The organism is Gilliamella apicola (genome assembly GCF_003202655.1).
Lineage (GTDB): Bacteria > Pseudomonadota > Gammaproteobacteria > Enterobacterales > Orbaceae > Gilliamella > Gilliamella apicola_R.
In genome coordinates this window covers 1-115,343 of the sequence record NZ_QGLR01000012.1, presented here as the reverse complement: position 1 = coordinate 115,343, position 115,343 = coordinate 1, and the positions used below count along the sequence as shown (strand labels likewise).

130 protein-coding genes, 2 tRNA genes, 6 pseudogenes and 1 CRISPR repeat array (1 of these 139 running past the window's edge) are annotated in these 115,343 nt (G+C 33.9%); of the genes and pseudogenes, 99 read left to right on the top strand and 39 right to left on the bottom strand.

Translation table 11 applies throughout. The annotated features are described in order from the left end of the window. Positions 1-1,457, top strand: the 3' portion of a protein-coding gene (locus DKK70_RS10390) for a TonB-dependent siderophore receptor (RefSeq protein WP_110433933.1). 790 nt of this gene lie to the left of the window's left edge; the window shows 1,457 of its 2,247 coding nt (coding positions 791-2,247); its start codon lies off the left edge, out of view; it ends in the stop codon at positions 1,455-1,457. A 46-nt stretch (positions 1,458-1,503) separates the two neighbouring features. On the opposite strand, the gene DKK70_RS10385 is transcribed toward DKK70_RS10390, so the two are convergent. The 3 genes from DKK70_RS10385 to DKK70_RS10375 are packed head-to-tail and all read right to left on the bottom strand — an operon-like array spanning position 1,504 to position 3,741. Beyond that, a complete protein-coding gene (locus DKK70_RS10385; protein WP_110433932.1) occupies positions 1,504-2,604 on the bottom strand; it encodes a M20 peptidase aminoacylase family protein in 1,101 nt (366 codons plus the stop codon). Positions 2,605-2,618: 14 nt separating this feature from the next. After that, the gene (locus DKK70_RS10380) at positions 2,619-3,092 is read right to left on the bottom strand and encodes a YjiG family protein (RefSeq protein WP_086358514.1); all 474 of its coding nucleotides are present in this window, start codon (positions 3,090-3,092) and stop codon (positions 2,619-2,621) included. Then, positions 3,085-3,741 (bottom strand): nucleoside recognition domain-containing protein, encoded by a 657-nt coding sequence (locus tag DKK70_RS10375; protein ID WP_110433931.1) that lies wholly within the window; start codon positions 3,739-3,741, stop codon positions 3,085-3,087. Before DKK70_RS10375 ends, DKK70_RS10380 begins: the two co-directional genes overlap by 8 nt. A 617-nt stretch (positions 3,742-4,358) precedes the next feature. On the opposite strand from DKK70_RS10375, the gene DKK70_RS10370 reads away from it, so the two are divergent. From DKK70_RS10370 to DKK70_RS10360, 3 genes are all read left to right on the top strand, one after another. After that, entirely contained in the window at positions 4,359-4,682 is a 324-nt protein-coding gene (locus tag DKK70_RS10370; protein WP_110423738.1) for a DMT family transporter, read from the top strand. Positions 4,683-4,705: 23 nt separating this feature from the next. After that, positions 4,706-5,020, top strand: a complete 315-nt coding sequence (locus DKK70_RS10365; protein WP_110423737.1) for a DMT family transporter — start codon at positions 4,706-4,708, stop codon at positions 5,018-5,020. Positions 5,021-5,117: 97 nt separating this feature from the next. Beyond that, a tRNA-Lys gene (locus tag DKK70_RS10360) sits at positions 5,118-5,193 on the top strand. A gap of 605 nt (positions 5,194-5,798) precedes the next feature. On the opposite strand, the gene DKK70_RS10355 is transcribed toward DKK70_RS10360, so the two are convergent. After that, positions 5,799-6,398, bottom strand: coding sequence for a hypothetical protein (locus DKK70_RS10355; protein ID WP_110433930.1), 600 nt, complete (start codon positions 6,396-6,398; stop codon positions 5,799-5,801). Between the two features lie 577 nt (positions 6,399-6,975). Then, the gene (locus tag DKK70_RS17250; protein WP_258363936.1) at positions 6,976-7,104 is read right to left on the bottom strand and encodes a hypothetical protein; all 129 of its coding nucleotides are present in this window, start codon (positions 7,102-7,104) and stop codon (positions 6,976-6,978) included. A 775-nt stretch (positions 7,105-7,879) separates the two neighbouring features. Between DKK70_RS17250 and DKK70_RS10350 the strand changes: the two genes are divergently transcribed. Beyond that, complete coding sequence (locus DKK70_RS10350; RefSeq protein WP_110433929.1) at positions 7,880-8,182, top strand: hypothetical protein; 303 nt, start codon at positions 7,880-7,882, stop codon at positions 8,180-8,182. Between the two features lie 833 nt (positions 8,183-9,015). After that, positions 9,016-9,348 carry a DMT family transporter gene (locus tag DKK70_RS10345; RefSeq protein ID WP_110433928.1) on the top strand — a complete coding sequence of 111 codons (333 nt, stop codon included), beginning with the start codon at positions 9,016-9,018 and terminating at the stop codon, positions 9,346-9,348. Between the two features lie 135 nt (positions 9,349-9,483). On the opposite strand, the gene DKK70_RS10340 is transcribed toward DKK70_RS10345, so the two are convergent. Together DKK70_RS10340 and srmB are read right to left on the bottom strand one after the other, a co-directional pair. Next, positions 9,484-10,086 carry a peroxiredoxin C gene (locus DKK70_RS10340; RefSeq protein WP_034884270.1) on the bottom strand — a complete coding sequence of 201 codons (603 nt, stop codon included), beginning with the start codon at positions 10,084-10,086 and terminating at the stop codon, positions 9,484-9,486. A gap of 124 nt (positions 10,087-10,210) precedes the next feature. Beyond that, positions 10,211-11,521, bottom strand: coding sequence for an ATP-dependent RNA helicase SrmB (gene srmB, locus DKK70_RS10335; RefSeq protein WP_110433927.1), 1,311 nt, complete (start codon positions 11,519-11,521; stop codon positions 10,211-10,213). A gap of 250 nt (positions 11,522-11,771) precedes the next feature. Between srmB and trmA the strand changes: the two genes are divergently transcribed. The 3 genes from trmA (at position 11,772) to DKK70_RS10320 (ending at position 15,321) form a co-directional block, all read left to right on the top strand. After that, positions 11,772-12,869: a tRNA (uridine(54)-C5)-methyltransferase TrmA gene (trmA, locus tag DKK70_RS10330; protein WP_110433926.1), complete on the top strand. Its 1,098-nt coding sequence runs from the start codon at positions 11,772-11,774 to the stop codon at positions 12,867-12,869. Between the two features lie 360 nt (positions 12,870-13,229). Then, positions 13,230-13,916, top strand: coding sequence for a heavy metal response regulator transcription factor (locus DKK70_RS10325; protein WP_110433925.1), 687 nt, complete (start codon positions 13,230-13,232; stop codon positions 13,914-13,916). After that, entirely contained in the window at positions 13,903-15,321 is a 1,419-nt protein-coding gene (locus DKK70_RS10320; protein ID WP_181415988.1) for a heavy metal sensor histidine kinase, read from the top strand. The genes DKK70_RS10325 and DKK70_RS10320 overlap by 14 nt, the downstream gene beginning before the upstream one ends. On the opposite strand, the gene DKK70_RS10315 is transcribed toward DKK70_RS10320, so the two are convergent. The 7 genes and pseudogenes from DKK70_RS10315 to DKK70_RS17245 form a co-directional block, all read right to left on the bottom strand. Further along, positions 15,299-15,499: a YaeP family protein gene (locus DKK70_RS10315; protein WP_110433923.1), complete on the bottom strand. Its 201-nt coding sequence runs from the start codon at positions 15,497-15,499 to the stop codon at positions 15,299-15,301. The two genes, DKK70_RS10320 and DKK70_RS10315, sit on opposite strands and share 23 nt — an antisense overlap. A gap of 35 nt (positions 15,500-15,534) precedes the next feature. Continuing rightward, on the bottom strand, positions 15,535-16,497 hold the full coding sequence (gene rfaC / locus DKK70_RS10310) for a lipopolysaccharide heptosyltransferase RfaC (RefSeq protein ID WP_110433922.1): 963 nt from the start codon (positions 16,495-16,497) through the stop codon (positions 15,535-15,537). A 2-nt stretch (positions 16,498-16,499) separates the two neighbouring features. Further along, positions 16,500-17,546: an ADP-heptose--LPS heptosyltransferase RfaF gene (gene rfaF / locus DKK70_RS10305; protein WP_110433921.1), complete on the bottom strand. Its 1,047-nt coding sequence runs from the start codon at positions 17,544-17,546 to the stop codon at positions 16,500-16,502. 11 nt (positions 17,547-17,557) lie between these two features. Next, complete coding sequence (gene rfaD / locus DKK70_RS10300) at positions 17,558-18,484, bottom strand: ADP-glyceromanno-heptose 6-epimerase (RefSeq protein WP_110433920.1); 927 nt, start codon at positions 18,482-18,484, stop codon at positions 17,558-17,560. Between the two features lie 131 nt (positions 18,485-18,615). Beyond that, positions 18,616-18,714 (bottom strand): hypothetical protein, encoded by a 99-nt coding sequence (locus DKK70_RS17640; RefSeq protein ID WP_375334984.1) that lies wholly within the window; start codon positions 18,712-18,714, stop codon positions 18,616-18,618. Between the two features lie 41 nt (positions 18,715-18,755). Continuing rightward, positions 18,756-19,067, bottom strand: a complete 312-nt coding sequence (locus DKK70_RS17050; RefSeq protein WP_219999757.1) for a CBS domain-containing protein — start codon at positions 19,065-19,067, stop codon at positions 18,756-18,758. A gap of 66 nt (positions 19,068-19,133) precedes the next feature. Then, a pseudogene (locus DKK70_RS17245) lies at positions 19,134-19,520 on the bottom strand (SIS domain-containing protein); the annotation flags it as partial. Positions 19,521-19,742: 222 nt separating this feature from the next. On the opposite strand from DKK70_RS17245, the gene DKK70_RS10290 reads away from it, so the two are divergent. The 4 genes from DKK70_RS10290 (at position 19,743) to DKK70_RS10275 (ending at position 24,706) form a co-directional block, all read left to right on the top strand. Next, positions 19,743-20,606, top strand: a complete 864-nt coding sequence (locus DKK70_RS10290; RefSeq protein ID WP_110433919.1) for a DeoR/GlpR family DNA-binding transcription regulator — start codon at positions 19,743-19,745, stop codon at positions 20,604-20,606. 181 nt (positions 20,607-20,787) lie between these two features. Further along, positions 20,788-22,086, top strand: a complete 1,299-nt coding sequence (locus DKK70_RS10285) for a four-carbon acid sugar kinase family protein (RefSeq protein WP_110433918.1) — start codon at positions 20,788-20,790, stop codon at positions 22,084-22,086. Positions 22,087-22,161: 75 nt separating this feature from the next. Beyond that, entirely contained in the window at positions 22,162-23,163 is a 1,002-nt protein-coding gene (gene pdxA, locus DKK70_RS10280; RefSeq protein WP_110433917.1) for a 4-hydroxythreonine-4-phosphate dehydrogenase PdxA, read from the top strand. 202 nt (positions 23,164-23,365) lie between these two features. After that, entirely contained in the window at positions 23,366-24,706 is a 1,341-nt protein-coding gene (locus DKK70_RS10275) for a GntP family permease (protein ID WP_375334985.1), read from the top strand. A 60-nt stretch (positions 24,707-24,766) separates the two neighbouring features. Here DKK70_RS10275 and cmoM read toward each other — a convergent pair whose 3' ends face one another. Both cmoM and DKK70_RS10265 read right to left on the bottom strand, forming a co-directional pair. Next, a complete protein-coding gene (gene cmoM, locus DKK70_RS10270) occupies positions 24,767-25,546 on the bottom strand; it encodes a tRNA uridine 5-oxyacetic acid(34) methyltransferase CmoM (RefSeq protein ID WP_110433915.1) in 780 nt (259 codons plus the stop codon). A gap of 5 nt (positions 25,547-25,551) precedes the next feature. Further along, the gene (locus DKK70_RS10265) at positions 25,552-26,280 is read right to left on the bottom strand and encodes a 1-acylglycerol-3-phosphate O-acyltransferase (RefSeq protein ID WP_110433914.1); all 729 of its coding nucleotides are present in this window, start codon (positions 26,278-26,280) and stop codon (positions 25,552-25,554) included. Positions 26,281-26,366: 86 nt separating this feature from the next. Between DKK70_RS10265 and mnmD the strand changes: the two genes are divergently transcribed. Next, a complete protein-coding gene (gene mnmD, locus DKK70_RS10260; protein ID WP_181415987.1) occupies positions 26,367-27,080 on the top strand; it encodes a tRNA (5-methylaminomethyl-2-thiouridine)(34)-methyltransferase MnmD in 714 nt (237 codons plus the stop codon). Positions 27,081-27,122: 42 nt separating this feature from the next. Here the strand turns inward: mnmD and tamB are convergent, their stop codons facing one another. From tamB to dapB, 6 genes are all read right to left on the bottom strand, one after another. Continuing rightward, the gene (gene tamB, locus DKK70_RS10255; protein ID WP_110433912.1) at positions 27,123-30,926 is read right to left on the bottom strand and encodes an autotransporter assembly complex protein TamB; all 3,804 of its coding nucleotides are present in this window, start codon (positions 30,924-30,926) and stop codon (positions 27,123-27,125) included. A 1-nt stretch (position 30,927) separates the two neighbouring features. Next, entirely contained in the window at positions 30,928-32,646 is a 1,719-nt protein-coding gene (gene tamA / locus DKK70_RS10250; RefSeq protein WP_110433911.1) for an autotransporter assembly complex protein TamA, read from the bottom strand. 132 nt (positions 32,647-32,778) lie between these two features. Next, entirely contained in the window at positions 32,779-33,231 is a 453-nt protein-coding gene (locus tag DKK70_RS10245) for a WapI family immunity protein (RefSeq protein ID WP_110433910.1), read from the bottom strand. A 51-nt stretch (positions 33,232-33,282) separates the two neighbouring features. After that, positions 33,283-33,822, bottom strand: a complete 540-nt coding sequence (gene hpt, locus DKK70_RS10240) for a hypoxanthine phosphoribosyltransferase (RefSeq protein ID WP_110433909.1) — start codon at positions 33,820-33,822, stop codon at positions 33,283-33,285. A 133-nt stretch (positions 33,823-33,955) separates the two neighbouring features. Then, entirely contained in the window at positions 33,956-34,453 is a 498-nt protein-coding gene (gene tadA / locus DKK70_RS10235) for a tRNA adenosine(34) deaminase TadA (RefSeq protein WP_110433908.1), read from the bottom strand. Between the two features lie 9 nt (positions 34,454-34,462). Next, complete coding sequence (gene dapB, locus DKK70_RS10230; RefSeq protein ID WP_110433907.1) at positions 34,463-35,284, bottom strand: 4-hydroxy-tetrahydrodipicolinate reductase; 822 nt, start codon at positions 35,282-35,284, stop codon at positions 34,463-34,465. Between the two features lie 128 nt (positions 35,285-35,412). On the opposite strand from dapB, the gene DKK70_RS10225 reads away from it, so the two are divergent. Further along, positions 35,413-36,606 (top strand): MFS transporter, encoded by a 1,194-nt coding sequence (locus DKK70_RS10225; RefSeq protein WP_219999755.1) that lies wholly within the window; start codon positions 35,413-35,415, stop codon positions 36,604-36,606. Between the two features lie 39 nt (positions 36,607-36,645). Here the strand turns inward: DKK70_RS10225 and DKK70_RS10220 are convergent, their stop codons facing one another. Beyond that, on the bottom strand, positions 36,646-37,257 hold the full coding sequence (locus DKK70_RS10220; protein ID WP_110433906.1) for an FKBP-type peptidyl-prolyl cis-trans isomerase: 612 nt from the start codon (positions 37,255-37,257) through the stop codon (positions 36,646-36,648). Between the two features lie 208 nt (positions 37,258-37,465). Here DKK70_RS10220 and bamE point away from each other — a divergent pair, with 208 nt between their 5' ends. Beyond that, the gene (gene bamE / locus DKK70_RS10215; protein ID WP_110433905.1) at positions 37,466-37,885 is read left to right on the top strand and encodes an outer membrane protein assembly factor BamE; all 420 of its coding nucleotides are present in this window, start codon (positions 37,466-37,468) and stop codon (positions 37,883-37,885) included. A gap of 127 nt (positions 37,886-38,012) precedes the next feature. On the opposite strand, the gene DKK70_RS10210 is transcribed toward bamE, so the two are convergent. Next, a complete protein-coding gene (locus tag DKK70_RS10210) occupies positions 38,013-38,384 on the bottom strand; it encodes a DUF5362 family protein (RefSeq protein WP_110433904.1) in 372 nt (123 codons plus the stop codon). A 126-nt stretch (positions 38,385-38,510) separates the two neighbouring features. Here DKK70_RS10210 and dusA point away from each other — a divergent pair, with 126 nt between their 5' ends. From dusA to DKK70_RS10190, 4 genes are all read left to right on the top strand, one after another. Then, on the top strand, positions 38,511-39,437 hold the full coding sequence (dusA, locus tag DKK70_RS10205) for a tRNA dihydrouridine(20/20a) synthase DusA (RefSeq protein WP_110434112.1): 927 nt from the start codon (positions 38,511-38,513) through the stop codon (positions 39,435-39,437). Positions 39,438-39,534: 97 nt separating this feature from the next. Continuing rightward, on the top strand, positions 39,535-41,550 hold the full coding sequence (gene rep / locus DKK70_RS10200) for a DNA helicase Rep (RefSeq protein ID WP_110433903.1): 2,016 nt from the start codon (positions 39,535-39,537) through the stop codon (positions 41,548-41,550). A 581-nt stretch (positions 41,551-42,131) separates the two neighbouring features. Next, positions 42,132-42,208: transfer RNA gene (locus DKK70_RS10195), tRNA-Arg, on the top strand. Between the two features lie 818 nt (positions 42,209-43,026). Then, entirely contained in the window at positions 43,027-43,470 is a 444-nt protein-coding gene (locus DKK70_RS10190) for a hypothetical protein (protein WP_110433902.1), read from the top strand. Between the two features lie 1,437 nt (positions 43,471-44,907). Here DKK70_RS10190 and DKK70_RS10185 read toward each other — a convergent pair. The 4 genes from DKK70_RS10185 to DKK70_RS10170 form a co-directional block, all read right to left on the bottom strand. Beyond that, entirely contained in the window at positions 44,908-45,180 is a 273-nt protein-coding gene (locus DKK70_RS10185) for a hypothetical protein (protein WP_110433901.1), read from the bottom strand. A 639-nt stretch (positions 45,181-45,819) separates the two neighbouring features. After that, entirely contained in the window at positions 45,820-46,695 is an 876-nt protein-coding gene (locus tag DKK70_RS10180; RefSeq protein WP_110433900.1) for a hypothetical protein, read from the bottom strand. Further along, positions 46,688-47,449, bottom strand: coding sequence for a HipA family kinase (locus DKK70_RS10175; RefSeq protein ID WP_110433899.1), 762 nt, complete (start codon positions 47,447-47,449; stop codon positions 46,688-46,690). Before DKK70_RS10175 ends, DKK70_RS10180 begins: the two co-directional genes overlap by 8 nt. A 117-nt stretch (positions 47,450-47,566) precedes the next feature. Then, positions 47,567-48,211 (bottom strand): LexA family protein, encoded by a 645-nt coding sequence (locus DKK70_RS10170; protein WP_110433898.1) that lies wholly within the window; start codon positions 48,209-48,211, stop codon positions 47,567-47,569. Positions 48,212-48,323: 112 nt separating this feature from the next. On the opposite strand from DKK70_RS10170, the gene DKK70_RS10165 reads away from it, so the two are divergent. The 5 genes from DKK70_RS10165 to DKK70_RS10145 all read left to right on the top strand — a co-directional run bounded on the left by DKK70_RS10165 (position 48,324) and on the right by DKK70_RS10145 (position 52,282). Beyond that, on the top strand, positions 48,324-48,527 hold the full coding sequence (locus DKK70_RS10165; protein WP_110433897.1) for a helix-turn-helix domain-containing protein: 204 nt from the start codon (positions 48,324-48,326) through the stop codon (positions 48,525-48,527). Between the two features lie 222 nt (positions 48,528-48,749). Then, a complete protein-coding gene (locus DKK70_RS10160) occupies positions 48,750-49,526 on the top strand; it encodes a DNA replication protein (protein ID WP_146210869.1) in 777 nt (258 codons plus the stop codon). Beyond that, positions 49,523-50,929 (top strand): replicative DNA helicase, encoded by a 1,407-nt coding sequence (locus tag DKK70_RS10155; protein WP_110433895.1) that lies wholly within the window; start codon positions 49,523-49,525, stop codon positions 50,927-50,929. The genes DKK70_RS10160 and DKK70_RS10155 overlap by 4 nt, the downstream gene beginning before the upstream one ends. Positions 50,930-51,339: 410 nt before the next feature. Further along, positions 51,340-51,948 carry a hypothetical protein gene (locus DKK70_RS10150; RefSeq protein WP_110433894.1) on the top strand — a complete coding sequence of 203 codons (609 nt, stop codon included), beginning with the start codon at positions 51,340-51,342 and terminating at the stop codon, positions 51,946-51,948. 115 nt (positions 51,949-52,063) lie between these two features. After that, entirely contained in the window at positions 52,064-52,282 is a 219-nt protein-coding gene (locus DKK70_RS10145) for a hypothetical protein (RefSeq protein WP_110433893.1), read from the top strand. Here DKK70_RS10145 and DKK70_RS10140 read toward each other — a convergent pair. Beyond that, positions 52,277-52,465, bottom strand: coding sequence for a ribbon-helix-helix protein, CopG family (locus DKK70_RS10140; protein WP_110433892.1), 189 nt, complete (start codon positions 52,463-52,465; stop codon positions 52,277-52,279). The two genes, DKK70_RS10145 and DKK70_RS10140, sit on opposite strands and share 6 nt — an antisense overlap. Positions 52,466-52,815: 350 nt before the next feature. Between DKK70_RS10140 and lysC (DKK70_RS17785) the strand changes: the two genes are divergently transcribed. The 4 genes from lysC (DKK70_RS17785) to DKK70_RS17635 all read left to right on the top strand — a co-directional run bounded on the left by lysC (DKK70_RS17785) (position 52,816) and on the right by DKK70_RS17635 (position 55,474). Next, the gene (lysC, locus tag DKK70_RS17785) at positions 52,816-52,977 is read left to right on the top strand and encodes an Rz1-like lysis system protein LysC (RefSeq protein ID WP_445972079.1); all 162 of its coding nucleotides are present in this window, start codon (positions 52,816-52,818) and stop codon (positions 52,975-52,977) included. Further along, positions 52,974-55,004, top strand: a complete 2,031-nt coding sequence (locus tag DKK70_RS10135) for a phosphodiester glycosidase family protein (protein ID WP_110433891.1) — start codon at positions 52,974-52,976, stop codon at positions 55,002-55,004. Before lysC (DKK70_RS17785) ends, DKK70_RS10135 begins: the two co-directional genes overlap by 4 nt. Positions 55,005-55,116: 112 nt before the next feature. Next, positions 55,117-55,290, top strand: coding sequence for a fumarate hydratase (locus tag DKK70_RS16605; protein ID WP_146210868.1), 174 nt, complete (start codon positions 55,117-55,119; stop codon positions 55,288-55,290). A 64-nt stretch (positions 55,291-55,354) separates the two neighbouring features. Next, positions 55,355-55,474: a terminase small subunit gene (locus tag DKK70_RS17635; RefSeq protein ID WP_219999754.1), complete on the top strand. Its 120-nt coding sequence runs from the start codon at positions 55,355-55,357 to the stop codon at positions 55,472-55,474. A 71-nt stretch (positions 55,475-55,545) separates the two neighbouring features. Here DKK70_RS17635 and DKK70_RS16825 read toward each other — a convergent pair whose 3' ends face one another. After that, a complete protein-coding gene (locus DKK70_RS16825; RefSeq protein WP_181415986.1) occupies positions 55,546-55,686 on the bottom strand; it encodes a hypothetical protein in 141 nt (46 codons plus the stop codon). 170 nt (positions 55,687-55,856) lie between these two features. On the opposite strand from DKK70_RS16825, the gene DKK70_RS16820 reads away from it, so the two are divergent. The 4 genes from DKK70_RS16820 (at position 55,857) to DKK70_RS10110 (ending at position 59,127) form a co-directional block, all read left to right on the top strand. Beyond that, positions 55,857-56,006: a hypothetical protein gene (locus tag DKK70_RS16820; protein ID WP_181415985.1), complete on the top strand. Its 150-nt coding sequence runs from the start codon at positions 55,857-55,859 to the stop codon at positions 56,004-56,006. After that, complete coding sequence (locus tag DKK70_RS17630; protein ID WP_181415984.1) at positions 56,003-56,176, top strand: tail fiber assembly protein; 174 nt, start codon at positions 56,003-56,005, stop codon at positions 56,174-56,176. Before DKK70_RS16820 ends, DKK70_RS17630 begins: the two co-directional genes overlap by 4 nt. Positions 56,177-56,493: 317 nt before the next feature. Continuing rightward, positions 56,494-58,284, top strand: coding sequence for an SGNH/GDSL hydrolase family protein (locus tag DKK70_RS10115; protein ID WP_110433888.1), 1,791 nt, complete (start codon positions 56,494-56,496; stop codon positions 58,282-58,284). A gap of 624 nt (positions 58,285-58,908) precedes the next feature. Further along, positions 58,909-59,127 carry a hypothetical protein gene (locus tag DKK70_RS10110; RefSeq protein WP_110433887.1) on the top strand — a complete coding sequence of 73 codons (219 nt, stop codon included), beginning with the start codon at positions 58,909-58,911 and terminating at the stop codon, positions 59,125-59,127. Here DKK70_RS10110 and DKK70_RS10105 read toward each other — a convergent pair. Beyond that, entirely contained in the window at positions 59,122-59,310 is a 189-nt protein-coding gene (locus tag DKK70_RS10105) for a ribbon-helix-helix protein, CopG family (protein ID WP_110433886.1), read from the bottom strand. The genes DKK70_RS10110 and DKK70_RS10105 overlap by 6 nt on opposite strands. Before the next feature lie 1,176 nt (positions 59,311-60,486). Here DKK70_RS10105 and DKK70_RS10095 point away from each other — a divergent pair. The 17 genes and pseudogenes from DKK70_RS10095 to DKK70_RS10015 all read left to right on the top strand — a co-directional run bounded on the left by DKK70_RS10095 (position 60,487) and on the right by DKK70_RS10015 (position 76,933). Continuing rightward, positions 60,487-60,795, top strand: coding sequence for a phage holin family protein (locus DKK70_RS10095; protein WP_110433885.1), 309 nt, complete (start codon positions 60,487-60,489; stop codon positions 60,793-60,795). After that, positions 60,795-61,235 (top strand): D-Ala-D-Ala carboxypeptidase family metallohydrolase, encoded by a 441-nt coding sequence (locus tag DKK70_RS10090; protein WP_110433884.1) that lies wholly within the window; start codon positions 60,795-60,797, stop codon positions 61,233-61,235. Before DKK70_RS10095 ends, DKK70_RS10090 begins: the two co-directional genes overlap by 1 nt. After that, positions 61,235-61,603 (top strand): DUF2570 domain-containing protein, encoded by a 369-nt coding sequence (locus tag DKK70_RS10085; RefSeq protein WP_110433883.1) that lies wholly within the window; start codon positions 61,235-61,237, stop codon positions 61,601-61,603. Before DKK70_RS10090 ends, DKK70_RS10085 begins: the two co-directional genes overlap by 1 nt. Next, positions 61,500-61,739: an Rz1-like lysis system protein LysC gene (gene lysC, locus DKK70_RS17780; protein WP_445972080.1), complete on the top strand. Its 240-nt coding sequence runs from the start codon at positions 61,500-61,502 to the stop codon at positions 61,737-61,739. Before DKK70_RS10085 ends, lysC (DKK70_RS17780) begins: the two co-directional genes overlap by 104 nt. A 287-nt stretch (positions 61,740-62,026) precedes the next feature. Further along, positions 62,027-62,497 (top strand): phage tail tube protein, encoded by a 471-nt coding sequence (locus tag DKK70_RS10075; protein WP_110433882.1) that lies wholly within the window; start codon positions 62,027-62,029, stop codon positions 62,495-62,497. A 20-nt stretch (positions 62,498-62,517) separates the two neighbouring features. Beyond that, the gene (locus DKK70_RS10070; RefSeq protein ID WP_110433881.1) at positions 62,518-62,901 is read left to right on the top strand and encodes a phage tail assembly chaperone; all 384 of its coding nucleotides are present in this window, start codon (positions 62,518-62,520) and stop codon (positions 62,899-62,901) included. A 92-nt stretch (positions 62,902-62,993) separates the two neighbouring features. Beyond that, positions 62,994-63,194: pseudogene (locus DKK70_RS17625) on the top strand (phage tail assembly protein T); the annotation flags it as partial. Position 63,195: 1 nt separating this feature from the next. Then, positions 63,196-66,504: a tape measure protein gene (locus DKK70_RS10060; RefSeq protein ID WP_110433880.1), complete on the top strand. Its 3,309-nt coding sequence runs from the start codon at positions 63,196-63,198 to the stop codon at positions 66,502-66,504. Between the two features lie 58 nt (positions 66,505-66,562). Beyond that, the gene (locus DKK70_RS10055) at positions 66,563-67,117 is read left to right on the top strand and encodes a hypothetical protein (RefSeq protein ID WP_110433879.1); all 555 of its coding nucleotides are present in this window, start codon (positions 66,563-66,565) and stop codon (positions 67,115-67,117) included. 565 nt (positions 67,118-67,682) lie between these two features. After that, positions 67,683-68,016: direct repeats of the CRISPR family, unit length 29 nt; unit sequence GTGTTCCCTGTATACACAGGGATAAACCG. A 168-nt stretch (positions 68,017-68,184) separates the two neighbouring features. Further along, a complete protein-coding gene (locus DKK70_RS10050) occupies positions 68,185-68,682 on the top strand; it encodes a hypothetical protein (protein ID WP_110433878.1) in 498 nt (165 codons plus the stop codon). 157 nt (positions 68,683-68,839) lie between these two features. Beyond that, a complete protein-coding gene (locus tag DKK70_RS10045; protein WP_110433877.1) occupies positions 68,840-69,169 on the top strand; it encodes a phage tail protein in 330 nt (109 codons plus the stop codon). After that, positions 69,166-69,870, top strand: coding sequence for a phage minor tail protein L (locus DKK70_RS10040; RefSeq protein WP_219999753.1), 705 nt, complete (start codon positions 69,166-69,168; stop codon positions 69,868-69,870). Before DKK70_RS10045 ends, DKK70_RS10040 begins: the two co-directional genes overlap by 4 nt. A gap of 59 nt (positions 69,871-69,929) precedes the next feature. After that, a complete protein-coding gene (locus DKK70_RS10035; RefSeq protein ID WP_110433876.1) occupies positions 69,930-70,652 on the top strand; it encodes a C40 family peptidase in 723 nt (240 codons plus the stop codon). Next, positions 70,595-71,152, top strand: coding sequence for a tail assembly protein (locus tag DKK70_RS10030; RefSeq protein ID WP_110433875.1), 558 nt, complete (start codon positions 70,595-70,597; stop codon positions 71,150-71,152). The genes DKK70_RS10035 and DKK70_RS10030 overlap by 58 nt, the downstream gene beginning before the upstream one ends. Continuing rightward, positions 71,145-74,429 carry a TipJ family phage tail tip protein gene (gpJ, locus tag DKK70_RS10025; RefSeq protein ID WP_110433874.1) on the top strand — a complete coding sequence of 1,095 codons (3,285 nt, stop codon included), beginning with the start codon at positions 71,145-71,147 and terminating at the stop codon, positions 74,427-74,429. Before DKK70_RS10030 ends, gpJ begins: the two co-directional genes overlap by 8 nt. Before the next feature lie 61 nt (positions 74,430-74,490). Continuing rightward, the gene (locus DKK70_RS10020) at positions 74,491-76,131 is read left to right on the top strand and encodes a prophage tail fiber N-terminal domain-containing protein (RefSeq protein WP_110433873.1); all 1,641 of its coding nucleotides are present in this window, start codon (positions 74,491-74,493) and stop codon (positions 76,129-76,131) included. 274 nt (positions 76,132-76,405) lie between these two features. Further along, positions 76,406-76,933 (top strand): tail fiber assembly protein, encoded by a 528-nt coding sequence (locus DKK70_RS10015; RefSeq protein WP_110433872.1) that lies wholly within the window; start codon positions 76,406-76,408, stop codon positions 76,931-76,933. Here the strand turns inward: DKK70_RS10015 and DKK70_RS10010 are convergent. From DKK70_RS10010 to DKK70_RS16810, 3 genes are all read right to left on the bottom strand, one after another. Beyond that, a complete protein-coding gene (locus DKK70_RS10010) occupies positions 76,930-77,262 on the bottom strand; it encodes a tail fiber assembly protein (protein WP_110433871.1) in 333 nt (110 codons plus the stop codon). The two genes, DKK70_RS10015 and DKK70_RS10010, sit on opposite strands and share 4 nt — an antisense overlap. A gap of 1 nt (position 77,263) precedes the next feature. Further along, entirely contained in the window at positions 77,264-77,431 is a 168-nt protein-coding gene (locus DKK70_RS16815; protein WP_181415983.1) for a hypothetical protein, read from the bottom strand. A 779-nt stretch (positions 77,432-78,210) separates the two neighbouring features. Then, positions 78,211-78,351, bottom strand: a complete 141-nt coding sequence (locus DKK70_RS16810) for a hypothetical protein (protein ID WP_181415982.1) — start codon at positions 78,349-78,351, stop codon at positions 78,211-78,213. Between the two features lie 333 nt (positions 78,352-78,684). Between DKK70_RS16810 and DKK70_RS10005 the strand changes: the two genes are divergently transcribed. The 7 genes and pseudogenes from DKK70_RS10005 (at position 78,685) to DKK70_RS09980 (ending at position 82,452) form a co-directional block, all read left to right on the top strand. Beyond that, positions 78,685-79,008, top strand: coding sequence for a hypothetical protein (locus tag DKK70_RS10005; protein WP_110433870.1), 324 nt, complete (start codon positions 78,685-78,687; stop codon positions 79,006-79,008). A 128-nt stretch (positions 79,009-79,136) separates the two neighbouring features. Further along, entirely contained in the window at positions 79,137-79,415 is a 279-nt protein-coding gene (locus tag DKK70_RS10000; RefSeq protein ID WP_110433869.1) for a hypothetical protein, read from the top strand. Between the two features lie 281 nt (positions 79,416-79,696). Beyond that, a pseudogene (locus DKK70_RS17620) lies at positions 79,697-79,804 on the top strand (IS3 family transposase); the annotation flags it as partial. Between the two features lie 71 nt (positions 79,805-79,875). Continuing rightward, positions 79,876-80,295, top strand: coding sequence for a hypothetical protein (locus DKK70_RS09995; protein WP_110433868.1), 420 nt, complete (start codon positions 79,876-79,878; stop codon positions 80,293-80,295). A 268-nt stretch (positions 80,296-80,563) separates the two neighbouring features. After that, positions 80,564-80,677 carry an NADAR domain-containing protein gene (locus DKK70_RS17615; RefSeq protein WP_219999767.1) on the top strand — a complete coding sequence of 38 codons (114 nt, stop codon included), beginning with the start codon at positions 80,564-80,566 and terminating at the stop codon, positions 80,675-80,677. 596 nt (positions 80,678-81,273) lie between these two features. Continuing rightward, positions 81,274-81,891 carry an RHS repeat-associated core domain-containing protein gene (locus DKK70_RS09985; RefSeq protein ID WP_181415981.1) on the top strand — a complete coding sequence of 206 codons (618 nt, stop codon included), beginning with the start codon at positions 81,274-81,276 and terminating at the stop codon, positions 81,889-81,891. A gap of 12 nt (positions 81,892-81,903) precedes the next feature. Continuing rightward, the gene (locus tag DKK70_RS09980) at positions 81,904-82,452 is read left to right on the top strand and encodes a hypothetical protein (protein WP_181415980.1); all 549 of its coding nucleotides are present in this window, start codon (positions 81,904-81,906) and stop codon (positions 82,450-82,452) included. A 77-nt stretch (positions 82,453-82,529) separates the two neighbouring features. Here DKK70_RS09980 and DKK70_RS09975 read toward each other — a convergent pair whose 3' ends face one another. Next, positions 82,530-82,874: a helix-turn-helix domain-containing protein gene (locus tag DKK70_RS09975; protein ID WP_110433867.1), complete on the bottom strand. Its 345-nt coding sequence runs from the start codon at positions 82,872-82,874 to the stop codon at positions 82,530-82,532. 407 nt (positions 82,875-83,281) lie between these two features. Here DKK70_RS09975 and DKK70_RS17610 point away from each other — a divergent pair, with 407 nt between their 5' ends. From DKK70_RS17610 to DKK70_RS09815, 31 genes and pseudogenes are all read left to right on the top strand, one after another. Further along, positions 83,282-83,635: an IS3 family transposase gene (locus DKK70_RS17610; protein ID WP_181415979.1), complete on the top strand. Its 354-nt coding sequence runs from the start codon at positions 83,282-83,284 to the stop codon at positions 83,633-83,635. 49 nt (positions 83,636-83,684) lie between these two features. Continuing rightward, positions 83,685-83,894 (top strand): hypothetical protein, encoded by a 210-nt coding sequence (locus tag DKK70_RS09965; protein ID WP_110433865.1) that lies wholly within the window; start codon positions 83,685-83,687, stop codon positions 83,892-83,894. A gap of 29 nt (positions 83,895-83,923) precedes the next feature. Then, complete coding sequence (locus DKK70_RS09960; RefSeq protein WP_110433864.1) at positions 83,924-84,157, top strand: hypothetical protein; 234 nt, start codon at positions 83,924-83,926, stop codon at positions 84,155-84,157. A gap of 101 nt (positions 84,158-84,258) precedes the next feature. Then, positions 84,259-84,411 carry an RHS repeat-associated core domain-containing protein gene (locus tag DKK70_RS17605; protein ID WP_110434108.1) on the top strand — a complete coding sequence of 51 codons (153 nt, stop codon included), beginning with the start codon at positions 84,259-84,261 and terminating at the stop codon, positions 84,409-84,411. After that, a complete protein-coding gene (locus DKK70_RS09950) occupies positions 84,365-84,709 on the top strand; it encodes a hypothetical protein (protein ID WP_219999750.1) in 345 nt (114 codons plus the stop codon). The genes DKK70_RS17605 and DKK70_RS09950 overlap by 47 nt, the downstream gene beginning before the upstream one ends. A gap of 30 nt (positions 84,710-84,739) precedes the next feature. After that, positions 84,740-85,411, top strand: a complete 672-nt coding sequence (locus DKK70_RS09945) for a hypothetical protein (RefSeq protein ID WP_110433862.1) — start codon at positions 84,740-84,742, stop codon at positions 85,409-85,411. 122 nt (positions 85,412-85,533) lie between these two features. Beyond that, positions 85,534-85,806, top strand: coding sequence for a hypothetical protein (locus DKK70_RS09940; protein ID WP_110433861.1), 273 nt, complete (start codon positions 85,534-85,536; stop codon positions 85,804-85,806). Between the two features lie 184 nt (positions 85,807-85,990). Beyond that, complete coding sequence (locus DKK70_RS09935) at positions 85,991-86,275, top strand: hypothetical protein (RefSeq protein WP_110433860.1); 285 nt, start codon at positions 85,991-85,993, stop codon at positions 86,273-86,275. Between the two features lie 1,051 nt (positions 86,276-87,326). Continuing rightward, positions 87,327-87,563, top strand: a pseudogene (locus DKK70_RS09925) (TNT domain-containing protein); the annotation flags it as partial. A gap of 10 nt (positions 87,564-87,573) precedes the next feature. Further along, complete coding sequence (locus DKK70_RS09920) at positions 87,574-87,795, top strand: hypothetical protein (RefSeq protein WP_110433858.1); 222 nt, start codon at positions 87,574-87,576, stop codon at positions 87,793-87,795. 714 nt (positions 87,796-88,509) lie between these two features. After that, a pseudogene (locus tag DKK70_RS17600) lies at positions 88,510-88,644 on the top strand (RHS repeat-associated core domain-containing protein); the annotation flags it as partial. A 24-nt stretch (positions 88,645-88,668) separates the two neighbouring features. Continuing rightward, the gene (locus DKK70_RS09910; RefSeq protein WP_110434107.1) at positions 88,669-88,971 is read left to right on the top strand and encodes a polymorphic toxin type 24 domain-containing protein; all 303 of its coding nucleotides are present in this window, start codon (positions 88,669-88,671) and stop codon (positions 88,969-88,971) included. Beyond that, entirely contained in the window at positions 88,964-89,275 is a 312-nt protein-coding gene (locus tag DKK70_RS09905) for a hypothetical protein (RefSeq protein WP_219999749.1), read from the top strand. Before DKK70_RS09910 ends, DKK70_RS09905 begins: the two co-directional genes overlap by 8 nt. 74 nt (positions 89,276-89,349) lie before the next feature. Further along, complete coding sequence (locus DKK70_RS09900) at positions 89,350-89,718, top strand: hypothetical protein (RefSeq protein ID WP_110433857.1); 369 nt, start codon at positions 89,350-89,352, stop codon at positions 89,716-89,718. Between the two features lie 736 nt (positions 89,719-90,454). Then, complete coding sequence (locus DKK70_RS09895) at positions 90,455-90,817, top strand: hypothetical protein (protein WP_375334983.1); 363 nt, start codon at positions 90,455-90,457, stop codon at positions 90,815-90,817. 87 nt (positions 90,818-90,904) lie between these two features. Further along, entirely contained in the window at positions 90,905-91,234 is a 330-nt protein-coding gene (locus DKK70_RS09890) for a hypothetical protein (RefSeq protein ID WP_110433856.1), read from the top strand. 440 nt (positions 91,235-91,674) lie between these two features. Then, positions 91,675-91,839 (top strand): hypothetical protein, encoded by a 165-nt coding sequence (locus DKK70_RS16800; protein WP_181415978.1) that lies wholly within the window; start codon positions 91,675-91,677, stop codon positions 91,837-91,839. A 9-nt stretch (positions 91,840-91,848) separates the two neighbouring features. Continuing rightward, the gene (locus tag DKK70_RS17595) at positions 91,849-92,154 is read left to right on the top strand and encodes an RHS repeat-associated core domain-containing protein (protein ID WP_110434105.1); all 306 of its coding nucleotides are present in this window, start codon (positions 91,849-91,851) and stop codon (positions 92,152-92,154) included. Positions 92,155-92,209: 55 nt separating this feature from the next. After that, positions 92,210-92,392, top strand: a complete 183-nt coding sequence (locus DKK70_RS09880; protein WP_110433855.1) for a hypothetical protein — start codon at positions 92,210-92,212, stop codon at positions 92,390-92,392. Beyond that, positions 92,385-92,744 carry a DUF7668 domain-containing protein gene (locus tag DKK70_RS09875; RefSeq protein ID WP_219999748.1) on the top strand — a complete coding sequence of 120 codons (360 nt, stop codon included), beginning with the start codon at positions 92,385-92,387 and terminating at the stop codon, positions 92,742-92,744. Before DKK70_RS09880 ends, DKK70_RS09875 begins: the two co-directional genes overlap by 8 nt. A gap of 540 nt (positions 92,745-93,284) precedes the next feature. Next, a complete protein-coding gene (locus DKK70_RS09865; protein WP_110433853.1) occupies positions 93,285-93,656 on the top strand; it encodes a hypothetical protein in 372 nt (123 codons plus the stop codon). Further along, positions 93,647-93,922 (top strand): hypothetical protein, encoded by a 276-nt coding sequence (locus DKK70_RS09860; protein ID WP_110433852.1) that lies wholly within the window; start codon positions 93,647-93,649, stop codon positions 93,920-93,922. Before DKK70_RS09865 ends, DKK70_RS09860 begins: the two co-directional genes overlap by 10 nt. Positions 93,923-94,279: 357 nt before the next feature. Next, the gene (locus DKK70_RS09855; RefSeq protein WP_110433851.1) at positions 94,280-94,648 is read left to right on the top strand and encodes a hypothetical protein; all 369 of its coding nucleotides are present in this window, start codon (positions 94,280-94,282) and stop codon (positions 94,646-94,648) included. Between the two features lie 706 nt (positions 94,649-95,354). Then, positions 95,355-95,573, top strand: coding sequence for a hypothetical protein (locus DKK70_RS09850; protein WP_110433850.1), 219 nt, complete (start codon positions 95,355-95,357; stop codon positions 95,571-95,573). 11 nt (positions 95,574-95,584) lie between these two features. Then, positions 95,585-95,788 (top strand): hypothetical protein, encoded by a 204-nt coding sequence (locus DKK70_RS09845; protein WP_110433849.1) that lies wholly within the window; start codon positions 95,585-95,587, stop codon positions 95,786-95,788. Between the two features lie 22 nt (positions 95,789-95,810). Further along, on the top strand, positions 95,811-96,272 hold the full coding sequence (locus DKK70_RS09840; RefSeq protein ID WP_110433848.1) for a hypothetical protein: 462 nt from the start codon (positions 95,811-95,813) through the stop codon (positions 96,270-96,272). Between the two features lie 274 nt (positions 96,273-96,546). Further along, positions 96,547-96,819, top strand: coding sequence for a hypothetical protein (locus tag DKK70_RS17020; RefSeq protein WP_110433847.1), 273 nt, complete (start codon positions 96,547-96,549; stop codon positions 96,817-96,819). Positions 96,820-96,891: 72 nt separating this feature from the next. Beyond that, positions 96,892-97,305: a hypothetical protein gene (locus tag DKK70_RS09830; protein WP_110433846.1), complete on the top strand. Its 414-nt coding sequence runs from the start codon at positions 96,892-96,894 to the stop codon at positions 97,303-97,305. 25 nt (positions 97,306-97,330) lie between these two features. Beyond that, positions 97,331-97,660 (top strand): hypothetical protein, encoded by a 330-nt coding sequence (locus DKK70_RS09825; protein WP_110433845.1) that lies wholly within the window; start codon positions 97,331-97,333, stop codon positions 97,658-97,660. A gap of 206 nt (positions 97,661-97,866) precedes the next feature. Further along, positions 97,867-98,070: a hypothetical protein gene (locus DKK70_RS17590; protein WP_110434104.1), complete on the top strand. Its 204-nt coding sequence runs from the start codon at positions 97,867-97,869 to the stop codon at positions 98,068-98,070. Positions 98,071-98,085: 15 nt separating this feature from the next. Continuing rightward, complete coding sequence (locus DKK70_RS09815) at positions 98,086-98,634, top strand: hypothetical protein (RefSeq protein WP_110433844.1); 549 nt, start codon at positions 98,086-98,088, stop codon at positions 98,632-98,634. 69 nt (positions 98,635-98,703) lie between these two features. Here the strand turns inward: DKK70_RS09815 and DKK70_RS17585 are convergent, their stop codons facing one another. From DKK70_RS17585 to DKK70_RS09800, 3 genes and pseudogenes are all read right to left on the bottom strand, one after another. Next, positions 98,704-98,844 (bottom strand): DUF4291 family protein, encoded by a 141-nt coding sequence (locus DKK70_RS17585; protein ID WP_146210865.1) that lies wholly within the window; start codon positions 98,842-98,844, stop codon positions 98,704-98,706. Further along, a pseudogene (locus tag DKK70_RS17580) lies at positions 98,841-99,085 on the bottom strand (DUF4291 family protein). Before DKK70_RS17580 ends, DKK70_RS17585 begins: the two are co-directional and overlap by 4 nt. Before the next feature lie 717 nt (positions 99,086-99,802). Beyond that, the gene (locus tag DKK70_RS09800) at positions 99,803-100,966 is read right to left on the bottom strand and encodes a hypothetical protein (RefSeq protein ID WP_110433843.1); all 1,164 of its coding nucleotides are present in this window, start codon (positions 100,964-100,966) and stop codon (positions 99,803-99,805) included. 813 nt (positions 100,967-101,779) lie between these two features. Here DKK70_RS09800 and DKK70_RS09795 point away from each other — a divergent pair. The 4 genes from DKK70_RS09795 (at position 101,780) to DKK70_RS09780 (ending at position 104,711) form a co-directional block, all read left to right on the top strand. Next, a complete protein-coding gene (locus DKK70_RS09795; RefSeq protein WP_110433842.1) occupies positions 101,780-102,133 on the top strand; it encodes a hypothetical protein in 354 nt (117 codons plus the stop codon). Between the two features lie 31 nt (positions 102,134-102,164). Continuing rightward, positions 102,165-102,452, top strand: coding sequence for a hypothetical protein (locus DKK70_RS09790; protein ID WP_110433841.1), 288 nt, complete (start codon positions 102,165-102,167; stop codon positions 102,450-102,452). A 742-nt stretch (positions 102,453-103,194) separates the two neighbouring features. Then, positions 103,195-103,593 (top strand): hypothetical protein, encoded by a 399-nt coding sequence (locus DKK70_RS09785; RefSeq protein ID WP_110433840.1) that lies wholly within the window; start codon positions 103,195-103,197, stop codon positions 103,591-103,593. A gap of 617 nt (positions 103,594-104,210) precedes the next feature. Continuing rightward, a complete protein-coding gene (locus tag DKK70_RS09780) occupies positions 104,211-104,711 on the top strand; it encodes a GNAT family N-acetyltransferase (protein WP_110433839.1) in 501 nt (166 codons plus the stop codon). Between the two features lie 869 nt (positions 104,712-105,580). Here the strand turns inward: DKK70_RS09780 and DKK70_RS09775 are convergent. Then, a complete protein-coding gene (locus DKK70_RS09775; RefSeq protein WP_110433838.1) occupies positions 105,581-105,766 on the bottom strand; it encodes an IS3 family transposase in 186 nt (61 codons plus the stop codon). Positions 105,767-106,424: 658 nt separating this feature from the next. Here DKK70_RS09775 and DKK70_RS09770 point away from each other — a divergent pair. The 7 genes from DKK70_RS09770 (at position 106,425) to DKK70_RS09740 (ending at position 115,184) form a co-directional block, all read left to right on the top strand. Further along, positions 106,425-107,897: a tetratricopeptide repeat protein gene (locus tag DKK70_RS09770; RefSeq protein WP_110433837.1), complete on the top strand. Its 1,473-nt coding sequence runs from the start codon at positions 106,425-106,427 to the stop codon at positions 107,895-107,897. Positions 107,898-108,203: 306 nt separating this feature from the next. After that, positions 108,204-109,127, top strand: a complete 924-nt coding sequence (locus tag DKK70_RS09765; RefSeq protein WP_110433836.1) for a tetratricopeptide repeat protein — start codon at positions 108,204-108,206, stop codon at positions 109,125-109,127. Between the two features lie 311 nt (positions 109,128-109,438). Continuing rightward, entirely contained in the window at positions 109,439-110,569 is a 1,131-nt protein-coding gene (locus tag DKK70_RS09760) for an SEL1-like repeat protein (RefSeq protein WP_110433835.1), read from the top strand. Beyond that, positions 110,518-110,694 carry an SEL1-like repeat protein gene (locus tag DKK70_RS09755; RefSeq protein ID WP_146210863.1) on the top strand — a complete coding sequence of 59 codons (177 nt, stop codon included), beginning with the start codon at positions 110,518-110,520 and terminating at the stop codon, positions 110,692-110,694. The genes DKK70_RS09760 and DKK70_RS09755 overlap by 52 nt, the downstream gene beginning before the upstream one ends. Before the next feature lie 306 nt (positions 110,695-111,000). After that, positions 111,001-111,825 carry a tetratricopeptide repeat protein gene (locus tag DKK70_RS09750; protein WP_110433833.1) on the top strand — a complete coding sequence of 275 codons (825 nt, stop codon included), beginning with the start codon at positions 111,001-111,003 and terminating at the stop codon, positions 111,823-111,825. A gap of 305 nt (positions 111,826-112,130) precedes the next feature. Continuing rightward, positions 112,131-113,837, top strand: a complete 1,707-nt coding sequence (locus tag DKK70_RS09745) for a tetratricopeptide repeat protein (protein ID WP_110433832.1) — start codon at positions 112,131-112,133, stop codon at positions 113,835-113,837. Between the two features lie 306 nt (positions 113,838-114,143). Next, positions 114,144-115,184, top strand: a complete 1,041-nt coding sequence (locus DKK70_RS09740; protein ID WP_110433831.1) for an SEL1-like repeat protein — start codon at positions 114,144-114,146, stop codon at positions 115,182-115,184. The last annotated feature ends 159 nt before the right edge of the window (positions 115,185-115,343 follow it).

The window sequence follows — 115,343 nt, the reverse complement described above, 5'->3', positions numbered from 1 at the left end:
CTGATAAACAGTCACTAGAATTTGAAACAAGTGTTAGTCGACAAGGTAATATTTACGCTGGGGATACCCAAAATAATAATCCTGATAAATTGGTTAGTCGATTTTATAATGACGAAACTAATAGAATGAATCGTCAAAATTACTCAGTTACTCATCGTGGTTATTGGGACAATGGCGTGAATACCATGTCTTATATCCAACTTGAAAAAACACATAATAGTCGTTTGAATGAAGGTTTAGCTGGCGGTACTGAAGGCCGCTTTAAAGATGATAATTTTTCAACGATTACATACAATAATTTTACTTTACATAATGAAACTAGTTTTCCGTTAACCATTGTGGTTCCACAAACCATGACTATTGGTGGTGAATATAATCATCAAAAGATGAAAGATCCCACTTCCAATACACAAACTATTACAGAAGGTGGCAGTATACCATGGATTAAAAATAAAGATCGCAGTGAAAACGCTTCAGCTAATCTTTGGGGCGTGTTTGTTGAGGATAACATCGAACTCACCCAAACTACCATGTTGACGCCAACGATACGCTATAATCATCAAAGCGAGTCAGGTAGTAACTGGAGTCCAGGGTTAAATTTATTTCAGGAAATAGGTGACTATTTTAGTTTAAAACTGGGTATTGCTAGAGCCTATAAAGCACCTAATTTATATCAAACTAACCCTAATTATCTGCTTTATAGTCGTGGACAGGGCTGTTATGGCGCGGGTGGTAGTTGTTACTTAATAGGTAACAAAAAATTAAAAGCGGAAACAAGTGTAAATAAAGAAATCGGTTTAGAGTTTCATAATAATGCAGGCTTAATTGCAGGCTTAACTTATTTCCGTAATGATTATCATAATAAAATCGATTCTGGTACTAGCCCTATTGGTCAAGCAGAAGGTGGCCAAAATAAGTTTAAAAATTCGAATATTTTTCAGTGGCAAAATGTACCTAAATCGGTAATTGAAGGATTGGAAGGTAGTATAACTATTCCTGTTACATCAACTGTTAATTTTCGTAATAACCTAACGTGGATGTTGCAGTCAAAAAATAAAAAAAGCGGTGATTATTTGTCAATCATCCCGAAATATACCTTAAACTCCTCAATAGATTGGCAAGCAACCGACAAATTTTCATTATTAACTGCTGTTACTTGGTATGGCAAACAACGACCGAGAAAATATGACTATTTGGGTGAAAAACTTACAGATAGTTCAACTAATCAACTCAGTCCTTATGCGCTTTTAAATTTAAGTGGACAATATCAATTTAACAAGAATTTTACGTTCACAGTTGGTGTTGATAATTTATTTGATAAACGTCTGTTTAGAAAGGGGAATTCTTCTTCTTTAAAAAATCCTCAAAACGGTGTAATCAGTGTTCGAGGTGCTGGTGCTGCAACATATAACGAACCAGGGAGAACCTTATTTATTAATACTAATGTCTCATTTTAAACAATTACGCTCAATAAACCGCCGAAATAATCGGCGGATTTATTGCTTAACCTAAAACTTTCAAAGCGCAAGTTTTAGTAATTTTTACTCCATTTTCTAATGCAGATGTATCAAAAGTCATATCAGGATGATGAAGACCGGGTGTCAAATCGACACCTAAGCCCCAAAAACCAGATTTTACATCTCTTTCACGCGGATAATTAAAGAAGTCTTCGCCACCTGGTGTGAAAATTGGTTCTTTCAATCCCTCTTTGCCAAGTACATCGATAATAGATTCAGCAATAATTTGCGTAACTTCATCATCAATTTCCGCAGCAGGGATTTCCTTCGATACTTTGATATCAGCTTTAGCACCGATAGATGCTACACTTAATTCAATCGCTTTAAGCGTTTTGGCTTTTAATTCATCCATAGCAGGGTTGGTTGGTGCGCGTAAATCCCAACAAACATAAGCCTCGGACGGAATAGCATTGGTTACACCGGCATCACAAATACAACGAGTTGCTTTGACGCTATAGGTTAAACTTGGTGCTAGATGAATGGTATTCACGGCTTGAATTGCCATAGTTGCCGCATCTAAAGCGTTGACGCCTAAATGTGGTCTTGCCCCATGTGCGGGAATACCATGAATATTGACTTCAACTGTGGTTGAAGCCGAATAGAACATAGCAGCAGATGCAAAGCCTTTAGGGCATTCTTCTTTAGGACGAACATGTAAACCGATGATCATATCAACATCGTCAATTGCACCACCCTCAATCATAGCTAATGCACCAGAACCTAACTCTTCAGCAGGTTGGAAGATCAACTTTAGCTTGCCTTTTTTGATATTCCCTTCTTTAATAAGCTCTTGGGCGGCGGTCAATAACATTGATGAATGGCCATCGTGACCACAGGTGTGTCTGGCACAATGTTGACCATCAATAATATGTCCTAAAGCGTCCATATCAGCGCGTAATGCCAGTACGGGGCCTGATTTACCACTATCATATTCAGCCACAATTCCGGTGGTATTATTAATATTACGCGTGACTTTATAACCGGCTTCTTCCAGTTTAGTGGCTATATAGTTGGATGTTTTAACTTCTTCAAACCCAAGTTCAGGAATTTGATGCAAATAGTGGTAGTGTTCGAGTACGTTCGACATAGATATCTCCTTTATCACACAATAAATCGCATAATGATCATAGCTATTAACGCATTAACAATACTATTAACCATTAATAGTGGCCAATATTTTTTCGGCACATCAGCAACGCCTAATAGGCGTCCCATATATTGTAATTGTGAACCCATTAAGAAAATAGCTGGTGCTAAAATTGTGATATCCATACCACTAAGAGTGCCAGTACTAATTAAATTTACTGCAACCCCTGTTCCTGCCGAGGCTGATAACCAAGCAGTCAATAAAACGGTAATTGCTTCACCCGGTAAACCAAATAGTCCCATGACCGGGGCAAATACTTCACCAATTAATTGCATTAAGCCAAGTCTTTTTAATATTTCGGTAATAACAAATGCCATAATGATGTTAGGCATTAAATTGTTAATCGCAATATTAAAGCCTTTACGCGCACCAATGACAAAAATGTCTAATGGATTGTTAGTCTGTTTTTGATTGCTTGAATTACTCATTGATAAAATCCTTTTTATAAACTGAATTTAAAACAAGGCGGACTAAAATTGCACCGACAAATTTCAATACAATCATAATGACGAGTGGCGTAAATATTGCGACAGACATTGAAGCAAATAGTGCTGAACCAATCGAAAAATAGTTATTTATCAACCCGGCTCCAGAATATTGCCATGCGCTAATGATGATCAGATCTTTTTTCGTGATCTGCTTCTCATCATATAATTCCTTGGTTAATACCGCGCCAGCATCAGTACTTTGTAAATCCGTAATTAACGCTAAACCCGTTTTTCCCGGAACGCCTAAGATAGGTTTAAGTAGTGGAGTTAATAATTTATGAGCAGCACGGATGGTACCATAATGGGTAAAGATTTCTAACACGCCTAATGCAAGCATAACGGTTGGGATTAATGACAGAGCGAAAATAAAGCCTGCTCTGGCGCTAAGTCCACCCTCACCAACGAAGGTATTTTTCTCGGGATGGAGCATTGTGCCAAACTTACCACTTAAACTGGTAAAATCAAATGCCCCCAACCAAGCCTTTCCATCTACATTATAAAATAGTCCGGAAAAAAACAGTATGGCCACAATAAGTGATACATAAGCTTTTATGCCGACTTTAAATTCATCGTCCGATTTTTTTGACATTATCTATTCCTTTTGATTTATCTGACTTATTCTTTAATAAAAGTATTAAATAAGTTGTGTTTAAAGTACTTGAATTATTTTGCTTTCGAAAAGAACTAAAGCACTAAGCAAAGTATTCTATATTGATTTAATTGAAAAAAAACCCCTTTCCGCAAATTTTTTACAATTCAAATTGTCTATATTCATTAATTCATATTAATAATAAAGCTGAATAAAGCTAAACTATCGTTGGTATTAAAGGCAGAATCAACCCATTAAAAGCTGATCATGTTGGGTAAGAAATATGGGTTAAAAGCACTATTTTTCTTTCTACTTTTAATGATTTTTGAGAAAGTTATTTAAAAGCATGTAATTAACAATTACGCTAGGCTTGCCATTTTGCAACCGTCATTATAGAATTATAAATATATGGCAAGAAATAGTAATAAAGTATCAATAACCTGTTTCCGAATTATCGATATTTTATATAAAGTTGAATTGTTTCTCTGCATAAACATCATAATCTTTAGGTGGCAAACCTTCTAGTTTGCGAACCGTCTTTTGTTTTCATTAAGCACATTAATGAAAAGACAAAATTAAGCAATATAAATTAAAAATAAAAAAATAATGAGGTCATTATGTACAGCAGGAATAAAGAGTGGGCATTTGTTGTTCTCACCTGCTTTTTTGAATTGTGTTGGGTATTTGGTTTTACTACTGCAAATCAGTGGTGGCATTGGGTTATTGTTATACTCATAATCGTTATTGATTTTACGTTTTTAACTAATGCATGTAAAACCATTCCTACTGGCACCGTATATGCAATCTTTTCCGGCGTCGGGGCCATTGGTTCATTAGTTATTGACATGGTTGTATTTGGTAAAGAAATCAAACTTATTGAAATATTTTTTGTTGCATTAATTATTATCGGTGTTGTGCAACTTAAACGAGCAGATAGCTAATTAACTCAAATTTGGATTAAGATATGGGATGGTTATTTATTTTAACAGCTGCAATTTTTGAAGTTGTTGGCGCTATTGGTCTTAAACTTTATTCTCAGCAAAAAAGCTTGTTTCGCTTAATGCTGTATTGGGGTGGTTTTTTCGTTTCGTTCACCCTGTTTTATTTTTCACTTCAATATCTAGATTTAAGTATCGTTTACCCTGTCTGGGTAGGACTTGGTACTTCGGGCGCCGTATTAGCCAATATGTTTATATTTAATGAGCCCAAAAATTGCACGCGAATATTTGGGCTAAGTGTTATTGTTATTGGTATTGTCGGTTTGCATGTTACTATGTAGCAAGAAAAGCGTGTTGAATTTAGTTATTATATTAATTTCAAACTAGAAAATGTTGCATTACTCTATAAAGTTATATAAAATAATGCCACTTTCCAGTGGGTTGTTAGCTCAGTCGGTAGAGCAGTTGACTCTTAATCAATTGGTCGCGGGTTCGATCCCCTCACAACCCACCATTCTATAATTTATTATCTCTCAAATATGTTCACAAAAATCCTTGCAAATAAAGAACGCTAAAGTAATCTTATTTCAAGTAATTTCAACAATCTTTTTCAAAATTCAGACTGTTATGTTAGGCGTTATATTATAGGCTCACATATAACTTAGCGTTTATAACATCGCAAAGATTATCAAGCCCTGAAATGAGTCTCAAACGGTTAGGCAATGGTAAATAATTGACGTTGATATATGGAGCATCACACAATTACAAAAATATCGGCTTGGATGTCGAGCCATTCCCACAGGCGTATATACTATTTTAGGGGATAGTTACATATGCACGCTAAAACTCAACTTCAAAAACAGCCAAGGTATTTATCAGCAGTAATCTGATTAAACACAATGGCGCTCCTGTTCTGGCTTAGGCTATTGCTAATGCGGTTATGGAGACAGATAGCAACATTAAACCAAATAAAAAGAAAGTAACGACAGGATAGATCCTGCAGTTGCTTTCCTAATGTCATTTGGTACCTATTTACTTTTTTGAGTATTGTGTGGTTAATCTCAATCTGTCGGATGAACAAAACAAACATTTGACGAGTTTAAAGGGATTGAATTGTTATCAAATTCCTTCTTTTACTCGATTCCATTCAGTTTTTAATATAATTTGCGCTTGTTTTTGTATTTTTGTGACTGTATTATCGAAATTATTTAAAGCGTTATTGATATCATTCACAGTATTCTTTTGACTTATATATAACAATAATTCATCATTATAATTGCGAATAGTCCTTTCCATTTCTTCAAGTAAAAGCAATAAATCTATATGGTGTTCTTCTGTAGGGTTGAGTAGTAATGACAAAAACGCAACTTTTTCTTGTATTTTTAATACATACGTTTTAAGAACTTCTGTAGTATAACTTTCATTTAATATTTGTTCATTTAGTTTCACTCTAATAATTACGACATCATATATTTCTTTTCTTAGTAAATTTATCCATTCTTGTCTATTTTTTGATAGAACTTCAATACCAATTTTAGCTTTGATTTCTTGTCCTGTTCGTTCTAGATCTGCCTGTAATATTTTCGATTGTGCTTCAATAGTTGCAATAGTTGTAAGTTCAACTGCTTTTAAATTATTTTTTGAAACTAACCATGCAATAAAACCAGATATCGAAGCCCCAATTATTGCACCTATAACAATAGCGATTCCTTGATCCATATATTTCTCCAGATAATATATAATAATTTGCTTATTTTATTATGTTATTAACGACATACAACATCATAATGACGCTAGGGTAATTTATTGATTATTAATAATAATTATTATAATTGTCATTAGTGATATAAAATCACGAAATAAATTTTACTTTTTAATTTAGCCTAATTTATTGTTAATATTGAGATAATTATTAGGTATATTAAAACGATTTTATGTTATACATAATGTTATATAGTGAAAATTAAAATTATAATATTACATAAAATATCAATGAATTAAATTTATAATTTGATCAAAATATTTTTTTCGAGTTCCGCAAATAACGGTTAATTTCTTGAGCAGCTCTTTCCTGAGCTGTTAAGTATGTGCCGATAATCAAGAATGATCGGAATTGCCGGCACGGTAAGTTAGTTGGTTTTTTCGTTGTCTTTATCTATTCATAATTTAACTCGCTATCAACAGAAAGATAACCATCATCACCAAGCTTTGATTGATAACGATAAACGTTTATTTTCTTGCTATTGCAAGTCATCAATAAGAGATGCTTATTATCATACTGCATATTATATAATTGTCAAAATGCAGTTTTTGCCACTTCAAAGCTAACCGTGTTTGTTTTCGTTTCTAAAAGTATTTCACTTCCACCTTTTCTTTGTTTTAGTACATAAATGCGATAAGTTTTTAAATCTTGAGGTGCAACCATTTTCGTTCCTTAAATCGTTGTAAAGTTCCATTGTTTTATTGTTCTGGTACTTTAATGGTAATTATTTATAAATCAATAGGTTGATAGTCATCCTATTACAACCCACTATTAAAAATTTTTGTTTTTGAGGACATTCAAAAGATTAACAAGCCAATTTAAATTAACGTATTTTGTTTTAAATTTAAGATTATTAATTAAGTCGTTTTTTTAACATTCTCAGCTCGACCAACTTTAATCTAGAAATTTTTTTATTTAATTATAATATTATGCTTATATTCAATAGGATAATAAAACTTAAATTATACTCATCTAGCTCATCAGGTGTTTAGTACATTTTTAATTAATGATATGTTGCGTTACACCTCAACACCATCTTAATAGATGTAATATAAACAATAACTGCAGGCTTAATAATCTGTTGCAGTGGCACTTGATAGTAAGTAATAGATTTTATCGTAGTGGAAATATTCTGATTATAATCCAATGATTCTGGGCAGATGATAGCCAGCGTATGTTGGCTAAAACTTGCCGAAATGTCATCAGTCGCTATGTTGTCATCTAGGATAATAATATAGTGTATCTAGTAAATTAATTGTGTTTTTGTCAGCGTTATTTTTATGAAAACATTATCGGGTTATATTGAATCATCAGATACCATTAGCATTTATCTACTTGCTGAAGCGTAGGTTGTGATAGAGCTACTCTAAATAGCTCGATAAAAGATGAAACTCTTTTATTTCCTAAACCTACTCAACTAGGTAAAGACGAAATACATTTGATCAGTCAACAGATTCAGGGGGGATTAAGTAAAAGACCGACATTCAACGGTTCTTATAATGGAAATGCAGATAATTTTATCATTAACCATAATCAAATTGTTGCAGCAAACTCTAAGATAGATACCTTGATTAATAAACAAGCCTTGAATGAAATACGTACCAAAATTAAACCAGGCAAAGAAAATATGTTTTTAATTAATACTAATATGGTTATGCCATGTATTTCAATTGATGGTGTTGATTTGTTTTTTTCTGATAAATTTTCAGAATATTTTAATCGTTGTGAAAAAAATTTTTGAATAATTTTAATGATAAAGAATCAAAAAAAGAAAAAAGTATATAAATTCCAGCTCGCCGAAGCTAAAGCGCAAAACATTATAACTGTTCCAGTGAATTTTAAACTGTGATTACAGCATCATTTTTAGCTACCACAAAAAAACAATGGCTATAAAATTAACCTGATCACTAAAAGTTACTATTTTAATTGAGGAGACATATCTCTCATTATAGTTACTGTTGATAAATCATTTGTTGATTTTTTTATTGTTCAATTTTTACTATATCCAATTATTAAAAACGTAACGTTAATAATAAATGATCGAGTTACAATATCATCGGTGTTATAAATAACTACAACATCCTTAATAGGTTTAACCTTTGAGTGGGGGTAACTAATCAATAAAATATTAAGATTTTTAAGAAATGTTCTAAATTCTAGCCATAACTACACTAGCACGATATGAAAGATTTTATTACTTTTTTAGCAATTTATATTGTTTGATATTAAAATAGATGAACGTTGAAATAAATAGAGTTTTCAAGTTTAGTAGAATTGCTGTTGAACAAAATCAGCTAATTTGCTGACGTTAATCACCCAACATTAATAAAAGAGACTGCAAGTTCCTTATTTTTAGGTATAATAAACAGCAATAGCCGATGTTGGTTATATTTTATATATGGGCATTTAAGCTAATCATTTATTAGTAGGTACCTTAACCACCATTAACCGTTGTAATATTCCATAAATCATAATCTATTTAACGCATTTTAATATCGCAATACTCTATAAAAATGTACCACAACGAGTCTATATCCTATTGATTAAAATTTTAACTTATTAAAGAGTAATCATATGAACGCATATCTACTACTTTTGGGGGCAATTATCTGTGAGGTCATTGCAACATCTTCCTTAAAACTATCTAATGGTTTTACCAACTTGGTTTTTTCGATTATCACCATAATCGGTTATAGTGCTTCTTTCTATATTCTATCGCTAGCCTTGAAAACTATACCTGTGGGCATAGCTTATGCAATTTGGTCTGGAATAGGGATTATTATCATCAGTTTAATCGCTTGGATCTTCTTAAAGCAGTCATTAGATCTGGCGGCATTAATTGGTATGGGGTTTATTATATTTGGCGTGGTAATTATCAATCTATTCTCTAATGTTTCTGGACATTAATAAACAATTAATGATTAAACTGTTATTTAGATAAATTATTTTAACGTTTAGAGAAACAAAAAAAACCGGAGGTAAACTCCGGTTGAAATCAGAAGGAAAGTAAGAAAATTATTAATTATTTAGTGTCAGAAAATGTTAGATTTCGTTAGCGTGTTGTTTTAAGTAGCTAGCAACACCATTTGGGTTGGCTTGCATACCTTGTTTGCCTTTAGTCCATTGTGCAGGACACACTTCACCGTGTTCCTCATGGAATTGGAAAGCATCAACAATACGTAGCATTTCATCAATGTTACGACCAATTGGTAAATCATTGATGGTTTCGTGACGCACCACACCTGATTTATCGATAAAGAATGAAGCACGAAGCGCAACACCAGCTTCAGGATGTTCAACACCGTAATCTTGCATAATGCTATGTTTAATGTCAGCTACGATTGGGAATTTTACTTCACCAATACCGCCTTTATCTTGTGGCGTGTTTCGCCATGCATTATGAACATATTCAGAATCCATAGAGACACCAATTACTTCAACACCACGTTTTTTGAACTCTTCTAAACGATGATCAAATGCAATAATTTCAGATGGACATACAAAAGTAAAATCCATAGGCCAGAAAAATACCACAGCATATTTACCTTTAATATGCTCAGCTAAATTAAAGTTATTCACAATCTCACCAGAACCCAGCACCGCTGCTGAAGTAAAATCTGGTGCTTTACGAGTTACTAATGTCATACAATGTCTCCTTGTGTAACGAATATTTATATTTTATATGCAGTGCATTATAGCAATCTGTGACGAGACGCCAAGTTGTTATCAGCGATTGATTTCATAAGTTTAACCTATGATAAGTAAATTATTATTCGGTTTTAATTATCATTTTATTAGGTTTTCCCTTATTTTTAGTATCTCGGTGACGTTGTTTTACTTTTTTCTTTTTCGTCTCTTCCTGTTTTTTAGCGGCATTTTTTTGCTTAGCTTTCTGCGAAGGTTTCTTTTTAGTCACCGGTTTTGGTGCTTTGGTTTTTGGCCGAAGTTCATCAATGGTTCTTAATTTGATTGGTTCACGAATATAACGTTCAATTTTCTGTAACAACTCATTATCGTGAGCTTCAACGAGCATAATGGCGGTGCCTTTTTTTCCTGCTCTGGCGGTGCGCCCAATTCGGTGTAAATATACATCGGCGGTTTTAGGCGCATCAAAATTAATGACATGGGTAATATCATCAATATCAATTCCTCTAGCAGCAACATCAGTGGCGACCAGTACGTTAACGCTGTTATTATTCATTCGTTTGATGGCTTCATTACGCTTGGCTTGCACCATCTCACCTTCTAGATAACAACTATGAATGCCTGCTTGGTGCAGTAATGATACTAACTCATGTACTCGTTCACGTTTACGCACAAAGACAATGGTCTTTTTAACTTCCTCTTGTTTTAACAGGTGAGTTAATAGAGCCACTTTGTGAGTCAAATCATCGGCACGATAATAGAATTGTAAAATCTTTTTTCGTTCTTTTCGCGAAGGATCGGCATTAATTTCAACGGGTTCGTTAAGAATACGATTAGCAAAACTGTGTAAACCTTCGCCCTCTAATGTTGCTGAAAACAGTAGGGTTTGTTTTCGCCAGCGAGTTTCAGCCGAAATAGTTTCCACATCCTGAGCAAATCCCATATCTAACATACGATCTGCTTCATCTAAGATTAACATTTCAACAGCACGGCAATCGAAGTTTTCTTCTTTAATGTATTGTAACAAACGGCCGGTTGTCGCAATAACAATATCCTGATTTTTGCTGAAAACTTCGGCGTGATTCATATAAGCAACACCACCGGTAATCGTAGCTATACTTAGGTGAGTCGACTCGGTAAGTAACTTAGCTTGCTCAGCTATTTGCATGGTTAATTCACGAGTAGGGGCTAAAATTAAAACTCTTGGTGGCCCAGGTTTTCGACGTGGAAAATCAAGTAAATGCTGGACGGCTGGAATGAGAAAGGCTAACGTTTTACCGGTACCTGTCGGTGCCGATCCTAAAACATCTTTACCGTCTAAAGCTACTGGAATGGTTTGAGCTTGAATTGCAGTGGGTTCGTGAATGTTTTGCGCTTGTAGGTTGTCAATTAAAATATCATCTAACTGTAAATCAGTGAAAGTTTGCGTTGTCATAGTGCTCTTCTAATCTATCATTTTGCTCCACATTATAACGGCAATCGCTATAACTACAATCTTTATCGACACGCAACTGATTTAGCTTTAAACAAGCATTAAACTGGTTTTGCCGACAAATGTGGTAGATAATAAAGTCGCTACTCGCCTATAACCTTATCATAGGTTAGCGATTATGATAGAATTAAACACCTTATAAGATAGCGAATACTATTCACACTTTATCTAAATTGATGATCGAATTAAAAATATGACAGAATCTTTTTCTAACGATAAATATAACCAACAACTAAGCAAAAAAATAACCAATTTAAAAACTATACTATCAGATTTTTCCTTGCCTGAATTAGTGACTTACTCTTCACCAATTAGTCATTATCGAATGCGAGCTGAATTTAGAATTTGGCATAATGGTGATGAGCTTTATCATATTATGTATGATAAAAAAACGAAGCGAAGAGTAAGAATTGATAGTTTTCCTATTGCCGCAAAATTAATTAATAGTGCAATGCAGACCATCTTACCGTTAATTCAATATAACGATATTTTACGTCATCAACTTTTTCAAATTGATTATTTCTCAACGCTTAGTGGACAGTTATTGATCACACTTTTGTATCATAAAAAACTAGATGCGCAGTGGGTAAGTGCCGCGGAGAAATTGAAACAACAATTAGCTGAACGAGGTATTAAAGCCAATCTGGTTGGTCGAGCAAGCAATCAAAAAATTGCGGTCGATGTTGATTATGTTGATGAGACTTTACCAATATTCGATAAAACTTTTAGTTATCGACAAGTAGAAAATAGTTTTACTCAGCCTAATGCAGCTATCAATATAAAAATGCTAGAATGGGCTATTTCGGTGACTAAAGGGTCAGAAGGGGATCTACTCGAATTTTATTGTGGCAATGGTAATTTTTCGATTGCCTTGGCACAAAATTTTCGTAAGGTGCTAGCGACCGAAATTGCCAAAGCTTCGGTCTATTCAGCGCAACATAATATCAAAATCAATAATATTGAGAACCTGATCATTGTGCGATTATCTGCTGAAGAGTTTACTAGTGCGATTAAAAAAGAGCGAGAATTTAATCGATTAAAAGGGATTAATTTGGATGATTATCACTGTCAAACGGTATTAGTTGATCCTCCTCGAGCGGGATTAGATGATAAAACGATTAATATTATTCAAAGTTATCAGCGAATTGTCTACATCTCATGTAATCCTCACACGCTAAAAGATAATTTGCAACAACTGACTAAAACGCACTATATCGAACATTTTGCGATGTTTGACCAGTTTCCTTATACAGATCATGTTGAAACAGGTATTGTTCTTCGTAAAAAATAACATCGACAATATCCAACTAAGGTTAATTTTGCTACAATAACACTAGCTTTACGCTTAATTAACCGTTTTATTCTAATTATTACATATCAAGTAGTTTAAAAAGCAAAAAAAAACCCTAGATAAACTAGGGCTGCATTAAATTGCAAGGAATGGATGAAAGGAAATAAAACAATGAAACAATACTGTCTAGCCTCATGAATCATTGTTGCGTTACTATAGCAAACTCAAACCGACTAATTAATGACTAGCAAATTACAAAATGGTCATTGATCTGTCATGATACCATTTGACTTCCTAAGATATCCTATTACTACATTATGCAATTTCGATAACCTGATAAAACATTAAGGAATATTCAATATGAAATTGTTAGTTGTTGAAGATGAACAAAAAACAGGTGAATATCTTCGCCAAGGTTTAGTTGAATCAGGATTTATTGTAGATCTTACCGATAATGGTCTTGATGGTTATCATCGAGCGATGACGGAAGATTATGATTTAATTATTCTTGATGTCATGCTACCCGATATTGTGGGTTGGAAGATTGTTCAGTCGTTACGTGAGGCTGGCAAAGATACTCAGATCATTCTGCTTACTGCAATGGGTAGTGTCGAAGATAAAGTAAAAGGGCTCAATTTAGGCGCTGATGATTATTTAGTTAAACCTTTTTCTTTTGCTGAATTATTAGCAAGAATTAAATCGTTATTAAGACGCAATGTCCCGCAAGTTAATAATTATCAATTAAGCATTGCTGATTTAGTTATGGATCTGCCAAAACGAACCGTAACCCGAGGTGATAAAAGAATTGATTTAACCAATAAAGAATTTTTATTACTCGAATATTTTTTACGTTATCCCGGTGAAGTGTTACCAAGATCACTTATTGCTTCACAAGTATGGGATATGAATTTTGACAGTGATACCAATGTCATTGATGTGGCAATTAGGCGATTGAGGAACAAAATTGATGCCGATTTTGAACCGAAATTAATTCATACTGTGCGTGGAATGGGATATAAATTAGATGTATTGGATGAAGCAGAGTAGCATCATATCGTTTCGTTTACCCCTTATCGTATGCCTGCTAACTTGCGGGCTACTTTACTGTTTTAGCTATCTTATTGAACATACCTTTGAAAAAATCTCAATTCAACAAAATGTTACGGAATTGAATTCGGTCATTACCTCAGTTGAACGTGAACTCACCTATTATTCACCTGATGAAAATCGCGATGAATTCTTTCAAAATCTTCTCCTGATTTTAACTGGTCATCATCATCTATTTGTTTATATTATAGATGATGCAGGAAAAATAGTGTATCGCACCCGTGGCCCTAATTTATCTATTGCTTTACCGCAACAAGATTTTGAACGATTAATTAGCCAAAACAGTACGGCAATTTGGAATATAGATAAATCATCTTACCGTATCGGTGCATCTAGAGTTATGTTGGATGGCGGGCGACAATATACGACGATTGTTGCTGTTGGACGCGATTTACAACTTGATTTTATCAGCAGGTTGCGAAATGGATTAGGTTTACTTATTGCTATTTCTTGTGTGTTAGCCTTGATTGGATCACTAATTTCCATCTATTACACACAAAAACCGATCAATCGTTTAATTAAAAAAATTGAACGAATTAATATGAAAAGCTTAAATTACCGTATCTCAACGGCTTCTGTGCCGGTGAAATATGAGAGCTTAGTTAAAGCTTTTAATAATATGCTTCATCGTATGGAAGATGTTTTTGAGCGACAACGTAATTTTACTGCCGATATTGCTCATGAAATGCGAACGCCGATCACCAATTTAACCACTCAAACCCAAATCGTGTTAAATAATGCTCGTTCGACAGAAGAGTATCGAGAAATCCTCTACTCGAATTTAGAAGAGTATGAAAAAATGTCGCAGATGATATCCGATATGCTTTTTTTAGCTCAGGCAGATAATCATCAATTGGTGCCAAATCTTATCGATATTGATTTGTATTCAATGATTAGTTTGATGTGTGAATATTTCGAACCTTTGACTGATGAGAAAAATATTACCTTTGAACTTGAAGGTAATTGTTCCCATATTCAGGGGGATAAAATGATGTTAGGACGGGCAATAATCAATATAATCTCCAATGCGATTCGCTACACATCGGAAAATCAGACAATTAAAATTAATTTGAGCCAGCTAAGCCCGAAAAAAGTTCAGATTGTTATCGCCAATCCCGGTAAAAAGATTGAAAGCCATCATTTACCTCATCTTTTTGACCGTTTTTATCGAGTTGATCAATCTCGCCACCGAAATAACAAAGATAGTTCAGGAACGGGAATTGGTTTGGCGATTGTAAAATCGATTATCGACACCCACAAAGGTCATATTTATGTTGAATCGGATGATATCTCAACTCGATTTATTATTAAACTGCCGACGGTTATTTCACGTCATAATCACTGATTAACAGATTAGCTGCCGCATAGGCAGCTTTTTCGCGTAAATCCTGTGGAACTTGTTGATTTTCAACTATTTCATTTAGAACTGTCATTACTGCGCCCAACGCATCATCAATATAACCTAAATCATTACTACCAATTTGCGCATATCGTTCACGTATGAGCTCATTATATTTGTTCATTTTTCTATCCTATTTATTAAAACTTCGATGCTATTTTAAATAAAATCAGTTAATTGTTGGTAAACTTCATTGGCAGAGATTGATTGCATCGTTTTATCTGTTGAAATGATGCTATGCTGGTTTTTACCATAGCCACCAATTAGTTTTGGATCAGTTTTTCCAAATAAAGTTATATTCGGTCGATCTAACGCGGCAGTTAAATGGCTCAATCCGGTATCTACAGAGACGACAGCCTTAGAACCAGCAATAATTGTGGCAATCTCGTTAAGAGAGAGTTTAGGTAATACTTCAACATGATTAAAGCCTTGCGCTAAACGCAAAGCGCGCGCTTGTTCATGAGGTGCACCCCAAGGAAGTTTAACCTTGAGTCCTGTTGGTTCGATTAATTCAATTAACTCTCGCCATGCCGCTTCTGTCCAATGCTTTTCTTCTCGGGTGGTAGCATGAAGAAAAACTAAATATTGTTGATTATCAGCTGGTAATGCCGATAAAAAGTGACGAGCAATAGCATAATCACCGATTGAATCTGGTTGGGTGTAGTTAAGGCTTTTGGCAAATAACAGACGAACGCGTTCAATGGCATGCATCTGTTTAGGTACATGGTGTTTGACATCATAAAACCAACTAGCAATTGGCTCTTTAATACTTTGCCGATCTAATCCATGTTTAATGCCTCGAGCTTTACGAGTAATTAAAAATGCACTTTTAATTAAACCTTGGGCATCAATAATACAATCATACTGTTGCCGTCTTAAATGGGCAATAAATTGCTGACGTTCTTGGCGAATCGCTTTAGCAAACCAATTTTTTCGCCAACGCCTTATGGCAACAGGAATAACCTCATCTACTGCAAAGTGCCAAGAGGGGATCTGTGAGAAGTTTTCCTCAACCACCCAATCAAAAGTAATATCAGGTATGCAGTTAGCGGCATCGGTTAAGGCTGGTAACGTGTGTAATACATCACCCATTGATGAAGTTTTAACAACTAATACACGCATAATTAATTACTCTTTTCACAGCGAACGATGAGTTTCATCAATGTTTCAAAAACCTGATCTGGTTTGATATCAATCAGACTCTGATGATAACCTTGTTCAGCATCACCTTTACGAACGCGGTGATAACCGGTAATTAGACGAATAACTTCGGCTTTATTGGATAATGGCGGGGTAAAATCAGGACTACTCGGACCATAAAGTGCCACTAAAGGTTTATCAAGCGCTGCTGCAACATGCATTAACCCAGAATCATTTGTGACTATGGCTTTACATGCTGAAATCACATTGATTGCTTGGTCTAATTTTGTTTGACCGGCCAGATTGATACATTGATCACCATGTACCATTTTGGCAATAATTTGTTCGCCAACCGGCTTATCTTTTTCTGAACCAAAGATAATAATTTTAGCATGCTGTTTTACGATTAAATCAGCTAACGCGGCATAGTGATAATCAGGCCAACGTTTGGCCGGACCAAATTCAGCACCAGGACAGAAGCCGATTAAAGGCACGTCACTAGGAATATTAAACGTTGCTAATGCTTGATCTACTTCATCTTTTTCAACACTAAGTTTTGGCCACAAAATTGGTTGAGGTAGATCTTTAGCCGAATGAATATCTTGTTTAGGGTAGGCGAGAGCGACATAGCGTTCTACCATTAATGGAAAAGCTTGTTTATCAAGCTGCCGTAAATCATTTAATAAACCATAACGCATTTCACCTTTCCAACCAGTGCGTTTAGGAATTTTAGCAAAGAAGGGAATAAGCGCAGATTTAAATGAGTTGGGTAAAATGATTGCTTGATCGTATTGATTGTTACGTAACTCTTTGCCGAGCTGATAACGTTTAGCTAATGCAAACTCTCCATGACTAATTGGCATAGCGATTGATTGATTAACTTCAGGCATTTTACTTAATAAAGCACGGCACCATGCAGGTGCCATTACATCAATTTCCATGGTTGGTTGTAAATGTTTTAAGGTGCGATATAAGCTTTGTGACATCATCATGTCACCCACCCAAGATGGACCAATAATCAGCGTTTTCATTGAAGCTCCTCTTATTGCTCGTTAAGCCATTTCATATATTCAGCTGTACCTTGGGCAACGGTTTTAAATTCAATTGGACATCCTGTTTTTCTAAATTTAGTTAAATCTGCTTGAGTAAAGCTCTGATAACGTCCTTTTAGCTGCTCAGGGAAAGGAATATAATCAATTTCACCTTTTTGATGATAATCCAAAACAGCATCGGCTACAGATTGGAAAGATTCAGCTCGACCTGTTCCACAATTGAATATGCCAGAAATATTATTTTTCCAGAACCATAAATTTACCTCAACAACATCATCAACATAAATAAAATCACGTCTAAAATTTTCACTACCAGTAAATAATTTAGGTTTTTCGCCTTTATTGATTTGTTCATTTAGATGATATGCCACGCTAGCCATGCTACCTTTATGGTTTTCACGTGGACCATAAACATTAAAATAACGAAATCCACAAATTTGCGAACTCGCTAGTGGTAAATTTTCCCGAACATATTGATCGAATAAGAATTTTGAATAGCCATAAACATTTAATGGTTTTTCATAAGTACGATCTTCAATAAAGTTATCGCTTCTGCCTCCGTAAGTTGCTGCTGAGGAGGCATATAAGAAAGGAATGTCAGAATTTAAACAATAATTGAGCAAATCTTTAGAATAGCTATAATTATTCTCCATCATAAATTTGCCATCCCATTCAGTAGTTGATGAACAGGCGCCTTGATGGAAAATCACTTCAATGTCCAAATTTTCACCTGATATTATTGATGAGATAAATTCATCTTTATCTATGTAATCAGCGATATCTAGATCCGCCAAATTTGCAAATTTAGTGCCGTCAGTTAGATCATCCACCACTACAATATCTTTATATCCAAGATCATTTAAACCTTTAACGATATTACTTCCAATAAAACCTGCACCACCAGTAACAACGATCATAATCATCACCTTAAACTAATAAAATTAATAGCACTATAATAACGATTTATTGGCAAATTTTCGAGTATTCATTTTTACATTTTAGATTGGTTTATAGTTAATGATGGTTATATGATAAAAACTAACATGATTTAGTTGTATATTTCAGTAATATAAATCATACCAATAAATTTGTTATTATCATCAATCACAGGTAACACCGTTATTGGTCTTGGATGGTGTTGTTGCATTATATTTAAAGCATCGGCAACGAATTTATGTGGTTCAATGGTTATTGGCTAGATAACATTAATTGCGACACCTTGATATTTAACAAATTTGGATAATGATTTAATTGCCTTCGAATATCACCATCTGTAATAATTCCAAGTAATATGTTTCCCTTATCGACTATTGCAACCGCTCCTATCCTAGCATTCGTCATTACAAAAATAGTCTCGGCAATAGATTTTTCGGCAGTAATTGCTATCTGTCTCTCATACTTTCTAACCAGTTGTTTAACAGTCATAAGATGTATTTGTCCTAGGCTTCCCCCCTGATGGTAAAAAGCAAAATCATCTTTACTAAATTTTTTAGCCTGCATCACTGAGATGGCTAAAGCATCACCTAATGCTAATTGTACCGTTGTACTGGTAGTTGGTGCTAAATTCAGAGGGCATGCTTCTTGGGTGATATGGGCATTTAAATTGTAGGTTGCAAAGCCAGCTAAGGTTGATAAGGGATTACCACAAATGGAGATTAACGCAATATTAATTTGTTTTATGGTCGGTAAAATATTAATAATTTCGGCTGTTTATCCACTGTTTGACAGGATAATAATAGTGTCATCTTTGGTAATGCAACCTAAATCACCATGCATAGCTTCGGCTGGATGTAAATAAAAAGCCGGTGTGCCGGTACTCATCAATGTCGCTGAAAGTTTACGGGCTATATAGCCGGGTTTACCTATTCCAGTCACGATAACGCTTCCCTTGCTTTGTAAAATTAACTCCACAACATTAAAAAAATTATCGTTAATTGTGCTAACAATAGCCATTATTGCCGAAGCTTCTTGCCTTAAAACTTGTTTGGTTAATTTTAACGTTTCACTTTTCACCGGTCGAAGATCTGCTGATTTTGTGGTCATAGCTAAATTTTCCTTATCTATAAATTCATTTCATTCGAATAACAACTCAATAAAGGTATTTAGAAATTGTAGTGATAAAACCAAAAGTAATGTTGACGATTCACAAAATAGTCATGAGGAAAAAGGGAAAGTTTGATTGGGATCACATTAGTTAAACACGGTTGTGAAAGTGTTAAAAGATTAACATTTTATCAATTATTTTATTACTACAATGCCGACAAATTAATCGAGAAATTAGCTATGAAACAAGAACTACCGAGATATAAAAGAATTTTAGAGTACTTAGATGAATATGATGTAGCCAACATCAATTCGTTATCTACTCTTTTTTCCGTTTCTCATATGAGTATTAGACGAGATTTAAAGCTTTTGCAAGAGAAAGGTTTAATAAAAGTCTCTTATGGTGGTGAAATAAAACGAGGTTTCTTAACTGGAACGCCGCTTTATAACATCAAACAAAATCGATGTTCCGAAGGTAAAAAGCAGGTAGGAAAAATTGCGGTTGGTTTATTGCAACCAGGGATGGTGATTTTTATCGATGCTGGGACAACGATGCGAGAGTTTGCTTTGAATATCAACCTGCCAGTTACCGTGATTACCCCAGATTTACATGTCGCGCTGGAATTATCTTCTCGCCCAGAAGTGAATACCATTATTTGTCCCGGAGAGATACAAACATCCAGTGCTGCCGTTTATAACTCGCAAGCAATGAAATATCTATCAGAGCAAGTTATTGATTTAGCCTTTATTGGCGCAGATGGTTTTAATCTTGAAGATGGCGCATTAACGACATCGCAAATTAAAGCTGATTGTAAATGGATGGCATTATCCAGGTCGATTCAATCTTTTTTGCTAGTTGACAGCAGTAAATTAGGTCTTAAATGTCGCTTTAAAATCTGTGATTTAAATCGGTTCAATTACCTGATAACTGAAAAGCAATTTCCGAGTAATTTCGAAAAACAACTAAGCAAACAGGATATTAAATATATTTATTAAGCGATTTTATAAAAAGCAATTTAACGAATAGCAAAGTAACAAAATCGTTGTAAGCAAAATCGGTGTCACAAAAAACGATGAAATAAAAAACATGAAAAAAAACAATCATGAAACCAATGACCAATAGGAAGATGTAAAAAAGTTAATTAATTGAACTTAATTTTTAAGAGGAAGCAAGATTATGAAAGTAGCCGTTGTAGCTGATGATTTAACCGGTGCTAATGCCACATGTGCTTTATTAAGCAAGAAAGGGTTTAATGCAATAACTTGTTTAGAAAAATTAAATGAAGATCTTAGCAAATTTGATGTTATCTCGTTTGCCACAGATTCTCGATCAATACCTTATAAAGAGGCTTATTCACGGGTTGTTGATTGCTTAAATCAATTTAGCAAGTATCAACCGTTAATTAGTAAACGTATTGATTCTACATTACGCGGAAATCTCGGTGCCGAGGTTGATGCAGTTATTGATAATGATCCTAATTTAATGGCGTTAGTTGTTCCCGTTTATCCATCAAGTGATCGCATCTGTGTAGGTGGTTCTTTGTTAGTTAATGGAGTGCCATTACAAAATACAGCTATGCGTAATGATCCTAAAAATCCGATGACTGAATCGTCCATTCTTGAATTGTTTCGTTGTCAATCTCGTTATCCTATTTCTCATATCGCACTCAAGGATGTTTTGGAGGGTAAGGATCGCATTGAACAGCGATTAAAACACATCTATCAACAAGGCGGACGAATTGTCATATTTGATGCCACAACCGATGCTGATATTAGCGTGATAGCCCAAGCTGCGAACAATGTTAATTTGCCAGTGTTTTGTGTTGATCCGGGACCATTCACTGCGCAATTTGCTGATCTGCGTTATTCATCAGAACGAAAGATGGCCAACAAAGTTTTTGTTGCAATAGGCAGTGTTTCGGATCTTACTCAAAGGCAAATTAAAAAATTGAGATATGACCGCAAAGTTTGGTTAGAAACTGTATTAATAGATCAACTAATCGAGATTGCAACAGACACTAAAAAAGCGAAACCCATCGTCAACAAATTGCTAGAAAAAGTAGAACAATTTGATGTTATTGGTATTGATACCGTTGAAATGCCAGAACATGTTGGTGACTTAAGCAAATTAGCCGCTAACAATAATATGAGTATAAGTGAAATTAGTAACAGGTTAAATCAAGCGATAGCAGAAATAACGGCGCAAGTACTATTCCATCCTGAATCTATTATACGAGGCATTTATATCAGTGGCGGAGATGTTACGGTAAATGTGGTTAATCGATTAGGAAGCAGTGGATTTTTACTAAAAGATGAAGTGGAACCATTAACCGTTTATGGCCACCTAGTCGGCGGGAAATGTGATGGCTATTCGATTGTAACCAAAGGTGGATTTGTCGGTAATGATAATACGTTAGTTCATTGTATCGACTATTTGAGTACCAAGATTTCATCACATGAAAGCTTGAAGCATTAATACTTTGTAACTAGTTCAACTTAGATAAAACAACCTAAGTTGAGAAAATTTTGAATAATTTTAAAGGAGTAATAAATGAAACGTCGTTGTTTAATCGGAGTACCTATGGGCGATCCAGCGGGAATAGGCCCTGAAATTGTTGTGAAAAGTATTGCAGCAGCAGAAACCTATGAATATGGATGTGTAGTGGTAACTGGTGACAAAAAGATTTTAGCCGACGCCTGTCAATTCGCTAACATAAATTTGCACATTAATGAAATTACCGATCTAACTCAAATACAAGATAAACCTAATGTTTTGAATCTTATTCAGTGTGGCGAGTTAAATTATGATACCTTTAAAATTGGCCAGATTGAAGGACAATGTGGTCAAGCGGCATTCCACTATATTAAAGTGATAACTGAGCTGGCTATGCAAAAAAAACTTGATGCTATAGCAACCACACCAATTAATAAAGAATCCCTTAAAGCTGGTAAGGTTAACTATATAGGTCATACCGAGATATTAGCCGACCTTACCGGTAGTCAAGACCCGCTCACTATGTTTCAAGTTCGAGATTTACGGGTGTTTTTCTTAACTCGTCATTTAGCACTGGTCAAAGCCATTGCATCATTAACGCCAGAAAGAGTTTGTGATTACGCCATTCGTTGTAATGAAGCATTGATTAAATTGGGTATTAATAAACCGAAAATGACGGTTGCTGGTATCAATCCTCATTGTGGTGAACATGGTCTTTTTGGTCATGAAGACGATGATGTGCTATTACCAGGTATTGAAATGGCTCAAAAACAAGGGATTGATATCAACGGTCCTAAACCAGCTGATAGTGTCTTCCATTTTGCGATGGGAGGAAGTTATGATGCCGTGTTATCGCCGTATCATGACCAAGGTCATATTGCAACCAAAATGGTAGATTTTCACCGTACTATTTCAATTACCAATGGCATGCCAATTCTGCGAACCTCAGTAGATCACGGTACAGCAAACGATATTGCCGGTAAGGGAATAGCAAATCCTGTAAGTTTGATTGAAGCAATTCGTTTAGCGGCGTTATACGCACCAAATTTCAAGCGTTAACAAGTCGTTATTCATTTTTATAATTATCTTTTTTTTCGTTAGTGCCAAATTCACTATCGAAGGAGGTAGCCTTATGTCTAAAAAAGAAAATAAAAAATCACTTTATCCTTATGTTTTATTCAATGGTGTGATTTTAGTGGTTGTGGGATTGATTGTTTTTTATCTTGGCAGTCTACATAGCATAGAAAAAAGTAGCTGGCGAATGGTCGCCGGCTTACTTGTAGCAATTACCTTGTTACTCTTTATGATCTTAAAAACTCGAATTCAAGCATTTCCAGCGTTAATTATATCCGCTTTAATCACTGGTTCATTAGGCGGCATGCCCGGTGAATTCATGATCGCCACAATTAGTAAAGGTTTTGGTAATACACTGGGTAACATAGGAATTGTTATTGGGTTCGGCGTGATGATGGGGTCGGTTTTACAGCTCAGTGGAGCGGCGCAAAAAATGGCTCAAGTCTTCATTAAATTACTGGGAAAAGGGCGGGAAGCCTTAGCGCTGGTCATCATCGGTTTATTAGTTAGCTTGGCAGTATTTTGTGACTCTGCATTTATAGTTTTATTACCGCTGGTTAAAGCTATATCCCGTAGTACTGGTAAATCAGTTGTCGGACTAGGATCGACATTAGCAATGGGGCTAGTGATTAGCCATAGTATGATTCCCCCAGCAGTTGGCCCATTTGGTGTTGTATCGCAGTTTGGTATTGGACTTGGTGAATATATGTTATGGGCAATGTTACTTGCTATTCCTATCACTTTTGCTGGTTTTATTTATACTCGCTATGTTGGGCGTAGTATTTATCAAATTCCAACAGAAGATGGTGAGAATTTTACCCGTGAACCTTTAACTGTGACTTCGAATAATATTGATGAAGATCAACACTTACCCAGTGCATTAGCATCATTTGCGCCGATCGTCACCCCGATCATACTGATATTGACTGCAACATTAGTTAATGAAATGAAATGGGATAATACCATTGCTATTATGTTAAAAACCATGGGGCATCCGATTGTTGCTGTTGGTATCGGATTATTAATTTCCATAATGGCATTAACCAATTCATTTCCTCGAAAAGAAGTTGTCCATCACATGGAAAACTCAATCCGATCTGCTGGTATCATATTGCTAGTTATTGGCGGTGGTGGCGCTTTAGGAATGGTGCTCCGTGACTCGGGAACAGGTCAAATTATTGCCGAATATATTGTTAAAATTGGTGTACCCGGTATTTTATTACCCTTAACTATCTCGACGTTGATTCGTTTAATCCAAGGTTCAGGTGTAGTAGCTATGATTACCGCAGCCAGTATTACTGCCCCAATGATTGGCACCTTAGGTGTAAATCCAATCATGGCTGGGTTAGGCTGCTCAATTGGTTCTTTTATGTTTTCTCACTTCAATGATGCTTATTTTTGGGTAGTTAATCGTTCATTAGGGGTAACGGAAGTTAAAGAACAAATTAAAGTTTGGAGTATTACTTCAACGGTATTATGGGCGGCAGGAACTGTGTCATTATTAATTGTTAATGCAATTTTCTTCTAATATTAAATAGGGATAGTGTTAAGCAATATACTATCCCTAATGTCTCCCTAATCTCTTTTATCAATTTGCATTTAATAATTTAGCCGTGACCAAAATATATCTTGCTAAGTTAATGTAGGGTTCGGTTTGGCAATACTGTTTTTCGATTGCTAATAACTCTGCGAAATGTGTTTCTGCTTTTGACTTATTGGTTAAATAGTCGTGAAAAACCCGAATTCCAGTTTTATTGATGATCTCAAAATTTTGTTGGTTTAACCATTGATACACGTGATTTGGATCGCGGGGATAATCAGGTGATAAGGTTTTCTTTTTGCGTTTGGCCAGTCCCGATTGAGTGTAACCAAAATTGCCTAATGTCACGGTTTTGAATAATAGCCCGTGGTAGTTATAAAACATTAAAGATAAATAGCCATCTTGTTTAAGATGTTTCTTTAAAGATTGGATTATTTGGATTGGCTCAGCTACCCATTCTAAAACGGCATGACAGATCACAATATCAAATTGCGTTTTAATAAATTGTTCGAGATCTTGAATAGGGCAGTGAATAAAATTTAACTGTAGATTTTCTTGTTCGGCTTGCTTTCTTGCTAATTCCAGCATTTGTTCGGAAATATCACAAACAGTAATCTCATGCCCTAATTTTGCTAGTCGACAAGCAATCTGACCTTGTCCACCGCCTGCATCTAAAATCGTTAATGGTTTATCCGCTGGATAGTTAGCTAAGATGTTTTCCAGCTCTTGCCAAACGATAGCTTCGCGAATCTTACCTTTGTTTGTGCCATAAATATTTTTAGCAAATTTATGGCTGATATCATCAAAATTACGATCGGTTTTAGTCATAATGATTACTGATTATTTAATTTAGTTACTTCCAAATTAATTTGCGCAATTTTTTCTGACATTTGTTGATAGCACTGTTCCATTAAAGTTCTTGCCTCTTCTTTACTTAAATCTTTGGTCTCAATCGGTGGCAACATCTCGACAATCATATGACCATTATTAAGGCGATTTAACTTGATATTATTCGTATCTGATACACAGATAGGCACAATAGGTACCCCCGCGGCAATAGCGGCCTTAAATGCACCGGTTTTAAATGGCAATAAACCTCGCCCACGACTACGAGTACCTTCCGGAAACATCCAAATTGATATGCCACGTTTTTTTATCTCTTTAACGACGAAATTAATCGTATCTCGGGCTTTTGATTTATTGTTACGGTCAATTAAAATATTGCCGGTAAGGTAATAAAGTTGCCCAAAGAAAGGGATCAGTGCCAGACTTTTTTTGCCGACAGTGACGGTTTTCGGTTGTACAATATCGGCAGCCACAACCATATCATAATTATTTTGGTGATTGGCGATAAATACACAGCTACCTAACTTTTCAATTCCAGGATATTTACGAGTATCAACCTTTACCCCTAATAATGGTTTAAAGAAAAAACTAAAAAGATGGGCAAATCTAGCCACATTTTTTGGATTGCGAGGATTGAATAAGCAAAATATAACCCCTAGCACACAAGTTATAATGCCAATAAACAACACAAAGATTAAACGAAAAAGAAAAACCATAATTTACCTCACAAGTTAACTTGGCGTATTATATACGTAATCTATATGAATATACAGTTTGTTAAATATCGCGTTAAAGGATGTTTATGCACGAATCAACTATCATTTGGGATGACGATCAAATCCCAATTTCTCGCTTTTTTAATGATGTTTATTTTAATACCAATGGTGCAATAGATGAAACTCGTTATGTTTTTATCGAAGGAAATCGTTTATTTGCGCGTTTTTTACAACATCAACAGGAGAGTTTTACTATAGGAGAAACTGGTTTTGGTTCCGGGTTAAGTTTTTTAATTGCTTGGCAGACTTTCAAACAATTTAGGCAGCAAAATCCCAATAGTGTGCTCAAACGATTAAATTTTTTTAGTGTCGAACGATACCCCTTATCAGAACTAGAAATGATAAAAATTCATAACAAGGTGATCAGCAGTCATGATTCTTTAAGTTCTCTCGCGCCAAAATTACGCGATTATTTACAAGGATCAACTAATGAGACTTTAGATGATATTAATCTAGTTATTTGCTTTGACGATATCACTCATTTTCCTGATTTTTTACAACGACAAAATAGTTTAATTGATGTTTGGTTTTTTGACGGTTTTTCACCAGCAAAAAATCCAGATATGTGGTCAGCATCCCTATTTAAACAGTGCTATAACTTAACCAATAAAGATGGAACTTTTGCCACGTTTACCGCGGCAGGTTTTGTTCGCCGTAATTTAATTAGTGCGGGTTTTAAGGTGGAAAAACGTAAAGGATTTGGGATCAAGCGAGAGATGCTCATAGGCAGTAAATCTTAATTTAGTCCGCCAATTTTGGCGAACTAAATTGAAGAGCAAAAATTAGTTGAACTCAAATTGATAAATAAAATCTAATGTTTGGGCTAAGCCGGAGGCTGCTTCCACATAGAAATTGGGTAATAATCTATATCGCAGGGTAAAAGTTGCTAATGAGTCGAAAATGCCAACCCCATATTTTAATTGCAGATGAGGTAAGATATAACCACTGACGACTACTTTTGAACTATTGCCGGCACCTTGGGTATCTAAAGTTAGGTTTTTAACGCCAAAGGCATTACCGATATCACCAATGTATTTTCCGGTTTTTGCTGTTCCGACACCGACTAAAAAGGCGGTCATCATATCATTATCACTCTGATCAGAATTATCCAACCCTTGTCCACGGATCAAATAAGAGAGTGCTTCTTGCTGTGACATGGCTGGATCAGAGAAAATTTCAATTTTAGGATCTTGTGTTGATCCTTTGACGCGAATGCCGGCGGTAATATTATTATTATCCATTGAATCAGGATTTCTTATTGCTTCTATATCTAAGATGGCTTGGTCAGTCGGCCCAGAAAAAGTGACTACGCCTTTTTTAATGACTAAGTCCTGGCCATAGGCATGGAACCGTCCGTTCGGAATTAGAACTTCACCATGTAAATCTAAACCTTTATTGGTTTGGGTGGCGATTAATTTCCCTTTTAATGATGCGGTTAAACCAAATGCATCAACTGTGACCTTATCGCCAATATTGATCTCAATATGGCTATTAATTTTCATACCAAATTTTTGTGGTTGAATTTGTTTATAATTCTTATCCAACATTACTTCATCAGACGATACGTCCACACTTGAAGCCGGCAGTGAATCCACAGTAATTTTTCCTTTTGGAATCGATACTTTACCCAGTAGTGTTAATTCATCTTGGGTTGCTTCAATCTTAATATCAGGAATGACAGACATGCTAATCATAGGCGGAACAGTAACTTCCATCGCTGCCCCATTTACATAGATATTAGCTTGCCATTTTTCAAAGTTATTCCAACTCGCTTGGCCATTAATATTGATATTTCCTGATTTAGTCGCTAATACGCCTTTTAAGGTTGATGATTTACCATTAAATTTAATATCGACCATAGCAGATTTAATATCAATTGGCAGTTGATAAGTTTTAATATCACTATGCCTTAAATTAATACCGCCATTTAAGATCGGATCCATTAATGAACCAGAAAAATTGACATTGCCATTAATGGCGCCCTTGGCATATTCATCTTTACTGAGTAATGGATTAACAATGGCTAATGCTAAGTTATCAATGTTCAATTGACCGCTTAATACTTTGGTCGCGGTTGGATCTTTAACTAATAAATTACCAGTTATTTTCCCTAACTTATTTAAACTAAAATGCCAATCTAATTTAGCTTGTTGCTCATTAAATTCTGCATTGATATTAAACAAATTAAAAGGAATTGGTAAAGCTTGATTGGTGATCATCTGTTTAACAAAAACTTTATTGCTGGTTATATTAGCTTTAATGTTAGGAATTTTGCTGCCGTCATTAAATTTAATATCAGCTTTGCCATTGATAAAACCATCAATTTTAGTTTCACCATCATTGGGAATCGGTAGCTTAGCTAGATCAATATCTTTTAAACTAATTGAAGTCTCGTTATTTGGCGCAACAGCGAATGTTTTATCTAAACAGATACTGGAATTATTACTACGCCAACAATGGGCACCAATAGTCGGTATCTGATTAACGATATTATAAGTGAGACTTATCGGTTTTGCTAACTGCCAATGGCTAGCATCACCTAGCGTTAATAAGGCATGTGGTATACTTGCTGTCCATTTAGTATGTTGTTTATCAAGTTCTCCGCTTAACGAGGTTGTCATGGAAAGCGGGCTACCATTAAAATTGACGGCTAAAGTGTGGTGCGCTTCATTACCAGAAAGTTCGATATTGGCGTTTTTAACACTTTGAGTTGCAATATCAATATTTTGAGCAACTAACTTTAATTGGCCACTGAGTTGATTGTTGTATTGAACTTTACCCGAAAAGTTAGCCTTGGCTACGGTAATATCTTCATAACTTAAGCCATTAATATTTAAATTGGTATCAATCACCGGTGCAGCACTATTGCCAGTCATTTTTATATTACCAACAACATCACCATTAAGGTTATCAAGCAATAATGATAGCGCGCTCAAATTTAGTTGAGCATTTAAATTGCCTTTATCGCTAGAACCATTGATATTGATCTGGTTTTTACCCCAAACCATTGCCAGATTATTGGCTGATAGTTTATGGTTAGAATCGACAAATAGGTTGCCATTTGCTGAAAAGCTTGCCTGTTTAATATTGCCGTTTAATTGCATGTCAGGAATATTCAATTGCCATGCTTCACCATCGATTGACCCAGTGGTTTTTAATTGCCCGGTTAAACGGATAGGATAGCTAGGTAATTCTTTGGTGAGATCAACATTATTGAGTTTAACACTGGTATTCCATTTGAGTGCTTTTTGCCAATCTAACTGCCCAGAAATATTAATATCACCTTGAGGGAATTTGATATTAGCATACTCAAAAGATGCAGCTTGATTAGTTCCATTGCCAACCATATCCAGACTGGTCTCTGGCAAATCTTTACCTTTAATAGTCCCTTTGGCTAACATATTGTATTTTTCAACATTGCCATCTAAAGTGAAATCAAAATTGTCTAATTGATATTGTGGTTTTCCTTCAATTGGCCATTGAATGTGTTTTCCATCCACTTTTGCCATCAATGGTAGGTATTTTTCAATAAAATTAATTTGCCCTTCAACCGTAATCTGATTTAATCCGCTAACATTGGTATAAGTGAATAATTGGCCTAATAATTTTCCCGAAAATTGTCCGTTAAGATGATTATTGTCGTTATCCGCTTTGATTAAGGCAAAAATAGGCCAATCATCTCCTAAAGTAATTTGTCCAGATACAGAAGCGTGGGCATTGCCATATGGCGTTATGGCATCAGTTTCGACTCGTTTTACAGTAATATAATTATTAATCATATTCGTTTTAATATTAACTCGATTAAAACGATAATCTTGGCCACCAATATGCAATAGCCAATTGTTGCCGGTCAAACTGCTAACATCAATATCTAATGGAATATTCACCTGTGGAAGTGATTTAATTAAGGGTTGATTAAATAATTGGTTAATCTTTTGATTTACCGGTAGGTCATCATCAGAAGTATTAGGTTTATTGGTATTGGCGTCAGTATCGGCAAAGATTGCTTGTAGATCCATGGCAACTGCAGGGTAGACATAAATCTTTTCATTTACCCATCTGGCTTTTCCGCTAAAATCAGACATAGCAAACTGCATATCATTCACTTTTACTGTGACATTAGTAATATGGGTTTGCTGAAGGTCGATCGGCAGAGGGGTCTTAATCGTAGTTCGTTGTTCTGAAATCGGTTCATCAGGTGAAGGTTGAAGTTGATCGGTATTAACAACCACGCTCACGCCATCGGCGTCAAATTTATCAACACAAATTTTGGTTTGGATCAAACATGAACCAGCCAATTCCAATTTAGCATCTTTTACTTGTAGGTTGACACCGGGTAATTCAAGCGAAAGTCCTGTAACGTGTAGGTTATGAAAGGTACCGGTTACTTGTTCTATTTTTAATTCCGGTAAAAACTTATTAAGTACATACGTTGTTAGCTTGACACCTAAACTGGTGTAGATCATTAAAATAATAAAAGTGATAACCAAAACAAAAATAGATAACACAGCAATGCTACGTTTCTTCCATTTTCGTATTCGCTTAATTTTTTTAGCTTTTTTTACATTATTTGGATTTTTTGCCATATTATAATTCGCTTCCCAAACCAATATATAGATGTATAGAGCCTTTATCTTTTCGGTCAAGAGGTGTTGCTAGATCGAATTTAATTGGACCAACAGGTGAAGCCCAACGAATACCTAAACCGGTACCCGTATAAAATTTAGTCTTATCGACTTTATCTATCGCTTCACCGGTATCAATAAATGCTGCTCCCCACCAAGAACCGGTGACATTATATTGATATTCAGCCGAACCAGTTATCAGCTTTGAAGCCCCTTTTAATTTGCCTTTTTTATCTTTTGGCGATATTGATTGGTAGCTATATCCTCGAATACTGCGATCACCACCAGCAAAAAATCTAAAAGAGGGCGGAACCCGTTCAAAATTACTTGCTTGAATAATGCCGAAAGTACCGCGAGCTATAAAACGATGTGAATGACTAATTGAACGAATCCAAGTTTGTTGAGTTTGAAAACGCACTAAATTAATATCGGATCCTAAAGCACGAGCCGCCCCTTCAACCGAATAACGTTGAGAATCACCCCACATAGGTAATAAGTTACCGTCATTACGTATACGGGTGATACTAAGTGAAGGATAATATAAGAAAGTTTTGAAACTGTCGTCACCTTGCGTAAAGTCATCGCGTAATACATTAAAACCTAGCGCGGTTTGCCAACCGTCAAAGTTATCCCAATTACGAAGTACACCTAAAGTATAGGATCGTGAATCAGTATCGTTGTTATCGATTTTTTTATAACCGCTTTGGATGGTGTAATACTGTTCAATAGGAGCTTTTTTTAATGGTATTTTATAACTCATGGTAATAATTTGTTCTGGCGATGAGAGAGAAAGACTACTTTGAAAACTCTGGCCGCGACTATTAATCCAAGGTTTGCTCCAGCCAATTTTACCATGCACCCCATTATCGGTAGAAAACCCCAAACCTAAGTCCATTGCATTTTTTTTGCGAGGGGTGGTCACCACTTCGATGGGTAATGCTTTGTCTTCGGTAAGATGAGGAAAGTCTGGGGTAACCACAACGGAATTAAACCAGTTAGTTGAGCTCAGGCGACGATTTAACAGTGATAAATCATCAGCCGAATATTCATCTCCTTCTTTAAACGGTACAATATTTTGCAGATAATCCTTACGGATTTTTACCTTCGGAAATTTAACTATACTAAATTTATAACGCTTACCGGTATTGAAGTCTATATTCCAAAAGGCTTGATGCGCAAATTGCGCAACGGCTAATTGATGTACTGGCATATCAGCATCAAAATATCCTTTTTTTAGTGATATATTTTCTAAGCCTTTTTTAAAGTTCTCATAAATGCCATGATTTAAAATATCGCCAATTTTGGGTAACTGTGTGGTTAGCAATTCTTGAAAATCTTTATCTTCTTTACCTTCGCCATTGAGATTAATATTTAATTCTTTAATTCTAATGGGTTCACCAGGTAACACGGTTACCACTAACACTTTTGGATCTGTTTCATCATATTCAAAAGTAGGGGAATAATAGCCTAACGCACGAAGTGCTTTTCCGGTTTCACTTTCAAAATAGCGTTTGAAATTTGGCGTAGTATTAACCTTATCAGGGGTAATCAAAGAAAGACGAGCGTCAACATTTTCAGCAAGTTTGCCTGACAATCCTTTAATGGATAACTTCATTTCGGCATAAGTTGATGCCGTCGTTACCATTAGAAGTAAGCATAATGAACGCGAAAATCGTGACACATATACCTCGATAATTTTTTAGAAATTGTTATGGGAGCGATTATAGGTTTGCTATTGTTTATCAATCTAACATATCTGCTCTTTTACCGTCTATGATACGCTCTGTAAAATAACGTTAATTCTCATCGAATATTATTTTCGAGGAGGATACTTTTCGATCCATTGTTTTAGATTTTCTAGTATCGCTATAAAGTTAGATTCAGCTAACTGAAAAACGATTGTTCCATCATTGTGTAATTCATAGGGATCATCAAAACAAAAATCCGGTTTAAGTTCACCACTAAGTTTAATAGAGATTGTGACTTTTTGGTTTTTGCTAGCAATGAAAGCAAGTGAAAAGCAAGGTTCAGTAAACCATAACTCAGCATGACTAGGTAATCGACTTTTCGATAGATCATCAAACCAATTATACAGTGTGTGTAAATCAGCGATCTCTAAAGCCGGATCGGTTTTTTCAAACCGATTATTATTTTGTTGTACGATAACTTTTAGTAAACACCAATTATCTTTACTATCAGGGAACTCATAACCGACGATAGCAAATTGAAAATTTATTGTATTGGTAATATCTGTTAACTCGATCATTTATTCGTCCTTACTTGCCATATGTTTTAAATTTTTTCAATGAAGCTTTAATTAAGATTCAAGTAATGTTACATGACCAATATAAGGTAAGTGACGATAGTGCTGCGCATAGTCAATACCATAGCCCACCACAAACTCATCAGGAATTGAAAATCCAATATATTTTACTGGTACAGCTACTTCACGACGCGATGGCTTATCTAATAAGGTACAAATTTCAATACTACGTGGATGACGCAGTTTTAATATTGCCATCACTTTACTGAGTGTATTGCCGGTATCAATAATATCTTCGACAATTAATACATCTTTATCCCGGATATCTTCATCTAAATCTTTTAATATTTTGACATCTCGATTGCTTACCACTGCATTGCCATAACTTGAAGCTGTCATAAAATCGACTTCGTGACCGACGGTAATAGAACGGCTTAGATCAGCCATAAAGATAAAAGAACCTCTTAACAAACCAACTAATATAAGTTCATTTTGACTATTTGCATAATCTTGACTAATTTGTTGACCTAATGCCTTAATTCGGGTTTGGATCTCCTCCGCCGATATCATAGTTTCTAATGTGTGCTTTTTCATTAATAATGCTCAATGTACTTTTTAAAAAACAAAGTGAGATTTTAGCAATTTTCATAATTAAAAAAAATAACTAAACTAAAACTTTATCAAATAATTAAGAAATGATTTAAAGAATTTGTGCTTAAATATGAAATTAATCTTCAATAGCGTTAAGGATTGATTGTTTATGCTGTTTTTTTTGCTGCCGACGCTTTTGAAAAAAATTGCTCAACATTGAACTACACTCATCAGACAAAATACCACCGGTGATTTGCGCAAAATGGTTAATCCCTGTTCTGGACAGAATATCTATATAGGAACCTGCGGCACCAGTTTTATAATCACTGGCACCATAGACAACACGTTGGATACGACTATGAATGATCGCCCCAGCACACATAATACAAGGTTCTAAGGTAACATATAAAGTTGTATTTACTAATCGGTAGTTGCGTATACATTGGCCGGCTTGTTCGATAGCCATAATTTCCGCATGAGCTGTTGGGTTATGTTGCATAATTGATTGATTATAACCTTCACCAATGATTTGGTTATTTTCATCAACAATCACTGCACCTACTGGGATCTCACCTAGTGACTCCGCGTGTTTGGCCAACTTTAATGCATGACGCATCCAAACTTCATCTGACATGCTTTAATATTATAGATTGTTTAAATTGAGCACATCGCGCATATCATAAAGTCCAATTGGTTGTTTGGCAAGCCATAATGCAGCGCGAACAGCACCATTAGCAAAAGTCATTCGACTTGAGGCTTTATGGCTAATTTCGACTCTTTCACCAATGTCAGCAAAAATAGCAGTATGTTCACCAACGATATCACCGGCACGAATAGTTGCAAACCCAATAGCACCTTTAGGCCGTTCACCTGTATGCCCTTCACGACAATAAACAGCGCGATCGTTTAAATCACAACCCAACGCATCGGCAATTGCTTCGCCCATAGCAAGCGCAGTACCCGAAGGGGCATCAACTTTATGACGATGATGAGCTTCGATAATTTCGATATCGGTATAATCACCCATAATCTTGGTGGCTTTTTCAAGTAACTTAAGTACTAAATTCACGCCAACACTAAAATTGGCAGCAAACACGATAGCAATTTGTTTCGCGGCAGTTGCAATAGCTTGTTTACCGGCCTCATCAAATCCGGTGGTACCAATAATCATCATTTTTTTATTTTCAATGCAAAAAGCTAAATGGCAAAGTGTACCTTCAGGACGGGTAAAATCGATTAAGACATCAAACTGATCTTTCGCCTGTTGTAAATCAGCAGTAACTTTTATTCCACAGTGACCAATACCAGCAACTTCACCAGCATCACTACCAATCAATGATGATCCCTCTCGTTCAAATGCAGCACCTAAGGTAACCCCTTCAATTTGCGAGACAGATTGAATTAGTTGTCGTCCCATTTTTCCACCTGCGCCAGCAATAGCGATACGAATCATATTTGTAGACATATAACTTTCCTTAACTTTCCATTGAATATTGATAAATAATTATTATAGCGGAAAACTTTTAAGTTATATACCTAAACAAGATGATATACTTTTCAAGTTGTTAATATTAAGACTAATAGGAAATTGAAGTGCATAGTCGATGGTATTTTGGCTGGAATATTGTTATAGCAGCCGCATTTTTAACCTTACTTTCTAGTGGATTACGCATGAGTATGGGGGTCTTTTTTCTGCCTATAGCTAACGATCTCCATTTCAGCCGAAGTGCTTTGTCGAGTATTATTGCTATAGGGATGCTATTTTCCGGTATCGCCATGCCGATAGCTGGGTACTTAGTCAACAAATATAGCACCCGATTTGTATTACTATTGGGTTCAATTATCATTATTATTTCAACTGTTTGGGCAGCTAATGTAAACGGCTATTGGAATTTTTTCTTATCTTTTGGGGTAGCTTTATCCTTTGGTACCTCATTTGTCGGCTCTGTCAGTTTTACCCCTATTGTGGTTCGTTGGTTTAGCAAACATAGAGGCCTGGCACTATTTATTCTGTCGAGTGGCAGTATGGCGGGTATTGCAGTTATGCTACCGGTATTTGCTTATTTTATTCCGCTGTATGGATGGCAAACCACGTTAGTCGGATTTTCTCTGCTTTTTATGCTACTAGCTCTGCCTATCGCTATTTTTATTATGAAGGATAATCATATTGAGACAGCGACAACAGAAGTTCAGGAAAATCTAAAAAAGGATATAACTTTAAAACAGGTGTTAAAAACACGGCCTTTCTGGTTGCTTAGTTTTGGCTTATTTACTTGTGGGTTTAGCATGAATTTACTAGGTACACATGGTGTTCCTATGTTAATTGATCACGGTTTCGACGCAATTACTAGTTCTTCAGGGATAGGTTTAATCGGATTAGTGGCAATCTTTAGTACCTTGGTACTCGGTTTTATTTCCGATATAGTGCAACGAAAATTAGTATTAGCGATGATCTTCTTAGTTCGAGGGCTTGGTTTTATCGCATTAGTCATTGCTTCAACTAAATGGCAACTCTATGGCATTGCATTAGTTGGGGGATTAGTTTGGGCAGGCGCTTTATCTTTATCTAGTGCTATTAGTGCTGATATTTATGGGGTGAAAATTGTAGGCTTACTCTCTGGATTAACTTACCTTGGACATCAAATTGGCGCAATGGTTGGTTCATGGTTAGGAGGATGGGCATATGACAATTGGCATACTCACTATATTGCTTTTGGCGCTGCTAGTGTTTTACTCCTATTGGCTGCCTTTGGCTCATGTTTTTTACCGAAAATAATTAATAAGTAAACGAGAAATAATGGACGCGAATGCGTCCATATATAATACTTATAGGACTTTTAATAATTCGACATCGAAAATCAGTGCACTATAAGGTGGAATAGAGGCGCCGGCGCCTTGTGAACCATAAGCTAGCTCTTGAGGAATGTATAGACGCCATTTTGAACCTTCCGACATTAATTGTAATGCTTCAACCCAACCACGGATCACACCATTAACCGGGAATTCAGCTGGTTGCCCACGTTCAACTGAACTATCAAATACCGTACCATCGATTAATTGTCCGGTATAATGAACTCGAACACGATCGGTTGCTTTAGGAAATGCACCATCACCTTGTTTAATGATTTCATATTGCAGACCAGATTCCGTCGATTTTATACCCTCTTTTTTTAGATTTTCAGCTAAAAACTCTTGACCTGCTTGGGCAATTTTTTCAGCTTGTTTGGCTTTTTGTTTGGCTGCTTCTTCGTGAACATGACGAAGGGCATCGTGTAACTCTTGTAAAGGTAATGCGGGTTGATTACCGCTCAAAACATCTTCCATCGCTAATTTTAATGCATTAAGCTCTAAATTATTTAAGCCAGATTCTTTTAATTGTTGGCCAATTTGTAGCCCAATTGCATAACTTGCTTTTTGTTCAATCGTTTCTAATTTCATTTTTTACCTGTCATTGCTTGATAATAGTTTTTCATTATAGAGTATTAAGATTAGATTTAAGAAGTAATTTATTAAAATTTGCTGATAATTGTCAGTATAACAATGCTTTTTATAACACAATTCCTAAAGATTTTATTATTTTATCTAGCGCTTAGTGAAAATATCAGCGATAATATGCGCTATTATTATTTTAAATGGATAAATTTAGATGCAGTATCGTAAACTTATTCCGCTTATAATTGTGTCAACTATGATATTAACTGGTTGTTCATTTACAGACCGCCTAGTTTATAGGCCAGATATCAATCAAGGTAACTATATTACCCAAGAGGCAATTGAATTATTAAAAGTCGGTCAAACCAAAGAACAGGTGGCTTTCATCATGGGCTCACCAATGTTAACTTCCTCTTTTGGTGGTAACGTTTGGTACTATGTCTTTCGTCAACAACCACAACATGGCAAAGTAAGCCAAATTAATTATGCGATTTATTTTGATAACAGGGGCGTGGTGACTGATATCAAAACTTCAACTTTAGAGGGGTCTTTATCATTGGAAGAGATGAACCAACAACATATCTCAGATCCAATTAATACGGATTCTGATGATGATCAAGATAATAACCCATAAACTCCTAAAGCAAAACAATCGAATATAATCTTTAAAAGAACCTCGAATATGAAGTGCCCCCATAAAGTTGGACACTTCAATAACGAGGTTTTTTCTTTATGTCAATCTAAGTAAAATAGGCAGGTTGCTAACGATGAGCTGCACCAAAAATTATTACAGCTACAAATAAAATATAAAGCAGCAGAAATAGTATTAAAACTATGTAACTAATTAATGTAAACTTCCAATACCCATGTAAATTATCGATAGCTTTGATATAGTCCTCTTCTCTATTAAGCCCTGCGGCTAAACTAAATGCCCCTCCTGATTTAAAAAGCTTAACTCCAGCAATGATTAATGGAATACCTATAATTGCAGTAAAGATACCTAGGCAGAAAAATGAACCACCAATAATATTTAATACCCCAAAGATCTGTTGCATGATCGCGATAAATTTCATTTTATCTTTCAATAGTTCATTTGATTTAGTTGAAATAATAGTTGTTTGATTGTTAAACATCCTCATTCCTTATACTATAAGATAGTTGTACTATAAAAAAATCAAAGCTAGAATATCACTTTATCAAGGTATGTCGAGGTGAATTTGTATACAAAATCCACATTAAACCGCTTTTCTATTGCTCCCATGCTCGATTGGACTGACAGACATTGTCGTTATTTTCATCGTATATTGACCAAACAAACCTTACTCTATACCGAAATGGTCACTACCGGCGCAATTTTGTATGGTAAAGGCGATTATCTTGCTTTTAATAGTCAGGAACAGCCAGTGAGTTTACAATTAGGTGGCAGTGATCCCATTGCATTGGCTAAATGTGCAAATTTAGCTGAGCAACGAGGATATGCTGAGATTAATCTTAATGTGGGGTGTCCATCGGATCGTGTTCAAAATGGTATGTTTGGTGCTTGTTTAATGGCTAAAGCTGATTTAGTGGCTAATTGTGTTGCAGCTATGCAACAAGAGGTCAATATACCTGTGACGGTAAAAACACGCATTGGTATTGATAACCAAGATAGTTATGCATTTTTATGTGAATTTATTGAAAAAGTCATGCCATATACCGCAACATTTATTGTGCATGCTCGCAAAGCATGGCTTTCAGGACTCAGCCCTAAAGAGAATCGAGAAGTGCCTCCTCTTGATTATGAACGAGTTTATCAACTAAAGCGTGATTATCCGCAGTTAACTATTGCCATAAATGGTGGCATTAAAACCATTGAAGAGATCAAACAGCATTTAAATTATGTTGATGGTGTGATGGTAGGGCGAGAAGCTTACCAAAATCCGATGCTTTTAACCCAGATTGATCAGCAAATCTTTGGCGATGATACGCCAATTATTGATCCGATTGCGGCAATACAAGCACTTTATCCTTATATCGAAACGCAACTTAGTCAAGGCGGACAGCTTAATCATATTATGCGACATACCCTAGGTATCTTTAATGGTAGAAAAGGGGCAAAACAGTGGCGACGTTACCTTAGTGAAAATGCACATAAACCAGGGGCAGGAATTGAAGTTGTTGAACAAGCGTTGACTTTCATTCAATAGAGCTCGAGTTTTTATTTTTAATGCTACTACCTCTGATTGAACATGATGGATAAATCAGTATATACTAGCGAACAATTTTACTTAGGGTTCATTTTCTGTGCGTTTAAATTCAAGCCAACAACAAGCAGTGGAGTATGTCTCGGGGCCTTGCCTGGTATTGGCTGGTGCGGGTTCGGGCAAAACTCGGGTAATCATTAATAAAATCGCTTATCTCATTCGAGTTAAGGAGTATTTGCCTCGTCATATTGTTGCCGTGACTTTTACAAATAAAGCTGCGCGAGAAATGAAAGAACGTATTGCCCATTCGTTAAGCAAACAAGAGGCCAGAGGGCTGAAAATTTCCACTTTTCATACGTTAGGTTTAGATATTGTTCGCCGCGAATATAAACATCTGGGAATAAAATCTAATTTTTCACTATTTGATGATCATGACCAATTTGCTCTGCTTAAGGAACTCACTCAACAATGGTTTGAAGGTGACAAAGACCTTATTAACCAATTACGCGCTACCATCTCAAATTGGAAGAATGATATTATCGATTCAACTATAGCGATGGCTCGAGCACAAACCAATAAAGAAAAATTATTTGCCCACTGCTATCAACTTTACGAAAAACAACTTAAAGCTTGTAGTATTTTAGATTTTGATGATCTGATTTTATTACCCACCTTATTACTGAAAACTAATGAAGAAGTTAGAGAAAAATGGCAAAACCGTATTCGCTATCTACTCGTGGATGAATATCAAGATACCAATACCAGTCAGTATGAATTTATTAAATTATTGGTAGGAAGCCGAGCTAAATTTACGGTGGTTGGTGATGATGATCAGTCAATTTACTCCTGGCGGGGGGCCCGTCCCAAAAATTTAATCTTACTAAAACAGGACTTTCCGAAGCTAGAAGTGATTAAGTTAGAACAAAATTATCGTTCATCAGGAAGAATACTAAAAGTTGCCAATATTTTAATTGAAAACAACCCGCATATCTTTGAAAAAAAATTGTTTTCAGAGTTGGGTTATGGTGAACATTTAAAAGTGATCTCTGCCGATAACGAAGAGCACGAAGCTGAAAAGGTGGTTAATGATCTGATCGGTCATCGCTTTGCCAATAATAGCCAATATGGTCAATATGCTATTTTATATCGAGGAAATCACCAATCTCGCTTAATTGAAAAAATGCTTATGCAATATCGAATTCCTTATCGAATTTCCGGAGGAACATCCTTCTTTGCGCGCATTGAAATTAAAGATCTAATGGCCTATCTCCGGTTATTAACCAATCCAGATGATGATAACGCGTTCATCCGCATTATCAATACGCCAAAACGCGAAATAGGGCCGGCAACTATCCAAAAATTAGGTGAATGGGCCAATCAGCGTGGAGTGAGCCTATATCATGCAAGCCATGATATGGGATTAACGGAATTACTCTCCGGTAAACGTTTAGAAACATTGCATACTTTTATTCACTGGTTCGATTCTCTTATTGAAAAATCACACACTGAGCCAATGGAAACTATACATGAGCTACTACATGGCATGCACTATGAAAGTTGGATCTATGAAACGTCAACATCACCCACCGCGGGACAGATGCGAATGCGAAACGTTGAACAATTAGTGACCTGGTTACAAGAAATGTTACAGGGTGACGAAATCGATGAAGCATTGACGCTAGAACAGGCTGTAGCCAGATTTACGTTACGCGATATGTTAGAACGTAATAAAACAGAAGAGGAGCTCGATCAGGTGCAATTAATGACCTTGCATGCCTCAAAAGGCCTTGAATTTCCGTATGTTTATCTGGTTGGCATGTCAGAGGGGTTATTACCGCATCAAACAAGTATCGATGAAGATAACATTGAAGAGGAGCGACGACTTGCTTATGTCGGTATCACCCGGGCTCAACAAGAGTTAACCTTTTCATTTAGCCGCCAAAGAAAACAATTTGGTGAAACCGTTTATGTTGAACCAAGTCGATTTTTACTCGAACTACCACAAGATGATTTAGTTTGGCAAGATCAACGTAATGAATTATCACCCGAGAAAAAAATGCAACAAGGCCAAAGCCGCTTAGCTATGCTAAAAGCGCAAATCGCTAACGCCAAATAACTTATCGACATATTAAATATTATCAAGCGGGGATTCACTTACCCGACTAGGCCATAATTCACAACAATCGAGGACCGAGGTTGTTGCGATGAGGAACGCGGTTTTTGATATTATAAAAAATACTAAATTTATCTTAAAAAACCTATGAAAAATGATAAATCGAAAAATCGCATTCATTCTAATTTGTCTTACTCCTTCTAAATCCAATTAAATTTAGATAAATAGAAAAAATTGACGAATGAGGTTTTTGCGGTTATGAAAAGCAGCAAATTTATCCTAAAAAAGATTATAAAAGTAATAAATCGTAAAATCGGATTTATCTCAATTTGTCTTATTGCTACTAAAATTTATTTAATCCAAATTGTAAAAAAGTGGAGCAATAGGGGGGGATGAGGTAAAAATAAATAATTTCCCATTATTAATTAGTATGGTATTTATGGTTATGAACTTTAATCTCAACTGGATTATCTCGTTAAATTGACGATATTTTGTCTATATAGATGAATAAACCATTAAAAAGCATTGACGGATCAAAATAGCTTTATATAATACACAACGATTATTTAATAAATCCAATCTTTGTCTCCTTAGCTCAGCTGGATAGAGCAACGGCCTTCTAAGCCGTAGGTCACAGGTTCGAATCCTGTAGGGGACGCCATTAAATTCTATTATTATCATTTAGTTACTATCAATAAGTCTAATTACTAATTATTTTTTTTTCATCTTGTGACCAATTGTAAACTAGTTGAAAATAGGCTTAACTGTAGGCATTCAAATGGGTTATTTTTCCATAATTTCTAAGGGTATTGTGTTGCCTGCCACTTAATTCTTTTAAGGTTAATAAAGCCTTTCTTCTCTCAACATATAAAGTTTTTCATCTGTGCCCAAGTCAAAAAGCATAGAGTCATTAATGATGCCTTATTCAGTAGATTATTTAAATATTTAACAGCCGAGATGTTTAAGTGAATTGCTTTTTAAATTAACAAAATATAGGTTTTACTAATTAACCTGTTGTTTTCAATAATGCAACCATCTTATCGTTTAATGGTAATAATCTTATATGGTTATTTTTGTTATATTATCATTAGCTATTGCTATTTTTTAATCAGTCATTCTCTATATCTTAAATAAAATTTGGTTTAGCTAGCTTACTGTTGGCTTTGTGAAGAAAGTACTAGCATCTATTTATTTAAATGATAATTTTACGCGATCACGGTTAAGCAAGTTTTTTATGAGTTACCTAACTTTAAACTTTTTTAGGTGAGCGACTTATAGGAAAGTACTCATCTAATTATGTTTATTAACCAAACGGTCTAAATGATCGTTAGTTTTGTTTTTTGCTTCTGATAATAGCGATACACATTGAATAGACAACGTTATAAAGTAATTTAAATTAATCGGACAAGACAATTAAATTAATAGCATTATTTTTTATATGCTATAGTTACTACTCATAGTCGTGAATTGAGAATTCTTATGAAGTTTGAAAAAATCAGATATTGGTTAGCGGTTATTATTTTTTCGGTAGCCGTTTTCTTTTTTGTAGATCAATTTGATCTGTTTAATAAAAGAGGCATTGAAAATGGATTGCTTTCTCTTTCAAAAGAGATAAATAAAAAGACTCCATATCCGTTAGATCAGTTCACTATTTTAAATACAACTATTGCGCATAAAAATAAGTTAGTTTACAAAATGACAATTGTTAATCTTGATATCGAAGATAAAGAATTAGATTTTGATAAGAAAAGGCTTTTTATAAATATAAGAAATCAACTTTGTACTAAAGAAGACACCAAAAAAGTAATATCTCAAGGTGCAATTTTTGAATACATGTATAGTGAAGAAAATGGTAAATATTTATTTTCTATTACTATCGACAATAACGAATGTTTAGCGATGTTAAAAAATGATTTAAAATAAGAATTCTTTAGTAACTCTAAAATATCATCATAAAATTCTTTGATGATTCAGTTATTTTAGATTGTGATTGTTGCTCTATTTGTCTATTTTGTTTAAATTTCTTCGCTAACTGAATTTACTCAACTATGATTGAAGGCTATAGTCGTTTACCGATATCACTTTCCCTTCTTCCTTGATGTTGTCAGCGTTAACAGTTATTTGGTCACCTTTCTTAATGTATTGAAAGAATCCTTTCGCCTTATTTCCAATCATTCGATAATTTAAACAAGAAGTTTTAGCCTATTCCTATATCTTTGTATAACAGTCGTACTTAAGCTTACTATATTTTTGCTATTCTAAATCACAGTTAATTTTTTTATTTCTTTTCATTATTACCCATCAATGTAATTGGATTAATTGCTCTAAGTTACTCTCTTTTTATGTTGCAACTACACAAAAGTAGCATCTAAAATCATTGCATTATGTTGGCCAATTTCAGTTTCGGCTTTCTTATTGAAAATAACCGATTGTTGTATTTCTATTGCTACCACAACCGGTTGATATTTAAATTGCTTTCTATTAACTTTTTCTAGTCATTTCTTTTCGCTGAGTTTTGCGTAGATTATTATCTCAAGTCTTAGTTTGCTTGTGCATTGATTCAATGTGATTCAATGTTATCATTCTAAATAGGAGACCTTTATTTTAAATCGTCCAACCGCATAAACCAAAAATAGTTAAGGATAACTCATCGGCTTTTGGTTGGAGTTTTACATCTTGAGTTAAGCCATATTGATAATGAAAATTGCCACTTGCTGATCATTCTAACTGATATACTATTTAATCGAATTAATTGCCTGGCTAAGTTAATCATCTCTCGATAACTAATAATCAATTGAACGTTTGATTTACCTTCTTTAAATATATCACGACCAAAGGATAATAAACTTGTTTAGCGTTACATTGGATTCTAAATCTAATAGCAAGCATTGCACTATAGTAGCTAAAATCTCTGTATATTCGCCTTGCTAGTGCTGATGTCAGATTAATTATCATTATGGAATTTTTGCCATATGCTCCGAACTTATGTGTATAGGGTACATTATGAGCGTTGATTGTTAATCTTGACTAAGTTAATTAGTTTCACTAATGTTATGATTTTCTATAAATTTGTTTTGTAATGCTAGGTGATTGACTACTTCAGTGTATTTTTCTTTGGCCATTTTAATTAATCTATTTATTGATCGACTAACTGAAAAGTCCTCTGGCAATTCATCGGTTTCTGATAATCAGCAAGCAACATCCAAGCTTAAGTTTTATATTGTTATCTTATTGGTATTAACAGGGTAATTTACTTACAGCTAGAGTCAGGACATCCTTTTATACTACCTAGTTGTGATTTGCTGAGGTTTTTACCGTAGTGATAATTTTTATGAGATATGGCGTAATAAATGCCAGTGCTCATTTGTAGTTAGTCTCGAATTGATACTTAGCCTGTGAATAGCAGATATCAACAATAAATTGGTTATAGATATCATTATCAATAGTTTTACTTTCTAGCTTGATTTTTAGTAGTTCAACAATTTGCCAATCATTGTCATTACCGAAATTTCTGATTAGCTCTTCTGCACGATCTTCAATCCAACTATCACGAGCATCTTGCATTTCAGCATCATTCATCATTTTGCAATATGCTCTTTGGTAATGATTTTCTACCGCTCTTTGTAACGACATAAATCACCTCGTTGTTACCGATAAAGTCATATAAAATAGGCCCAATATGACACTCAATAAAACCATCGCGGTACAAAATAGGGCAAACTTAACTTCACTATCAGTTAGTTGATAGTCATTGTGAAACCTATCTTTAGTTTTTATTTTGACAAAATCCTTATTAGTCATGATTACCTCGAATAAAGCCCGATTACTGCGACAAATGGATGTAGAAACTGTTGTCTCACCTGTTGTTATTAATCCACTCAACAAAAGTCCACTTTTATACTAGTTTTTGATTTGAATACTTATTAGCAATCTGTTTCCTAAACGATTTATATTTAACAAGCTTCTCGAAAGGCCGAGAGTGATTACCTCGTACATCCGATTTGCTATCAAAACTGTAGTATATTCATATATTTCTACTACAAATCATATCACCGGATTGAAAACTTCTAGTCATGCCAGTTTTTGATGAGTTGATTTGTTTTGATGAAATGATTATACAGATGAAACTGTTTAAAGTAAACAGTTTAAACTGTATTAAAACTGTATTTTATTGGGTGAGGTGTTTTTTTGATTAGATGTTGGTTTTTTTGTATTTTGTAAAGATAAAAAAAGCTCTACAAAGAGCTATTTGAAAATTTTTTCATTTTCTATTTAATTTAATTCGGCACCCACTATTCTTTTTAATGCTTCTTGAACAGTATGAACAGAGGTAACGATAATTGAGTGTTTATCTCCTATCTCTTCAAGAGTTAAAAAAGCGTCTTTCATTCTTTTTATTTGCGGTTTACTGTATATGGGTTCATCATCATAAGGTCTGTAAACAATGAGTTCATGAGTTTGTCTTTGAAAGAAATCTTCATGATCTTTTACGGCAAATAGATCTAGTAATCTAGCTTTACTTTTATCTAAATCAGTAGAAATATTACTTGGTCGTAATCTTTCAGTGTTGATGGCTGAGCGGTCGCTCAAGAAAAAGATTTTTGCAGCTCTGGCTTCTTTTGTTACTTTAAATTGTTGATTAAAGTAATGAGAAAAATGTGCGTGTTTAACTAGAACTGCATCTTTTACCAATTTTGACCATGTGTTATCTGACGAATATTGTTCGTTTTCTTCATCATTTGAGTAGAAGTCTAATGATGACATGCTAGCAGATAGCATTACAGCTTGTCTAAGAACTCCAGTTATATCTGTAGAGTAAGTTTGTTTTATTTTACCTAAAGTTACGCCTTGCATTGGAGGACACCAATTCTCTAAATTTTTAATTTTACTTAAATGTAGCGTAAGATTCGATATTATCAACTCAATCAATGAATTAAATTGTTCTGATTTACTGCCATACATTGCCTTTACAACATCTTGTCGTATTGATTGATTTATTTTAAATTCACCATTTTCGGCAATTGCAACTACAGCAACAGTCAATCTTTCACCAGAACCCATAATAGGTTCAAAATAAATAGGCGCCCATGCAGCTTTATAGCTAGGTAGTTTGGGTAATGTAGATAATAATTTTATACTATCAATCATTTACAAAATCCATCTGAGGTGGAGTGATTTTATTATTTATTATATTGGCAATAAATTTACTTCGTTTCTTGAGAAACGATAATAACTCACTTTTTCTTGATTCATCAAGAGGTATTTTATCCGCAACTTTATCTATAAGTGCATTGCCTGTAATCTCTTTGCACCAATTGTTAAGTCTGTTACATAATTCATTTTTGTCTAATTGATGATTACAGTTTAGTCCAACAAAGTTACAAAGGAGATGTTTGAATAATATATTATTCCAATTATCCGAGAATTCTGGATTAACCTCATCTGATGGAATTGATAGACCATGATCAATCATCATTATATTTTTACCATTAAATAATAAATTTCCTGAATGCCTATCAGCATTTATGATAAATTCATCAAAAAATGCAGCGCTTTCAATATCATCCCAGTTTTTTATTACTGAATGAAATTCTAAATAAAAGGGATCTTTGGAATTCAAAAAATGATAAAGATTAGGGTAACCGATATCAATGGAACCAAAGCATAAAACATCTTTACTATCTAATAACAAGATTGGTTCAGGAATAGGTAGATTTAGTGTTCTGCCTAAAATTGAACATATTAACTCTTTAATAATTTCAATAGTTTTTAAATATTTAGCAATTACAGGATATTCTTCATCACCACAGCAAGCAACACATCTAAAAGAATCGTTTATTCCTTCTCCGATTGGTTCTGAATCACTAATGATTCTTCCTATCTTAACCATGTTATCTGTCATTAAATATTATTCCTTATGCAGCTGAATTTGAATTGTTATTTTTTAATGGCCACCATAGCAGTTATTTATGCATAATTCACATCATAATCAAATTGTTTAACTTACAATTTAAACTTGTTACCTTTTCCTTCTAAATATCCGATGCTCAACCATAGTACCAATTACTCTAATCTGTTGTTTTAACGAACTCATCGTTGTGTAGTCAGGATTAAGCGGGATAAGCTCGAATTGCATTCTTTCGTGTTCATCATGTCCTAATTCCCGATATTTTTTAAACGTAGCGTCCTCTTCACCATTTACCGCTACAACAAATTCACCTGGCATTGGTTTAATAGCAGGATCAATAATAACCACATCACCTTCTTTAAACTCAGGTTCCATTGAATCGCCTTTAATCTTTAATGCAAATGCTTCATCTGATAATTCTAATGATGTCATAATATACTCAAATCCAGTTGAATCTCTAAGTTCACATGACTCTGTCCATAATCCTGCCTGTACATAGCTTATTAATGGAACTTGATAAGTTTTAAAGTCTATAACTTCTACATTTTTTACATCTTTATCTTTACCGCTTAATAGCCACGCCATATCACATTGTAAAGCGACTGAAATTTCGTATAAATGGCGAGGTTTTTTAACACTACCACTTTCTATAGCTTGATAGGATTGTTGTTTAATTCCTACTTGTTGCGCAACTTGTTCTTGAGTTAATCCCAATTCTTCGCGTCTGGCTCTAATTCTTTGACCGAGATTGTTCATTTTAAAAATCCTCTTTGATGATTATTAAAATAATACAGATAAATCTGTAATTGACAAACAGAATAAACTGTTATTTAATACAGTTATAACTGTAAAATATATTGAGGTCCAAATGACAATAGGGGAACGAGTTAAAAATAAACGCATCGAACTTAATATTAGCCAAGCCTCATTGGCTGAATTAGTCGGAATGAAACAACAGTCAATTAGTGATTTAGAAGCTGGACATATTGAAAAGCCAAGAAATATTGTAGAGATAGCTAAAGCGCTGAATTGCTCGGTTGAGTGGTTGTATTACGGAACTGCTGAGCATTAGGCAAGCAAAAATACGTTAAAAACCTAATATACAAAATCAGTACAAACGGCTGTTAACTCATTTGCAGCGCAGAATTATTAATCCAATCAGTTATTGAATTTCTGCGTTTGCTGAGGATAAGGCGTTCGTTTTTACGACCTTAAAAAACTGGATTTAACTTAATAGCCGTTTGATTGGCGAAAACGGTGTTCAATACGCTAAGTATTCGATGAGAGGTGTAAATTGAAAGCAACAGAGTATCTTCTAACCATGGGCAAACCCATTGCCTATTATCCCAAGTTAGCTAAACCTTTAGGCGGAGTTAGTTCTGCCATTCTATTTTCACAATTATTTTATTGGCAGGATAAAGCAACTTCTGAGTTAGGTGTATATAAAACGCGTGATGAATTAGAAGATGAAACCGGTCTAAGCCATAACGAACAGCGAACGGCAATAAAAAAACTTAGTGATAGAGGTGTGTTAATTGTCACTGAAAAGCGCTTGGTCCATAAAACGTATTACAAAATTGATAATGAAACAGTGAATAAAGTTTTAAGTGATTTCGCCAAATCTATGATTGAGTTATCACGGGATATAAAAAGTATGCAACCCGAACTCAACATTGTAGATGCCGTGATGGCGACAAAATCAAGTTCGTTAGATCAAGAGATTACTACAGAAATTACTACAAATAATAACAGGTCATCTTGCGATGACAAGCGTAATCCTAAAAAGAACCATATTATTGATTTTGATCTAATTATTGATGCATATAACGACGCAGTGGAAGATAAATTACCTAAAGTTGTAAAAATGACCACAGCAAGAAAAAACGCCGTTAAAAAATTACTCAAAGAATTTGATGCTCCGACTTTTCAGAACCTAGCAAATTATTTTTATGACTTCGCTGAAAAAGCCAACCGTTTTTATTTTGGTGAAAATGATAGAGGATGGCGTGCTGATTTTGATTACATTGTAAAAACAACGACATATTTAAAATTTATCGAGGGCTCGTTATGAATATTACTCCTCACGATTTAGTCGCAGAGCAAGCAGTACTAGGTACGATGATGTTGGACTTCGATTCAGAACGCTGCCAAAAGGCGATCCGCCAGTTAAAAGTAGATTCATTCTATAGTAGGCATCATCAGATAATTTTTAATCAGATTATCGAACTAAACAGAAAGAATCATCCTGTTGATCTAATTACCGTATCAGACAGTATGGAGGCCAAAGGCACCTTGAAAGAATGTGGTGGTTTCGCTTATTTGGCAGAGCTAGCGAAAAACACCCCATCAATGGTAAATGTTATCGCCTATGCTGGAATTGTTCGTGATAAAGCGGTCGAACGTTACACTTTAAAAAAATTAAATGATTGCAGCGCAATGATTTTTGAAAAATCCAATTTATCAACTAACGAGAAGTTATCAGCCATTCAATTGTTATTTACGCAAATTGACGACTATAACAAAACCGGTAAAACGCTAGGGCTTAAATCACTCACAAGTATTGGTGAAAAATGGAAAGCGACACTGGAAAAACGATTGGTTAATTCGGATAACGCCAGAGGCTTGTCAACTGGGATTAAAGCATTAGACGAAAAACTTGCGCCAAAAGGATTATTAAGAGGTTCACTATTGGTTGTAGGTGCTCGTCCTAAAATGGGTAAAACCACGTTTGAAATCAATATGGCTCGCCATTGTGCGATGATTGAAAAGTTACCTGTACTTATGTTCTCACTTGAAATGCAAGACGAACAAATGCTCGAAAACATTTTGGCACAGGAATCTGGTGTAAATAGCGATATTTTTTATGACGATGGTTTAGCTACTAATAAAGAGTTTGCTCGAGTTATAGGTCATCTTAAAGCGTTAACTGATACGGATAATATTTATATTGATGATACACCGGCAATTACGCTATCACACATTCGATCTGAATCAAGAAGAATAGCAAAAGCTAAAGGACAGATTGGCATGATCATGGTGGATTACCTCACGCTGATGGATAAAGAGAAAGGTGATGAACAACGTAATGATTTAGCTTATGCCGCGATAACTAAAGGGCTTAAAGCGCTGGCTAAAGAATTAAATTGTGTAGTTGTTTTATTAACACAACTAAACCGTAATCTTGAATCGCGAGCCGATAAACGACCTGTACCAAGCGATAGCCGAGATACCGGACAAATTGAACAGGATTGTGATTATTGGCTCGGTATTTATCGTGATTCGGTTTACAACGATCTGGCAAATAAAAACCTAATGGAGATCATCGTGGCGTTGAATCGCCATGGTATCGGTAATTTTACTGTATATGCTGGAATTAAACATGCTCGAATTTATGAGATAAATCAAGCTGAAGCATACGCACAATCAAACCCTGAGCCAGTAAAAAAAGAGCGTAAATATGCCAGAGCTAGTTAATCACCGCTCAGGTCAGAATCGCCTACTAAACAAAATAGCGTGATCTCTGCCAAGACATCCACTATGCGAGAAGCAAATATAGCCAGGGAGGATGCTCGGAATTGATTTCCAGTTTTCCCAATATTTAAAAAAGTCACAGCGAGCAAATGGAATAACGGTTTAAGTTTGTGAAATTAAAAATCATTTAAGCTGACAGGGAGGCATAATTTATTGATTTTATGGTGATTAATAAAGGTGGGGGTGATTGATCCGCAGCAGTAAAAGGACATTGAACAGCTGACGTAAGAGTAACAATAGCAATCATCGCTGATATTTAACCATTTACGTTCCTAGTAATTAAAAAGCGAACTAAATATCGAATTAAAAACAGAGTAGTGTCAGGAACTTGAAAAATTTTAAGGGTGAAAATAGTGACAGAGTATAAATATAAAGAAGATGAAAAACCAAAAACAGCGGATAAGTCGATCGCAAAAGTGAGATTTAAAGCTGATTATGATATTACTGATGTATGTATGCGTTTTGGCAATTGGTCAAGAAAAAACCTTTATTTAAAACAAAATACACTATTATATTACCATTCACAGCCAAAAAAACTTAAAGAAGTCTGTTCTGATAATGATGCAATGCTAATTAACGATGCACTTTTGGCTATCTTATCTTTGAACATACCTCAATCCAAAGATATATATAATACCTTGATACTCTATTATTGGGGTGAAAAACAAGAGGTTACTGACTATATAGCTGTGGATGGCTGTGTTAAAGAGGAATGGAAAAGACAAGCGCAAGGTTTTCATGATTTGCCAAATTCTAAAAAAATTGCCCGAGGTATCAGAGAGGAGAAACTCTACATGGTTAAACCATTATCGATTGTTGATATTGCCAAAAGATTTAAAACCAATTGGAATGCAATTGATAAACTGAAAAAAAGTGGTGAGGATTTTTTAACAGGGTATTTTGCCGCAATAAAAAGCAGTTCCGGGATTGAATTAGAGATGTTGAAAAATAAATTTTTATAAAAAAATTGATTTCTTAAGAGAGGTGTGGTATAAAGTACACAGAATGGAATAGTTGTATATAAAGCTCTGAAAAAGAGCTTTTTTATTATCTAACTTGCTAGTTAATTAGAAAAATATGAGAACAAGAGCATATAGACGACATCAGATTAAACGATGTTTAGATAATAGAAAGAATGACTTTTATGGTGCTACTTCAAGAAAGGCTCTAAAAAGGCATGTAGTAACACCCGCAGCTTGTTCTTGTTGGATGTGTGGTAACCCAAGAAAACATCTAAATGAAATCACTCTACAAGAACAACGTTCAATATTGAATTACCAAGAAGGCCTCTTATGAGGCTTTTTTATTGTCTTTATAGAACTTAATAGCTTCTACTACTAGCTTTGCTTCCGACATATTTAAATCTATAGCAGTTTGTTTAATCATTGCTATATCGTTTATATTTAATTTAAAACCTTTTGTTTTAACTCCTCGCTTTTCGTCACTTTTTTGATTAATTTGAACTCTTGTTAGTGCCATGTTATTCACCTTGATTTTTTAAATCTACAATCATTTTTTTAAGGTTATTTAATAGGTTACCTAAAATTTAAACTACTATAGAATGCCGGCGAGCTTATCAATGTTTTGAAGATGAACAAACTGCAAAACAGAAAATGACTGAATTATCTCCACAGATGCAACAATTACAGCAAACTATCGAGTGAAATAATCAGATTATTGCCGCTACGAACAATCAAAACGTGAGCTAGAAAATCAATCTATTTCACGTCAGGAGCAGATCCAAGAACAACTCAAAAATAATGACTGTGCTAGTCAGTTCGTGCCTATGTCTATCTCTGGTAGCCTGTACAACCAAGTGAAAAGTCTACGTGAATCAGCCAATTCCAGCAAATCTGCTCAGTAATTGCATAGCAAATTTACCGCCACAAAAAATGACGTTCGGCGATAGCATCAGATACAAGGAGCATTTATTCAATGTTATTGAAATGTGTAATCAAATTAAAAAGGCTATTAAGGAGATAATTAAATGAATTCATCGCAAGAGTATGATAAAAAATCAAATATTTTTTCAGTTAAAGAGTTCGGAGCCGTAGGGGATGGGCTACAGGATGACACCTTAGCCATTACTAAAGCAATTGATGAAACGTATAAAAATGGTGGAATTTTATTATTCCCGAGCGGCACTTATACTATTTCGTCAGATATTGAATTAAAAAGAGAATTTATTTCTACAGGCGCTGTTTCTTTTAAGGCTCCTGACAATGGAGATCTTTCTCCTAATGTGGTTTTTTATATTGGGCGTAGAATGAATGTTTCAAATGTAACATTTAATAATCTGGTAGTGAAACTTGCGCCAAAAGATAATGAACAAATCTATACTCCGGTTGCGTTAAACGGTGTGAATTTTTTACATTCGAGCCTGCAAATTGGTCAATCGCGGACGATAACAAGTGGATATTCTATTCGTTGTTGTAAATTTACTTCGATTAAGAGTCGAGCATTCAATGGATTAACTGTTCTAAATGCTAATCACGTATTAATCGACAATTGTGAATTTCAAGAGTTCCTAAATGGGATTTATATTGAACCAACAATGTCATTTGCTGCTAGTGAAATTCGTATCCTCAATACCCGTATAGCAAATTGTGTCGCTTCTAGTATATCTTTAATTGGTACGAGTACCGCAAGATTATCTAAAATAATTTTAGATAATTTGGTTATTACAGGTTCATTGCGTGATAAGGAGATGTTAAAGCATGGCGGGATTAGAGCATACTTTTGTAATGGTCTTATGATTAATAATATTACAGCCAGTACCATAACAGATACTATAAAATTAGAGGCATGTACTGATGTAAAAGTTCACAATTCAAATCTAACTTCTAACGAAAAAGCTTGTAATATTAGGGCAACCGGATGTGTTAATGTTGATTTATTCAATTGTGTATTTGATCGAGCTGTTAAAACAGGTTATGCAATTATTATTGGTAATGCCAATTTAAATGCACAAACAAGAGGAAATACCTACCCAAGTAAATTCTGGCGAATACATGATTGTAGTTTTCATTGTTTATCATCAGGTATAAAAATTGAATACACTGATAGTATTTCTGTTTTTAATAATAAATTTTACACAGACGTTACACAAACAAATACAGGATTATTATGGTTTAGTAAAGAGGTAACAAATGGCCAATACTTTAACAATGAATTTTATGCCCCTGGAGAAATAAAAACCATTAGAAATGATTCTTCTGCTGATGTAACAAATATTTATAATGAACAAAAATTAAATATTATTAAACCGTCAATCAATGATTATATTTCAGAGCCAATTATAAAAGAGCATGATTCAGATCTAAATGAGGCAACCTCATACCTTATTGAATTTCGAGTCAATGATTATCGAAAAATACAACAAGCAGCTAATACTAACGATTTTAAAACACTATCTGACTGGATGAAATCTATTGATAATGCAACCTTAGCATGGAATAGCAGTGCTTGGCATGTTCCAAGTAAAAAACTTGGTGATATCGTCGTCAATGGAACTGTATATGATACATATGGAACAGAAAACTTTTGGTGGGCACGCAGCATGCTTGTCATTGATAGATACAATAGCTTAACATGTCGCGATTTTTCAACACCTAGTTATAGTTCCAATAACCCTTTGATGATTGCCTCAGCTAGTATTGCTGAAAACGCATGGCAAACAGCAATATTTCGAGCCCCACTTGTTGTAGATGGTGAGGTATATGATCCAGTTCCAAATAAATTGTTAGATTATAATGGTTGGGTTGGATATTTATCCGCTAGAATGTGTTTAGGACAGAAAAAAGATGGAAGTTATATTTTGCTTGCTGTTGATGGTAAATCTGGATTTGCTGGTTGTACAATGGAGCAAGTAGCTAGAAAAATGAAAGATCTTGGTTGCATTCATGCGTTTAATCTTGATGGCGGTGGTAGTGCATCATTGTGGTACAAAGGGAAAATTATAAATAACCCTAGTTTAGGTGAAGGAGAAAGAAAAATACCTGCAATCATGTATATTTAAGTTAATTAAAGGAAAGATTATGAAAAAGGGTGATAAGAAAAAAATAGGTCACCCAAGTCAACTATCTGAATGGTTACAGGCCAATGAATAATGCGTTAGATAAGGGCATTAAATGAATAAGTTTGATTCATTAGTTGAGCAAGCGACTAAACTGATTAATACCGAGCCACTTCCTGATGATGCAGAGGAGCAATTACAACGAATCATTGACCAAGCAGAAAGTAAGCCCGAAAGGTTTATGTTAGCGACTTTTGCTGAAGCTCTGTTTGTTATAAGGCATGAGTAATTAATTCACCGAACCGCCGTCTGGCGGTTTTTTATTATCTAAAAAATTAACTAAAGGTATAAATATGACAAAGCTCACCGACAAACATGAGCTGTTTTGTCGTGGCTATTTAGTAGATCTCAATACGACACAAGCAGCAATCCGAGCAGGATATAGTCAGCAGGATATAGTCAGCAGGATATAGTCAAAAGACGTCCGCACAATTATCTTACCAATTACTTCAAAAAACTTCAGTTCAAAATTATATCTAAGAACCTAAACAACAGCACGATAAACGTAACAAAATAGATGCTGACTATGTGCTAAAGCGATTAGTTGAAATAGACCAAATGGACATCTTGGACATCCTCGCTCATTCAGGTGATTTCCTCCCCATGAAAGAATGGCCGAGAACATAGAGGACCACATTATCAGGTTTAGATATTGCCATTATCGGAATTGGGGACACGGAAGCACTTATGAAAAAAATAAAATACCAGACAAAGTCAAGAATCTTGAATTGTTAAGTAAACACGTGAGTGTTCAGGTATTTAAAGAGAAAACCGAAACTACAGTTAATATGTAATATGGCAGATGAAATGGCTATTAAAGCTAATAAAAAGGGGAAAGAGTTAAAATGTGAAAATGGTAAATTAGTTCTTGTTAATCCTGAAACAATGGGGTTTACGGACGAGCAAATAATTTTCAAAATCAGCAAATTAAAGAATCGTTATTGAATGAAGCTAACAACGAAATAGATATACTCATCGATAAAATAGAGTTCGACCAGGCGACTGATAAAGATGTAACAATGTTAAAAAAATGGAAACTATATCGAATTAGTCTAAAAAAATTAGACGCATCGGATATCAATGTTATTTTTCCAACAAAACCAGAATTGAGTTAACAATCATCGCAACGAACTTCAATCTTCAATACTCAACAACATCAGACAACATCAGACAACATCACAAAATCGGCGATATCAAACATGTCATCATCATTTTGATAGAAAACGTAGTTATGATCGTCGTGACTGTTAATTATGTAGCTTATCGCCTGCTAATTCTAAATCGTAATCGTCGGGCATTATTCTAATATAAAAAGATTGAGAAACAGATCGAATAAATTCAAAAAATTTTACGGTATTTAATTTGTTCTTTATCTTTATTTTTCAAATAATTAATAAATTAAGTACTATAATAAAATCCTAACGAGGTAAAAATGTCAGAGTTTAACACACCACTTGAAATCGACAACAAAGGTAAACTAAATTATTGGATTGCCCAGATGGCTGCGGGGCAAACAGTAAAAATCGCATGTTATGGTGATTCAACAACAGATGGGCATGCGACTACTGGATGGACGCGAAATAAATTTGGTACAAATCACAACGATAATGCCCCAAATTCTTGGCCTGTGATATTACAAGCGATATTACGGACAATGTACAATAATGACAATATCCATGTTTATAACGCGGGGTATTCAGGTAAACGACTGGATGACGGTTGGGCAGTGCAAAATTTTGAAAATGCGATAACTAATAATCCCCATTATGGCAAAGTCGATATTGTAATGTTTGGATTTGGCATTAACGATGCTGGTCATAACAAAGGAGACTTATTGGCGGATACATTACAGCAAACAAATTTATTAATTGATAAAATAGAAAAGATTGGCGCCTTACCTATTATATTGACGTGCAACGTTGTCCGTTTAAAATCAACGGGGGATATGGATAGCAAACCCTTTAAGATCGAACGCATAAATAGTATGAAAAGATACATTGCGTGTACTCGAAATATTCCCTTGTTAGACCTAGACGCCGAGATGAAAAAGTGGATGTCAAATACAAATGAGTATAACTACGCAGATCTCCAACCAGATAATACACACTGGTTGGATTTGGGACATTCGTTTCAGGCATGCTGGATTGCCAATCTATTTTATAATCGCATTGTTAAAATTAACGACAGCAACACGTATGAAAGCGTACACTTTTTAGATGATAGGGGTAATTCACCTATAGGTGTTAATACTTCATCTACGACAACAAGTTGTAAATATGGTGTTAATCCTTATGTTAATCCCCAAAAATTTGATTGCAAAAACAAAGTACTGCTCGATATTTGGGTTTGGTGTGAGCATCCTAACGCTTCCATTGTTTACCGCCGGATGTTGGGGGATGCCAGAACATCGAGCATTAAAGTAACGGATGTGCTAACGGGTAATAGTGAATCAAAAATCGTAGGTTCGATGTTGTGGTATGGTGAGTACTCGGCGGTGGATACCCCAGAATACATTAAAGATCTGAAATATGGGCTAAATAGAATTCAATTAATAGGAGATATGAGCCTGACAAATAGTGTGTTCTTTGGTCATTTTGATTTTATTGTGAACTATCAAGCTAAACTTACAACTAAAGATTTGCTAAAAAATTATAGAACGTTTAGGGATCAGCAAGACCTAGTTGCACCGGCTGATGAACCATTTATAGAAACTAGTTTTTGCCGCACATCAGATATTTACGATAGATACGGAGAGAACGTTGTACAACTGTTCACTCGAGATAAAAATACTCATATTATACTAGAAGGGCTTTTCGATGACGGTTCGGGTGTGTTCTTATGTCAAGCACCTGGTAGATATAAGAACACCATTAACGGCATTATGTTGTATTTTTTCTCTGGATACATATCAATATATATACATACATTTGATACTTTAAATAATGTTAATCGCTATGAAAAAGTGGGCTATCTAAATATTAAAAAATCGGACTCGCGGTATAGTGTAAGTTTAACGTCATTCATTGACAATCGAGGTTACGCGAATATACAAATAGAAAGCGAAGGTGCAATCGCAACAATGTCATTTGAGAGAGTTTTACCTAACGTAGAGCCTGTTACCTCAGGTGTTGCGGGCAATGTTTACCGAAGAATCGATAAAGGTGAGGCTAAAACGATGCGCGTTGAAATTACTCGATTTGAATGTTGGTATACCAATAAATAAAACAGTATTTTTTACGGTATTTTTATTTTATTTTTTAACCCTACTAATCAATTGGTTGTTTTTTATTTTTAATCTTGTAGGCGACGCCATTAACAAGTACACGAAAATTCAAATTTTACCAATGCAGATGCCTACATCTGACTATCTTATCGCTGAAAATGCCTCAATCCAAAGATATATATAATACCTTGATACTCTATTATTGGGTGAAAAAAACAAGAGGTTACTGACTATATAGCTGTGGCTGGCTGTGTTAAAGCGGAAGGAAAAGACAAGCGCAAGGTTTTGATGATTTGCCAATTTTTAAAAAATTGCCCGAGGTATCAGAGAGGAGAAACTCTACATGGTTAAACCATTACCACTGTTGATATTGCCAAAAAATTTAAAACCAATTGGAATGCAATTGATAAACTCAAAAAAGTGGTGAGGATTTTTTAACAGGGTAGTTTGCCGCAATAAAAAGCAGATCCGGAATTGAATTAGAGATGTTAAAAAATAAATTTTTATAAAAAAGTTGATTTCTTAAGAGAGGTGTGGTATAAAGCACACAGAATGGAATAGTTGTATATAAAGCTCTAAAAAAGAGCTTTTTTATTATCTAACTTGTTAGTTAATTAGAAAAATATGAGAACAAGAGCATATAGACGACATCAGATTAAACGATGTTTAGATAATAGAAAGAATGACTTTTATGGTGCTACTTCAAGAAAGGCTCTAAAAAGACATGTAGTAACACCCGCAGCTTGTTCTTGTTGGATGTGTGGTAACCCAAGAAAACATCTAAATGAAATCACTCTACAAGAACAACGTTCAATATTGAATTACCAAGAAAGCCTCTTATGAGGCTTTTTTATTGTCTTTATAGAATTTAATAGCTTCTACTACTAGTTTTGCTTCTGACATATTTAAATCTATAGCAGTTTGTTTAATCATTGCTATATCGTTTATATTTAATTTAAATGCTTTATTTTTTATACCACGTTTTTCGTTACTACGCTCATTAATTTCAGTTCTAGTTAACGCCATACTATTCACCTTGATTTTTTAAATATACAATCTTTTTTTAATTTTATTCAATGATTTATATTTTATTTCTACTATTGAATATTGGCGAGCTTATCAAAGTAGCAGAATTAAAATGCGTATTTTACCTGTTATTTTACTTCTCTTTAAGTCCTAGTATTAGGTCGATAGTAGCTTATCAGCGTTCTATTGATGGTTATCATTGTGAGTTAACTTATAATAAAGCTCAAACGCTTAATCAAAAATAATTTAATTATTTTTAGTTGTTAATGAAATAGATTTCTTAAAAAATTACCTTGCTCATCTTTTGTATAATTTTTATAACTGTATTCGTAAAACTTAAATAATGCTAAAAATTATCTAGTTAACTTTATAATTCCAGTTAGGGATTATTTTAACTAAAGATTTAATATAAATTTAGTCTAAGATTCTATAAAAGAGTTATCGATTATATAGCAAATAAATCTAACTGAATCGAGATATTGAAAGTTAGCGCTCTATTTTTTCGCGTTGAGTAATATTTTCAAATATTGAATACCGTATAATCAATTTAAGAGATGGGATAAGTACTTATCTTTTGAAGGTGAGAATATATTTTTAAATAAAAATAAAATGAAAAGATTAACAATATGTAATTGTTTTTTTGATGATTTATTTTGTTATCAATCTGTTCTTTTATATCTATTTTTCGGAATAGAGGCTCAATAATTTAACTGATTATCACTACCTCTTTTATAGTGGCGATGCTGCATTTTTTGAATTTTTAGCACTTTTTTTCTATGACTCTCTAATAAAGAAAAGATAATGCATCAATTTGTTTACATTTAAAATCTTAATTATAAAAGAGTTATAACTAACTTAACGATACAATTTGTAATTGATTATTTTTTTAGGGAAAAATAACTAATTCAAAATGCTAGATTAACCGCTTAATTGCGGTTTTTTTATGCTTGTTTATAGACAATTAACCTTAATTTTAATTCATGGTAGACACTATATTTTCGCTAATTATCTATTTTAAATAAAGTTTCTCTCATCACTTTTACTAATTTTTGACATAGTCAAAACTAGATACCTTAGTGAAGAGCTACAGCATCGACAGCAACGCTAGACACACACAACCAACCAATGCTTAGCTAGCACGCTGTCATTTCTATTAACTAACATAAAGATTTTATCATGCCAATAAAAGACCCAAACAACGTCAACTGGACGGTTGTTGTATACCTATTTATTATTACTTCGCTCGGTTCATTAGCAAGCTATTCTTATCATGTTATAAATGGTGGTAAATTCAGAGTTGGTACGTTGATAGGTCAGATATGTGTATCAACTTTTGCTGGTTCTCTTGTGGTTCTTGCTGCTAGTTATTTTAACTGGGATTTTGAACTAGCAGGCGGTATAGCTGGGTTAGCAGGTTGGTCGGGCGCAACACTGATTAAAGCGCTGGAAGAAAGACTGATTAAAAAAGCCAAAGGAGATAACTAATGCAACTAACCGAACATTTTACGCTTGAGGAATTTACCCGCTCAACCACAGGCGAGAGAGCCAAAATAAACAATTCTGTACCAGTTCAATTAATGCCCAATATCAAGCTAACTGCCAATAAATTGGAGTGCGTAAGAAAAGTTTTAGGTTTCCCGATTATTATCACATCAGGCTATCGTTGTCCGGCACTCAATACTCAAGTAGGCGGTTCACCAACTAGCGCGCACACCAAAGGGCTTGCCGTTGATTTTCATAGCTCATACGGAACGCCTAAAGAGATTTGCCAACGTTTGATTGATGCCGGTGTGCAGTTTGACAAATTAATCCAGGAGCACAACCAATGGGTACATATTGGATTTAGTCCGAGCAATAACCGCCAAATCGTGTTAACTGCGGTTAAACAGGGCGGTAAAACAGTTTACGTCAATGGGTTAGTCTGATGGATAAATTAAAACTACTTTATAAGCTGTCTCCGATAATATTATTAATTATTGTTATTTTTAGCATTTATTTTGCTTATCAATGTTTTGAAGATGAACAAACAGCAAAACAGAAAATGACTGAATTATCTTCACAGATGCAACAATTACAGCAAACTATCGAGAGAAATAATCAGATTATTGCCGCTAACGAACAATCAAAACGTGAGCTAGAAAATCAATCTATTTCACGTCAGGAGCAGATCAATGAACAACTTAAATATAATGATTGCGCTAATCAGTTCGTGCCTATGTCTATCTCTGGTAGCCTGTACAACCGAGCGAAAAGTTTACGTGAATCAGCCAATTCCAGCAAATCTGCTCAGTGATTGCATAGCAAATTTACCACCACAAAAAATGACATTCGGCGATAGTGTTAGCTATAACGAGCATCTCTTGAATGTTATTGAGATGTGCAATCAAGATAAAAGGGCAATAAAAAAAATAATTAGCGTAATCAATTAAATTGAGCTTAGTTTTTAACTTTTACTCTATACAAATAAACCATGTTTATATAATTTAACTATTTGATTTGCATAATGATATTTATAGATTTTTAATCTATAGGAAACATAGATGCAATAATATACTAATAACAATTGAAACATTTCAATGTTAAAAGTCACCCTAACTACGAATTAAATATATAACTCTATCGAGCATCATAAGAGCTATACCTTTAATAATCAGTAAGTAAAAATTAACCTATTTGCCGCTTAATTGCGGTTTTTTTTATTTTTGGAGAAACTAACATGACTGAAGTACAAAAATCACAAAGCGAATATACCAAAACTAGAGATATCGGTGTATTTATTAGTAAAGATCCTTCAACAAAATTCATCACTGATACCACCCCAAAATTAAGTTTAGAGTGTACGGTAACCGACTATTCCATGACATCACCAGAAGGTGAAGAGATTGATGTCTCAACACTTTCATCTCGTACCAAAGAAACCATTAGTGGATTACCGGCTGAACCAACTGTATCAATGAACGTTAATTTTGTTATTGCAAATGATGGTCAAAAAGCTTTAAGAGAATCCTATGAGTCAGGTAATAATTACGCATTTAAAATCCAACATGAGGATGGTAGTTCTGTTGACTGGATTGCGCGTGTTACCAATTTTGAGTTTAAAGGTGAAAAGAATGGCATTTTAACTGGTTCATTCGCATTCAAAGTAAAAGGCTCATTTGTGTTTAATGAACCGACTCCAGCTAATTAATTTGTGGAGAAAACATCATAATGAATTTAAAGAAAATTATCACTGCTAAAAATTCAGGCTTTCGCACTAAAGAGTTTCAGGTGGCAGAATGGAATACAACAATTTGTGTTCGAGAACCGTTACATATTGATTTTTATCGTTATGTAAAATCCATTGAAAAAACGTCAAAAGATGACTCATTAACTGAGCAAGAAAAAGACTTACTTAATATCAAAGCTGAAACTTTATTATTTGCTGCAACCGTAATTGATAAAAACGGTAATCTTATTTTCAATAGTAATGACAGTAAAGAAATGGAGGCGTTAGTAGAAAGTTATGGTCCTGTTCATACTCGAGTACTGAATAAAGCCCTCGAATTGATAGAGTTAAATAACGATCCTCTCAAAGAGGCTGAAAAAAAGTAGAAAATGAACCAGAGCTTTTCTTTAAATTAAAGCTAGCATTAAGGCTTGGTAAAACACTAGCTGAACTTGAGCAATCACTTTCAGCTAGTGAATTTTACTACTGGGTCGCATTTGATAAATTAAATCCTATCAGTGACGAGCGAAATGACTGGCATGCAGCTCAAATTTCTTCATCTATATACCGCTCACAAGGTGGAAAAGTCTCTTTCGACGACTGTTTAATTAAATTTAGAGAAGAGAAAAAGCAACCAGTCACTTTATTCGACGCATTATCTAACTTAATTGGAAAATAATATGGCTATACCGCGAGAATTGGTGATACGACTCAGTGCAAATTCAGAATCGTATCAACGAGAAATTAAAAGAGCAACCCGTCTTGGTAATGATTATTACAAAACAATGGAGAAATATTCACGGCGTTTTGATCAACACATTGCTAACAATAAGAAATCAATTCAAGCAATCAATGCGCATTTAAGTAAGTTAAAAATTTCAGCCTCCGAGATGACCAAAACACTTGGAGTTGATTTTTCAATTACTGGTATTTTGAAAATGGCCGATGACTATGGGCAAATGGCCAATCGCGTCAAAATGGCAATAGATTCAGTTGGTGGATCTGCTGATGATTATCAATTAGTTCAAGACAGGTTACTTGCAATAAGTAACAGAAATGGTAAAGCGATTTCAGATTCCCAAAAGTTATATATTGCGACTGCTTCATCAATGTCTGATTTAGGTTACAGTACTAATGAAACGGTCGATTTTATCGAGGCGATGTCAAATAGTTATAAAATAAATGCGACATCAGCAACTGACGTATCGACAAGTATAAAAGCAATTAATGAATCACTGCTTACGGGTAAAGTAAGCGGTGATGATTTTAAAACAATATTGTCATCAACATCTAATGTTGCTACTGCATTATCTGACTCCATGGGAGAATCTGAAGCTACCATTATCCAACTCGGTATGTCTGGTGAAATTTCAATGCGTCAACTTTCTGATGCGATGATTAACGCCAAAGATAAAACGGGTAAAATGGCAGATGCCATGGGTGATACGCTTCAAGGTGGCTTTAATGCAATATCTAATGATTTTGGACAATTAGTCAACGAATTAAATAATAGTCTTGGATTAACTAATAATATATCGAAGGCTTTAAAAATTTTAGCTGATAATATTGGATTAGTTTCCGTTGCTGGAGCAGCAGTTGTATCGGCCAAATTTAGCAATTATCTAAATGGTGCATATACATCATTAAAAAAAGTTTCAGTTCAAATAGTAGATCAAATTAATAAAACCAGAAATCTAGCATTAGCTCAAAAACATCTTGCTGAGTCTGAGCTGCAAAAAATAGCAGTTGAAAAACAATCTATTGCAAGCACCAAACAGGCGGCAATTGCTAGATTGCAAAATATTTCCGGTATTAGTTCTAGCATATATGTACGAAGAGCTGTCTTAGCACTTGAAGCTCAAGAAATTGCTCTAACTGAAAGGGAAACGCAGGCTAAAAATGGTCTTAGGGCAGCAAATGAGAGACTTAAGTTGTCAAGTAGCGCAATGACTATTTTAACTCGTGCCGGTAGTACCTTGTTAGGAGTACTTGGTGGCCCATTAGGATTAGCGATGACAGCCATAGCTGTTGGGACAGCTTTTTTCTCAATGAGAGATGGCGCGAATAGTGCTAAAAAACCAATCGAAGAGCTACAATTACCTGTTGATCAATTGATTGCAAAATACAAAGAACTTGATAAAGCACGTCAAGGTAACATTAGAGCAGGACTTGACGCGGAAATTAAAGTCAATGTAAAAGCTGTTAATAGCGACGTATCAGAAATTAAAAAAATATTAACTGACAAATTAACAGAGCTAATACCGTCATTTGATTATTCAAGTTTTTCACCGTACATCTCGCCAGAAAATGAAAATGCAATAGCTAAATATATTAATCAAATTGAGGTGTTAAAAAATAAAGTTATAGAGGGGGAAATTACCTCAAAAGAGTTCGGAGAGGGAATTAATGAAGCAGGTATAAGTTTAATTAATGCAACGGGTGGTGGAGAACAGTTCACAAACCTTCTTAACACAATAACAGGCTCGTTATTGCAAAATATAGCAGCACTAGCAGAAACCAAAATAAAGATAGATGCCACTAAAAAAGCGTCAGAGGAAACGGCTGGAGGTCTTAAAAAGCTTGACGTAGCAGATTTTCCAAACCTCGGTTACCAACTTCGTATATTAAACCAAGATCTAGAAACAAACAGTCAAAAAACAGGATTATCCGCGGAACAGGTTTACATATTAGCCGGTTTACAAAAAGCAGCGGGTAATGCAGCATTGGCACATTCAGAAGACCTTATTGCTTTAGTGACCAATCAGGAACTATCAGCAGAAATGTCAGATGAATTAGCTGAAAAATTGAAAGAGTACATTGAGAAGTTACGAAAGTCTTATCAAGAACAAGAGAAGCTAAAGCGTAGTAGTTTGGATAAAAATCCAACTAATCTTTATCAATCCCAACTTGGAAAACTTAACGATCAAATTAATGCCTATAAAGATATCACTGAACTTCAAAAAATCCGACGCCAATTAGCAGAGGGTGAATTAAAAGTATTATCTGGTGAGCAAAAAAAAGCTTTAGAAAATAAAGCCATTGAGATTGATCAACTTAATGCCCAAAAAGAATACAAATCTATTCTTGATTCAATGCGTAGTCCTACCGAACAACAATTTGATAGTTACAAACAAAATCTGTCAGTTCTTGAAAAAAGTAACGTTTCCTTGCAAGAACGTGAAGAGTTGCTTAAAAAAATGAATCAAAAAATGGTTCAATCAGCGCCTACGTTAAGTATTCAAAATTCTTATAATGGACCAGGTAGTGAGCTAATCAAAGTTGCTGAAGATGAAAAAAACCTCAAAGATTGGCAGCAACAACAGTTAGCAATTCAAACTGATTTGCTAAATGCTAAGTTAATAAATCATCAAGAATATGCTGACGCAGTTTTGAGCATCGAGGAAACTATGCAGAATAAGCAACAAGAGTTGCAATCTGTATATACAATGGCGGCGTTAGGTACATTTTCAACACTAACTGGTTCAATTGCTGATATGTTCAAACAAACAGCTGGTGAATCATCAGCTGCATATAAAGTGATGTTTTTAGCTAGTAAGGCTTCTGCTATTGCTCAAGCTATTATTAGTACAGAAGTTGCAGCATCAAAAGCGCTTGAACTTGGCCCTATTTTTGGTATTTCCGCTGCAAGTTGGATCAGAGGATTAGGTTATGCTTCAGTCGGATTGATTGCAGCTCAAACCATTTCAGGTATGGCGCATAGTGGTATCGATAGTATTCCTCGCGAAGGAACTTGGTTACTCGATAAAGGCGAGAGAGTTGTTGATGCGCGCACAAATGCTGATTTAAAAAATTTCCTTGATGCATCTAAATCATCTGGCGGCAGTATTACTGTAAATGTACCAGTCAATGTTGGCGGAGGTGATATTAGCGAGGAAGACGGCAAAGAAATCGGTATAATGATAAAACAATCAGTGTTATCAATACTAGACGAACAAATGCGACCTGGTGGTAAATTAAATCGTCGTTGATTTAATAACTAAAATTTCATACCATTCATTATATATTAGTGACATAAGGATGAATGGAATGAAATGGTTTATCATATCAATTTTGGTTGTAGGTACATTAGTATCAACATTTTTAATATATGTACATGAAAGTGTTAGCTATGATGATGTTTTTTTATATGACTTGAAGCAAAGATGTTCCTTTGCAACTAAAGAACGTATGGTGGCGCCATCGTCGTATAAAATTCTAGAATTATCCTTGACTAGTAAGAAAAACTGGAGCCAAGATAGAATTGATAATTACTTTTCAAGAAATCGAATATATTCATCATTAAAAGAAAAGTATAATGATCCCAAAAATTTCTATAACACAACTGCTTTGGTTAAATTTTCATCCAAAAACCGAATGGGTGTTGATTTAGTCGGTTATTCTTCATGCGAATATTATATTGACAACACTCGTGAACCAAGAGTTGATGAAATTGGAGAAATAGATATTGATGGACATAATTACAAAAAAGATAGCTTGGATTATATTTATGCTGAATTAACATTGAATAAACATGGGATAAAATATTCGTTAATAGACAAGATAAAAACCTTAATGAATATAGAGTTTGAGTATAAACGATAAATATAACCAACTAAATTAATTGTAGATCTCCAACTTTTATTTCCCGATCATAAGATCGGGAATGCGTCTAACACAATACCCATATGAGAGAATACGTTCGCTATCTCGTTACAGTTTTGTGCTCCAGATCTCCTTTTGAGTAATTTAAGGCGTAGTTATGATGCGACGAGTGGCGTAAAACAGTGTTGCCTGTATTCACTGGGATTAATCAATAATAGAGATGAATTTTGACCCTATTGAGTTACAGTTGTTTAGTATTTGTAAACAAACATTAGCCACTGCTATCAATCCGTTGAATGATTTGCGAGAAAAAATAGAATCGTCAGCGTTAAAATGTCACCATTAAAGAATTACAGGGCGTGCAAATGTGGTTCGTCAAATCGCTTACTTGATCAGATACCCGCTTATAGCCAAGTTACATAAGCAAATAACCTAAAAAATAGAGTCATTTTGCTAATAATAAATCACTAAAAACATCTCAATAAAATCATGCAAAAAAACAGTAAAAAAGTTGGTGGAAATTTATCGCTTAGTATTTTAACTAATAAACAATAAGTTATAATAAGTGTTCCCTGTATACACAGGGATAAACCGTGTTTTATCAGTATTTCAAATGGGAGCTCTAGGTGTTCCCTGTATACACAGGGATAAACCGGCAGAGGTATCACAAACCATGAGAATACTAATGTGTTCCCTGTATACACAGGGATAAACCGTTCGAGTTTTTATCAACCCACATCCCCAGAGTGTGTTCCCTGTATACACAGGGATAAACCGAGACAATCGAATATCTTATTAGAAATGGTTTTGTGTTCCCTGTATACACAGGGATAAACCGACAAAGATGACATTATTCGATTTTTAGAAAAGGTGTTCCCTGTACACACAGGGATAAACCGGTTTTTATGAGGGAGCTAATCGGCGTTTATTAGTGTACCCTTTATGTACTGGGATAATAGGTGCACAGTTACAAAAAGAATAACGAATAGAAGAATTACTAAAAGTTTATTGATTTAACTGTCGAAATTTCATACCATTTAAAAAATGAACACATTAGGATGGAAAGTATGAAAAGGATTTTGTTTTGTTTATTGTTTTTCCCTTTTCTAGTTAGCGCAAATTCGAATTTAACCGAAAATGATATATCTACATATTTAGCTGACATATGCAAGTCAACCCCTTATTATTTCACACAACAAATGAATGGATTAATCATAAAGGATAATAGCCAAAGTACTATCGGGAAAATTTCACGTGAAGATATAAACAAATACAAATTAATAGAAAAATATAAAAACCTTGGTGATGATGCGTTCAAAAGTTATGCAACAATAATTGACATGACTGGTGAAATAAATATCAAGAATATTCACTCTGAAACCAGAATTGCGGGTGTGTGTTTAGTTTTAGTCGCTCAAGATGACATAATGAGTGTAACTGCTGACTATGTGATGGCGCATAGTGAGGGTATTTCAAAATTACCCATTGCAATCATGGAAACCCTAGTAAATAAAAACGTAAATGAACTTGAAACGTTGTTAGAGAAAATAAAAAAATTTAACTAGTAAAGTTGTACCTAGAGGGGAGCATTGCCGTGTAGGTCGTTTAGAAATCTAGAGGACGACAATACATCATTGATTTATACCGTATAGGTAACTAAAAATTCACAATTAAAATTCACACATACCGCCTGTTGGCGGTTTTTTATTGTCTGGAGAAAATATGGAAACATTCAGTTGGGAGCTTGCTCCAGGTTTAACAGTTAAAGCTGAACCAAGGGTCAAACTTATCAAATTTGGTGATGGTTACGAACAACGCGTTAGAGATGGGATTAATAACGATCTACGTTTATATGACGTAAGTTTGAATGTTCCTAGAGATGATGCTGCTATGATTGATGACTTTCTAACGCGGCATGGTGGTGTTCATGCCTTCAAATGGCGAGAGCCAAACACCAATCGATTAATCACAGTTAAATGTCCATCATGGTCAACAAATGTTAAACATACAGTAATATCAATTACTGCAACATTTGAGGAGGTTGTAGTATGATACCGCAAAAAATGCTACTCGATATAACTAAAATAGCACAAGATGCGATTGTTGATTTGTATGAAGTTGATTTAACTAAAATTGTCGGCAACAAAACTATATTTCGATTTCACAATGGATTAAATGAGCTGAGACGACCGATAACGTGGCAATGTAATATCTATGAACCTTATCCCATAAAAGTTGAAGGTTTTGAAAAGAATGGACAGGGTGTGAGTAACCGTCCAACAATGAGTGTTAGTAATGCGATGGGCTTTATCAATGGTCTAATTGCTGATTTTGACGGTTTACTTGGTGCAATTGTCACCCGTCATGAAGTGCCTGTCAAATATCTAGATGCGGTGAATTTTGAGAACGGTAATCAATATGCCGATCCGTTTTGCGAAATTATCTCAAATTATGTGATTGAGCAGGTAAAACAACAAAATTCAATGGTTGTTACATTTGAATTAGCATTGCCATGCGAGTCCGACGGTGCATTAATTCCGGCTCGTGTCATTGTTGCTAACACTTGCAATTGGATATATCGCTCGTCGGAATGTGGTTATACAGGCGGTGCAGTAGCGGATGAGTTCGACAAACCAACAAACGACATCACTAAAGATAAATGTAGCCGATGTTTAACTGGTTGTAAACTTCGTCATGGCCAATACGGTATTCTACCATTTGGTGGTTTTCCTACTGCTGCAAAATTATCCTAGTCAAAACTCAATAATTACAAATCTATTTCCCCCTTAAATATACCTAAAAATCAGGTTAAATAATGAAAAAAGAGATACTCAATCATGCTAAACAATGCGGTGAGGCTGAATGCTGCGGTTTTGTTATTGATAATAAAATCTATATGCCATGCAACAATATATCAGCAACACCGACAAAAACATTTGAAATATCCCCCGATGATTGGATAAAAGCTGAAGAGAAGGGTGAGATTACAGCAGTTGTACATTCTCATCCTGACGGTGAGCCAATTCTTAGTGAGGCTGATCAAATTTATCAACAGTTTACAGGTTTAGATTGGTGGCTGCTATGTGATAACCAAATTCATAAATTTAGATATATAAAACCATTATTAGGTCGAGAGTTTCAACACGGAAAAATCGATTGCCTAACAATAGTACGTGACGCCTATATGCTTGCTGGTATTGAACTACCTGACTATGAACGTCAGGACGATTGGTGGCACAACGGTCAAAACCTCTATCTAGATTTACTGCCCCAAAACGGGTTTGTGCAAGTTGATGCGCAAGAACTGCAAGAAGGCGATATCATCATCATTTGTCTAGGCTCATCAACACCTAACCATGCAGCCATCTACATTGGCAACCAACAAATCTTACATCACTGTCCAAATCGTCTATCTAAACGAGATATGTACGGCGGTTTTTGGATGGACTATACGCATTCAATATGGAGACATAAAAAATGGCAAAAATTCGGCTTTATGGCGATCTTAAACAATATGGCGATAAGTTCAATATGAACGTTGAAACAGCAGCAGAAGCATTAAATGGTTTGTATTGTCAGATAAAAGGCTTAAAAAAGCAAATTATGAACGGTTTTTTTCGCGTACGAATTAATGGTGTAGATATGAATGAGGGCAATTTACAGTTTGGGTTGCATAGCCGAATTCCTCAAAATGCCGTGATTCATATTGTACCCAAAACAGAAGGTGCAAAAGGTGGGGCATTCAGCTTTATCGCAGGTGCTGTAATGTTTGTTGTTGGGGCTATTTTTTACTGGACGCCAATGGGTTATCCATTGATGGCAACAGGTGTGGGCTTAATGATCGGTGGTGTAGCCATGATGCTAACCAAGCTACCCAAAACCGAGAAATTAGCCGATGGCGGTACTAATAAAAACACCTCTTTTTCTAATCTGGACAACACGATAGCACAGGGTGCACCAGTACCACTTTGCTACGGATTAACAAAAATAGGCTCTAAAGTTTTATCACAGGGGTTGGAAACAATAGATGGGTAAAGGTAAAAAAAAGGCTAAAACGCCCACAGAGGCGCAAGATAACTTAAAATCAAATCAGCAACTGAGTATTATTGATTTGTTGTGTGAAGGACAGATAGAAGGACCAGTGAATGGCCTACAAAGCGTTTTTTTAAACGATACGCCAATTCAAGCACCAAACGGTTCATACAACTTCAAGGGAGTTGAAGTCGAATGGACGGCTGGCGTTCAGTCACAAGCACCGCTTGAGAGTTTTCTAGCAACGGAAAACGAAGTGCCTGTTAATCTTGAGGTAAAGGCATCAACCCCGATTGTACGAACCATTACCGACCCCAATATTGACAGAGTTCGGGTTACAGTTGGTGTACAGTCATTAAGCTCAACGGACAAAAAAGGCAACATTAACCGAACATCGGTGTCAATGGCAATTCAAATCGGTACGGGCCACATGTGGGAAACGGTAAAAACTGTTGATTTAATCGATAAAAAAACCCGCTCACAGTATTTAACATCGGTTATTTTATATGATTTACCTCCGAAACCGTTTAACATTCGAGTAGTGCGCAGAACGCAAGATAGCACGTCATCATTATTAGCTAATAATACGCTGTGGAGTTCGTACACAGAAATTTATGATACCAAATTTTCATATCCAAATACTGCGGTAGTTGGACTAAAATTCGATTCATCGCAATTTAGTGGTGTACCTCGCCGAAACTATTTAATCAAAGGTATGATAGTTAAAGTGCCTGACAATTACGACCCTGAGACGAGAGAATATAAAGGTTTTTGGTCAGGAAATTTCAAGCTTGCTTGGACAAATAACCCAGCTTGGATATTTTACGATATTTTGACCAACACACGTTACGGTATGGGGAATCGCATCAGTCAATTCGGTGTCGATAAATTTGCGTTATATACCATTTCTCAATATTGTGATCAGTTAGTCGATGACGGTTTCGGTGGCAAAGAGCCAAGATTTACCTGTAATTGCTATATTACCGAGCAACGACAGGCGTATGAGGTTATTCATGATTTATGCTCGATATTTCGGGCGATGCCGATTTGGGACGGTACACAATATACAGCCGTTATGGATAGACCAAGTGACCCTGTGGCGATTTATTCAAATGCGAACGTTGTCGATGGTCAGTTCAACTACACGTCAGCCGCGCAAAAATCACGGCATACAGCTGTGCACGTACGTTATATTGACCCCAATAATAACTGGGAGACCACAACCGAATACGTTGCTGATGATGAGTTAATTAAACGATTCGGGTTGAATGTTGCTCAAGTCGATGCATTTGGCTGTACATCGAGAGGGCAGGCACATAGAGTTGGGAAATGGCTAATTCAAACCGAAAAATTAGAGACACAAACCGTTACATTCAATGTAGGACGTGAAGGTATTAGACATTTGCCTGGGGATATTATTGGTATTACTGATAATGATTTTGCAGGTACGACTATCGGTGGACGAATTTTAGAGGCAAATGGTAGTACTATTAAGTTAGACCGTGATATTGACATTAAAAATATGAAAAATGCGTATTTAAGTGTAACTGATACCAATATGCAACTACATAAAATTAAAATTCAAGCACAAGTCAAACCCAATCAGCTTGTTTTGGTAAATAGTGTTAGTGTTGATGATTATTCTGTTTGGGGACTATATGACAATAAAATCAAGCCACGATTATTCAAAGCTCTTTCCATTACAGAAAACAGTGATGGCACTTACTCTATCACTGCGCTAGAACATGAAACTAGGAAAGAAGAAATTGTTGATAACGGCGCTAAATTTGAAGAGGAAAGCGGTTCTATTTTTAGTTGGTTAATTCCGCCTGTAGAGCAGCTGCAGACTGAAATTATCCCTGAATCTGATCTATATCAAGCACGATTATCATGGTCTACACCTCGCACGATTCAAAACTTGAGATTCGAAGTAAAAATCTATCGTGATGATAAACTAATTAGTCGTGAAACTGTTAATAATACTGAATATTACCTATCAGACTTGCAACAAGGTAAATTCAATGCAACAGTCAGAGGAGTGGGAGAAGACGGGCGATTAGGTGATGAAAGAACTATCGCATTTTCAATATTACCACCAGCAAAACCTTCAGGATTAGTATTAACGCCAAGTGCATTTAATATTGCAGTTCGCCCAGTTATGACAGCAACATCTAGCTTAGGTACTCAGTTTGAATTTTATAAAGGCACCACCAAAGCAGAAGTCGAGGCACAGACCAACTACTTGGGTCGCGCCATGTCATTAACAGATGTTGACTGCACCCCAGATACCGAATATTGGTATGGTGTAAATGCGGTTAATGTTGTTGGGCGTTCAGAAATGTTTATTGCTAACACTCGAACATTAGTTGCAGAAAATGGCGCAGGTGGTCTATTTAGAATTCAAACAGGTGATGGTAAATTTCCTGCTAATGATAATGCAACGCAGATGTTTTATCGTGAATTTGGCTTTTATCCCGCTCGTGATACGACATTAATCATTTACTCACTAGCCTCTGACGGTAAAGTTTCGCACTCAGAAGCTAGGCTATACAACGGTGCACAGTGGATAGAGCCAAAAATGTTCATTGATGGCGATTTAATTGCAACGGGTACAATGCGAGGTGATAGATTAATTGCTGGTACAGAAATCAAAGCGCCGCTAATAACGGGCGGGAAAATGGTTGCCGGTAGTGTAATAAGCGCAGGGACACCTCCAGTATTTGAGTTACTGCCTGATGGCACCGTCAATGCTCGTAAAGCCAATATCTCAGGAAATATTTATGCTAATTCTGGAGAACTAAATAATGTAATCATTAACAAAAATTGTCAAATAAGAGGTACTTTGGATGTTAATCAAATAAGGGGTAACGTTCTTTCAGCAAAACTTTTCAAGAAAGAGATTAGGATTGTAGAGACAAACCCAAACCAAAACGTTCATGTAATGAACATAGAAGCATCTGGAGAGTGGCAAAAATTATGTTTTATCGAAGAAATTAAAGTTGTCGGAGGGGTAATGGGATTGGGATCTGACTTTGAAAATATTCGTGGGAGTATGCGTTTTTTATTTAATGATCAATACCCCTATGAAGTTAATAAATTTTACATAAAAGGGGTGGGATTTCGTAATTTAATTTTACCTATTCCTCCATTTTCCAATGGTGAGCGAGTTAAAATATCATTAACTATTAATAAACCTGCTTCGGTTTCAATTAAATATACATTATCTTTTAACTCCCTAGTTTTTCTAATGAAAAACTCAAACGGTTTTCTACCTGACTAAACGATTAATATCTATTATGACATTAAACACCTAAATGTCATTAAACAAATGAGAAGAAAATATGGCAAAAATATCAGGAATTTTAACGGATGGTGCAGGTCAAATTATCAATGACTGCACTATCGAACTATATGCAAAAAAAACGACTAGCAAAGTATTAACTCAAACGCAAACATTTCAAGTGTCTGAGAACGGCAAATATTCAATGAATGTATTGCCATGTGAATATGAAGTTAGCTTAATCATTAACGGTTTCCCCAAAAAGCGACTTGGAAAAATCAATATTTATTCTGATTCAGTAGATGGTACATTAAACGATTATTTAATTAATCCCGAAGAAAGTGACTTAACTCCTGAATTTTTAAAGCAGATTTTTGATGCTCGAAATGAAGCAATAAAATCAGCAATAGATTCATATACATCAGCGAAAAAATCAGCAGATAGTGCTAACCATGCTAATACATCAGAAACCAATGCGAAATCATCTGCCGATGCGGCGAAAGTAAGTGCTGCTGAAGCAGCAACAAGTTCACAATTAGCATCAAAATCGGCGATAACAGCAACAGATGCAGCAAGTGTTGCAACTACAAGTTCAGATACTGCGAAAATTTATGCAGATAATGCAAATAATTCGGCAAAAGAGGCTAACCAGTCAGCTATAAACTCGGCAAATAGTGCTAAATCCGCAAATACATCTGAAGTTAATGCAAAATCATCAGCGGTAGCCGCAAAAAATAGTGCTGACAATGCAAAAGAGTGGGCGTCAACTATTGACCCGCAGACAATTATGCGATATTGCGGCGATTTAGATAATATACCTCCCAACCATCTAGGAGCATTGGCTAAAGGAATATATTATCAAAAACATGATGCTAAGGCGCTCGTGGAACTAGGTTACCCGATTCAAGAGGCAGGGTCATTGATAATTTTACCGACTTTGACCGAGGGCAACCAAAGCTGTGTACAAATATATACACTCTATAAATCAGGTCGTCAATTTATTAGAAATTATAGAGGTAGTACTGAAGGCGGATTTTGGGAAAATTGGGTAGAGCAAATAACTACAAATAATATTTCAGCCGATATTGCCAGAGCTTTACCTGCAACTAAAAGTGTAGTAAATGGCGTACCTACCTACTCAGTAGGTGATCATGTAGTCTTTAAAGATGCAATCGGTGAATTTCGATTGATGCCGTTCCGTGCTGGTGAATTGCCGTTTGGTTGGTATTTTAGAAACGGTGATAACTATCTGTTAAGTTCACCACAAGGTCGTGCTTTAAATGGGTTATCTGCTAATTATAAACGTGATCATCAAATAACAATTAAAGAAATTGATGGTCAGCAATATATTAATGTACCGTCCGCGTTTGCACCAGATGGTAGAGGATTTTTTGAAAGACCTGCAAATGGAACTACTCGCCAAGTAGGTAGTGCTGAGGATGACGCAATTAGAAATCTGTATGGCGAAATTCACCATATTTTTCACTGGAAAGATACCGTGCCGAACGGTGTCTTCAGAAAATTTCGAAATGACGATGGTTCTGGATTGAATAATAGAAATTATCCAGTTACTTGTCACGTGTCGGATTCTGATTACCCAGAGCAATCGGTTTTATTTAATGCATCATGGTTTGTTCCAACTGCTCATGAAAATCGACCACTGAATATTGCTCTGACCCCTACGATTTATTTGGGCGTCTAAACACCAAGGTATATTACTGGTGTTAACCCAATATTAATCGGGCGATTCTCATGTGCTGTCGGCACAACTCGTGATGCATCAAATAGAATATCTACGTGCCAACCATGCGCATTGCCATCGTACGCCGGAGACGCGATTGCATTAATATTAAATGCTCCTGTGGCATCTAATGCCGATACTATAAAATTGCCATATCTGGCCCAAATATTTCTGATGGCGTCATCTTCTGCACTACCTACTTGGCGAGTAGGTAAGAAATTAAATAGGAAAAATTATGATTAATTATTATTTTGATAACACAAATGCACTAAAACCATATACACATCAATTAGACGCTAACGATGATACGTTACCACCAGATAATGCATTACGGATTGCGCCAGAGTTTAAAGAAGGCTTTCACCCATGCGAGAAAAATGGTACATGGGTTTTAGTTGAGGATCATCGTGATGAAATAGTTTTCGATATTGAAACTAAAGAATCGGTTAAAATCGATTATTTAGGAGAAATAAAAGAAGGTTTTACATCACTGGAGCCGTTTCAGTTTTCAAAATGGAACGGTAAAAAATGGGTTTTAGATGAAGATGACCAAAACGCATTTAAAGTAAAACAGAATAAAATGTTAAAAAACTCACTATTAAATGAGGCTAATGAAAATATATCCATACTACAAGACGCGATAGATTTGGACATGTCAGAAAACGGTGATGAAGACAAATTGAACGCGTGGAAAAAATATCGAGTTTTGCTAAATCGCATTGATGTATCAAATATTGCTGTAATATTTCCTGAAAAGCCCTAAATGGGCTTTATCGGGAATATGGCCTTAATATCTGTTGCGTCCAATTTCTTAAAGTTAATTCGGTACAATTTCCATTTTTTTAACATTGCAACATCGTCATCTGTCGCCTCGTCGAACTCTATTTTATCGTTGAGTATATCTATTTCGCTGTTAGCTTCTTTGAATAAAGATTCTTTAATTTGCTGATTTTGAAAGATTATTTGCTCTTCTGTAAACTTCATTGGTTCGGGAGCAACGAGAGTTAATTTGCCGTTTTCGTATTTTAACTCTTTCCCCTCTTTATTAGCTTTAATAGCCATTTCTGCATATTCTTGATTTGTAATAGTCATGTTAATATCCTCTTACTGTCCAACGAACCATCACTGCTCCTGGAATACTTGATGTGTAGGAAGCAAGCCAAAATCCAGTTGGATAAACCTCAGCATACGCAAACTCCGTTTGTGCCCATGGTCCGTTATTAACTTTATCAACACTTATTCCATAATGATATGATTTCATTGGTTTTAATAAATTAATAAATGTTCCATTTACCGCATTAATGCTCTTCGTTTCTATATACTGAGCATCAGATAGTTCAATATATCCGTCTGAATAAACTTGATACCACGCGTTATCATTATGGTATGATTCAACAACATAAGTACGATTATTGAGAATATTTAAATTTGTATTTATTGAGTTAATTTTATTATTAACATCTGTTAAATCAGTAATTACAGATTTACCATTGACAGTCGGTACTTTTTCAAAAGAAATATTATCACCTACTTGTTTGATAGATACTTTATGGCTATGTTTTTAACAATTTTTTACACAAAAGAAAATTGTATGGCTAATCCGAACTCTATTTAATTAAAACCTAAGTTGATTTGTTGGATAACTAAAAGAATTATTATTCACGTAGTTAATGAGCATTTTTTATTTATGTTTTCCTGTTCGTTGAATTTAATTTTTTCCATTACATCGTCCATTTAAATAAGTTTTTCTTGAAACAATATACATTCTCCAATAATGTTTGGACCATCCATAAAGTTAAATTCGAACCCTTCTTTTAATATTTTTTTCGGCGCTTTTTCTGACAAAAAAATTCTTCCTCTGCTATTGTCCTATATCTCTAATCTCTCGGCGAAATATTAAATTTAAAAACGATAATCCAACTTTCTTTTAACTCTGGTAAATAAATTTGAGTATGTAAAACCTTCGTTGATGGTAAAAGTCTTTTTTCTCCATCAAATATAGTCCTATCCCAATTAAATAGTGATTTTATTATTTACACTCTACTTTAATTGAATTAACTTTTTAACTTCAGTCTTTCCATTTAAATCAGCAACCTCAATAGCCCTCACAGAACCTATTCCATCTAAGTGATCTGCTTTATAAGCAACTTTTGCTACTGCATCATCTACATCAAAATACACTACATTTTTTCTTATATAAAATCATTATGTTAATTGTACAGAACCATGTATAGTCTATTTAAAAACTCGTTTTTTAAAGATTAAGCAATTGCTTCTTAAATTGTAGAAACAAAAGAGCCTAGAACTCAAAAAGAATAAGGTTGTCAGGTTTAAAATTTCGATTTAGCCATATGGAATGATTAGCGATAGCCCAGATATCTATTCCCCTAAAAAATGGAAAGCAACTACTTGGTTAGCGAAAGTTTTAATTTAGGCTAGCGAAGATTTTTGCAAAGTATAAAGAAAAAAGCTATTGTTCTAAATAGCCTCAAAAGATTAAATAGAATTATTTAAATGAAAAGTTATATTTTAATTCATGAGTTAGCTGGTTCACGTATTGTAGCACAATGTGATGATGTAAAATTACAGCAACTATTAATAGCTTTAGGTTTTATAAAAGAACAGAATGATTTTTTTATTAAAAAAGTTGATACAGAGCAACAAAGAATCCACATTATTAAAAATTTAATGCAAAATTATCAAGTATTATTTGCAGATGGGCAAGATTGGAGTCCCGCTCAATTAATCTTGTATTATAGAGATCAAGGAATTATTGACGGAAAAATTAAAATCATTTCTTGGCAAAACCAGCATAAATATAAAATTATAGAAGAATAGAAGCAGGTTGACTTTGGCTTTACAGGGAACAAGCGTAATTTAAATACCTATCTGTATAGCAAAATTCAAAAAACATCTACTAGATTCAGCAGATAATGCATGGTGAGATCTTTTTTAGAGCGAAAAGTATGAATAATTTATTATTAAAAGTGGATAAAGCAATTGAAAAAATTTCAAATTCTTCAATTCATGATATTAAAGTAAGTGAAAATCAAAGGGATATTATTTTGAATTATTTAGATAATGTAAAAAAAAATATGTTATCGAATAATTATTTTGAGCTAATCGATGGCGCTCAAATATCATATTTTATAATTGATTCATGGAATTATAAAGAAAGTCTCACAACTGAATTATTATCCATTATTCAAAATTATGAAAAATGGGTAAAAAAAATTAATAACTAAACAATAATAACCAATTAAAATGAGTTGGCCTTTTTGTTTCAACTAGTCAACACCATTATCCTCAATCGCACTATTTCATTCAGACCGAGGAAAAGAGTTTGATAATCAATTACTCGATAGTTGATTTGTGGTATTGGGTATCACTCGCTCATTGAGCCATAAAAGATGTCCTTACGATAATGCTGTTGCTAAAGCGATATTTAAGACAATTAAAACTGAATTTGTCAAAAATGAGATATTCACCAATACGAATGAACTAAGGCAATGTACTACGACAACGTTTTTCTGCTTATGCATATTGGTACAACAACAATCGACTGCATTCATCATTAGGTTACTTGACGACTATAACATTTAATAAACAGTTACTCCTTAATTTTGTTGTATAAAAAAGTGTAGACATTCCAGATGAATTAATATCTAATCCTAATTATAAACCTTAAAATCCCCCAAAAATAGAATGTCCTTAGAAGTATTAAATATTAAAGGATTAGATTTAAAGAATAATAAAGTAATAAATCTAAACCTAGAATTGTTTGAGAGTGATGAAGAAGATGTGGTTTCAATAAGTATTTATTATGATAATAAAGAAATCAAAAAAAAAGGAGAATATTGGTTCCTTGTATTTCAAGAATTAAAAGATTTATTATTAGATAAATATATAGGACTACAATGTTATGGTTCGTTAATAAATGTATATCCTTCACCAATGATGATGAATATGGGAGGACATAAAGCATATTTTTTAAAAATAGGAGAACCATCACTAAACAAAGACATAGTAAATATTTTTGATTATATTGATATTTATGAATTTGCTACCAAAGAGCAACAAGATCAGTTCTATAATAAATGGTTAAATTCTATAATGAACAAATGATTTCAAAATAATAACATTTAAATGAATAATTTTTTTCTTTTACCGTACAAAAGATATTTTCTCACAATGGTATCTATGTAATTTTATTATAGATCATAATTTTTTCAATGGTGCAGAACAATGAATGATGTATTCAAAAGCATTATTATTTAAAGATGTAGAAATAGCTAAAAAAATATTAGAAACTAAATAACCAAGAATACCAAAAGAATTAGCTCGCAAAGTAAATTTTCTTGATTTATCTATATGGAATGAATAGGCACAAAAGATATTTTATCAAGGGAATTTTGCAAAATTTAACCAAAATGAGCATTTAAAAAAGATTCTACTTTCCACAGGAAATAAAATTCTAGTCGAAGCTAGTCCTCATGATATTATTTGAGGAGTAGGTATGAATGAAGATAATCCTGATATTTTAGATCCTAAAAATGGAAAGGCACTAATTGGCTAGGAGAAGTTTTAATGCAAGTTAGAGAAGATTTAAGCAAAGAAAAAAATATAAGGCTATCAATAATCACAGCCTTGTATGTTTCAACTGCTTAGTTTATCCAGTAATTCGAGTTGATCCTCAGGGATAAGGATTTTAATAAGTTTTAAAGCTAATGCTGCTGGTAAGTTTTTGACAATGAAATGCTCAAAGTCATACGTAATCCTAAAGGCCAATTGATTCGTTTTGAATATGATGCTTTAAGAAGAACGGCTAAAATGGTTAATTCAAAAATTTATTCCTTTTTTGAGGGAATAATGTTTTATTACCTAATGGAGCTTTGAGCTAGGTGAGCAATCTTAAATTGTATCTGATGATTTAGGATTGCTTATTTTCGATAAATCTGAACCGACCCATAACGTTACTACTTGGCTGTATGAAGATGGAAGCTTAGTGCCAACTGCTAAAATATCGGATGATAACACTTACTTTATTCTATCTGATTATTTTGAAAGCCCCGCTCAGGCTTACGATAAAGAAGGAAAGCTTGTTTGCAGGTAGCGTTTGATATTTATGGTAGAATCTGGGAAGATAACTTTAACAATAAGCATTTCTTACCTTTTAGATTCCAAGGTCAATACTACGATAGTGAGATAGATTTGTGCTACCAAAGGCACAGATATTACGACCCAAATATTGGTAACTTTATAAGCCAAGACCCGATTGGTTTAGCAGGTGGAAACCCGACAATGTACGGTTACGTTAAAGATTCCAATACGTGGATAGACCCATTCGGGTTGGATGTTTATGGACTTTATACTACTGCCGACGGTTGGTATCCTGTACATACAAAAGGACAACCACAGCCAACTTCATACGTATTTATGAAAAAAGACGAGTTGTATAAAATAGGGGAATCAAAAAATTCGGCAAACCGTTATTCTACAATAGCTTTAGATGAGGCAAGAATAAACAAATCAGGAGCTAAATCCGTTGGAGTAGATGCCAATGGTAAAGTTATACAGGGTCAAACAGCTGGACTAAGAATGGACTTTTTTGACCAAGGAGGTACTAAGCAAGCTGACCGTTTATTAGAAAATCAATTATTAGAAGATTATAAAAAACAAAATGGCGGTAATTTACCTGCGGGTAACAAAACTTGTCATTAAAGACAATAACTTATGGGTACTTTTTTAAAGATAACTTACGAATCAAGATACGCTGGAAATTTTGAAAATAATGTAAAACAAATAAAAGTTGTAAGATATATAATTGACAATCTAAATAATATGGCGTGGCAAGAATCTATATCTAACCAATTGCAAAAAATAGATAGACATCATACATCATTAAGCATTATTTTGAGATTGTTTGATATAAAAGATATTGAAGCAGGTAAATTAAAGTCTTATGCACGATATAAACAAAAAGAAGATAAACTTGTAATAGACCAAATGCTTGTTTTAAATGAATATATAAATTTTCCAGAGGACGAAATGCGTAACAAACTTTGTAATGATATTTTTATTTATTTAAAAGAGATATTGATAAAATACAAAGACCGTTTTTCAGATTTTAATTCTATTGCTTTTATTCCTTTATTAGAAGAGCGAATTAAAAAAATAAAAGATAACGAATTTGAGGATAATTTTTATGAAACAGAATCTTTTGCTATGTTAAAAAAAGCTGAAGAGTTAAAGAAAGATATAAATAATAAACTCAATCCTTAAAGTTTTCATTTAAAAAAAAAACCAGTAATTGGTTGTCCAACTATTGGGGGGCACTTCATCGAAGCGGTTTTTTACTTTTACAGTGCAGCAATATTTTTAAGTTTTACGGATTTAATAAAGCCATCAAGGAGATGTAAAATATGGTTTTTATCTTCACTCTGCATATTTTCAAGATCACTTAAACGCTGTAACATAATTGGATCTTTAAATAAATCTGCTTTATCTGTTTCTCCTAATAAATATCCTACAGTAGTTTTTAAAAAACCTGCAATTTTTTTAGCTACCTCAATACTAGGGGGCATTTCATCTCTTTCATACCTGCCAATAACAGAAATAGAAGTATTCAACAATTTAGCTAATTCATCTTGTGTCATCTTTCTTTCCTTCCGTAAAGAGGCTACTCTTTTACCAAAATTATCCATAATAAAAAACACTTAAAAGGGTTATAAAAACCGTGATTTAACTTGGATAGGCTACACTAATTCGTACAACTTTTTTAAGGGATAAGATAAACTACCCCAAAAAAGGAAAATACGATGAAAATAATACGACGAGAAAGACGAACCTATACAGATGATTTTAAATAGCAGATGGTAACGTTATATCAACAAGGTAAAACCCGCAGTGAATGAGTTTTACAGTATGAGTTAACGCCATCAGCGTTAGATAGATGGATAACACAATACTCCACAACGGGTTCATTCAAAACTAAAGATAATCGAAGTACTGAAGATAATGAGTTGCTAGCCTTGCGCAAAGAGAATAAACGGTTATTGATGGAAAACGAAATCCTAAAGCAAGCCGCACTGATAATGGGACGAAAATCGCAGTGATACCATCAAATCGACATCGCCATTCATTGAGTTGGTTGTGTCGATGTTTAGCTATATCAAGGCATTACTTTTATTATCAGTGCAATACGCGCCTTGAGAAAAAAGTTTTAAAGTATGCACAAGAGATTCAATCTATTTTTAATCGTAGCTATCAATCTTATGGTACGCGAAGGATACGAAAAGCGTTGTCAAATCAAAGTATAATCCTATCGCGTTGTTATGTGGCTAAAGTCATGAAAGTATTATCATTGAGAGCAAAACATACCGTAAAACGGTATAAAAACATTTTTATAGAAGTTAATTCTTTTGCAATTGCTATCTTTTACAATAAAATTTTACTGTTAGCTTGAAAACAAATGTCATTGTCGCTGATTTGACTTATATAAAAGTGAGGCAAAAATGGAATTATCTGGGGGTATTACTCGCACTCTCAGCATGAAAGATATCCGGATTGGACAACACAAAACAGCCGAGCTTGTTATGCAAGCATTAAGCCAAATTAAAGCTATATTATCCTCAATCGCACTATTTCATTCAGACCGAGGAAAAGAGTTTGATAATCAATTACTCGATAGTTGTTTTAGGTATTGTGGATCACTCGTTCATTGAGCCATAAAGGATGTCATTAGTAGGGAAATATGGATTTAAGAGAAGAATTTATAGAAGGATTACGGCTTATATTCAAACAAGGTTATAGTTCAGAATTAGCCACTAAATATGCTTTTGATTTTTATTTGAAGCATAAAATATCTGACAAAGATTTGTATGATATTGTTGAAGATATTATGATTATAGATGCAGGATCAGAATTTGAAATGACCGAGGGTGAAATTAAAAAATTAGTAAAAGAAAAATTAAAAATAAATTTATAAAACCAAGAGGCTGCCTCAAAAAGAGACAGCCTTTTTCATTTAATTATTTACTTTGTCTAAGAGTTCCAGTTCAGGTTCGGGAATAAGGCATTTAATGAGAGATAGAAGATTGTACATATTCCAATCGTTTCCGATATTACGATAGTAATTCAGGAATTTATATAAGCAAAGACCCTATCGGACTTGCTGGAAATAACCCAAATTGGTATGCGTATACGCATGATAGTAATGTTTGGGTTGATGGAATTATTTAGAACTATGACTAGAGCTGAGTATTTTGATACTCTTGAAAATGGATGGCGCATGGGAGGAGATAGTGGAGGAATGATGGCTAAATGGTTTGCAGAAAGTTATGAAGGTGCTGTAGAATTTGGTCATAAATTAGGCCATTTAGAAGGAGATAGTAAATTTTGTGTAGTAGGATTTGAAATAGATAATGATATAGCTAAAAAGGCATGTATAGCTGATTATGATTTGGATGGAATAGGAAAATCTAGAGCTATAGAAATTGATGATTTAAATAAAAAAACCTACCAAAGTTACAAGTGTTAATTCTCATCGAGTAAAATATAAATAGAAATTATGAAATGTTTAATTAATTGGAATAAAAATATATTTGACGGAGAAAAAAGGCTTTTGCCTTCAACTAAACTTTTATATACGCAAATATATTTACCTGAAAGCAAACAAGGATGGAGTATTGCTTTTAAATTTGATATTTCACCAAGAGATCAAGGATATAAAACAATAGCTAATGAAGTGTTTTTTTTATCAGAAGATGCACCAAAGGGAATACTTAAACAAGGTTTTAAATTTGATTATATGGATGGAGCTCACAAAGTTGGTGAATGTATATTGTTTGAAAATAAAATTTTAGAAATTGAAGATATAATTGATAGAGTTAAATTAATTGAACAGGAAAAACATGATTTAAAAATGTATATCAGTTCTATAGATAATAATTCTCTTAATTATACCAAAGATAATTTAGAATATTTAGTTAAATATAGTTCGGAATATCCATATATATTTTCTTTTGTATTAAATATTGATAAAAATATAGCGTTAAAATATTTATCAAATAATTATTTAGTAAAGCTAAGCAATACATTAGAATCATCTAATTTACCTCTATTCTTATTTAATATTGAAAAGTTTTTAGGAAAAGATGAACTTGATATGTTTATTAAGAAACTTCCTAATGAAATTAAGGAGAATGAAATATTTAGAAATTCAATAGAGGAAATTTTATAAAGGGATAATTTATCACAATCGTTTCCGATATTACGATAGTAAATTAGTAACTTAATATAAGCAAAAAACCTATCGGACTTGCTGGGAATAACTCGAATGCGTATACTCATGACTTTAATAGGATGGTCGACGCGCTGGGGTTGGATCCATTTTTTAGAGGTACACCTATAGGGTTTAATGGAAGTAATGCTACTCAAAGAATAGGTATAACACCTGTGATGACAGAACCAAGAGTAGCAACAATATTTGCTAATCATTCTTCTAATTATGGAGAGGCTGTTGTACAAATATTTGATAAAGGTGCTATAGATTCATCTAAAATATTAGATGGTAATGTTTTAGCGTCATTTGAAAATAAAGTAGGAATAGATATGTTACCAAATGATTTAAGGTAATTAGCAACTGCTGAAATATCCGCAAAGGATGCAACAGCTATCTTAAAAAAATGGGGTATGATGTTCCTACTAAAGTATCTATTGGGGATCTATCCAATACATTTAAACAATTAGGATCAATGTCTGATGCAGAAATAAATGAATTTGTTAAAAGAACAAAAGCATTATGTAAATAAATAATATTATGAAAAATATATTTCAAGTTGAATTCTATGGCGAAATAGATATTAATTCATTTTGGGTAAATGGAAGATTTATAGAAGGAGATGTTTTAAATATTGGAGATATTTTTACAACTTTTAAAGATGATCTTAATATTAATGAAGTTAATTATAAAATTTTAGATATTTTAATGTATAAAAAATCTATTCCTACAATAGATATAGGTATGACAGGAAGAATAATTTTGCTTGGTAAATTTTCGTTTATTCCTAAAAAAAGTTTTGAGTTAATATGTAATAATAGATAATATATTATTTATAGAATAGAAATAACACCAAAAGCCAACTTATAAAAGTTGGCTTTTTCATTTAACTATTTTTCTTATCAAGGAGTTCGAGTTCCTCTTCAGGGATAAGGGAACGCATGAGTTGTAGAAGGCATTCGTCAACGCTTAAACTCTGTTCCGGTGCTTGCGCTCCAGCTTCGCTAACGCTTGCTTACCCTTGCACTCTTCACGTGTTTCGCTTCTCCTCATCCGCTGTTTCTTCGTCTGCTGGCGCATCCGCCACAGTTTATCTTTTTGCTCGCAGACTGGTGCAGCGCGCCACGGCGACGAAGTTCATTTGAAAATAAGTAAACCACCTGTGACACCGTTCACGGGCAGTTTATTCGCCAAAATAGTCTAAGGAATGGATTTTATTTTTGGCAAGATCTCACCGCTCGCGCTTGCACTCTCGCTTTACTGCTCGCAACACCGCTTAAAGCTCGTTTTTGTAACGAGTTACAAAAGACCTCGTACGTTTTTTAGTTGTTTATCCGCCAACTCAGAAAGCATCCTCTATAAACTACTAAAAATACGTCTAATCTTTTTATTTCATTTGGAAGAAAAAATTTATCTTTGATTCTATGAAAAGGTATCTGTTTTTTTTGATTGTACTTTTATCTTTTTATTTCAACTGTAACAGAATGAAGCTAAACGTAAAACCTCGCGCGAAGAAAAAGGATACACAGGGTTAGACCACAATCGTTTCCGATATTACGATAGTAAATCAGTAACTTATATAAGCAAAGACTCTATCGGACTTGCTGGGAATAACCCAAATTTATACGCTTAAACTCACGGCTCTAATACACAGGTTGACCCGTTCGGGTTGATGGCTTAACCTAAAGGTACGCCATATAAAATTGATAACACTGGTAGATGGCATGATTCAGACGGAAAATTTACAAAATTTGCATGGCCTCAAAATGATGGATTTTCAGGTGGTAGGAATACAGTAAATTTATCTCAAGGTATGTTGTTAGATAGATATGGTGGTTAGTTTGACACTGAAGGAGTTTTTAATCATAGAGGTAAATTCTTAGCAGAGTCAGGAGTTCCCTTTACAAATAGGGCTATGTTACCAGTAAAAGAAGGTACCATATTAACAACATATAGAGTTAAGAAATTATTTGAAGTTGATGCTGGAGATATAACCCCTTGGTTAGGTAAAAAAGGAGAAGCTCAACAATTCTTTACTAAAAATAAAACAATAGGAGATTTAATTGATTCAGGGCATTTGGAAGTTGTTGATCGAAAGATAATATGTCCTTAGAATTATAAAAATGGAAAAAGAATATATAACTTATCAAAAAGAGAAAGGCTATCCTACAGGAAAAAATATTTATTATGAATGTACATTGTGTAATACCAATGTAAATAGTTTGCCCGAAACATTTTCTGAATGTAAGTGTGGAAATATAATGATAGATGTTCCTATGGCAAGATTAATGATAAATGATAAAGAACATTTCAAAATATTTAAGTTTGTTAAAAATAAAAAATAGATATATATAATTGAAATGATCTAATTTCTTATCATGATAATGAGTATGAAGAACTATATTCAAACTCATTTTCTGAACTAATTGAAAAGAATTTATAAAAATGAGGCTATCCTTCTTTTGGACAGCCTCTTCTGTTTAATCGTTGAGTTTATCAAGCAATTCCAATTTGTTACTAGGAACCAGGCTTTTGATAAGAGATAGAAGATTGTACATATCCCATTTATTATGGTTGGAATATTTAGGATGTTCCATTTCAGCCAGTAAAGCCGTTTGCATAATATTACCAAGTGAATGCAGCGTATAACCTAGCTGCTGGTAATCTTCTAAATGTTTAAAATGGTTTAATGTGGTTAGAAATTGTTGAATTTCTTATTTTGAAAAATCGACCTTTTTGTTTAGGGTTGTCATAAAAATATTATAGAGAAGTTTCTACTTTTTTATGTACTATTTTAGGGGATAGTTACACTGAACCGACCCATAACGTTACTATTTGGCTGTATGAAGATGGAAGTTTAGTTTAGTGCCAACTACTAAAATATCGGATGATAACACCTACTTTATTCTATCTGATTATTTTAAAGTCCCGCTCAGGATTACGATGAAAAAGGAAAGCTTGTTTGGCAGGTAGAGTTTGATATTTATGGTAGAATACGGGAAGATAGCTTTAACAATAAGCATTTCTAACTTTTCAGGCAACTTGGTCAGTATGAGGAACTTGGAGGACGCTATTATAATCGTTTCCGTTACTACTCCCCCAAAACAGGCGCGTATATTAGTAAAGACCCGATTGGGATAGATGGTGGGCTGAATGTTTATGGATATGTGAAGGATATTAATTTCTATATTGATCCATTTGGGTTGGCGAGAAAACCAATGAGTAGTAGATTACCAGAAGGAAGTAGAACAGGTGTCTATGGTCCTAGTAATGGAACTCTTGTTAAAACAAATCCAGAAACAGGAGATATAATTCAAATAAGAACTTATGATTCTAATGGTAATCCTGTAAAAGATATAGATTTTGGACATGATCATGGTTTTGGAGATCCTCATGCTCATGATTGGGATTATCCATCAGATAAAGCCCCTAATAAAGTAAGGAGTGATGGAAGAGTTATTGATTCTGATGATTTATCGTTAATAGATGATGCAAAAAATGGAAAATTTACATGTGTATAAAGATTATCATGATATAAGTATTAATGGTATTTATCATGATAAAAGCCAAAATATTTTAAAATTACTTTGTGATAACTCTCAAGAGATTATTTTTTCAAATATTCTTCAGTTTGAATTTAATTTCTTTTCAGATCAAAATGTTATATTTGAAATCAATAGTTATAAAACAAATGAACTGCCAGTTCCCATAATGGAAGATTATCCTTTTTTAAAAAATTATATAAATACTGATTTATTAATTTTTTATATAAATTCATCAGTAGGATTATCAGGTGTAATTATTTGTGAAAATAAGTACAAATAGTTAGTAGTCGAATAGAATTTAAATAACAAAAAGCCAACTTTAAAAAGTTGGCTTTTTATTTTTAGCTTTGCCTTATGCAATCAGAAAGCCTAATAATAGAAATCCAACTACTCAATACTTCATTACAAAACTGGCTAGTATTAAAAAGTATTTTAGAACAGAAGTATGCTATTGAATATTTCGAAAAAGGAGATTTAAATTTTGAGCATTCTAATATTGAAAATCAATTAAAAATAATCTCACTTAATTTGGAGCTTACCTCAGAGTACAAAGGTGAAAATGTTATCTCTCTATTCACTAGTTCTGTTTATTCATTAACAATGGAAGAATTAAAGCCTGTATTTGATTTTATAGAATATATTGGTAGAACAATAAAAAATGAAATTCGGGTTTATGAAGCAGAAAGTAAAACTTTACTATTTACCTATAAAAATAATAATTGATTATTAAAAGGGGAAGAATAAAACTTATTTTAAAAAGGCATTCGTAGGCGCTCAAACTCTGTTCCGGTGCTTGCGCTCCAGCTTTACTAACGCTTGCTTACCCTTGCACTCTTCACGTGTTTCGCTTCTCCTCATCCGTTTTTTCTTCGTCTGCTGAAGCATCCGCCACAGCTTATCTTTTTTGCTTGTAGGCTGGTGCAGCGCGCCACGGCGACGAAGTTCATTTGAAAATAGGTAAACCACCTGTGACGCTGTTCACGGGCAGTTTATTCGCCAAAATGGTCTAAGGAATGGATTTTATTTTGGGCAAGATCTCACCGCCTGCGCTTGCACTCTCGCTTTACTGCTCGCAACACCGCTTAAAACTCGTTTTTGTAACGAGTTACAAAAGACCTCGTACGTTTTTTAGTTGTTTATCAGCCAACTCCTAAAAGCATTCCCTATAAACAACTAAAAATACGTCTAATCTTTTTATTTTATTTGGAAGAAAAAATTTATCTTTGATTCTATGAAAAGGTATCTGTTTTTTTTCATTATACTTTTATCTTTTTGTTTCAACTGGAACAGAGTTTAAGCTAAAAGTAAAACCTCGCGCGAAGAAAAAAGATGCACCAAGTTAGATCACAACCGTTTCCGGTACTACTCTCCTGAAACAGGTTCCTACATTAGCAAAGACCCCATCGGACTCGCAGGGAATAACCCGAATTTATACGCCTATACTCACGACTCAAATACGATGGTTGACCCGTTCGGGTTAAATGAGTGTGGATTTAAAGATGTCAATAAAAAAATACAAAGTATTTTAAAAGATTTTGAAGATAAAATTAAGAAACTAGCTCCTAATGCTCAAATAGGTTTTAGAGGTTCTGCCGCAACAGGCGTAAAAGGCCCTCATAAAGGAAATGCACCTTTTGATCCCACAAATATTGATGTTTTTATTGTTATTGACAAACTATATGATTCAGATGTATTTTCTAAAAATGATTGGTGGCGGGGAATGAGAAAAACTGGAGCAGGTGATATTGTTAATGAAATGGAAAATGTGTTTATTGATAGTTTTTCTGGATATAGATTTGACCCTAAAAACCTATGGATATAAGGATATTTAAATCAGGAAAAATAGGGAGTTTAATAGATGAAGGTGTGCAAATATTTTATAAGTATAATATTAAATTAATCAATAAAAATGAAATATTTTAAAGGAAATGTAATTTTTAAATATTCTGAAAAAGATATTATTAAAGTAGGTAATATATTATCTAAGTTAATTTTTGATAAAGAAGAAATGTTTTACGGGTTAGACAATTACTTACGTGATGAAGTTCCTTTTATTTATACCGATAATATATTAGGTTTTTATTTTGGAATTATGCAAAATCCAGAGCAATTAGATTTGTTTAGCTTAGAAATAAATGATGTGCTTTCTAAAGGTAATGATCAGCATATAATAGATATTACTGATAGATTAAAATTTGTTATAGAACAATTTCCAAAATTTGAAATAATAAAAGGTTAGACGTAATTGCTTATAAGAAACAAAAAAGCCAACATTTAAAGTTGGTTTTTTTATTTTTTAAGCATTGAGCTTATCCAAAAGTTCGAGTTCGTCCTTGGGAATAAGGATTTTAATAAGGGTAAAGATATTGTATAAGTCCAGCGGTTTGTGGCAAAGGGTAAGGCTTTTGCATTCCGTTTCTGCCAGTAAAGCTGTTGGCATAATATTACCAACTGAATGCAGCGTATAACCTAGCTGCTGGTAATCTTCAAAATGTTTAAAATGGTTTAATGTGGTTAGAAATTGTTGAATTTCTTATTTTGAAAAATCGACCTTTTTGTTTAGGGTTGTCATAAAAATATTATAGAGAAGTTTCTACTTTTTTATCTACTATTTTAGGGGATAGTTACACTGAACCGCCCCATAACGTTATTACTTGGCTGTATGAAGATGGAAGTTTAGTGCCAACTGCTAAAATATCGGATGATAACACCTACTTTATTCTATCTGATTATTTTGAAAGCCCCGCTCAGGATTACGATGAAAAAGGAAAACTTGTTTGGCAGGTTGCGTTTGATATTTATGGTAGAATCTGGGAAGATTGCTTTAACAATAAGCATTTCTAACCTTTCAGGCTGCTTGGTCAGTATGAGGATGAGGAACTTGGAGGACGCTATTATAATCGTTTCCGATATTACGAAAGTAATTCAGGAACCTATATAAGCAAAGACCCCATTGGGTTACTCAGCGGTCAGCCTAATTTTTATGCCTATGTGAAAGATACAAACACTTGGGTTGATCTATTGGGATTAGAAGGAGCTACGACACCCATTGGGGAATTACGCTCTGCAGGATTAAAAGATGCTCATTACGTAATTCAAGATGCAGCCATTAGAGATTACCAGAATACGATACCAATAAAGCACCTGGCGTTCAGTTAGAAGGTCCTTCTACGCAAATAGGAACTCCGCACTATAAAGCAACACAAGCCAAAGAATGGCAGGAGGAGGAACATATGGAGCAGAACGAAGAATTGGTTATCGAGCTCTAAGAGAAGTAGGTTTATCACTAGAACAAGCACGGGCAGCAATTCTTGACGCAGATAAATATTTCGAGTCTATTGGTGTAACAAAAGATACAGTTACACGTCGTCCTAGAAATAGAAAAGGATGTGGATAAAATCATTACTATGGAACAAAAGATTGAACAATATAAGCCACTTATAAAAAAGTTAGTAATTCGTATTTCGAACAAAGAATATGATTTAATTAAGACCAATGGGCAAAACGGAAGAGTTAATATTGAAGATTTGAAAAGAGTTATTGACGATTACGGATGTACTATTGTTTCATTGCCTGATAAGGCATTCTCAATAGCAGAAGCATACGATATTACCTCTGAAAATAGAATTGATATTTATTTACCCCTTTGGACAAAAGAGGAAGGGAGAAGTGATTTAACATTGTCATTGTCTTGCTATAACGACAATGGAGTGCCAAAAATTGAAATTAATGATATAAGAGTCTTGTAAAACTGAATTGTATACAAACATTAAAGCCACTCAAATGAGTGGCTTTGTTTATTTTACAGTGCAGCAATATTTTTAAGTTTTACGGATTTAATAAAACCGTCGAGCACGTGCAGAATATGGCTTTTTTCGGTGTTGTCCATTCTGTCGAGTTCAGCGAGCCTTTGGAGCATTACTGGGTCTTTAAACAAATCGGCTGCATTCATCATTAGGTTATTTGACGCCGATGGCATTTAATAAACAGTTACCCCTTAATTTTGTTGTATGAAAAAGTGTAGACATTCCAAAAATTTATCTTTGATTCTATGAAAAGGTATCTGTTTTTTTCATTATACTTTTATCTTTTTATTTCAACTGAAACAGAGTTGAAGCTAAAAGTAAAACCTCGCGCGAAGAAAAAGGATGCACAGGGTTAGACCACAATCGTTTCCGATATTACGATAGTAATTCAGGAATTTATATAAGCAAAGACTCTATCTGACTCGCTGGGAATAACCCAAATTTGTATGCTTATACTCATGACTCCAATACGATGGTCGCCCCGTGGGGTTGGATAAAAAAATAAAAGTTTTTTGGTCTGGAGGGAGACTAACTCAACAAACTGCTCAAGAATATGCAGAAAGTATTGGAGGAACTATTCTTGAAATGACACCACAAGGGAAAGCTTTGGAAGCTTGGACTAAAGATATGGATTGGGTTGATGCTGAATCATTATGGAAAAAAACTTCAGCTGATTTTGCTGCTTCTACTCCAAAATCTCGAACACATACAATTGCTTTTATTGATTCCTCTCGATATAGACGGGCTGATAGTGTATGGAAAAAAATAGAAAAACTAATTCTTGACAAAAAAGGATTAACAACAGAAATTAGAGATATAAATTCTAACAAATTAAAAACAGGAACATGGCCATAATTAAAGATGAAATAGCAGAAGACTATATTGTAATTAAAGGAAGATCTGGAATAGAATATTTTGATGCAAATAATAATGAATACTTTATAGATAGTGAGATGGTAGTAAGTGAAGATTATGATATTGCAATTTATCCAGAAAGTTTAATTCAAATAAATAAAAATAATACTACCTCAGAAGTAAAGAACAAAAAGCTAATACTTGAACGTATATGTAAACTATGTAGACAAGGAAATATCAAAAGTCGTTTTTTTCTTGATCAATAAACTTTCACTAAAATAATGAATTAGTTAATGAATATATAATCTTATAATCAAAAAATTATGAAGAAATAAAAGAGGTGATGTAGTGTACCTAAAAAGTGATAGTCCGGCTATGACAATAGTTAGTATATTTTCTAATAGTGTGATTATGAGTGTAATTACTTTTTAGATGGAAAACTTATTGGAGTTACTTTATATAAAGAATCCATCACTAAAAAACAACCCGATTTCAAAACATCAATTACGTTTAGTTCACCAAAGATACATTAATAAGGTACTACCTTATTACTTTTTTGAAGTTTACAAAAAAAACAAAAGCCAACTTTTATGAGTTGCCTTTTTTTCTTTTATTTTTGCCTTATGCAATCAGAAAGCCTAATAATAGAAATCCAACTACTCAATACTTCATTACAAAACTGGCTAGTATTAAAAAGTATTTTAGAACAGAAGTATGCTATTGAATATTTCGAAAAAGGAGATTTAAATTTTGAGCATTCTAATATTGAAAATCAATTAAAAATAATCTCACTTAATTTGGAGCTTATCTCAGAGTACAAAGGTGAAAATGTTATCTCTCTATTCACTAGTTCTGTTTATTCATTAACAATGGAAGAATTAAAGCCTGTATTTGATTTTATAGAATATATTGGTAGTACAATAAAAAATGAAATTCGGGTTTATGAAGCAGAAAGTAAAACTTTACTATTTACCTATAAAAATAATAATTGATTATTAAAAGGGGAAGAATAAAACTTATTTTAAAAAGGCATTCGTCGGCGCTCAAACTCTGTTCCGGTGCTTGCGCTCCAGCTTTACTAACGCTTGCTTACCCTTGCACTCTTCAGGTGTTTCGCTTCTCCTCATCCGCTGTTTCTTCGTTTGCTAGCGCATCTGCTAAAGCTTCTGTTTTTTGCTTGTAGACTGGTGCATCGTGTCGCGGCGACGAAGTTCATTTGAAAATAGGTAAACCACCTGTGACACCGTTCACGGGCAGTTTATTCGCCCAAATAGTCTAAGGAATGGATTTTATTTTTGGCAAGATCACACCGCCCGCACTTGCACTCTCGCTTTACTGCTTGCAACACCGCTTAAAACTCGTTTTTGTAACGAGTTACAAAAGACCTCGTACGTTTTTTAGTTGTTTATCAGCCAACTCCTAAAAGCATCCCCTATAAACAACTAAAAATACGTCTAATCTTTTTATTTCATTTGGAAGAAAAAATTTATCTTTGATTCTATGAAAAGGTATCTGTTTTTTTTGATTGTACTTTTATCTTTCTGTTTCAACTGAAACAGAGTTGAAGCTAAAAGAAAAACCTCGCGCGAAGAAAAAGGATGCATCAAGTTAGATCACAACCATTTCCGATATTAGGATAGTAATTCAGGAACTTATATAAGCAAAGACCCTATAAGACTTGCTAGGAATAATCCAAATTTGTATGCTTATGTATACGACTCTAATGCAGCGGTTGACCCAATGGGATTAAGTGAGTGTGGAGTTCATTCAGATTTTGATTCTGGAGCTTCTTTTTTGATGACAGGAGATGCTTATGATTTTTTTGGTAAAGGAAAAAGCCATTTAGCTAGACCAGATGGACAGCTCGTCGCTCCAACAAGTCAACTAGATGATTCATTGAAAAAAAGCAAATGGTGATATTTCTGTGATTGAAAAAAGGATTAGGTATACTTGCAAAAGATTGGCAAGGTAAAAGAGAGTCATATAAGATAGCTATACCTAAACCTACAGATCATAATTTTAGACTTCCATCGTCTGATTTATCAGGAGATAATGCGTTATTTATACCGGTAGGTACAGCCTCTGGAGGTATTGCAGAAGTAGTGGTAGATCAGGTACCGTTTATTAAGTAATAATTACAAAAGTATTATAAAAATGGTTATAAGAAAAGACATTAATGAATTATTTATTCAAGCAGTTCAGAAAGATCAAATATTTGATTATTTGACAGGTCAAAATGGATATGAAATTCGATTGAATGAAGCATACATGCCCACAGATATTATTTCTGCAACATTTAAAATAGATGAATATTTGAAAAATAATCCAAATTTTGATAAAAAAAAGATAATTGATGCTTTTTATAAAATGAGTAGTGATTCAGAATGGTCTTGGTTGATAGTTTATTATTCAGCATATTTTGAACGAAGAAATATGCAGTTTTTGCCTCTTAATGAATTATATGAAAATGTAAAAAGTAATAAGGTGCAATTGTGTAAAAATAATAATTGGATATGTTTTAATTTGGCGCCAAGATATAACAATTTATGGGATGTAATAGTTTTTGAGAATAATAGATTTATAAATGATGGTTATAGGCTACCAAAATTAGAATAATTAAATGAACAAGCCAACTTATAAAAGTTGGCTTTTTTCTTTTATTTTTGCCCTATGCAATCAGAAAGCCTAATAATAGAAATCCAACTACTCAATACCTCATTACAAAACTGGCTAGTATTGGAAAGTATTTTAGTGCAGCAGTTTGATAGCAATACGTGGGTCGCTCCATTTGGGTTAAGTTAGAAATTAATTAGATATTCTAATACTTACGACTTTGTGGCCATGCCCTAATAGGAGTAACAGAGAATGGAACTACTACTTATATTGGACAGTGCCTAGAGATTGTTTTAATTATAATAAAATACCTAAAATTAGGATTGCAGATATTCCTAGAGAACTAAGTTATAATCATATAAAGTATTTAAATAGTTCTAATTTGCATTCAGTATTTTATGATATAGATGGAACACAAATGTATAATTTGAAACAATATATTAAAGAGTTTAAAGCTGGTAGCACATCAATTAATGGATATAATTTACGAGATAGGCAATGTGCAAGTTTTGCGTACGTTGCCACTCAAGAAGCAGATATAAAAGAATAAAAATGTCTTGGTATAAATGGGTTACGCCTGCTACATTAGCTAAAAAATAGATTCTTTAAAATCTAAAATTAAATGTTTAAGTTAATTTCACTAATAATTTTTTTAATAATATCTTTATTAATTATGTTTTCATTTTTAAAACCTAAATTTTATATCAAATCTTATAAGGAAGATTATCACTCTTTAAACCTAACTATCTATTCTCAATCTGAAGAGTGTGGTTTTATTAATATAAATGATGAAAATATTATATTTCAATATTCATCAAGATTAGTTGGAAAAAAAGGTTTAATTAATATAAGAGATGCTAAACTATATTTTAATAAAGATACGTTTATGATTAAAAATCAAAAAGATAAAATTATTTTTTCTCTTCAATGTAATGAAGAAATATATAATAAAGCTGTAAACTATTTTAATATAAAAAAAGAGAGAGTAAATGATGCCAAAAATAAATCTAAACGAGATTTATTTCTGGAAAACTAAAAAATAAGCTAAAAATATTTAGACTATGCAAAAATATTTAAGATTATTAGAAGAAATAGCAAACGAATGGGATATATTCTATCAGAATCTCAATGCAACTTATGAAGATAATGTTAAAGAAAAACAAAAAATAAAAATTATAATTGAGCAATTTTATAATGATAATTCTTTAACACAAGAAGATAAAAATGAGTTATTAGTTAAATTTATAAATTTTTTAACAAAATACTCAGGTTGTGCTGAAGATTTAGAAATATCTGAAAATCTACTTGGTTCTTTAGAAAGTATGAAAATAATAGATCAAAAATATTTTGATTTATTTTATGCTAATACTTCGACTAATAGGTGGATGTAGTTATTTATTATTTGTTGGTAAAACCAATGTGATAATAAATTTTCAATATAAAATAACAAGCCAACTTTTATAAGTTGGCTTGTTGTTTTTTAAGCATTGAATCAAGCTTACGATGAAACAGGCAAGCTTATTTGACAAGTAGAGTTTGATATTTATCTAGAATACGGGAAGATAGCTTTAACAATAAGCATTTCTAACTTTTTAGGCTGTTTGGTCAGTATGAGGATGAGGATGAGGAACTTAGAGGACGCTATTGTAACCGTTTCCGATATTACGAAAGTAATTCAGGAGCTTATATAAGCAAAGACCCTATCGGACTTGTTGGGAATATATTTCAAACAGGAAAAAGTCTTGATACATTTAATGAAAATAGTGTATCTTTTGAAAATGTTAAGATTGAAGGTAAATAATCAAATTTTATAATAATGATTACAGCTGAAGAACAACAGTTAATCTATAAGTTGCTAACTAATAAAATAGATTTGGATAAATTTTATAGTGAATATTCTATAGATTTAAGACAAAGTATCGATTATTTTTACTTAAATTTATTGGATTCGATTGCTAGAGAGAATGTTGAGCAAGTAGAAGTAAGCTTAGATATTATAGAGTATTTATATGATGAAGAATATATAAATAAGAATATTGATAAGGTTTATAAGCAATTAATTGATAAAATATGGGTACCTTATTACCTATTAGAAAGAATTTTAGATTCATTAGAGGTATGTAAGGGTAATATTAAATATTATCTAAAAATATTGCATATTAATAAATTTCAAGAACAGGATACTGAAAATATAGAAACATTTATGGTTCCAATCTGGAAAAAATGTCTTTGGAATTTATATAAAGTAGGTATCAATAATGAGATATTAGGTATCTTAAAGCAATATTTCGATTCTCCTTATGAAGAATTAAATAATACAGCTAAAACTCTAATACAAAAAACTGAATTTAATCCGCTTCAATAATTCATTTGATTTTCTAGTTCATTATTTAAAATGAGTTAGTGTATTTCTTTAAAAAAATCTGTAATATCATCAATTTGAACAATCCAATCTTTTTAGATATTTTTTAACAGCTCCACCCTTTAACCCTATTTGAATAGATTTATAATCTAAATTCTCCAGTTTAATACTTTTTTCAGGATCCCACTGAATACGAACAACTGTATTGTTCAATTTCCCTTTTTAATTTTCATAAGTTTTATAAATATGCTTTTTAAAAATAAATAAACAGACATTTTCCAAAGCCTATTAAAACCTTCTCGTTTTATTTTAATTGCTAATATATGTTCTTGTTCTTTCTCCTCAGCACATCCAGATCTGTACATCATCGATAAAAAGAAGGTTTAATCCAAGTCATTCTTTCAACTTTAAAGGGAGGTACAAAAGTTTGAGCCTTTACAGCAGGTAAAGCAATTTCTTTTCTCTATGCTTGATATACCGTTATTGTTTCTTTATAAAACAACTCTTATTTCTTTATCTTTAATAGAATACAAATATAAATAAAATTCAACTTTTTGAGTTGGCTTTATTGTTTTTTTAAGCATTCAGCTTATCTAAGAGTTCGAGTTCGTCCTCGGGAATAAGAGAACGCATGAGTTGTAGAAGGCATTAGTCAACGCTCAAACTCGGTTTCGATGCTTGCGCTCCAGCTTGGCTAACGCTTGGTTAATCTCGCGCTCTTCACGTGTTTTGCTTCTCCTCATCCGCTGTTTCTTCGTCTGCTGGCGCATCTGCTAAAGCTTCTGTTTTTTGCTTGTAGACTGGTGCATCGTGTCACGGCGACGAAGTTTATTTGAAAACAAGAAAACCACCCGTGACGCCGTTCACGGGCGGTTTATCCGCCAACTCCCGAAAGCATCCTCTATAAACTATTAAAAATACGACTAATCTTTTTATTTTATTTGTAAGAAAAAATTTATCTTTGATTATATAATTAGTTATTGATATAAACACCTAAACTAACTTAAGATCAATTATGCATATTAAAATATCAATTATAAATTAAAAGCATTTAACTTTATGACAGCTATTATCTATAAGCTGGCTATAAAATTTATGACTATATATTCTTAAATTTATATTTATAATTCAAATATCCATTTATTAAAATCACTTTATCAAAATTAACAAACTAGCGAGTAAAATACTTCAATTTACTTATATGTCTCACTCTACGTTTAAGCTTACCTATTTTAAGTTCTTCAAACATAACTTCATCAATATTTAGCACTCTACAATGTTTTGTATAATCTTTAAAGTTTATTTTAGATGGGCTAGATTTAAAATATTTATAAGTATCTAATGGGCAAAAAAGAGTGTATGAAGATAAATTGAAAAATTTTTCTCCTCTTAAAAGATAAAAATTACTATCTTCATCTAAATCCTTAAGCTCCCAAATTGGATCATAAAAAATATTTTTCGCAAAATCATTTTTATTCAAAATAGCTACATAAGGGGTTCTATCTATAATTAAGTATTGTTCAAATATATTATGAAAAAGGTTATTATAAAAAATAGCTAAAACAAACGAAATAACTAAGATTAAAAAAGCTATACAACTTAGAATTATTTTATATGAATTATAGAACATGTAATATATAATTGCAGGAAGATATAAAACAATTAGCAATATAGCATAAATCAATGTAAGCCAAAGAAAAATCCCAAGCAAACCCCAAAGCGAACTCTCATTAGATGATTCAAATTTAGCACCCGTGATATGCAAGAAAAACCACCTAATTAGTAAAAATGAAAAATACGCGGAAAAAAAATTAATAAAAACTAATTTATTATGAATTTTTATCCCATATCTAATATAAAAGTAACCTTTTGAATAAAGCAAATACACCAAAGCGGAAACAACTAAGGTTATATACATATTGAAACAGATTATCGCTAGTAAAAAAATTGATATAGTAATAACAAAAAAATGTAGAATAATTAGTACTATAATTTGTTCTATAAATGCCCGTTTACTTGAAAAAACAAAAGGTAAATCTTCACTAATAAGAATTTTAGGAAAAAATACAAACATAAAACTCGGGACGGCGCTTAAATAAACAATAGAGAACATACAGATATAAAAGACAATAAGAGGCATAAAGGTAGCTTGATTACCAAAAGCGATTTGTTGGAAAACATCAGTTCGATCTATACTACTCAAAAAACACCATACTAAAACCAACCCTAAAAAAGGGGTTAATATTGTGAATAAAAACTTAATGAATTTGAATAAATTTTCCTCATAAAATTTCAGTTTTTTTCTTTTTTGTCTTGAATATAATTTTTTAACCATCTTAATCCTAGTTAGTTTTGAGTATTAGAAACCGATATATTTTATAAAAAATTAAGTTAAGATTAATTTTTTTATAAAAAATGCTAGACCTTTCACTAAAAAATCAATATAAACTAAAGTCTAGTATTTTAATTGCTGATAAATAAATCTAAATGTAGAATATTTCACCAGTCCATTAAAGTCAAAAAATATTAAAAAAAATATCAATTATAAAAAACATTAATTAAAAAAATACCTTTTTACATGACTTTTCTTTCCTTATCAGGTAACAAACTTTAGTACCAATAATTTGATGTTAATTTTATTGAGGTTGTGAACTTACATTAATCACTAATTTAGCCATAGCTTAACTATGTTAAATGTATTTGCTAAAAATCGTTTGTACCACTTTTGGGGTACAACAATTAAGTGTTATGGTTTTTATATGTATCTATCAGTTTTAACTCTTGGTCAGCTATTCTTTTCTTCTAATTATCAATTCGTGCAAATTTTAAGATCATTGGCCCCATTTGCAGTTTTTTATTTTGACCATTAAACGCAATAATTTGGAGGCATATTGATGACTGATTAGGATGAAAAAACGTTAATTTTTACCTTACTGTTAAGGATATTGCACAACTTGCGTAGGCTCATTATTTTCTCATCAACAAAAAGGAATCATCGCAATATGAGCAAAGATCCTATAGGACTTGGTAGGAATAACCCCAATTTATATGTGTATGTCTTCGACTCGAATACCGAGGTTGCCTGTTCGGGTTGGAAAATTGTGGGTTATCTGGTAAAAAAGTGGAAGGGAGTGCATATTGAGATGATATGCCGGATAGAGTTTCTTCAATTTGGACTCGCCGTCAATGGAATGTTGCGGTTAATCATAGAGATACTAAACCTAGAGTAGGTGGTGTTTATGCTAGGATAAGCCTACAAACAGCTTATAAAGAAATTACATGTTACCTTCCATTAGGGGATAAGGTTTTAGTAACAAAAGAATTTTCATTAGAGAATGTATTAGATTTAATAGATCCAAATGTTAGGAATAAACTTAATGTATCTTTAGATGATATTATAGCCCTAAGCGGTAATTATGATGTTACTCAAAACTTGGAGATTTTGCAAAATCTAACGGTTTTGCTGGATACTAGCGCCTTCTGCACAAGATATTGCAGGTAATAATATTATAATATTTAATGGATTATAAATTATGTATGAATTAGAAAAATACTATATAGGAGATAAATGGGAAAGTTTTGTTCATTCATTTGAAGATATATGGAATAAGAATTATTTAGATGAAAAAAAGATAAATTTATTAACTTTATTAAACAATCATACTGATCTAGCTAAAGTTGTGTATGGTAAAATTGGCAAAAATTATGAAGAATGGTTAAATTATAAAGCCCCTGTATTAGATTATTTAACTCCACTGGAATGTCTTAAATCAAAAGACTTAATTAATAGATTAAGAGAAAGTTTAATGAGAATGCCTTAAAAAAGAAGAATCCAAATCAAAAAGTAGGATTTTTTGTTTATTTAACTGTCCAACTTATCCAATAGTTCCTGTTCGTCCTCGGGAATAAGGATTTTAATAAGGCTAAAGTCTTATGACTGTTGGTAAGTTCGTTACATTGGCATGCTCAAAGCCGTACGCAATCCTAAAGGCCAATTGATTCCCTTTGCTTATGATGCTTTAAGAAGAACGGCTAAACTGTTAATTCAAAAATTTATTCCTTCTTTGAGGGCATAATGTTCTATTACCTAATAGAGCTATGAGCTAAGTGAGCGATCTTAAATTCTACCTGATGATTTAGGATTACTTATTTTGGATAAATCTGAATAAATCCATAATGTTACTACTTGATTGTATGCAGATGGAAGTTTCGCGGCGACTGCTAAAAATTTAGGATGAAAACAGCTACTTTATTCTATCTGATTATTTTGAAAGACCCGATCAGGTTTACGATAAATAAGGAAAGCTTGTTTGCAGGTAGTGTTTGATATTTATGGTAGGATCTGGGAAGATAGCTTTCACAATAAACATTTCTAACCTTTCAGGCAGCTTGGTCATTATGAGGATGAGGAACTAGCAGGACTCTATTGTGACAGTTTCAGATACTACGCCGCAAATACTGGGTTTTATTTGCGGAAAGAGCCCGTCGGGTTATAGGGTAATAAGTCTAGTTTTACAGAAGCTTTACAAGATGCAAAAGTTACCTGTACACAAGATATGAATTATGGATAAAGTAACATTTTTACTCAATGAATATTTTCTTTTCGGAAAAGAAAAGTTTCAAAATCGAGAAGAAATTAAAAAAGTTCATATTGAAGATCAATATGAAAAAGATAATCAAGGGAATGTATATAAACATATCAAATATTTAGAATTTTTATTAAAAGAAGAAGTTTTAAATGAGAAAGATATTGATCTTTTAGATATAGAGATTTCATATAGAGAATATGATAATCAAAGAATAGAAATAAAAGGGCAGTTTTATACATCAGATGGAAATATTTTTGAAGAGTTTCATATAATTAGTAATCTGGAAAACATATTAAATGAAACCAAAAATTTTATTGAAAAGTGCTATATAAAGTATAATGAGATAATTAAAAACTACACAATTTTAAAATAGGCGATCTACTTTAGACAGCTTTTTTATCTCTACTTTAGGCAATCGGAAAGTTTAATTATAGAAATTAAAATACTCAATACCACATAACAAGATTGGTTAGGGTTAAAAAACTTTTCTGTCACTATAGCCCCGAAACCGGCACCAACATCGCTAAAGCCCCCATCCGACTTACTAGTAACAATCTGATTTAGCTATAGTTACGTGACAATATAAAACTTAATAGTATGCGTGGAGACTTCCAGTATTTTAATACCGCGCTTGAAACTACCTTGATGATGGAGGGGGGACATTCTCTATGCTGTTATCTGCACGGCAAGGCTTTTTCGAGTTGGCTTGCAAGTAGCTGGATGTTACACTAATATCATCCGTCCAATATCAATAAACATTCAAAGACAATTTACGCCAAATATAGCAATAAATCGAAAGGGCTATTCGCTGTTTCGTTATTGTCGCGACAGACTTTAAAGCCTTTGGTAAAGGTAAAGTTAAAAAAAGCAGAACATGGCGCAAACCACAGTAAGCTATTAATGTGGATACTGACGAAGCTATTAGTACGCAAGCCCGTTTTGTTAATGTTGGCGATAATGAAGTGCAAAGTCTTGTTGGAGCCAATCATAATGAAAGTAGGGAACACGTTGGGTAATGTGGCATCTAAAATCGCAGTAAAACTATACTCACCACTCTATGCTACTGCAATATGCGATTTGTTTCATTCGACTATTCATGCTATTGATACCGATATTTATAGCAAAGCAGAGCAAGAAGCATGGAGCCCAACACCTCCAGATTATCAGATGTGGTTAAAACGTTTAGATAACACTCAGCCTTGGATGGCTATCTTTGGCTCACGCCTTGCTGGGTTTATTGAACTTAAAGATGATGGTTACATAGACTGTTTTTACGTGCATCCTGACTTTCAAAAGCGTGGCGTAGCAAGAAAACTCTATGACCATATACTTGACTTGGCCCACCAGAAAAATTTTTCACAATTAACTGTAGATGCTTCAAAAGTGGCCATGCCAGTTTTCCAAAAATGGGGTTTTAAAATAAAACGGACTAACAAAATATACAGAAAAAATCAGGTACTGATAAATTACCATATGTATAAACCACTTTAATTTTTATTGCGGCCTTTGTACAGTAAAACTCCACTCAAACTAAATTTCTAACTGCACTTTTTTGAGGTATTTGGGCTTATATTTAAACCTAAATACCTCTAGATAAGTGACTATTTATTGCCATTTCCCTGTTTTAAGGCAACTTTTCTGCTGTACAGATCCCCCTTGTTTGATATCAAAGTTCATTAAGCTGCCTAGAAGATGTGCTTGGATTTGTTCAGTTAATGACGTTTTAAATTAAACCGTATTTACGAAAGCAAAGAATAAGTAAAAAACCTTATGAAGATAGCAGAAAAAGAGATACACATCTGGTTTACCTATCATGAAAAAATAAATCCCGATTTTTCTTTGACCAACTACGGTCACATAGTTTTAATACGGCCACATAGTTTTAATACGGCCACATAGTTTTAATACGCCCACATAGTTTTAATACGTCCACATAGTTTTAAAACACCTACCTAGTTTTAATGCCGGTTTACCACCGGCCATTGCTGCGCAAGCTAAATTGGTGTACGAAAATACTTGACCACTACAAGTCCATTTGAAAAATTAGTAAACCAACAGTGACTCCGTTCACGGGCGGTTTATCCGCCAACTCCCGAAAGTATCCCCTTTAAACTACTAAAAATAAGACTAATCTTTTTATTTAGAAGAAAAAATTTATCTTTGATTCTATAAAAAGGCACCTGGTTTTTGATTGTACTCCTATCTTTCTGTTTCAACTGGAATATACTTGCAGCTAAAAATAAACACCGTGCGAAAAAAAAGGCTATGCTAATTTAAACCACAATCGTTTCTGATATTAAAAATGCTCAAAGCCGTACGCAATTTTAAAGGCCAATTGATTGGTTTTGTGTAATGATACTTTAGAGAGAAGAACTGTTTTTATACCGTTTCGCGGTATATCCTGATTTCAATGATAATGCTTTCATTACGTTAGCCACATCACGACGCGATACGATTATGCCTTGATTTGACAACGCTTTTCGTATTCTTCGCGTACCATAAGATTGATAGCTATGATTAAAAAATAAATTGAATCTTTTGTGCATACTTTAAAACTTTTTCTTAAGGCATGTTTGGCACTGATAATAAAAGTAATGCCTTGCTATAGCTAAACATCGACCCAACCAACTTAATCAATGGTGATGTTGATTTGATGGTATTACTGCGATTTTCGTGCCATTATCAGTGTGGCTTGCTAGAAGATATCGTTTTCCATCAATAACCGTTTGTTCTCTTTGCGCTGGGTGAGTAACTCATTATCTTCAGTACTTCGATTATCTTTAGTTTGGCATGAACCTATTGTGGAGTATTGTGTTGGTCATCTCTCTAATGCTGATGGCTAACACAATTCTGTAAAACTAATTCACTGCGGGTTTTACCTTATTGATATAGCGTTACCCCTTAAATTTGCTGTATGAAAACATGTCGACATTCCATACTTCAAAAGCCGACTTAAATCCCCTTTTTCTGTTCTCTCCTAGGATAAAAAAATTCGTTGATGTATTTTAATCTTAATCAAAATAGCCATTCTATTAATGATTTTTTGTGAAAAACTCGTTATAGTTTTCTTGGATTTTTCTAAAAATCCTATTAATAATTTTGTATAAATTTTCTAAATACATTGGTAGTTAATATCCCTAAAAATCAGTTAAAAAGCATAAGTAAGTTTTCGTTGTTAATATAAATATAATATAAGGAAAAATTATGAAAAAAGGATTATTAGTCATATTATCACTCTTATTTTCTTTTGCCGGGTATGCAAATCAATGCAGTAAATATTGGCATAAGGAAAATTATAAAAAAGCGTTTACTCCCTGTAAAAAAGTGGCTGAACAAGGTAATGCTGAAGCCCAATATTATTTAGCGTATATGTATGATGAAGGTTACGGTACAAAGCAGGATAAACAAAAAGCGTTTTATTGGTATACAAAAGCCGCAGAACAAGGATTTGCTGAAGCACAACATAATTTAGCGTATATGTATGATGAAGGAGATGGCATAGAACAAGATAAGCAAAAAGCAATATATTGGTATACAAAAGCCGCAGAGCAAGGTAACTCTATTGCCCAAAACAATTTAGGGATAAAGAATTATTTCGGTGAAGGTACAGCGCAAGATAAAGTTAAAGCTGTATATTGGTATACAAAATCGGCAGAACAAGGATTTGCTAACGCCCAAAATAGTTTAGGAATTATGTATGATAATGGTGATGGCATAGAACAAGATAAGCAAAAGGCGTTTTATTGGTATACAAAATCGGCTGAACAAGGATTTGCTAAGGGACAACATAATTTAGCGGTTATGTATGATGAAGGAGATGGAATAGAACAAGATAAACAAAAAGCGTTTTATTGGTATACAAAATCGGCAGAACAAGGATTTGCTAACGCCCAATACAATTTAGCGATTATGTATTATAAAGGAGCAGGTATAGAGCAGGATAAACAAAAGACGTTTTATTGGTATACAAAATCGGCAGAACAAGGATTTGCTGACGCACAACATAATTTAGCGGTTATGTATTATTTAGGAGAAAGCACAGATCTAGATAACCAAAAGGCGTTTTATTGGTATACAAAAGCCGCAGAACAAGGATTAGCGAACGCTCAATATACTTTAGCGATTATGTATTATGAAGGAACACGTATAGAGCAGGATAACCAAAAGGCGTTTTATTGGTTTACAAAATCGGCAGAACAAGGTGATGCTGATGCCCAATATTATTTAGGAAATATGTATTATAATGGAGAAGGCATAGAGCTAGATAAGCGAAAGGCGTTTTATTGGTATACAAAAGCCACAGAACAAGGATTAGCTGAGGCACAATACAATTTAGCGATTATGTATTATTTAGGAGAAGGCACAGAGCTAGATAACCAAAAGGCGTTTTATTGGTATACAAAATCGGCAGAACAAGGATTTGCTGATGCCCAATACAATTTAGCGTTTATGTATTATGAAGGTGAAGGTACACAGAGGGATAAAATTAAAGCTGCATATTGGTATACAAAAGCGGCGGAACAAGGTGATGCTCAAGCACAATATCGTTTAGCGGTTATGCATGATAAAGGTGATGGTATTGAGCAAAATAGATCCTTAGCGAAAAAGTATTACCAACAAGCCTGCGATGGAGATTATCAAAAGGCTTGTAGTAAATTAAAGCAACTAACAGAATAATTAAATTATTTCAAAAAAACACCTTAAATCACCATTTTTCACAACAAGCACTCAACGAGTGCTTGTTCTGTTCTCTCCCCAAGATAAAAATGAGTTAATGTATTTTTAATCTTAATCAAAATATCTATTCTATTAATGATTTTTTCTGAAAAACTCGTTATAGTTTCCTTGGATTGTTTTATAACAATCCTATTAATAATTCTGTATAAATTTTATAAATGCATCGATAGTTAATATCCCTAAACTAACATTTAAAAATTATAAGTAAGTTTTCGTTGTTAATATTAATATAACATAAGGAGAATCATGAAAAAGTCATTATTAAACATATTATCACGCTTATTTCCTTTTGCCGGGAATGCAAATAAACGCAGCAAATATTTGCATAAGGAAAATTACGAAAAAGCTTTTACTTCTTTTAAGGAAAAAGCAGAACAAGGTGATTCAGAAGCACAACACAATTTAGGGGTTATGTATAATAAAGGTGATGGCATAGAGCAAGATAAGCAAAAAGCGTTTTATTGGTTTTCAAAAGCCGCGGAGCAGGGTTATGCTGAAACTCAATATAATTTAGGGATTATGTATGATGAAGGTGATGGCATAGAGCAAGATAAACAAAAAGCGTTTTATTGGTTTTCAAAAGCAGCAAAACAAGGAGTATCTAAGGCGCAATATAATTTAGCAATAATGTATTATCAAGGTGAAGGCACAGCGCAAGATAAAGATAAAGCAATATATTGGTTTACAAAAGCGGCAGAACAAGATATTGCTATGGCCCAATATAATTTAGCGATTATATATGGTAAAGGTGATGATACAGAACAAGATAAAGTTAAGGCAGTATATTGGTGTACAAAAGCTGCGGAGCAAGGTTACCCCTATGCACAATCTAATTTAGGGGTTATGTATGATAAAGGTCACGGCATAGAACAAGATAAGCAAAAGGCGTTTTATTGGTTTACAAAAGCGGCAGAGCAAGATATTGCTATCGCCCAATATAATTTAGCGTTTATGTATTATGAAGGTAATGGCGTAGAACAAGATAAACAAAAGGCGGTATATTGGTTTACAAAAGCGGCGGAGCAGGGTGATTCTGACGCCCAATACAATTTAGCGGTTATGTATGATAAAGGAGATGGTGTTAAGCAAAATAAATCTTTAGCTAAAAAGTATTACCAACTAGCTTATGAAGGGAATCATGAAATGTTTGTAGTAAATTTAAGCAACTAACAGAATAATTAAATTATTCCAAAAAACACCTTAAATCACCATTTTTCACAACAAGCACTCAACGAGTGCTTGTTCTGTTTTTTCCCCAAGATAAAAATGAGTTAATGTATTTTTAATCTTAATCAAAATAGCCATTCTATTAATGATTTTTTGTGAAAAACTCGTTATAGTTTTCTTGGATTTTTCTAAAAATCCTATTAATAATTTTGTATAAATTTTCTAAATACATTGATAGTTAATATCCCTAAAAAACAGTTAAAAAGCATAAGTAAGTTTTCGTTGTTAATATAAATATAATATAAGGAAAAAATATGAAAAAAGGATTATTAGTCATATTATCACTCTTATTTTCTTTTGCTGGGTATGCAAATCAATGCAGTAAATATTGGCATAAGGAAAATTATAAAAAAGCCTTTACTCCCTGTAAAAAAGTGGCTGAACAAGGTAATGCTGAAGCCCAATATTATTTAGCGTATATGTATGATGAAGGTTATGGTACAAAGCAGGATAAACAAAAAGCGTTTTATTGGTATACAAAAGCCGCAGAACAAGGATTAGCGAATGCTCAATATACTTTAGCGATTATGTATTATGAAGGAACACGTATAGAGCAGGATAACCAAAAGGCGTTTTATTGGTTTACAAAATCGGCAGAACAAGGATTTGCTAACGCCCAATACAATTTAGCGATTATGTATTATAAAGGAGCAGGTATAGAGCAGGATAAACAAAAGACGTTTTATTGGTATACAAAATCGGCAGAACAAGGATTTGCTGACGCACAACATAATTTAGCGGTTATGTATTATTTAGGAGAAGGCACAGAGCTAGATAACCAAAAGGCGTTTTATTGGTATACAAAAGCCGCAGAGCAAGGATTTGCTGAAGCACAACATAATTTAGCGTATATGTATGATGAAGGAGATGGAATAGAACAAGATAAGCAAAAAGCGTTTTATTTGTATACAAAAGCCGCAGAGCAAGGATTGGCTAAGGCACAACATAATTTAGCGGTTATGTATTATAAAGAAAGAGGTACAGAGCAGGATAAACAAAAGGCGTTTTATTGGTATACAAAATCGGCAGAACAAGGATTTGCTGAGGCCCAAAACAATTTAGGAACTATGTATGGTGAAGGAGAAGGTATAGAACAAGATAAGCAAAAGGCGTTATATTGGTTTACAAAAGCGGCGGAACAAGGTGGTGCTGAAGCCCAATATAATTTAGCGGTTATGTATTATTTAGGAGAAGGCACAGAGCTAGATAACCAAAAGGCGTTATATTGGTTTACAAAAGCGGCAGAGCAAGATATTGCTATCGCCCAATATAATTTAGCGTTTATGTATTATGAAGGTGAAGGTACACTGAAGGATAAAATTAAAGCTGCATATTGGTATACAAAAGCGGCGGGCAAGGTAATGCTGAAGCACAATATCGTTTAGCGGTTATGCATGATAAAGGTGATGGTATAGAGCAAAATAGATCCTTAGCGAAAAAGTATTACCAACAAGCCTGCGATGGAGATTCTCAAGAGGCTTGTAGTAAATTAAAGCAACTAACAGAATAATTAAATTATTTCAAAAAAACACCTTAAATCACCATTTTTCACAGCAAGCACTCAACGAGTGCTTGTTCTGTTCTCTCCCCAGGATCTAAAAAGCGTTGATGTATTTTTAATTTGGCTCAAAATAGCCATTCTATTAATGATTTTTTGTGAAAAACTCGTTATAGTTTACTTGGATTTTTTATAAAAATCCTAATAATAATTTTGTATAAATTTTATAAATACATTGGTAGTTAATATCCCTAAAAATCAGTTAAAAAGTATAAGTAACTTTTTGTTGTTAATAAAAATATAATATAAGGAAGAATTATGAAAAAAGGATTATTAGTCATATTATCACTCTTATTTTCTTTTGCTGGGTATGCAAATCAATGCAGTAAATATTGGTATGAGAACAATTATGAAAAAGCCTTTACCTACTGTAAAGAAGATGCAGAGCAAGGTGATGCTCAAGGCCAATATCATTTAGCGTTTATGTATGATGAAGGTTTTGGTACAAAGCAGGATAAACAAAAGGCGTTTTATTTTTATACTAAATCAGCAAAACAAGATAATCCTTATGCCCAGTATAGTTTAGCGATTATGTATGATGAAGGAGATGGAATAGAACAAGATAAGCAAAAAGCAATATATTGGTATACAAAAGCGGCAGAGCAAGATTTGAGTGTCGCCCAATATGAATTAGCGGTTAAGTATGATAAAGGTGATGGCTTAGAACAAGATAAACAAAAAGCTGTATATTGGTATACAAAATTAGCGGAACAAGGTAATGTTGGGGTACAATATAGTTTAGCGGTTATGTATGATAAAGGTGATGGTATAGAGCAAGATAAACAAAAGGCGTTTTATTGGTATACAAAATCGGCAGAACAAGGTGGGCTTAGGGCGCAAAACAATTTAGCCGTTATGTATGATAATGGTGATGGCATAGAACAAGATAAGCAAAAGGCGTTATATTGGTTTACAAAAGCGGCGGAACAAGGTGATGCTGAAGCCCAATATAATTTAGCGGTTATGTATGATAAAGGTAATGGTATTGAGCAAAATAAATCTTTAGCGAAAAAGTATTACCAACTAGCTTGTGAATGGTCTCATAAAAATGCTTGTAGTAAATTAAAGCAACTAACAGAATAATTAAATTATTCCCAAAAACACCTTAAATCACCATTTTTCACAGCAAGCACTCAACGAGTGCTTGTTCTGTTCTCTCACCAAGATCAAAAATGCGTTGATGCGTTTTCAATTTGGATCCAAATAGCCATTCTATTAATGATTTTTTCTGAAAAACTCGTTATAGTTTTCTTAGATTTTTTATAAAAATCCTAATAATAATTCTGCATAAATTATTATAAATACATTGATAGTTAATATCCCTAAAAAACAGTTAAAAAGTATAAGTAAGTTTTTGTTGTTAATATAAATATAATATAAGGAAAATCATGAAAAAAGGATTTTTAGTCATCTTATCACTCTTATTTTCTTTTGCAGGGTATGCAAATCAATGCAATGAATATTGGCATAAGGAAAACTATGAAAAAGCCTTTACCTCCTGTAAAGAAGAAGCAGAGCAAGGTAATGCTGAAGCCCAATATTATTTAGCGTATATGTATTATAACGGTGAAGGTGTAGAAAAAGATGAACAAGAGGCTGTATATTGGTCTACAAAAGCGGCAGAGCAAGGTAACGCCGAAGCCCAATATTATTTAGTGTATATGTATTATAACGGTGAAGGTGAAGAAGTAGATGAACAAGAGGCTGCATATTGGTCTACAAAAGCGGCAGAGCAAGGTAATACTGATGCCCAATATTATTTAGCGTATATGTATTATAGCGGTGATGGCTTAGAACAAGATAAGCAAAAGGCGTTTTATTGGTATACAAAAGCAGCGGAGCAGGGTGATTACCTCGCGAAATACAATTTAGCCAATATGTATTATAAAGGTGATGGCATAGAGCAAGATAAGCAAAAGGCGTTTTATTGGTTTACAAAATCAGCTGAGCAAGATAATGCTGACGCCCAATATCATTTAGCGCTTATGTATAATGACGGCGATGGCGTAGAGCAAGATAAACAAAAAACGTTATATTGGTATACAAAAGCAGCCGAGCAAGGCGTCTACCGCGCGAGATACAATTTAGCCGATATGTATTTTAAAGGTGATGGCATAGAGCAAGATAAGCAAAAGGCGTTTTATTGGTATACAAAATCGGCAGAGCAAGGTAATGCTGACGCCCAATATAATTTAGCGCTTATGTATAGTGACGGCGATGGCGTAGAGCAAGATAAACAAAAGGCGTATTATTGGTATAAAAAAGCAGCGTATAAAGGTAACCTCATTGCACAAAACAATTTAGGACTTATGTATGATAAAGGTGATGGCATAGAGCAAAATAAAAAGCGGGCGGTATATTGGTATAAAGAATCGGCAGAAAAAGGTAATGCTGATGCTCAATATAATTTAGCGGTTAAATATGATTATGGTAATGGCGTTGAGCAAGATAAACCTTTAGCTAAAAAGTATTACCAACTAGCTTGTGAAGGGTATTCACAAGAGGCTTGTAATAGATTAAAGAAAATAAAAGAAAATCAATGCAATGAGTATTGGTATAAGGAGGATTTTGAAAATTTTGAAAAAGCTTTTACTCCCTGTAAAGTAGAAGCAGAGCAAGGTAATGCTGAGGCCCAATATTTTTTAGCATATATGTATGATGAAGGCGAAGGCATAGACCAAGATAAACAAAAAGCGTTTTATTGGTATAAAAAATCGGCGGAGCAAGGTAATGCCAATGCACAAAAAAATTTAGGGAACATGTATTATTTCGGTAATGGCACTGAGCAAGATGAGCAAAAAGCGTTATATTGGTATACAAAAATAGCAGAACAAGGTGATGCTGAAGCCAAATATAATTTAGCGGTCACTTATGATAGAGGTGAAGGCATAGAGCAAGATAAGCAAAAGGCGTTATATTGGTATACAAAAGCAGCAGAACAAGGTGATGTTAACGCCCAATATAATTTAGCCGTTATGTATGATAAAGGTAATGGTATTGAGCAAAATAGATCCTTAGCGAAAAAGTATTACCAACAAGCTTGTGAATGGTATCATAAAAATGCTTGTAGTAAATTAAAGCAACTAACAGAATAATTAAATTATTCCAAAAAACACCTTAAATCACTATTTTTCACAACAAGCACTCAACGAGTGCTTGTTCTGTTCTCTCCCCAAGAACAAAAATGCCTTGATGTATTTTTAATTTGGATCAAAAAAGCCATTCAATTAATGATTTTTTCTGAAAAACTCGTTATAGTTTCCTCGGATTTTTTTATAAAAATTCTATTAATAAATTTGTATAAATTTTCTAAATACATTGGTAGTTAATATCCCTAAACTAACATTTAAAAATGTATAAGTAAGTTTTCGTTGTTATATAAATATAGTATAAGGAAAATCATGAAAAAAGGATTATTAGTCATATTATCACTCTTATTTTCTTTTGCCGTGTATGCAAATCAATGCAGTGAATATTGGTATAAGGAAAATTATGAAAAAGCCTTTACCTCCTGTAAAGAAGAAGCAGAGCAAGGTAATGCTGAAGCCCAATATTTTTTAGCAAGTATGTATGATAAAGGTGATGGTGTTGAGCAAGATAAACAAAAGGCGTTTTATTGGTATACAAAAGCATCAGAACAAGGTAATACTAAAGCCCAATATAATTTAGCGGTTACGTTTGATGAAGGAGATGGCATAGAGAAAGATAAACAAAAAGCTGTATATTGGTATACAAAAGCGGCGGAGCAGGGTGATTCTGATGCCCAATATAATTTAGCTCTTATGTATGATCAAGGTGATGGTATAGAGCAAGATTACCAAAAGGCGTTTTATTGGTATACAAAGGCAGCAAAACAAGGTGATGCTAGCGCCCAAAATAATTTAGGCTTTATGTATGATAATGGTGAAGGCATAAAGCAAGATAAGCAAAAGGCGATTTATTGGTATACAAAAGCGGCGGAGCAGGGTGATGCTGATGGCCAAAATAATTTAGCTGTTATGTATGATGAAGGTGATGGTATAAAGCAAGATAAGCAAAAGGCGCTTTATTGGTATAAAAAATCGGCGAAGCAAGGTAACTCCATTGCACAAAACAATTTAGGAGATCTGTATTATAACGGTGATGGTATAGAACAAGATAACCAAAAGGCAGTATATTGGTATACAAAAGCAGCAAAACAAGGATTATCTGAAGCCCAATATAATTTAGCGATTATGTATGATGAAGGAGATGGCATAGAGAAAGATAAGCAAAAGGCAGTATATTGGTATACAAAAGCAGCAGAACAAGGATTATCTGAAGCCCAATACAATTTAGCGCTTTTGTATGATAAAGGTGATGGTGTTGAGCAAAATAGAACCTTAGCACAAAACTATTACCAACAAGCCTGCGATGGAGATTCTCAAGAGGCTTGTAGCAAATTAAAGCAACTAACAGAATAATTAAATTATTTAAAAAAACGCTTTAAATCACCATTTTTCACAAAAAAGCACTCAATGAGTGCTTTTTCTTTTTTTCCCACAGAACAATAATGCCTTGATGCATTTTTAATTTGGCTCAAAATAGCCATTCTATTAATGATTTTTTATGAAAAACTCGTT

What these genes read in the sequence shown, in the direction of transcription:
- DKK70_RS09760 (WP_110433835.1), top strand. Translation starts at nt 109,439, where the DNA reads ATGAAAAAAGGATTATTAGTCATATTATCACTCTTATTTTCTTTTGCT.
- DKK70_RS09815 (WP_110433844.1), top strand. Translation starts at nt 98,086, where the DNA reads ATGATTACAGCTGAAGAACAACAGTTAATCTATAAGTTGCTAACTAAT.
- DKK70_RS10315 (WP_110433923.1), bottom strand. Translation starts at nt 15,499, where the DNA reads ATGAACAAATATAATGAGCTCATACGTGAACGATATGCGCAAATTGGT.
- srmB (WP_110433927.1), bottom strand. Translation starts at nt 11,521, where the DNA reads ATGACAACGCAAACTTTCACTGATTTACAGTTAGATGATATTTTAATT.
- DKK70_RS16605 (WP_146210868.1), top strand. Translation starts at nt 55,117, where the DNA reads ATGAATAAGTTTGATTCATTAGTTGAGCAAGCGACTAAACTGATTAAT.
- DKK70_RS10110 (WP_110433887.1), top strand. Translation starts at nt 58,909, where the DNA reads ATGAGAACAAGAGCATATAGACGACATCAGATTAAACGATGTTTAGAT.
- DKK70_RS10385 (WP_110433932.1), bottom strand. Translation starts at nt 2,604, where the DNA reads ATGTCGAACGTACTCGAACACTACCACTATTTGCATCAAATTCCTGAA.
- DKK70_RS17050 (WP_219999757.1), bottom strand. Translation starts at nt 19,067, where the DNA reads ATGCAGGCTAAAAAATTTAGTAAAGATGATTTTGCTTTTTACCATCAG.
- DKK70_RS09900 (WP_110433857.1), top strand. Translation starts at nt 89,350, where the DNA reads ATGCAATCAGAAAGCCTAATAATAGAAATCCAACTACTCAATACTTCA.
- DKK70_RS16815 (WP_181415983.1), bottom strand. Translation starts at nt 77,431, where the DNA reads ATGAAATCATATCATTATGGAATAAGTGTTGATAAAGTTAATAACGGA.
- rfaD (WP_110433920.1), bottom strand. Translation starts at nt 18,484, where the DNA reads ATGATCGTTGTTACTGGTGGTGCAGGTTTTATTGGAAGTAATATCGTT.
- DKK70_RS10005 (WP_110433870.1), top strand. Translation starts at nt 78,685, where the DNA reads ATGAAAAGTTATATTTTAATTCATGAGTTAGCTGGTTCACGTATTGTA.
- DKK70_RS09840 (WP_110433848.1), top strand. Translation starts at nt 95,811, where the DNA reads ATGGTTATAAGAAAAGACATTAATGAATTATTTATTCAAGCAGTTCAG.
- DKK70_RS10180 (WP_110433900.1), bottom strand. Translation starts at nt 46,695, where the DNA reads ATGATTGATAGTATAAAATTATTATCTACATTACCCAAACTACCTAGC.
- DKK70_RS10285 (WP_110433918.1), top strand. Translation starts at nt 20,788, where the DNA reads ATGAAAGTAGCCGTTGTAGCTGATGATTTAACCGGTGCTAATGCCACA.
- DKK70_RS09960 (WP_110433864.1), top strand. Translation starts at nt 83,924, where the DNA reads ATGGATTTAAGAGAAGAATTTATAGAAGGATTACGGCTTATATTCAAA.
- DKK70_RS09950 (WP_219999750.1), top strand. Translation starts at nt 84,365, where the DNA reads ATGCGTATACGCATGATAGTAATGTTTGGGTTGATGGAATTATTTAGA.
- DKK70_RS09765 (WP_110433836.1), top strand. Translation starts at nt 108,204, where the DNA reads ATGAAAAAGTCATTATTAAACATATTATCACGCTTATTTCCTTTTGCC.
- dusA (WP_110434112.1), top strand. Translation starts at nt 38,511, where the DNA reads ATGCTCGATTGGACTGACAGACATTGTCGTTATTTTCATCGTATATTG.
- DKK70_RS09830 (WP_110433846.1), top strand. Translation starts at nt 96,892, where the DNA reads ATGTTTAAGTTAATTTCACTAATAATTTTTTTAATAATATCTTTATTA.
- DKK70_RS10140 (WP_110433892.1), bottom strand. Translation starts at nt 52,465, where the DNA reads ATGGCACTAACAAGAGTTCAAATTAATCAAAAAAGTGACGAAAAGCGA.
- DKK70_RS10340 (WP_034884270.1), bottom strand. Translation starts at nt 10,086, where the DNA reads ATGACATTAGTAACTCGTAAAGCACCAGATTTTACTTCAGCAGCGGTG.
- DKK70_RS10170 (WP_110433898.1), bottom strand. Translation starts at nt 48,211, where the DNA reads ATGAACAATCTCGGTCAAAGAATTAGAGCCAGACGCGAAGAATTGGGA.
- DKK70_RS10085 (WP_110433883.1), top strand. Translation starts at nt 61,235, where the DNA reads ATGGATAAATTAAAACTACTTTATAAGCTGTCTCCGATAATATTATTA.
- DKK70_RS10095 (WP_110433885.1), top strand. Translation starts at nt 60,487, where the DNA reads ATGCCAATAAAAGACCCAAACAACGTCAACTGGACGGTTGTTGTATAC.
- DKK70_RS09795 (WP_110433842.1), top strand. Translation starts at nt 101,780, where the DNA reads ATGCCGGATAGAGTTTCTTCAATTTGGACTCGCCGTCAATGGAATGTT.
- lysC (WP_445972080.1), top strand. Translation starts at nt 61,500, where the DNA reads ATGATTGCGCTAATCAGTTCGTGCCTATGTCTATCTCTGGTAGCCTGT.
- DKK70_RS10040 (WP_219999753.1), top strand. Translation starts at nt 69,166, where the DNA reads ATGATACCGCAAAAAATGCTACTCGATATAACTAAAATAGCACAAGAT.
- DKK70_RS10185 (WP_110433901.1), bottom strand. Translation starts at nt 45,180, where the DNA reads ATGTCGTTACAAAGAGCGGTAGAAAATCATTACCAAAGAGCATATTGC.
- DKK70_RS10365 (WP_110423737.1), top strand. Translation starts at nt 4,706, where the DNA reads ATGGGATGGTTATTTATTTTAACAGCTGCAATTTTTGAAGTTGTTGGC.
- DKK70_RS10145 (WP_110433893.1), top strand. Translation starts at nt 52,064, where the DNA reads ATGAGAACAAGAGCATATAGACGACATCAGATTAAACGATGTTTAGAT.
- DKK70_RS10325 (WP_110433925.1), top strand. Translation starts at nt 13,230, where the DNA reads ATGAAATTGTTAGTTGTTGAAGATGAACAAAAAACAGGTGAATATCTT.
- DKK70_RS10210 (WP_110433904.1), bottom strand. Translation starts at nt 38,384, where the DNA reads ATGTTTAACAATCAAACAACTATTATTTCAACTAAATCAAATGAACTA.
- DKK70_RS10220 (WP_110433906.1), bottom strand. Translation starts at nt 37,257, where the DNA reads ATGAAATTAGAAACGATTGAACAAAAAGCAAGTTATGCAATTGGGCTA.
- bamE (WP_110433905.1), top strand. Translation starts at nt 37,466, where the DNA reads ATGCAGTATCGTAAACTTATTCCGCTTATAATTGTGTCAACTATGATA.
- DKK70_RS10060 (WP_110433880.1), top strand. Translation starts at nt 63,196, where the DNA reads ATGGCTATACCGCGAGAATTGGTGATACGACTCAGTGCAAATTCAGAA.
- tadA (WP_110433908.1), bottom strand. Translation starts at nt 34,453, where the DNA reads ATGTCAGATGAAGTTTGGATGCGTCATGCATTAAAGTTGGCCAAACAC.
- DKK70_RS09975 (WP_110433867.1), bottom strand. Translation starts at nt 82,874, where the DNA reads ATGGATAATTTTGGTAAAAGAGTAGCCTCTTTACGGAAGGAAAGAAAG.
- cmoM (WP_110433915.1), bottom strand. Translation starts at nt 25,546, where the DNA reads ATGACTAAAACCGATCGTAATTTTGATGATATCAGCCATAAATTTGCT.
- DKK70_RS09790 (WP_110433841.1), top strand. Translation starts at nt 102,165, where the DNA reads ATGTATGAATTAGAAAAATACTATATAGGAGATAAATGGGAAAGTTTT.
- DKK70_RS10030 (WP_110433875.1), top strand. Translation starts at nt 70,595, where the DNA reads ATGGCAAAAATTCGGCTTTATGGCGATCTTAAACAATATGGCGATAAG.
- DKK70_RS09980 (WP_181415980.1), top strand. Translation starts at nt 81,904, where the DNA reads ATGGGTACTTTTTTAAAGATAACTTACGAATCAAGATACGCTGGAAAT.
- DKK70_RS10345 (WP_110433928.1), top strand. Translation starts at nt 9,016, where the DNA reads ATGAACGCATATCTACTACTTTTGGGGGCAATTATCTGTGAGGTCATT.
- DKK70_RS10090 (WP_110433884.1), top strand. Translation starts at nt 60,795, where the DNA reads ATGCAACTAACCGAACATTTTACGCTTGAGGAATTTACCCGCTCAACC.
- DKK70_RS10135 (WP_110433891.1), top strand. Translation starts at nt 52,974, where the DNA reads ATGAATTCATCGCAAGAGTATGATAAAAAATCAAATATTTTTTCAGTT.
- DKK70_RS09995 (WP_110433868.1), top strand. Translation starts at nt 79,876, where the DNA reads ATGTCCTTAGAAGTATTAAATATTAAAGGATTAGATTTAAAGAATAAT.
- DKK70_RS10375 (WP_110433931.1), bottom strand. Translation starts at nt 3,741, where the DNA reads ATGTCAAAAAAATCGGACGATGAATTTAAAGTCGGCATAAAAGCTTAT.
- DKK70_RS09785 (WP_110433840.1), top strand. Translation starts at nt 103,195, where the DNA reads ATGGATAAAGTAACATTTTTACTCAATGAATATTTTCTTTTCGGAAAA.
- DKK70_RS16825 (WP_181415986.1), bottom strand. Translation starts at nt 55,686, where the DNA reads ATGTTCTCGGCCATTCTTTCATGGGGAGGAAATCACCTGAATGAGCGA.
- rfaF (WP_110433921.1), bottom strand. Translation starts at nt 17,546, where the DNA reads ATGAAAACGCTGATTATTGGTCCATCTTGGGTGGGTGACATGATGATG.
- DKK70_RS10320 (WP_181415988.1), top strand. Translation starts at nt 13,903, where the DNA reads ATGAAGCAGAGTAGCATCATATCGTTTCGTTTACCCCTTATCGTATGC.
- pdxA (WP_110433917.1), top strand. Translation starts at nt 22,162, where the DNA reads ATGAAACGTCGTTGTTTAATCGGAGTACCTATGGGCGATCCAGCGGGA.
- DKK70_RS09855 (WP_110433851.1), top strand. Translation starts at nt 94,280, where the DNA reads ATGCAATCAGAAAGCCTAATAATAGAAATCCAACTACTCAATACTTCA.
- DKK70_RS09740 (WP_110433831.1), top strand. Translation starts at nt 114,144, where the DNA reads ATGAAAAAAGGATTATTAGTCATATTATCACTCTTATTTTCTTTTGCC.
- dapB (WP_110433907.1), bottom strand. Translation starts at nt 35,284, where the DNA reads ATGTCTACAAATATGATTCGTATCGCTATTGCTGGCGCAGGTGGAAAA.
- DKK70_RS10265 (WP_110433914.1), bottom strand. Translation starts at nt 26,280, where the DNA reads ATGGTTTTTCTTTTTCGTTTAATCTTTGTGTTGTTTATTGGCATTATA.
- DKK70_RS10155 (WP_110433895.1), top strand. Translation starts at nt 49,523, where the DNA reads ATGAATATTACTCCTCACGATTTAGTCGCAGAGCAAGCAGTACTAGGT.
- DKK70_RS10380 (WP_086358514.1), bottom strand. Translation starts at nt 3,092, where the DNA reads ATGAGTAATTCAAGCAATCAAAAACAGACTAACAATCCATTAGACATT.
- DKK70_RS09920 (WP_110433858.1), top strand. Translation starts at nt 87,574, where the DNA reads ATGGAAAAAGAATATATAACTTATCAAAAAGAGAAAGGCTATCCTACA.
- DKK70_RS09745 (WP_110433832.1), top strand. Translation starts at nt 112,131, where the DNA reads ATGAAAAAAGGATTTTTAGTCATCTTATCACTCTTATTTTCTTTTGCA.
- DKK70_RS10370 (WP_110423738.1), top strand. Translation starts at nt 4,359, where the DNA reads ATGTACAGCAGGAATAAAGAGTGGGCATTTGTTGTTCTCACCTGCTTT.
- DKK70_RS10045 (WP_110433877.1), top strand. Translation starts at nt 68,840, where the DNA reads ATGGAAACATTCAGTTGGGAGCTTGCTCCAGGTTTAACAGTTAAAGCT.
- DKK70_RS09825 (WP_110433845.1), top strand. Translation starts at nt 97,331, where the DNA reads ATGCAAAAATATTTAAGATTATTAGAAGAAATAGCAAACGAATGGGAT.
- DKK70_RS09945 (WP_110433862.1), top strand. Translation starts at nt 84,740, where the DNA reads ATGAAATGTTTAATTAATTGGAATAAAAATATATTTGACGGAGAAAAA.
- DKK70_RS10015 (WP_110433872.1), top strand. Translation starts at nt 76,406, where the DNA reads ATGATTAATTATTATTTTGATAACACAAATGCACTAAAACCATATACA.
- DKK70_RS09860 (WP_110433852.1), top strand. Translation starts at nt 93,647, where the DNA reads ATGGCCATAATTAAAGATGAAATAGCAGAAGACTATATTGTAATTAAA.
- DKK70_RS10020 (WP_110433873.1), top strand. Translation starts at nt 74,491, where the DNA reads ATGGCAAAAATATCAGGAATTTTAACGGATGGTGCAGGTCAAATTATC.
- DKK70_RS09800 (WP_110433843.1), bottom strand. Translation starts at nt 100,966, where the DNA reads ATGGTTAAAAAATTATATTCAAGACAAAAAAGAAAAAAACTGAAATTT.
- DKK70_RS09910 (WP_110434107.1), top strand. Translation starts at nt 88,669, where the DNA reads ATGAGTAGTAGATTACCAGAAGGAAGTAGAACAGGTGTCTATGGTCCT.
- DKK70_RS16820 (WP_181415985.1), top strand. Translation starts at nt 55,857, where the DNA reads ATGGCAGATGAAATGGCTATTAAAGCTAATAAAAAGGGGAAAGAGTTA.
- DKK70_RS10175 (WP_110433899.1), bottom strand. Translation starts at nt 47,449, where the DNA reads ATGACAGATAACATGGTTAAGATAGGAAGAATCATTAGTGATTCAGAA.
- trmA (WP_110433926.1), top strand. Translation starts at nt 11,772, where the DNA reads ATGACAGAATCTTTTTCTAACGATAAATATAACCAACAACTAAGCAAA.
- DKK70_RS10105 (WP_110433886.1), bottom strand. Translation starts at nt 59,310, where the DNA reads ATGGCGTTAACTAGAACTGAAATTAATGAGCGTAGTAACGAAAAACGT.
- DKK70_RS09890 (WP_110433856.1), top strand. Translation starts at nt 90,905, where the DNA reads ATGAAATATTTTAAAGGAAATGTAATTTTTAAATATTCTGAAAAAGAT.
- DKK70_RS09770 (WP_110433837.1), top strand. Translation starts at nt 106,425, where the DNA reads ATGAAAAAAGGATTATTAGTCATATTATCACTCTTATTTTCTTTTGCC.
- DKK70_RS17250 (WP_258363936.1), bottom strand. Translation starts at nt 7,104, where the DNA reads ATGGTTGCACCTCAAGATTTAAAAACTTATCGCATTTATGTACTAAAA.
- DKK70_RS10165 (WP_110433897.1), top strand. Translation starts at nt 48,324, where the DNA reads ATGACAATAGGGGAACGAGTTAAAAATAAACGCATCGAACTTAATATT.
- gpJ (WP_110433874.1), top strand. Translation starts at nt 71,145, where the DNA reads ATGGGTAAAGGTAAAAAAAAGGCTAAAACGCCCACAGAGGCGCAAGAT.
- DKK70_RS09935 (WP_110433860.1), top strand. Translation starts at nt 85,991, where the DNA reads ATGAAAAATATATTTCAAGTTGAATTCTATGGCGAAATAGATATTAAT.
- DKK70_RS10115 (WP_110433888.1), top strand. Translation starts at nt 56,494, where the DNA reads ATGTCAGAGTTTAACACACCACTTGAAATCGACAACAAAGGTAAACTA.
- DKK70_RS10055 (WP_110433879.1), top strand. Translation starts at nt 66,563, where the DNA reads ATGAAATGGTTTATCATATCAATTTTGGTTGTAGGTACATTAGTATCA.
- DKK70_RS09965 (WP_110433865.1), top strand. Translation starts at nt 83,685, where the DNA reads ATGGAATTATCTGGGGGTATTACTCGCACTCTCAGCATGAAAGATATC.
- DKK70_RS09880 (WP_110433855.1), top strand. Translation starts at nt 92,210, where the DNA reads ATGGCAGGAGGAGGAACATATGGAGCAGAACGAAGAATTGGTTATCGA.
- DKK70_RS09750 (WP_110433833.1), top strand. Translation starts at nt 111,001, where the DNA reads ATGAAAAAAGGATTATTAGTCATATTATCACTCTTATTTTCTTTTGCT.
- DKK70_RS09775 (WP_110433838.1), bottom strand. Translation starts at nt 105,766, where the DNA reads ATGCACAAAAGATTCAATTTATTTTTTAATCATAGCTATCAATCTTAT.
- DKK70_RS09780 (WP_110433839.1), top strand. Translation starts at nt 104,211, where the DNA reads ATGAAAGTAGGGAACACGTTGGGTAATGTGGCATCTAAAATCGCAGTA.
- DKK70_RS17640 (WP_375334984.1), bottom strand. Translation starts at nt 18,714, where the DNA reads ATGCAACAACACCATCCAAGACCAATAACGGTGTTACCTGTGATTGAT.
- DKK70_RS10000 (WP_110433869.1), top strand. Translation starts at nt 79,137, where the DNA reads ATGAATAATTTATTATTAAAAGTGGATAAAGCAATTGAAAAAATTTCA.
- tamB (WP_110433912.1), bottom strand. Translation starts at nt 30,926, where the DNA reads ATGGCAAAAAATCCAAATAATGTAAAAAAAGCTAAAAAAATTAAGCGA.
- DKK70_RS10190 (WP_110433902.1), top strand. Translation starts at nt 43,027, where the DNA reads ATGAAGTTTGAAAAAATCAGATATTGGTTAGCGGTTATTATTTTTTCG.
- DKK70_RS10050 (WP_110433878.1), top strand. Translation starts at nt 68,185, where the DNA reads ATGAAAAGGATTTTGTTTTGTTTATTGTTTTTCCCTTTTCTAGTTAGC.
- DKK70_RS09895 (WP_375334983.1), top strand. Translation starts at nt 90,455, where the DNA reads ATGGTTGACCCGTTCGGGTTAAATGAGTGTGGATTTAAAGATGTCAAT.
- DKK70_RS10275 (WP_375334985.1), top strand. Translation starts at nt 23,366, where the DNA reads ATGGTCGCCGGCTTACTTGTAGCAATTACCTTGTTACTCTTTATGATC.
- DKK70_RS10075 (WP_110433882.1), top strand. Translation starts at nt 62,027, where the DNA reads ATGACTGAAGTACAAAAATCACAAAGCGAATATACCAAAACTAGAGAT.
- DKK70_RS17635 (WP_219999754.1), top strand. Translation starts at nt 55,355, where the DNA reads ATGACAAAGCTCACCGACAAACATGAGCTGTTTTGTCGTGGCTATTTA.
- DKK70_RS10245 (WP_110433910.1), bottom strand. Translation starts at nt 33,231, where the DNA reads ATGATCGAGTTAACAGATATTACCAATACAATAAATTTTCAATTTGCT.
- DKK70_RS10010 (WP_110433871.1), bottom strand. Translation starts at nt 77,262, where the DNA reads ATGACTATTACAAATCAAGAATATGCAGAAATGGCTATTAAAGCTAAT.
- hpt (WP_110433909.1), bottom strand. Translation starts at nt 33,822, where the DNA reads ATGAAAAAGCACACATTAGAAACTATGATATCGGCGGAGGAGATCCAA.
- DKK70_RS10355 (WP_110433930.1), bottom strand. Translation starts at nt 6,398, where the DNA reads ATGGATCAAGGAATCGCTATTGTTATAGGTGCAATAATTGGGGCTTCG.
- DKK70_RS10070 (WP_110433881.1), top strand. Translation starts at nt 62,518, where the DNA reads ATGAATTTAAAGAAAATTATCACTGCTAAAAATTCAGGCTTTCGCACT.
- rfaC (WP_110433922.1), bottom strand. Translation starts at nt 16,497, where the DNA reads ATGCGTGTATTAGTTGTTAAAACTTCATCAATGGGTGATGTATTACAC.
- DKK70_RS09940 (WP_110433861.1), top strand. Translation starts at nt 85,534, where the DNA reads ATGGTCGACGCGCTGGGGTTGGATCCATTTTTTAGAGGTACACCTATA.
- mnmD (WP_181415987.1), top strand. Translation starts at nt 26,367, where the DNA reads ATGCACGAATCAACTATCATTTGGGATGACGATCAAATCCCAATTTCT.